132 protein-coding genes, 2 pseudogenes, 2 riboswitches and 1 other annotated feature (2 of these 137 cut by a window edge) are annotated in these 111,344 nt (G+C 47.0%); of the genes and pseudogenes, 109 read left to right on the forward strand and 25 right to left on the reverse strand.

Annotated elements, in window-relative coordinates:
• The 15 genes from QMA39_RS01265 to QMA39_RS01335 form a co-directional block, all read left to right on the forward strand.
• Window positions 1-729, forward strand: the 3' portion of a protein-coding gene (locus QMA39_RS01265; RefSeq protein ID WP_206932109.1) for an ABC transporter permease. It extends 165 nt beyond the left edge of the window; the window shows 729 of its 894 coding nt (coding positions 166-894); its start codon lies beyond the left edge, outside the window; its stop codon occupies window positions 727-729.
• Window positions 730-750: 21 nt separating this feature from the next.
• Window positions 751-1,593 (forward strand): alpha/beta hydrolase, encoded by an 843-nt coding sequence (locus tag QMA39_RS01270; RefSeq protein WP_242520232.1) that lies wholly within the window; start codon window positions 751-753, stop codon window positions 1,591-1,593.
• Between the two features lie 330 nt (window positions 1,594-1,923).
• A complete protein-coding gene (locus QMA39_RS01275; RefSeq protein ID WP_206932113.1) occupies window positions 1,924-2,376 on the forward strand; it encodes a PH domain-containing protein in 453 nt (150 codons plus the stop codon).
• Window positions 2,373-2,573 carry a hypothetical protein gene (locus QMA39_RS01280; RefSeq protein WP_206932115.1) on the forward strand — a complete coding sequence of 67 codons (201 nt, stop codon included), beginning with the start codon at window positions 2,373-2,375 and terminating at the stop codon, window positions 2,571-2,573. Before QMA39_RS01275 ends, QMA39_RS01280 begins: the two co-directional genes overlap by 4 nt.
• A 253-nt stretch (window positions 2,574-2,826) precedes the next feature.
• Window positions 2,827-3,027, forward strand: a complete 201-nt coding sequence (locus QMA39_RS01285) for a helix-turn-helix transcriptional regulator (RefSeq protein WP_027953805.1) — start codon at window positions 2,827-2,829, stop codon at window positions 3,025-3,027.
• 5 nt (window positions 3,028-3,032) lie between these two features.
• Window positions 3,033-3,452, forward strand: a complete 420-nt coding sequence (locus QMA39_RS01290; RefSeq protein ID WP_027953806.1) for a hypothetical protein — start codon at window positions 3,033-3,035, stop codon at window positions 3,450-3,452.
• An 81-nt stretch (window positions 3,453-3,533) separates the two neighbouring features.
• A complete protein-coding gene (locus QMA39_RS01295) occupies window positions 3,534-3,872 on the forward strand; it encodes a hypothetical protein (RefSeq protein WP_206932119.1) in 339 nt (112 codons plus the stop codon).
• Window positions 3,873-3,921: 49 nt separating this feature from the next.
• Window positions 3,922-4,965 (forward strand): serine hydrolase, encoded by a 1,044-nt coding sequence (locus tag QMA39_RS01300; protein ID WP_281657772.1) that lies wholly within the window; start codon window positions 3,922-3,924, stop codon window positions 4,963-4,965.
• Window positions 4,966-5,017: 52 nt separating this feature from the next.
• Window positions 5,018-5,368: a DUF2200 domain-containing protein gene (locus QMA39_RS01305; protein ID WP_206932122.1), complete on the forward strand. Its 351-nt coding sequence runs from the start codon at window positions 5,018-5,020 to the stop codon at window positions 5,366-5,368.
• A 135-nt stretch (window positions 5,369-5,503) separates the two neighbouring features.
• Window positions 5,504-6,673, forward strand: coding sequence for an iron-containing alcohol dehydrogenase (locus QMA39_RS01310; RefSeq protein ID WP_281657773.1), 1,170 nt, complete (start codon window positions 5,504-5,506; stop codon window positions 6,671-6,673).
• A gap of 47 nt (window positions 6,674-6,720) precedes the next feature.
• Window positions 6,721-7,182: a DinB family protein gene (locus tag QMA39_RS01315; protein WP_027953812.1), complete on the forward strand. Its 462-nt coding sequence runs from the start codon at window positions 6,721-6,723 to the stop codon at window positions 7,180-7,182.
• Window positions 7,183-7,488: 306 nt separating this feature from the next.
• The gene (locus QMA39_RS01320) at window positions 7,489-8,877 is read left to right on the forward strand and encodes a DUF2254 domain-containing protein (protein ID WP_277988069.1); all 1,389 of its coding nucleotides are present in this window, start codon (window positions 7,489-7,491) and stop codon (window positions 8,875-8,877) included.
• A 559-nt stretch (window positions 8,878-9,436) separates the two neighbouring features.
• Window positions 9,437-9,601 carry a hypothetical protein gene (locus QMA39_RS01325; protein ID WP_281657774.1) on the forward strand — a complete coding sequence of 55 codons (165 nt, stop codon included), beginning with the start codon at window positions 9,437-9,439 and terminating at the stop codon, window positions 9,599-9,601.
• A 384-nt stretch (window positions 9,602-9,985) separates the two neighbouring features.
• Window positions 9,986-10,657 carry an HAD hydrolase-like protein gene (locus QMA39_RS01330; RefSeq protein WP_281657775.1) on the forward strand — a complete coding sequence of 224 codons (672 nt, stop codon included), beginning with the start codon at window positions 9,986-9,988 and terminating at the stop codon, window positions 10,655-10,657.
• A gap of 68 nt (window positions 10,658-10,725) precedes the next feature.
• Window positions 10,726-10,866 carry a hypothetical protein gene (locus QMA39_RS01335; protein ID WP_281657776.1) on the forward strand — a complete coding sequence of 47 codons (141 nt, stop codon included), beginning with the start codon at window positions 10,726-10,728 and terminating at the stop codon, window positions 10,864-10,866.
• 107 nt (window positions 10,867-10,973) lie between these two features.
• Here the strand turns inward: QMA39_RS01335 and QMA39_RS01340 are convergent, their stop codons facing one another.
• From QMA39_RS01340 to QMA39_RS01355, 4 genes are all read right to left on the reverse strand, one after another.
• Window positions 10,974-12,392 carry an NAD-dependent succinate-semialdehyde dehydrogenase gene (locus QMA39_RS01340; protein ID WP_281657777.1) on the reverse strand — a complete coding sequence of 473 codons (1,419 nt, stop codon included), beginning with the start codon at window positions 12,390-12,392 and terminating at the stop codon, window positions 10,974-10,976.
• 18 nt (window positions 12,393-12,410) lie between these two features.
• Window positions 12,411-13,793, reverse strand: coding sequence for a hypothetical protein (locus QMA39_RS01345; RefSeq protein ID WP_281657778.1), 1,383 nt, complete (start codon window positions 13,791-13,793; stop codon window positions 12,411-12,413).
• 23 nt (window positions 13,794-13,816) lie between these two features.
• A complete protein-coding gene (locus QMA39_RS01350) occupies window positions 13,817-14,965 on the reverse strand; it encodes an iron-containing alcohol dehydrogenase (RefSeq protein WP_281657779.1) in 1,149 nt (382 codons plus the stop codon).
• A gap of 169 nt (window positions 14,966-15,134) precedes the next feature.
• Window positions 15,135-16,706: a sigma 54-interacting transcriptional regulator gene (locus QMA39_RS01355; protein ID WP_281657780.1), complete on the reverse strand. Its 1,572-nt coding sequence runs from the start codon at window positions 16,704-16,706 to the stop codon at window positions 15,135-15,137.
• A gap of 144 nt (window positions 16,707-16,850) precedes the next feature.
• Here QMA39_RS01355 and QMA39_RS01360 point away from each other — a divergent pair, with 144 nt between their 5' ends.
• From QMA39_RS01360 to QMA39_RS01370, 3 genes are read left to right on the forward strand one after another with little or no spacing between them, the layout of a single operon-like run.
• Window positions 16,851-17,303: a hypothetical protein gene (locus QMA39_RS01360; protein WP_281657781.1), complete on the forward strand. Its 453-nt coding sequence runs from the start codon at window positions 16,851-16,853 to the stop codon at window positions 17,301-17,303.
• A 24-nt stretch (window positions 17,304-17,327) separates the two neighbouring features.
• The gene (locus QMA39_RS01365) at window positions 17,328-17,492 is read left to right on the forward strand and encodes a hypothetical protein (protein ID WP_281657782.1); all 165 of its coding nucleotides are present in this window, start codon (window positions 17,328-17,330) and stop codon (window positions 17,490-17,492) included.
• 23 nt (window positions 17,493-17,515) lie between these two features.
• Complete coding sequence (locus QMA39_RS01370; RefSeq protein ID WP_281657783.1) at window positions 17,516-18,145, forward strand: pyridoxamine 5'-phosphate oxidase family protein; 630 nt, start codon at window positions 17,516-17,518, stop codon at window positions 18,143-18,145.
• Window positions 18,146-18,304: 159 nt separating this feature from the next.
• Here QMA39_RS01370 and QMA39_RS01375 read toward each other — a convergent pair whose 3' ends face one another.
• Window positions 18,305-18,964, reverse strand: coding sequence for a TetR/AcrR family transcriptional regulator (locus QMA39_RS01375; RefSeq protein ID WP_281657784.1), 660 nt, complete (start codon window positions 18,962-18,964; stop codon window positions 18,305-18,307).
• 139 nt (window positions 18,965-19,103) lie between these two features.
• Between QMA39_RS01375 and QMA39_RS01380 the strand changes: the two genes are divergently transcribed.
• Window positions 19,104-19,919, forward strand: coding sequence for an oxidoreductase (locus QMA39_RS01380; protein ID WP_206932149.1), 816 nt, complete (start codon window positions 19,104-19,106; stop codon window positions 19,917-19,919).
• A gap of 126 nt (window positions 19,920-20,045) precedes the next feature.
• Here QMA39_RS01380 and QMA39_RS01385 read toward each other — a convergent pair whose 3' ends face one another.
• Window positions 20,046-20,918 carry an EamA family transporter gene (locus QMA39_RS01385; RefSeq protein ID WP_206932150.1) on the reverse strand — a complete coding sequence of 291 codons (873 nt, stop codon included), beginning with the start codon at window positions 20,916-20,918 and terminating at the stop codon, window positions 20,046-20,048.
• Window positions 20,919-21,099: 181 nt separating this feature from the next.
• On the opposite strand from QMA39_RS01385, the gene rpiA reads away from it, so the two are divergent.
• Together rpiA and QMA39_RS01395 are read left to right on the forward strand one after the other, a co-directional pair.
• Window positions 21,100-21,891, forward strand: coding sequence for a ribose 5-phosphate isomerase A (rpiA, locus tag QMA39_RS01390; RefSeq protein ID WP_281657785.1), 792 nt, complete (start codon window positions 21,100-21,102; stop codon window positions 21,889-21,891).
• Window positions 21,888-22,859 carry a Gfo/Idh/MocA family oxidoreductase gene (locus QMA39_RS01395; protein WP_281657786.1) on the forward strand — a complete coding sequence of 324 codons (972 nt, stop codon included), beginning with the start codon at window positions 21,888-21,890 and terminating at the stop codon, window positions 22,857-22,859. The genes rpiA and QMA39_RS01395 overlap by 4 nt, the downstream gene beginning before the upstream one ends.
• A 41-nt stretch (window positions 22,860-22,900) precedes the next feature.
• Here the strand turns inward: QMA39_RS01395 and QMA39_RS01400 are convergent, their stop codons facing one another.
• Entirely contained in the window at window positions 22,901-23,278 is a 378-nt protein-coding gene (locus QMA39_RS01400; protein WP_206932152.1) for a nuclear transport factor 2 family protein, read from the reverse strand.
• 165 nt (window positions 23,279-23,443) lie between these two features.
• Between QMA39_RS01400 and QMA39_RS01405 the strand changes: the two genes are divergently transcribed.
• From QMA39_RS01405 to QMA39_RS01420, 4 genes are all read left to right on the forward strand, one after another.
• Window positions 23,444-23,806, forward strand: a complete 363-nt coding sequence (locus tag QMA39_RS01405; protein ID WP_027953822.1) for a potassium channel family protein — start codon at window positions 23,444-23,446, stop codon at window positions 23,804-23,806.
• 53 nt (window positions 23,807-23,859) lie between these two features.
• Window positions 23,860-23,961, forward strand: a riboswitch (purine riboswitch).
• Between the two features lie 137 nt (window positions 23,962-24,098).
• On the forward strand, window positions 24,099-25,844 hold the full coding sequence (gene ade, locus QMA39_RS01410; RefSeq protein ID WP_281657787.1) for an adenine deaminase: 1,746 nt from the start codon (window positions 24,099-24,101) through the stop codon (window positions 25,842-25,844).
• Window positions 25,845-26,001: 157 nt separating this feature from the next.
• Entirely contained in the window at window positions 26,002-26,391 is a 390-nt protein-coding gene (locus QMA39_RS01415) for a hypothetical protein (protein WP_206932156.1), read from the forward strand.
• 152 nt (window positions 26,392-26,543) lie between these two features.
• The gene (locus QMA39_RS01420; RefSeq protein ID WP_281657788.1) at window positions 26,544-27,359 is read left to right on the forward strand and encodes a YitT family protein; all 816 of its coding nucleotides are present in this window, start codon (window positions 26,544-26,546) and stop codon (window positions 27,357-27,359) included.
• A gap of 61 nt (window positions 27,360-27,420) precedes the next feature.
• Here QMA39_RS01420 and QMA39_RS01425 read toward each other — a convergent pair whose 3' ends face one another.
• Entirely contained in the window at window positions 27,421-27,888 is a 468-nt protein-coding gene (locus QMA39_RS01425) for a hypothetical protein (protein ID WP_206932159.1), read from the reverse strand.
• 654 nt (window positions 27,889-28,542) lie between these two features.
• Between QMA39_RS01425 and QMA39_RS01430 the strand changes: the two genes are divergently transcribed.
• From QMA39_RS01430 to QMA39_RS01455, 6 genes are all read left to right on the forward strand, one after another.
• Window positions 28,543-29,106 carry a DUF4256 domain-containing protein gene (locus tag QMA39_RS01430; protein ID WP_281657789.1) on the forward strand — a complete coding sequence of 188 codons (564 nt, stop codon included), beginning with the start codon at window positions 28,543-28,545 and terminating at the stop codon, window positions 29,104-29,106.
• An 18-nt stretch (window positions 29,107-29,124) separates the two neighbouring features.
• Complete coding sequence (locus QMA39_RS01435) at window positions 29,125-29,916, forward strand: hypothetical protein (RefSeq protein ID WP_206932161.1); 792 nt, start codon at window positions 29,125-29,127, stop codon at window positions 29,914-29,916.
• A 1,027-nt stretch (window positions 29,917-30,943) separates the two neighbouring features.
• A complete protein-coding gene (locus QMA39_RS01440; RefSeq protein ID WP_206932162.1) occupies window positions 30,944-31,159 on the forward strand; it encodes a hypothetical protein in 216 nt (71 codons plus the stop codon).
• A 32-nt stretch (window positions 31,160-31,191) separates the two neighbouring features.
• Complete coding sequence (locus QMA39_RS01445; RefSeq protein ID WP_206932163.1) at window positions 31,192-31,566, forward strand: hypothetical protein; 375 nt, start codon at window positions 31,192-31,194, stop codon at window positions 31,564-31,566.
• Between the two features lie 210 nt (window positions 31,567-31,776).
• The gene (locus QMA39_RS01450) at window positions 31,777-32,046 is read left to right on the forward strand and encodes a hypothetical protein (RefSeq protein WP_281657790.1); all 270 of its coding nucleotides are present in this window, start codon (window positions 31,777-31,779) and stop codon (window positions 32,044-32,046) included.
• A gap of 265 nt (window positions 32,047-32,311) precedes the next feature.
• Window positions 32,312-32,473, forward strand: coding sequence for a hypothetical protein (locus QMA39_RS01455; protein WP_206932165.1), 162 nt, complete (start codon window positions 32,312-32,314; stop codon window positions 32,471-32,473).
• 173 nt (window positions 32,474-32,646) lie between these two features.
• Here QMA39_RS01455 and QMA39_RS01460 read toward each other — a convergent pair whose 3' ends face one another.
• Window positions 32,647-33,192, reverse strand: coding sequence for a hypothetical protein (locus QMA39_RS01460; protein ID WP_281657791.1), 546 nt, complete (start codon window positions 33,190-33,192; stop codon window positions 32,647-32,649).
• 801 nt (window positions 33,193-33,993) lie between these two features.
• Here QMA39_RS01460 and QMA39_RS01465 point away from each other — a divergent pair.
• The 3 genes from QMA39_RS01465 to QMA39_RS01475 all read left to right on the forward strand — a co-directional run bounded on the left by QMA39_RS01465 (window position 33,994) and on the right by QMA39_RS01475 (window position 35,508).
• Complete coding sequence (locus QMA39_RS01465) at window positions 33,994-34,293, forward strand: hypothetical protein (RefSeq protein WP_281657792.1); 300 nt, start codon at window positions 33,994-33,996, stop codon at window positions 34,291-34,293.
• A gap of 350 nt (window positions 34,294-34,643) precedes the next feature.
• Window positions 34,644-35,222 (forward strand): histidine phosphatase family protein, encoded by a 579-nt coding sequence (locus QMA39_RS01470; protein WP_281657793.1) that lies wholly within the window; start codon window positions 34,644-34,646, stop codon window positions 35,220-35,222.
• Window positions 35,223-35,319: 97 nt separating this feature from the next.
• Complete coding sequence (locus QMA39_RS01475; RefSeq protein WP_027953836.1) at window positions 35,320-35,508, forward strand: hypothetical protein; 189 nt, start codon at window positions 35,320-35,322, stop codon at window positions 35,506-35,508.
• A gap of 465 nt (window positions 35,509-35,973) precedes the next feature.
• Here the strand turns inward: QMA39_RS01475 and QMA39_RS01480 are convergent, their stop codons facing one another.
• The gene (locus QMA39_RS01480) at window positions 35,974-36,867 is read right to left on the reverse strand and encodes a DMT family transporter (protein ID WP_281657794.1); all 894 of its coding nucleotides are present in this window, start codon (window positions 36,865-36,867) and stop codon (window positions 35,974-35,976) included.
• Window positions 36,868-37,104: 237 nt separating this feature from the next.
• Between QMA39_RS01480 and QMA39_RS01485 the strand changes: the two genes are divergently transcribed.
• Entirely contained in the window at window positions 37,105-37,431 is a 327-nt protein-coding gene (locus QMA39_RS01485; RefSeq protein WP_027953838.1) for a YnfA family protein, read from the forward strand.
• 152 nt (window positions 37,432-37,583) lie between these two features.
• Here the strand turns inward: QMA39_RS01485 and QMA39_RS01490 are convergent, their stop codons facing one another.
• The gene (locus QMA39_RS01490) at window positions 37,584-38,927 is read right to left on the reverse strand and encodes a sodium-dependent transporter (protein WP_281657795.1); all 1,344 of its coding nucleotides are present in this window, start codon (window positions 38,925-38,927) and stop codon (window positions 37,584-37,586) included.
• An 87-nt stretch (window positions 38,928-39,014) separates the two neighbouring features.
• Window positions 39,015-39,220, reverse strand: a binding site (T-box leader).
• Between the two features lie 123 nt (window positions 39,221-39,343).
• Between QMA39_RS01490 and QMA39_RS01495 the strand changes: the two genes are divergently transcribed.
• The 18 genes from QMA39_RS01495 (at window position 39,344) to QMA39_RS01580 (ending at window position 52,739) form a co-directional block, all read left to right on the forward strand.
• Entirely contained in the window at window positions 39,344-39,598 is a 255-nt protein-coding gene (locus QMA39_RS01495; protein ID WP_281657796.1) for a hypothetical protein, read from the forward strand.
• A 97-nt stretch (window positions 39,599-39,695) separates the two neighbouring features.
• Entirely contained in the window at window positions 39,696-40,598 is a 903-nt protein-coding gene (locus tag QMA39_RS01500; protein ID WP_281657797.1) for a M23 family metallopeptidase, read from the forward strand.
• 137 nt (window positions 40,599-40,735) lie between these two features.
• Window positions 40,736-41,275: a sigma-70 family RNA polymerase sigma factor gene (locus QMA39_RS01505; protein WP_281657798.1), complete on the forward strand. Its 540-nt coding sequence runs from the start codon at window positions 40,736-40,738 to the stop codon at window positions 41,273-41,275.
• Complete coding sequence (locus tag QMA39_RS01510; protein WP_027953843.1) at window positions 41,275-41,688, forward strand: PadR family transcriptional regulator; 414 nt, start codon at window positions 41,275-41,277, stop codon at window positions 41,686-41,688. Before QMA39_RS01505 ends, QMA39_RS01510 begins: the two co-directional genes overlap by 1 nt.
• The gene (locus QMA39_RS01515; RefSeq protein WP_281657799.1) at window positions 41,685-42,977 is read left to right on the forward strand and encodes an FtsW/RodA/SpoVE family cell cycle protein; all 1,293 of its coding nucleotides are present in this window, start codon (window positions 41,685-41,687) and stop codon (window positions 42,975-42,977) included. The genes QMA39_RS01510 and QMA39_RS01515 overlap by 4 nt, the downstream gene beginning before the upstream one ends.
• Before the next feature lie 265 nt (window positions 42,978-43,242).
• Complete coding sequence (locus QMA39_RS01520) at window positions 43,243-44,520, forward strand: ABC transporter substrate-binding protein (RefSeq protein WP_281658364.1); 1,278 nt, start codon at window positions 43,243-43,245, stop codon at window positions 44,518-44,520.
• Between the two features lie 111 nt (window positions 44,521-44,631).
• Window positions 44,632-45,540 (forward strand): sugar ABC transporter permease, encoded by a 909-nt coding sequence (locus QMA39_RS01525; protein ID WP_206932987.1) that lies wholly within the window; start codon window positions 44,632-44,634, stop codon window positions 45,538-45,540.
• On the forward strand, window positions 45,537-46,370 hold the full coding sequence (locus QMA39_RS01530) for a carbohydrate ABC transporter permease (RefSeq protein ID WP_027953847.1): 834 nt from the start codon (window positions 45,537-45,539) through the stop codon (window positions 46,368-46,370). The genes QMA39_RS01525 and QMA39_RS01530 overlap by 4 nt, the downstream gene beginning before the upstream one ends.
• A 78-nt stretch (window positions 46,371-46,448) precedes the next feature.
• Window positions 46,449-47,462: a LacI family DNA-binding transcriptional regulator gene (locus tag QMA39_RS01535; RefSeq protein ID WP_281657800.1), complete on the forward strand. Its 1,014-nt coding sequence runs from the start codon at window positions 46,449-46,451 to the stop codon at window positions 47,460-47,462.
• A gap of 31 nt (window positions 47,463-47,493) precedes the next feature.
• Window positions 47,494-48,840, forward strand: a complete 1,347-nt coding sequence (locus QMA39_RS01540; protein WP_281657801.1) for a GH1 family beta-glucosidase — start codon at window positions 47,494-47,496, stop codon at window positions 48,838-48,840.
• A 123-nt stretch (window positions 48,841-48,963) separates the two neighbouring features.
• Window positions 48,964-49,242, forward strand: coding sequence for a hypothetical protein (locus QMA39_RS01545; RefSeq protein ID WP_281657802.1), 279 nt, complete (start codon window positions 48,964-48,966; stop codon window positions 49,240-49,242).
• A 137-nt stretch (window positions 49,243-49,379) separates the two neighbouring features.
• Window positions 49,380-49,730: a DUF4440 domain-containing protein gene (locus tag QMA39_RS01550; protein ID WP_281657803.1), complete on the forward strand. Its 351-nt coding sequence runs from the start codon at window positions 49,380-49,382 to the stop codon at window positions 49,728-49,730.
• 16 nt (window positions 49,731-49,746) lie between these two features.
• A complete protein-coding gene (locus tag QMA39_RS01555) occupies window positions 49,747-50,169 on the forward strand; it encodes an NUDIX domain-containing protein (RefSeq protein WP_281657804.1) in 423 nt (140 codons plus the stop codon).
• Window positions 50,170-50,203: 34 nt separating this feature from the next.
• Window positions 50,204-50,905, forward strand: a complete 702-nt coding sequence (locus tag QMA39_RS01560; RefSeq protein WP_281657805.1) for a peptidase E — start codon at window positions 50,204-50,206, stop codon at window positions 50,903-50,905.
• A 98-nt stretch (window positions 50,906-51,003) separates the two neighbouring features.
• Complete coding sequence (locus QMA39_RS01565) at window positions 51,004-51,327, forward strand: metalloregulator ArsR/SmtB family transcription factor (protein ID WP_281657806.1); 324 nt, start codon at window positions 51,004-51,006, stop codon at window positions 51,325-51,327.
• Between the two features lie 87 nt (window positions 51,328-51,414).
• A complete protein-coding gene (locus QMA39_RS01570; RefSeq protein ID WP_281657807.1) occupies window positions 51,415-52,296 on the forward strand; it encodes a permease in 882 nt (293 codons plus the stop codon).
• Window positions 52,297-52,310: 14 nt separating this feature from the next.
• Window positions 52,311-52,460: a hypothetical protein gene (locus QMA39_RS01575; protein WP_206932191.1), complete on the forward strand. Its 150-nt coding sequence runs from the start codon at window positions 52,311-52,313 to the stop codon at window positions 52,458-52,460.
• Window positions 52,461-52,529: 69 nt separating this feature from the next.
• On the forward strand, window positions 52,530-52,739 hold the full coding sequence (locus QMA39_RS01580; protein WP_027953856.1) for a hypothetical protein: 210 nt from the start codon (window positions 52,530-52,532) through the stop codon (window positions 52,737-52,739).
• 226 nt (window positions 52,740-52,965) lie between these two features.
• On the opposite strand, the pseudogene QMA39_RS01585 reads toward QMA39_RS01580, so the two are convergent.
• Window positions 52,966-53,133 (reverse strand): annotated as a pseudogene (locus tag QMA39_RS01585) (transposase); the annotation flags it as partial.
• A gap of 321 nt (window positions 53,134-53,454) precedes the next feature.
• On the opposite strand from QMA39_RS01585, the gene QMA39_RS01590 reads away from it, so the two are divergent.
• The 9 genes from QMA39_RS01590 to QMA39_RS01630 all read left to right on the forward strand — a co-directional run bounded on the left by QMA39_RS01590 (window position 53,455) and on the right by QMA39_RS01630 (window position 59,157).
• On the forward strand, window positions 53,455-54,000 hold the full coding sequence (locus QMA39_RS01590; protein WP_281657808.1) for a GNAT family protein: 546 nt from the start codon (window positions 53,455-53,457) through the stop codon (window positions 53,998-54,000).
• 199 nt (window positions 54,001-54,199) lie between these two features.
• Window positions 54,200-54,637 carry a hypothetical protein gene (locus tag QMA39_RS01595; RefSeq protein ID WP_281657809.1) on the forward strand — a complete coding sequence of 146 codons (438 nt, stop codon included), beginning with the start codon at window positions 54,200-54,202 and terminating at the stop codon, window positions 54,635-54,637.
• Window positions 54,638-54,662: 25 nt separating this feature from the next.
• The gene (locus QMA39_RS01600; protein WP_281657810.1) at window positions 54,663-55,130 is read left to right on the forward strand and encodes a YjdJ family protein; all 468 of its coding nucleotides are present in this window, start codon (window positions 54,663-54,665) and stop codon (window positions 55,128-55,130) included.
• 491 nt (window positions 55,131-55,621) lie between these two features.
• Window positions 55,622-55,804: a hypothetical protein gene (locus QMA39_RS01605; protein ID WP_206932203.1), complete on the forward strand. Its 183-nt coding sequence runs from the start codon at window positions 55,622-55,624 to the stop codon at window positions 55,802-55,804.
• Between the two features lie 314 nt (window positions 55,805-56,118).
• Complete coding sequence (locus QMA39_RS01610; protein ID WP_281657811.1) at window positions 56,119-57,399, forward strand: polysaccharide deacetylase family protein; 1,281 nt, start codon at window positions 56,119-56,121, stop codon at window positions 57,397-57,399.
• Between the two features lie 13 nt (window positions 57,400-57,412).
• Window positions 57,413-58,048 (forward strand): hypothetical protein, encoded by a 636-nt coding sequence (locus tag QMA39_RS01615; protein WP_281657812.1) that lies wholly within the window; start codon window positions 57,413-57,415, stop codon window positions 58,046-58,048.
• A 240-nt stretch (window positions 58,049-58,288) separates the two neighbouring features.
• Complete coding sequence (locus QMA39_RS01620) at window positions 58,289-58,768, forward strand: hypothetical protein (protein ID WP_281657813.1); 480 nt, start codon at window positions 58,289-58,291, stop codon at window positions 58,766-58,768.
• 44 nt (window positions 58,769-58,812) lie between these two features.
• Window positions 58,813-58,950, forward strand: a complete 138-nt coding sequence (locus QMA39_RS01625) for a hypothetical protein (protein WP_206932209.1) — start codon at window positions 58,813-58,815, stop codon at window positions 58,948-58,950.
• 21 nt (window positions 58,951-58,971) lie between these two features.
• The gene (locus QMA39_RS01630; RefSeq protein WP_027953865.1) at window positions 58,972-59,157 is read left to right on the forward strand and encodes a DUF6366 family protein; all 186 of its coding nucleotides are present in this window, start codon (window positions 58,972-58,974) and stop codon (window positions 59,155-59,157) included.
• A gap of 137 nt (window positions 59,158-59,294) precedes the next feature.
• Here the strand turns inward: QMA39_RS01630 and QMA39_RS01635 are convergent, their stop codons facing one another.
• On the reverse strand, window positions 59,295-60,005 hold the full coding sequence (locus QMA39_RS01635; protein WP_281657814.1) for an alpha/beta hydrolase: 711 nt from the start codon (window positions 60,003-60,005) through the stop codon (window positions 59,295-59,297).
• Between the two features lie 137 nt (window positions 60,006-60,142).
• A complete protein-coding gene (locus tag QMA39_RS01640; RefSeq protein ID WP_281657815.1) occupies window positions 60,143-61,771 on the reverse strand; it encodes a cell wall-binding repeat-containing protein in 1,629 nt (542 codons plus the stop codon).
• Between the two features lie 176 nt (window positions 61,772-61,947).
• On the opposite strand from QMA39_RS01640, the gene QMA39_RS01645 reads away from it, so the two are divergent.
• The 3 genes from QMA39_RS01645 (at window position 61,948) to QMA39_RS01655 (ending at window position 63,146) form a co-directional block, all read left to right on the forward strand.
• On the forward strand, window positions 61,948-62,118 hold the full coding sequence (locus tag QMA39_RS01645) for a hypothetical protein (protein ID WP_169516182.1): 171 nt from the start codon (window positions 61,948-61,950) through the stop codon (window positions 62,116-62,118).
• Window positions 62,119-62,220: 102 nt separating this feature from the next.
• Window positions 62,221-62,664, forward strand: coding sequence for a hypothetical protein (locus QMA39_RS01650; RefSeq protein WP_027953868.1), 444 nt, complete (start codon window positions 62,221-62,223; stop codon window positions 62,662-62,664).
• Between the two features lie 182 nt (window positions 62,665-62,846).
• The gene (locus QMA39_RS01655) at window positions 62,847-63,146 is read left to right on the forward strand and encodes a TIGR04104 family putative zinc finger protein (protein ID WP_281657816.1); all 300 of its coding nucleotides are present in this window, start codon (window positions 62,847-62,849) and stop codon (window positions 63,144-63,146) included.
• A gap of 408 nt (window positions 63,147-63,554) precedes the next feature.
• Here the strand turns inward: QMA39_RS01655 and QMA39_RS01660 are convergent, their stop codons facing one another.
• A complete protein-coding gene (locus QMA39_RS01660) occupies window positions 63,555-64,970 on the reverse strand; it encodes a sodium:alanine symporter family protein (RefSeq protein ID WP_027953870.1) in 1,416 nt (471 codons plus the stop codon).
• A gap of 299 nt (window positions 64,971-65,269) precedes the next feature.
• Between QMA39_RS01660 and nagE the strand changes: the two genes are divergently transcribed.
• From nagE to QMA39_RS01685, 5 genes are read left to right on the forward strand one after another with little or no spacing between them, the layout of a single operon-like run.
• Window positions 65,270-67,201: an N-acetylglucosamine-specific PTS transporter subunit IIBC gene (nagE, locus tag QMA39_RS01665; protein WP_281657817.1), complete on the forward strand. Its 1,932-nt coding sequence runs from the start codon at window positions 65,270-65,272 to the stop codon at window positions 67,199-67,201.
• Complete coding sequence (gene nagA, locus QMA39_RS01670) at window positions 67,194-68,366, forward strand: N-acetylglucosamine-6-phosphate deacetylase (RefSeq protein ID WP_281658365.1); 1,173 nt, start codon at window positions 67,194-67,196, stop codon at window positions 68,364-68,366. Before nagE ends, nagA begins: the two co-directional genes overlap by 8 nt.
• Window positions 68,366-69,103, forward strand: coding sequence for a glucosamine-6-phosphate deaminase (nagB, locus tag QMA39_RS01675; protein ID WP_281657818.1), 738 nt, complete (start codon window positions 68,366-68,368; stop codon window positions 69,101-69,103). Before nagA ends, nagB begins: the two co-directional genes overlap by 1 nt.
• Window positions 69,104-69,109: 6 nt before the next feature.
• On the forward strand, window positions 69,110-69,832 hold the full coding sequence (locus QMA39_RS01680) for a GntR family transcriptional regulator (RefSeq protein ID WP_281657819.1): 723 nt from the start codon (window positions 69,110-69,112) through the stop codon (window positions 69,830-69,832).
• 10 nt (window positions 69,833-69,842) lie between these two features.
• The gene (locus QMA39_RS01685; RefSeq protein WP_281657820.1) at window positions 69,843-70,556 is read left to right on the forward strand and encodes an SIS domain-containing protein; all 714 of its coding nucleotides are present in this window, start codon (window positions 69,843-69,845) and stop codon (window positions 70,554-70,556) included.
• A gap of 100 nt (window positions 70,557-70,656) precedes the next feature.
• Here QMA39_RS01685 and QMA39_RS01690 read toward each other — a convergent pair whose 3' ends face one another.
• Window positions 70,657-71,163 (reverse strand): redoxin domain-containing protein, encoded by a 507-nt coding sequence (locus QMA39_RS01690; RefSeq protein ID WP_281657821.1) that lies wholly within the window; start codon window positions 71,161-71,163, stop codon window positions 70,657-70,659.
• A gap of 164 nt (window positions 71,164-71,327) precedes the next feature.
• On the opposite strand from QMA39_RS01690, the pseudogene QMA39_RS01695 reads away from it, so the two are divergent.
• The 4 genes and pseudogenes from QMA39_RS01695 to QMA39_RS01710 all read left to right on the forward strand — a co-directional run bounded on the left by QMA39_RS01695 (window position 71,328) and on the right by QMA39_RS01710 (window position 74,682).
• A pseudogene (locus tag QMA39_RS01695) lies at window positions 71,328-71,959 on the forward strand (flavodoxin family protein).
• Window positions 71,960-71,972: 13 nt separating this feature from the next.
• Window positions 71,973-73,223 (forward strand): ergothioneine biosynthesis protein EgtB, encoded by a 1,251-nt coding sequence (egtB, locus tag QMA39_RS01700; protein ID WP_281657822.1) that lies wholly within the window; start codon window positions 71,973-71,975, stop codon window positions 73,221-73,223.
• On the forward strand, window positions 73,220-74,152 hold the full coding sequence (gene egtD, locus QMA39_RS01705) for an L-histidine N(alpha)-methyltransferase (RefSeq protein WP_281657823.1): 933 nt from the start codon (window positions 73,220-73,222) through the stop codon (window positions 74,150-74,152). Before egtB ends, egtD begins: the two co-directional genes overlap by 4 nt.
• Window positions 74,153-74,223: 71 nt before the next feature.
• Window positions 74,224-74,682, forward strand: coding sequence for a DUF523 domain-containing protein (locus QMA39_RS01710; RefSeq protein ID WP_281657824.1), 459 nt, complete (start codon window positions 74,224-74,226; stop codon window positions 74,680-74,682).
• 254 nt (window positions 74,683-74,936) lie between these two features.
• Here the strand turns inward: QMA39_RS01710 and QMA39_RS01715 are convergent, their stop codons facing one another.
• The 3 genes from QMA39_RS01715 to QMA39_RS01725 form a co-directional block, all read right to left on the reverse strand.
• Entirely contained in the window at window positions 74,937-75,170 is a 234-nt protein-coding gene (locus QMA39_RS01715) for a hypothetical protein (RefSeq protein ID WP_281657825.1), read from the reverse strand.
• Between the two features lie 50 nt (window positions 75,171-75,220).
• Window positions 75,221-75,469, reverse strand: coding sequence for a hypothetical protein (locus tag QMA39_RS01720; RefSeq protein WP_027953882.1), 249 nt, complete (start codon window positions 75,467-75,469; stop codon window positions 75,221-75,223).
• A gap of 313 nt (window positions 75,470-75,782) precedes the next feature.
• Window positions 75,783-76,574: an SDR family oxidoreductase gene (locus QMA39_RS01725; RefSeq protein ID WP_281657826.1), complete on the reverse strand. Its 792-nt coding sequence runs from the start codon at window positions 76,572-76,574 to the stop codon at window positions 75,783-75,785.
• Window positions 76,575-76,733: 159 nt separating this feature from the next.
• Between QMA39_RS01725 and QMA39_RS01730 the strand changes: the two genes are divergently transcribed.
• The 7 genes from QMA39_RS01730 to QMA39_RS01760 all read left to right on the forward strand — a co-directional run bounded on the left by QMA39_RS01730 (window position 76,734) and on the right by QMA39_RS01760 (window position 81,842).
• Window positions 76,734-77,174 carry an NUDIX domain-containing protein gene (locus tag QMA39_RS01730; protein ID WP_281657827.1) on the forward strand — a complete coding sequence of 147 codons (441 nt, stop codon included), beginning with the start codon at window positions 76,734-76,736 and terminating at the stop codon, window positions 77,172-77,174.
• A 44-nt stretch (window positions 77,175-77,218) separates the two neighbouring features.
• Window positions 77,219-77,326: riboswitch (TPP riboswitch) on the forward strand.
• 109 nt (window positions 77,327-77,435) lie between these two features.
• Window positions 77,436-78,131 carry a thiaminase II gene (tenA, locus tag QMA39_RS01735; RefSeq protein WP_281657828.1) on the forward strand — a complete coding sequence of 232 codons (696 nt, stop codon included), beginning with the start codon at window positions 77,436-77,438 and terminating at the stop codon, window positions 78,129-78,131.
• Entirely contained in the window at window positions 78,128-78,727 is a 600-nt protein-coding gene (gene tenI, locus QMA39_RS01740; RefSeq protein ID WP_281657829.1) for a thiazole tautomerase TenI, read from the forward strand. The genes tenA and tenI overlap by 4 nt, the downstream gene beginning before the upstream one ends.
• A gap of 4 nt (window positions 78,728-78,731) precedes the next feature.
• On the forward strand, window positions 78,732-79,856 hold the full coding sequence (gene thiO, locus QMA39_RS01745; RefSeq protein WP_281657830.1) for a glycine oxidase ThiO: 1,125 nt from the start codon (window positions 78,732-78,734) through the stop codon (window positions 79,854-79,856).
• The gene (gene thiS / locus QMA39_RS01750) at window positions 79,853-80,056 is read left to right on the forward strand and encodes a sulfur carrier protein ThiS (protein ID WP_281657831.1); all 204 of its coding nucleotides are present in this window, start codon (window positions 79,853-79,855) and stop codon (window positions 80,054-80,056) included. Before thiO ends, thiS begins: the two co-directional genes overlap by 4 nt.
• Before the next feature lie 2 nt (window positions 80,057-80,058).
• Window positions 80,059-80,826 (forward strand): thiazole synthase, encoded by a 768-nt coding sequence (locus QMA39_RS01755; protein ID WP_281657832.1) that lies wholly within the window; start codon window positions 80,059-80,061, stop codon window positions 80,824-80,826.
• Complete coding sequence (locus QMA39_RS01760; RefSeq protein WP_281657833.1) at window positions 80,823-81,842, forward strand: thiazole biosynthesis adenylyltransferase ThiF; 1,020 nt, start codon at window positions 80,823-80,825, stop codon at window positions 81,840-81,842. The genes QMA39_RS01755 and QMA39_RS01760 overlap by 4 nt, the downstream gene beginning before the upstream one ends.
• Before the next feature lie 276 nt (window positions 81,843-82,118).
• Here QMA39_RS01760 and QMA39_RS01765 read toward each other — a convergent pair whose 3' ends face one another.
• A complete protein-coding gene (locus QMA39_RS01765; protein ID WP_281657834.1) occupies window positions 82,119-82,928 on the reverse strand; it encodes a ZIP family metal transporter in 810 nt (269 codons plus the stop codon).
• 219 nt (window positions 82,929-83,147) lie between these two features.
• On the opposite strand from QMA39_RS01765, the gene QMA39_RS01770 reads away from it, so the two are divergent.
• The 4 genes from QMA39_RS01770 to QMA39_RS01785 are packed head-to-tail and all read left to right on the forward strand — an operon-like array spanning window position 83,148 to window position 86,773.
• Complete coding sequence (locus QMA39_RS01770; RefSeq protein ID WP_281657835.1) at window positions 83,148-83,852, forward strand: FadR/GntR family transcriptional regulator; 705 nt, start codon at window positions 83,148-83,150, stop codon at window positions 83,850-83,852.
• A gap of 57 nt (window positions 83,853-83,909) precedes the next feature.
• A complete protein-coding gene (locus QMA39_RS01775; protein WP_281657836.1) occupies window positions 83,910-84,626 on the forward strand; it encodes a (Fe-S)-binding protein in 717 nt (238 codons plus the stop codon).
• Between the two features lie 16 nt (window positions 84,627-84,642).
• Complete coding sequence (locus QMA39_RS01780; protein WP_206932272.1) at window positions 84,643-86,079, forward strand: LutB/LldF family L-lactate oxidation iron-sulfur protein; 1,437 nt, start codon at window positions 84,643-84,645, stop codon at window positions 86,077-86,079.
• Complete coding sequence (locus QMA39_RS01785; RefSeq protein ID WP_281657837.1) at window positions 86,066-86,773, forward strand: lactate utilization protein C; 708 nt, start codon at window positions 86,066-86,068, stop codon at window positions 86,771-86,773. The genes QMA39_RS01780 and QMA39_RS01785 overlap by 14 nt, the downstream gene beginning before the upstream one ends.
• 49 nt (window positions 86,774-86,822) lie before the next feature.
• Here the strand turns inward: QMA39_RS01785 and QMA39_RS01790 are convergent, their stop codons facing one another.
• On the reverse strand, window positions 86,823-87,029 hold the full coding sequence (locus QMA39_RS01790) for a hypothetical protein (RefSeq protein WP_281657838.1): 207 nt from the start codon (window positions 87,027-87,029) through the stop codon (window positions 86,823-86,825).
• Between the two features lie 820 nt (window positions 87,030-87,849).
• Between QMA39_RS01790 and QMA39_RS01795 the strand changes: the two genes are divergently transcribed.
• Together QMA39_RS01795 and QMA39_RS01800 are read left to right on the forward strand one after the other, a co-directional pair.
• Entirely contained in the window at window positions 87,850-88,884 is a 1,035-nt protein-coding gene (locus QMA39_RS01795; protein ID WP_281657839.1) for an NAD(P)/FAD-dependent oxidoreductase, read from the forward strand.
• 124 nt (window positions 88,885-89,008) lie between these two features.
• Window positions 89,009-89,983 carry a Gfo/Idh/MocA family oxidoreductase gene (locus QMA39_RS01800; protein ID WP_281657840.1) on the forward strand — a complete coding sequence of 325 codons (975 nt, stop codon included), beginning with the start codon at window positions 89,009-89,011 and terminating at the stop codon, window positions 89,981-89,983.
• Window positions 89,984-91,077: 1,094 nt separating this feature from the next.
• Here QMA39_RS01800 and QMA39_RS01805 read toward each other — a convergent pair.
• Entirely contained in the window at window positions 91,078-91,827 is a 750-nt protein-coding gene (locus QMA39_RS01805; protein ID WP_281657841.1) for a glucose 1-dehydrogenase, read from the reverse strand.
• A gap of 270 nt (window positions 91,828-92,097) precedes the next feature.
• Here QMA39_RS01805 and QMA39_RS01810 point away from each other — a divergent pair, with 270 nt between their 5' ends.
• The 4 genes from QMA39_RS01810 to QMA39_RS01825 all read left to right on the forward strand — a co-directional run bounded on the left by QMA39_RS01810 (window position 92,098) and on the right by QMA39_RS01825 (window position 93,239).
• The gene (locus tag QMA39_RS01810; protein WP_281657842.1) at window positions 92,098-92,361 is read left to right on the forward strand and encodes an alpha/beta fold hydrolase; all 264 of its coding nucleotides are present in this window, start codon (window positions 92,098-92,100) and stop codon (window positions 92,359-92,361) included.
• A gap of 69 nt (window positions 92,362-92,430) precedes the next feature.
• Window positions 92,431-92,811: an alpha/beta hydrolase gene (locus QMA39_RS01815; protein WP_281657843.1), complete on the forward strand. Its 381-nt coding sequence runs from the start codon at window positions 92,431-92,433 to the stop codon at window positions 92,809-92,811.
• A gap of 63 nt (window positions 92,812-92,874) precedes the next feature.
• Window positions 92,875-93,012 (forward strand): hypothetical protein, encoded by a 138-nt coding sequence (locus QMA39_RS01820; RefSeq protein WP_206932279.1) that lies wholly within the window; start codon window positions 92,875-92,877, stop codon window positions 93,010-93,012.
• A 44-nt stretch (window positions 93,013-93,056) separates the two neighbouring features.
• Window positions 93,057-93,239: a hypothetical protein gene (locus tag QMA39_RS01825; protein WP_027953909.1), complete on the forward strand. Its 183-nt coding sequence runs from the start codon at window positions 93,057-93,059 to the stop codon at window positions 93,237-93,239.
• Between the two features lie 22 nt (window positions 93,240-93,261).
• Here the strand turns inward: QMA39_RS01825 and QMA39_RS01830 are convergent, their stop codons facing one another.
• A complete protein-coding gene (locus QMA39_RS01830) occupies window positions 93,262-94,494 on the reverse strand; it encodes a dicarboxylate/amino acid:cation symporter (protein WP_281657844.1) in 1,233 nt (410 codons plus the stop codon).
• Window positions 94,495-95,218: 724 nt separating this feature from the next.
• Between QMA39_RS01830 and QMA39_RS01835 the strand changes: the two genes are divergently transcribed.
• The 7 genes from QMA39_RS01835 to QMA39_RS01865 all read left to right on the forward strand — a co-directional run bounded on the left by QMA39_RS01835 (window position 95,219) and on the right by QMA39_RS01865 (window position 100,578).
• Complete coding sequence (locus tag QMA39_RS01835; RefSeq protein ID WP_281657845.1) at window positions 95,219-95,440, forward strand: hypothetical protein; 222 nt, start codon at window positions 95,219-95,221, stop codon at window positions 95,438-95,440.
• Window positions 95,441-95,720: 280 nt separating this feature from the next.
• A complete protein-coding gene (locus QMA39_RS01840; protein WP_281657846.1) occupies window positions 95,721-97,136 on the forward strand; it encodes a YfcC family protein in 1,416 nt (471 codons plus the stop codon).
• Window positions 97,137-97,247: 111 nt separating this feature from the next.
• Complete coding sequence (locus tag QMA39_RS01845; RefSeq protein ID WP_027953913.1) at window positions 97,248-97,466, forward strand: hypothetical protein; 219 nt, start codon at window positions 97,248-97,250, stop codon at window positions 97,464-97,466.
• 115 nt (window positions 97,467-97,581) lie between these two features.
• The gene (locus tag QMA39_RS01850; RefSeq protein ID WP_281657847.1) at window positions 97,582-97,764 is read left to right on the forward strand and encodes a hypothetical protein; all 183 of its coding nucleotides are present in this window, start codon (window positions 97,582-97,584) and stop codon (window positions 97,762-97,764) included.
• Between the two features lie 26 nt (window positions 97,765-97,790).
• Entirely contained in the window at window positions 97,791-98,384 is a 594-nt protein-coding gene (locus QMA39_RS01855; RefSeq protein ID WP_281657848.1) for a hypothetical protein, read from the forward strand.
• A gap of 270 nt (window positions 98,385-98,654) precedes the next feature.
• Window positions 98,655-99,185, forward strand: a complete 531-nt coding sequence (locus QMA39_RS01860; RefSeq protein WP_281657849.1) for a YcxB family protein — start codon at window positions 98,655-98,657, stop codon at window positions 99,183-99,185.
• A 193-nt stretch (window positions 99,186-99,378) separates the two neighbouring features.
• Window positions 99,379-100,578: a DHHA1 domain-containing protein gene (locus tag QMA39_RS01865; protein WP_281657850.1), complete on the forward strand. Its 1,200-nt coding sequence runs from the start codon at window positions 99,379-99,381 to the stop codon at window positions 100,576-100,578.
• 643 nt (window positions 100,579-101,221) lie between these two features.
• Here QMA39_RS01865 and brnQ read toward each other — a convergent pair.
• Window positions 101,222-102,598, reverse strand: a complete 1,377-nt coding sequence (gene brnQ / locus QMA39_RS01870) for a branched-chain amino acid transport system II carrier protein (protein ID WP_281657851.1) — start codon at window positions 102,596-102,598, stop codon at window positions 101,222-101,224.
• Between the two features lie 282 nt (window positions 102,599-102,880).
• Between brnQ and QMA39_RS01875 the strand changes: the two genes are divergently transcribed.
• Window positions 102,881-103,576 carry a DsbA family protein gene (locus tag QMA39_RS01875; protein WP_281657852.1) on the forward strand — a complete coding sequence of 232 codons (696 nt, stop codon included), beginning with the start codon at window positions 102,881-102,883 and terminating at the stop codon, window positions 103,574-103,576.
• A gap of 48 nt (window positions 103,577-103,624) precedes the next feature.
• Here the strand turns inward: QMA39_RS01875 and QMA39_RS01880 are convergent, their stop codons facing one another.
• Entirely contained in the window at window positions 103,625-103,963 is a 339-nt protein-coding gene (locus QMA39_RS01880; protein ID WP_051254583.1) for a helix-turn-helix domain-containing protein, read from the reverse strand.
• Between the two features lie 121 nt (window positions 103,964-104,084).
• Here QMA39_RS01880 and QMA39_RS01885 point away from each other — a divergent pair, with 121 nt between their 5' ends.
• The 10 genes from QMA39_RS01885 to rbsB form a co-directional block, all read left to right on the forward strand.
• A complete protein-coding gene (locus QMA39_RS01885; protein ID WP_027953922.1) occupies window positions 104,085-104,576 on the forward strand; it encodes a lactoylglutathione lyase family protein in 492 nt (163 codons plus the stop codon).
• 68 nt (window positions 104,577-104,644) lie between these two features.
• A complete protein-coding gene (locus QMA39_RS01890; RefSeq protein ID WP_281657853.1) occupies window positions 104,645-105,172 on the forward strand; it encodes a DUF4269 domain-containing protein in 528 nt (175 codons plus the stop codon).
• Window positions 105,173-105,256: 84 nt separating this feature from the next.
• Window positions 105,257-105,811, forward strand: a complete 555-nt coding sequence (locus QMA39_RS01895) for a PadR family transcriptional regulator (RefSeq protein WP_281657854.1) — start codon at window positions 105,257-105,259, stop codon at window positions 105,809-105,811.
• A gap of 1 nt (window position 105,812) precedes the next feature.
• On the forward strand, window positions 105,813-106,307 hold the full coding sequence (locus QMA39_RS01900; protein WP_281657855.1) for a DUF4188 domain-containing protein: 495 nt from the start codon (window positions 105,813-105,815) through the stop codon (window positions 106,305-106,307).
• 296 nt (window positions 106,308-106,603) lie between these two features.
• Window positions 106,604-107,590, forward strand: coding sequence for a LacI family DNA-binding transcriptional regulator (locus QMA39_RS01905; RefSeq protein ID WP_281657856.1), 987 nt, complete (start codon window positions 106,604-106,606; stop codon window positions 107,588-107,590).
• Complete coding sequence (gene rbsK, locus QMA39_RS01910; RefSeq protein WP_281657857.1) at window positions 107,587-108,477, forward strand: ribokinase; 891 nt, start codon at window positions 107,587-107,589, stop codon at window positions 108,475-108,477. The genes QMA39_RS01905 and rbsK overlap by 4 nt, the downstream gene beginning before the upstream one ends.
• Window positions 108,474-108,866, forward strand: coding sequence for a D-ribose pyranase (gene rbsD / locus QMA39_RS01915; RefSeq protein WP_281657858.1), 393 nt, complete (start codon window positions 108,474-108,476; stop codon window positions 108,864-108,866). The genes rbsK and rbsD overlap by 4 nt, the downstream gene beginning before the upstream one ends.
• A 14-nt stretch (window positions 108,867-108,880) precedes the next feature.
• Window positions 108,881-110,380, forward strand: a complete 1,500-nt coding sequence (locus QMA39_RS01920) for a sugar ABC transporter ATP-binding protein (protein ID WP_281657859.1) — start codon at window positions 108,881-108,883, stop codon at window positions 110,378-110,380.
• Window positions 110,364-111,320, forward strand: a complete 957-nt coding sequence (gene rbsC, locus QMA39_RS01925; RefSeq protein ID WP_051254585.1) for a ribose ABC transporter permease RbsC — start codon at window positions 110,364-110,366, stop codon at window positions 111,318-111,320. Before QMA39_RS01920 ends, rbsC begins: the two co-directional genes overlap by 17 nt.
• 11 nt (window positions 111,321-111,331) lie before the next feature.
• A protein-coding gene (gene rbsB, locus QMA39_RS01930; protein WP_027953930.1) for a ribose ABC transporter substrate-binding protein RbsB crosses the window boundary here: on the forward strand, window positions 111,332-111,344 show its 5' portion. The gene runs 917 nt beyond the window's last position; 13 of the gene's 930 nt are visible here — the first part of the coding sequence; the start codon lies at window positions 111,332-111,334; its stop codon lies off the right edge, out of view.

Consider the following 111,344-nt stretch of genomic DNA (forward strand, 5'->3'; position numbering starts at 1 on the left):
CCGATTACTCCGGATGAACTGACCGATGCAGGGGCCCTTGCCGGCTGGACGCTGCAGCACCCCTTCGGAACAGACGACCTGGGCAGGGATGTTTTCGCACGCATGCTTCACGGCGGGCGGGTGACGCTCTTGGTCGGATTATGTGCGATGCTTTTCTCCTTGATCATCGGGACGATCATAGGCGCCTGCGCCGGATTTTTTGGAAAAGTGGTCGAAGCTGTCCTCATGCGTATTACGGAAGCAATGATGGCGATTCCGAACTTTTTCTTCGTCCTTGTTGCTCTTACGGTGCTTGGGACGACGCCATTCATGGTCGTGCTCGTCATCGCACTGACCGGCTGGGTGGAAATTGCCCGGGTCGTATACGGAGAAACGTTGAAGTGGAAAGAATACGAGTTTGTTGAAGCGGCCAATGCGGCCGGGGCTTCTGCGAAAAGGATTCTCTTAAAATATGTCGTTCCGCAGATTCTTCCCTCGATCATTGTCTCCGGAACACTCGCCATTGCCTGGGCCATTCTAACGGAAAGTGCGATCAGCTACCTCGGTCTTGGGATCCAGCCTCCCACGCCAACATGGGGGAACATGCTGCAGAATTCCCAACAGTACATCTGGACAGCTCCGATTTTAGGTGTGCTTCCGGGTGTAGCAATTACCATCGTTGTACTGGCCTATAATTTTCTCGGTGATGGACTGAGAGATGCCCTGGATCCGCGTTTTGCGAAAAAATAAAGAGGAGGAAGCGCCTTGTTCATGAACGTGAATGACAATGAGTTGTATTATGAAGTCCATGGAAATCCCGAGGGAGAGGTGATTTTCTTCATCCACGGAGCTCCGGGTCTGGGAGACTGCCGGGGTGATATCAAAGCCTTCTCCGCCTTGGGAGATACGTACAAGCTCGTTTTTATGGATATGAGAGGTTCAGGAAGATCGGAGGGACGTCCCCCTTTTACTCATGAGCAGTGGACGGCGGATATTGAAGCTGTCCGCCTGGAGCTTGTCGGCGGTCCGATCACCATTTTAGGCGGATCGTACGGCGGATTTCTAACGCTCGAGTACGCCATCCGCTACCCTGACAGTGTCACCCGCGTGCTGTTGAGAGATACCGCAGCAAGCAGTGACTTTGATTACCTCTCCATTGACCGGGCCCTTGAGAGTGGGATTGACGGCATTACCGAAGAAAACATGACCCGCCTCTTTGAAGGGAAGGTACACTCCGACGAAGATTTGAAAGAGCTGTTCACTTTGATCCAGCCGCTGTACACGGTGGAATATGATGAAGAAGCCGTCCGTCAGCGTCTCGACCAGATTTACTACAGGCACGAAACCCATAACTTCGCTTTCCGGCATAATAAACCTGCGTTTAATCTGGTTGATCAATTAGCCGGGATCAACGTACCGACGCTGGTAACAGTCGGAAGGCACGACTGGGTCACTCCTGTGATCTGCTCGGAGACCATTGCGTCGTGTGTTCCGAATGCTGAGCTTGTTATCTTTGAAAACAGCGGTCACTCTCCCCAGCTGGAGGAGAATGAAAAATACGTAGAACTGGTCCGTCGTTTTCTCCAAGAACATAGAGCTGTACAGACTCTTTAATAAAGAAGTATGAGACGACTGTAAAATATAGAGATGAAAGAGTGTCAGATTCTATCTGGCACTCTTTCCTTTTTTTGCAGACTACAAGCGCTATAATCGGCGGGTGGAAAAAGATAGCGGCAATGTGGAACCAAACTCCAAATCTGTTTATCAATCATGGATCCCGGGTGATTACAGCAGGCTTAGTCATGCGCTGAGTCTAGTATTCCATTTTTCCCTTTATATCATTACAATGGAGAATTCTCTCATGGATGATAGATTTACACTATCATCCCTATCGTGTGAAACTTTCATGGATAGGCATACGTAAAGGCAGGGGAGGTGATAAATATGTACTTTCCATCCAAAAGAGACCCGTTGTTTTCATTTATGTACGGAGGAATCATTGGAAGCATTGTTCTACTCTATGTGTTTGGCAGTGAAGCGGGTGGTCTGCAGTTGATTACATATAAAAGCGTGCCGGGATACCTTCTCAGTGCAGGTATCATAGGGATCGTTTTATGGATTTGGTTTTCGACCGGATACAAAATTGAAGCGGGCATTCTGCACATCCGATTTGGTCCGATGAGAAAAAAGATCCGCATAGAAGATATTCGTAGGGTGAAGCAGAGAAACAGTCCGTTTGCCGCTCCTGCATTGGCAGTGAAGCGTCTGGAGATCCATTCGTCCGAGCATACCATCACACACATTTCCCCAAAAGATGAGAAATCTTTTATCCGCCTTTTATACAAGGAGAATCCAAATATTGAAATTAACCGGACGTTGACGGAGGGTTGTGAATGAGTTTGAAGAAGAGAATCATGGCCGTCCTTCTAATGTGGACGATATTGATCCCTTTTTCTATTTTCCTTGGGTATGTGAATGATAATAGGATTGATTCGAATCATTTAATTGGTATGCTGATTGCAGGTTTTGTCATTGGATTCTGGTTTGTCCCCCTCAGTTATCGGAACGGGAAAAGAAAGGGGAAAAATGATTAAAAAAGATGCTGCATTTCTGTTTTAAAATCCTCATCGAAAAACAAGGGATGGAGTTAAACCATCTGTCCATAACCTTCATCCTAGTACTTATAGATAGTGCGGAGTGGAGCGAAAAGGATTCTCTCCTGATACTTGAATAGAAGAAAAAAACGGGTGTCATGAGGACAGTCGTTTTTCTCTTAGTGTCCAACGGAATATATGTATTGCATTATGTAACTTATATGTTACATTGATAGGGAAGGGATAGATAATTATGGAAAATAAAGTGAAGGTAGCGCGTGTCAGCTACGATTTAACCCAACAGGAGCTTGCAGAGAGGGTTGGTGTAACGCGTCAGACGATCAGCTTAATTGAAAAAGGCCGTTACAACCCAACGTTGAAGCTGTGTCTGGAGATCTGCTATGCCGTTAATAAAACGTTGGATGAGGTATTCTGGCAGGAACGAAAGGAGTAAAAGAAATGGAAAAAATTAAAGATGAACGTCTGCAGTTGAAAAATTTAAAGAACATCAGGATTACATTTATTGTTCAGACTTTAGGAATTATGGGGGTCCTGCTTTATGATTTGATTAACCATGGGATGGACGGGATGACGGATAACCCTGTCTGGTTTGTTTTCATTATGACAGGAGTGGTCAATGCCTACCTTTCCATGACTATCAGTGTGGAGCATGAGAAAACAAAGGGGTCACCCGTCAAGCGATTGTACATAGCTCTCGGGATAATCACATTGATTTCTCTTTTATTTGTTACTTTCATCGCCTTGACGAATGGGTACAACGTGATGGACGGTTTGCTGGTTGGTGGTATCGTTTTTGTCTGTTCGGTCATTCCCGCTTTTTATATGTACGGTCTTCGGCAGAAAGAGCGTGAGGAATAGTCCTTTCTTATACGGTTTCTCCAAAAAGGATTGAGGTTCCAGGGAGATTTTGGAATAATAAGGCCCTAAAGGAGGATAGTCATGAAAGAATTAACGACCAACATGTCATTATTAATTGTAGGCGCCTGCATCTTATCAGGAGCGATTATTCTTTCCAACGCCCTCACACAGAGCTCCCAGGAGTCTGGGGAACAGGTTATAGTCCGCGATCAGCATAAGGATCCTCAGCTGATGAGTTATTTAGAACTTCAGGATTACCTGGGCCTCAGTGACGAGCAGATAGAAAAGGTTCTTCCAAAGAAAGAGGGGGATGTTGTGAAGAGTCAGATCCCTTATGTGAAAATCGGCTACGAATATTATTTCCCTGTCAAAGCTGTCGACAAATGGCTGGCCGAAACCGAAGCCGCCACTTTTCGCTGATTGAGGTTGAAGTGTTTCATTAGGAAACAAAATGGAGCGGAGGAAATCGATGAGAATACATAAAGAGCTGCCCGAAATGATCCACGATAAAAGTAAGGACATCAACTTTTCCGGAGTCGTCTATGTAAAAGACAGGGAACAGGTACTTTTGAAAAAGGCTTATGGTTACGCAGACAGAGCGGAGAAAAGGCTGAATACATACAACACCCGTTTCGGAACAGCCTCCGGATGCAAGCTGTTCACCGCTGTGGCCGTCTGCCAGCTTGTAGAAAAAGGACAAATGGAGTTTAATACGCGTCTGGCTGACTGTCTGTCCATGGAATTCCCGCAATTTGATAAGAGTACAACGATTCATCATCTGCTGACGCATACGTCCGGCCTGCCTGATTATTTTGATGAAGAAGTGATGGAGGATTATGAGGATTTGTGGAAGGATGTGCCTGTCTATAAAATCGAAACGCTCAAGGATTTTCTGCCCCTTTTTCAAAAGAAACCGATGAACGGCAGGCCTGGGGAGCGGTTCCACTACAACAATGCGGCCTATATTCTACTTGGGTTAATCATTGAGGAACAAACAGGACGGACGTATAGGGAATATATTCAGTCGGAGATTTTTGAGCGCTGCGGGATGTATGACTCCGGGTATTTTTCTCTCGATCAGCTCCCGGTCAATACAGCCTTTGGCTATATTGATGAAAAGGAAAAGGGCACATGGCGGACGAATGTTTATTCCATTCCAAAGCAAGGAGGATCCGATGGCGGGGCGTTTTTATCTGCTCCGGATATGGCGAAGTTCTGGGAAGCGTTATTCCGATATGAACTGCTGAGCGAAGAGATGACCAGCAGACTTCTGCAGCCCCATGTGCAAGTGAATGAGGCGATTCATTACGGGTACGGGATTTGGATGAACCAAAAAGACGAGCATATATACAAATACCACGTCATGGGCTATGATCCCGGTGTCAGCTTCCGCTCCTCTTATTATCCGGATGCAGGCCTCATCACAGTGGTTCCTTCCAATCAGGAATCCGGACCGTTCGAAGTCACGAATGTCATCGAGGATTTCCTGCTGGGATGGAATAGCGGAAAGTAAAACCATGCTATAATACAGTTACAGATCCTGTGAAAAAGGAAGGTGTCGTGGAATGACCAAACATAAAATCTACAGCATGAGTTTCGCAAGCGTTTATCCTCATTACATCACGAAAGCTGAGAAAAAAGGACGCACCAAGGAGGAAGTGGATGAAATCATCCGCTGGCATACCGGACTGTCTCAGGCACAGCTGGAGGAGCACTTGGAAGAAAAGACGGATTTTGAAACTTTTTTTGAGGAAGCGCCTGAGCTTCATCCGTCACGTAAGCTGATCAAAGGGGTCGTCTGCGGTGTCCGGGTGGAAGATATCGAAGAACCCATCATGCAGGAAATCCGCTACCTGGATAAGATGGTGGATGAATTGGCTAAGGGCAAGGCCATGGAAAAAATACTGCGAGGGTAGCATGGAAAGAGACACATGGTTCTGACTAAAGGACCCATGTGTCTTTTTTGACGGGAATCATGTCTGAAAAATCACGGCGGTGATCCTCCATAGATGGAAGGTCACCCCTCGTTAATAAAAGGGGATGAATGTGTCATGAATTTTGACTATTACTGCCAGACGAAAATTGTGATGGGACCCGGCCGCGTGAGGGAAGTGCCGGACCTTCTTAGTGAAGTGGCGGTCGATGGAGCGGTCGTCATGGTCGTGAGTGATCGAGGTGTGAAAGAGGCTGGGATCGTGGAACCTGTGATAAATTCGCTTAAAAATGCGAGGTACGAGGTCGTTGAATTTAATCAAGTTTCCCAAAACCCACGCGATACTGAATGCCTGATGGGAGCAGAAGTGTTTCAAAAAGAAAAGGCTTCTGTTGTCATCGCGATTGGCGGAGGGAGTCCGATTGATACGGCAAAAGCAATTGCACTCCTTGGTCCGAATGGCGGACGTCCCGAGGAATATGTGGAAGGAAAGAGAGCTTATGTGAATGCGGCACCAATCCTCTGTGTCCCAACGACGGCCGGCACGGGCTCAGAAGTTACCCGCTCTTCGGTCATTACACTCGCGGACTCGCACCGGAAAATTACACTGAAGCATTCGATGCTCCGGCCGGTAACAGCTGTGCTTGATCCGGAACTGACGTTGTCGGTACCAAAGGCCGTAACGGCAGCAACAGGGGTGGATGCACTTGTCCACGCCATCGAAGGATACTCGTGTAAGGGGACGAATCCTGTGTCACAGGCGATGGGAGCAAGAGCGATGGAGGTCATCGTTCAGCATCTTCCTCAAGTGTTTGAGGACGGGGAAGATCTCGAGGCGCGAGCAAAAATGCAGGAGGGAAGCCTGCTTGCCGGTTTATGCTTTGGATCTGCCGATGTGGCGGCCGTCCACTGTTTGGCGGAAGCGCTCGGCAGTTTATATGATACTCCGCACGGCGTAGCGAATGCCATTTTCCTTCCTCATGTCATGGAATTCAACGCGCAGGAAAACGTGCCGCTGCACGCGGAAATGGCCCGGTTTATGAAAATGGCAGAAGATAACGATCCGGATGAGGAGGCAGTAGAGAAATTCGTCCGTCAAATCTATGCGTTCACAAAACAGCTGAACATTCCTCTCTTGAGTGAAATACCTTCTGTTCAGGAAGAGGATTTCGAGCGGATGGCTGAACTTGCTGAACGCAACAACTCGACACCGAGCAATGTCCGGTCGATTACGAAAGAAGATTATCTGCAGATTTTAAACGCAGCTTATAAGTCTCCTATTCTTTGAGAAACACATCTTAGAAGGATAGAATAGAAGAGAAGGGAGTTGTTACCATGAATGAAGAACAGGTATTTCAACAAATTGCACTCGTTAGAAAAGCGACATTGAAAATGCTGGATGGAATTACGGAGGAACAGGCAGACCTCCAGCCGAAAGGATTTGCGAACAATATCCGGTGGAATCTTGGTCATATTGTTGCTGCTCAAAATGGGATGGTGGCTAAGTTTGCCGGTACACCGGTCGAAACACCTCCGCGCTTTTTCCAATTATTCGCTCCAGGAACGAAGCCGGCGGATTGGGAAGGTAACGTCCCCAGCCTTGATGAATTGAAAAAACACCTGGAAGAGCAGCCGGCACTCCTGCAGGAAGCTCTCACGGGCAAACTTGATGACGAAGCAGCAGAAGAGTTTCTATCCATGAAAACCGTTGGTGAAATTCTGAATTTCACGCTGTATCACGAAGGGGTACATACGGGAACAATAAAAGCGATCAAAGCACAGACCGATCAAAAGTAAAAGCAGACCGGCCGGATTTCCGGCCGTTTTTTTGTATCATTATAGGGCTAGGATATCGGTTTTTTTCCGAGTATATCAATTATTTTTCGGATATATCGACTAAATCTGCCATATATCGATCTTTTTCTGAATATATCAGTCAAATCTGCGATATATCGATAAATCCCTTCATCCACCATAAAGAATTACACGAAATCAGGTTAGCGGCGACCGTTCAAGGGAAGGAATTAGAAGAATTCCAATACTCTAGAACAGAATGGTGTGCCGCTTATGGGTTTCTTCTACTATATAAAGAAATATTTTAACATGTCCAAACGTCAGCGCAGGAGTGAGCTGAAATCGACTCTGTGGTTTATGCCTTTTTGGTATATTCTCGGGGCCGTCGGCTTGTCCGCTTTCACTTTTTACCTCGACTACATCGTGGATGTCAGTTTATATCTGCCACCGGCAATCGGCTTCAGCGGGCAGACGCTGCAGGTGCTGCTGAGTGCACTCGTCGGAGGCGTCCTTACACTGAGCGCCTTTACAATCAACTCTCTGCTTGTTGCTTTAACAACGTTCAGTGGACAGTTTTCATCAAAAATGCTTGTCAATTTCGTGAGTGACCGGGCGACCCAGCACGTGCTCGGTATTTTTAACGGAAGCTTCATTTATGTGCTGCTGAACTTCCTGTATGTGACGCATGAGGAAGAGGAGTATATTGCCGCAACTCCGGTCCTGTCGATCCTGACTGCGATTATAGCTGCCGTCACCTTTATCTATTTCATCAACCACACGACAACGTGGATGCAGGTGCACAACATCAGTTACAATATGAACACTAAATCTCAATCGGTCCAGACAGCTTTGGAAAAGGAACTGGCTCCTTTTCACCTTGATAAAGACGTCGATCCTGATTCGCTCCCGCCTGAAGAGGATAGGAAAGTCATAACCTCCCCTCAGTCCGGTTATCTGCAGGTTGCGGATTTTGCAAGGCTCGTTAAGCAGGCTTCCAGAGATGAAGGGATCCTCCGGTTCGATGTCCGGATTGGTGAGTTTGTGGTGGAGGGGACACCGGTGCTCAGCTACTGGGAAGCCGGTTCCCAGGTCGATCCGGAACGTTACTTCAAGTCAATCGAGATCGGTGTGAAACAAACGGAAATTCAGGACCTGGAGTATGGTTTAATCAAACTTGCAGAAGTCGCCATCAAAGCGCTCGGTCATAACGACCCGCTTACGGTGACGAATACTATCCACCAGATTACAGATCTTCTGAAGCGGATCGGTCAGTCGACCAATTTTTCCCCTTATCTCTTTGATCAGGAGGGAAGCCTCAGGGTCATTTTGAACCAGAAGGACTTCCGTTACTACCTTCATAAAGGTTTCGCATCCATCAGGGAATATGCGGACCAGAATTCGACGGTCATGACGGAACTGCTGACGATGGTTTCTCTGCTCAGCAAAACGATGGATGAAGACGTTCACGAGGATCTGTGGGAGTTTGCCCGTCAGACCATCCTTGGCTTTGATAATTACAGCCTCTATGAAAATGACTGCCTGTATATCATTGAACAACTGTCCGAGCTTTCAAAGAATACAGGTCATCAGGATGATTACCTGTTTCTACTCGAATATATGCTGCAGCGTGTCAGTTCAAAAAGTGCAGCAACGGTACCTCAGCAAGCATCCGGGGAGCATGAGCAGGACCTTTCTTAACACGAAGAAGGCTTATCCATAATTGGATAAGCCTTCTTCGTGTTGCGGATCATTTTTTGTTTTGAAATACTTTGAATGTAGAGGAAATTTTGCAATAGGGAGGGGGACTGCCGGGAATCCCATGGATCCCCGGTATGTCCAGGTCATGTAGTAAGGAAATAAGTTTGCGAATGATGTTGGTCTGAACAAATTAAGTACGGACTTCTTTCCATGGGAAAGTACTTCACTGTCGTTGGTTTTAATCTCATAAAGAGCAAAAGCTGCTCGTTAGAGGTCAACGCCCCAAGGTCACAGCAGACAGGTTTGTTATGTTCGTTGTGAAAACTTATTCCAGTATACATTTCCCCCCTAAGGAATTGGAGTAATTCCATTTTAAATTCCCCCTCAGAACTTACTTTCCCGTCACTCGATTTAGTAAACATTTTTGGAATATAATTTTTTGTTGTTTTCCTATAACAATGGGCTGTTTATATGAACGATCATCTGAAGTGGCCTCCGGCGTTCTTTATATATCTTGGTGATGAAATTATCCAATCTCTTACAAGGGGGGGAAGGTGTCGTGGAGACGGTTATTTTAGCGATTTTTATAACATTCATCGTTGTCATCGGATGGGGAGCGATCATGTTGAAAGATCTGCCAGTGAAAATCTATGGCCATTGGATGTATGTGGCCATTGGAGTATTAAGTGGACTTCTTTTGATTTTAATCGCTCTCAATTTTTAGTATATTTATCTCATTGATGAGGAAAACAATACCAATTTGTATTACAATGAAACCATTACATCTACATATAGGAGATCTATGAACCTTCTACAAAAATGGAGGGAAGGCTATCAATGAATTTTTCAATTTTTTTGGACTGATTGTGTTGTCTATCACTGCTGCTCTTTTTCTCATTGACTTGTTTACTGGGGGATGTCGTCATGCTTTATAACTTTATTGTTGGTTGTTGCTACTAATTTGAAAAAAGAAACTGGCTGGAACTGATTATTATGGGGGAATCGGACCGGTATTCGGAAACATCCTCATCCACCAACCGGCCTGAGTGATGGGCCTTTTAATGGAACAGAAAAAATAAATTAACTGAAAAGCGGAAGGCAGGGTACTATGACAAAAGCCATTATTTTTGATATGGACGGAACACTATTTCAAACCAATCAGATCCTGGAAGCCTCTCTTGAAGATACTTTCCAGGAGTTGAGAAAAATCAACAAATGGGAGGGAGCAGCTCCGCTGGCTGAATATCAGCGAATTATGGGCGTGCCTCTTCCGAAAGTGTGGGAGACTCTGCTGCCTGAGTTCACTACCTATGAAAGAAACGAAGTGGACGCGCTCTTTTTAGACAGACTCATCAGCAATATTCAGTATGGGAGAGGATCCTTGTATCCAGGGGTGGAAGAGACGATGGAAGAGCTGAACAGTCAGGGTTTTTCGATGTACATAGCCAGTAATGGTCTGAAAAGGTACCTGAAGACCATTGTAGAATATTACCACCTCGATCGATGGGTATCGCAGACATACAGCATAGAACAGATCGATTCCCTTGATAAATCCAGACTCGTTCAGGAAATTATCCAAAAGCATGCCATCCAGGAAGGGGCAGTCGTCGGTGACAGACTATCTGATATCCGGGCGGCCAAGGAAAACGGTCTTACAGCTGTGGGGTGCCGCTTTGATTTCGCGCGGGAGGAAGAACTGGCACAGGCGGATGAGGTCATCGAAGATCTGCGTGATTTAAAGCAGGTCATACCTTTACTGGAGGGTACACCCTATTCATAACAATTTGTAAGAGTAAAGGCTGTACATACATGTGTAGTACAGCCTTTTGATTTCGGAGAGGGGCCCGGGTGCAATGGGCGGTCGGGATGGTATTGATCAGCGATACGAATGCTGTTGCCATGGTTGTCTTTATCCTGGGGGCATCTGCTGGAGCTGAAATTCAAAGGCAGGAGAAAAGACCGTTCGCAGTGAACGGTCTTCAGTCTTAAGAAAAACGTGCCCATCTGCGTGATGATGGGCACGTTTTCTTTATTGACGGGTATCTGCTGAACGTAAGTCCTCTTGACCTCCGCAGACCTCTTACATAAGTCGGGGTTTACAGCCCTACAGAAATATATTTTGTCTCTAAATATTCCTCAATACCGTGGTGGCCGCCTTCCCGGCCGAGACCGCTCTGCTTAAAGCCGCCGAACGGGGCTTGTGGAGTCGAAGGCAGGCCGTCGTTAAGTCCGACGATGCCGTATTCCATCTGCTCACTGATTCGAATGCCTGTGCTCAAGTTTTCTGTGAACACATAGGCAGCCAGGCCATAAATGGAATCATTAGCACGGCGGACGGCTTCTTCTTCGGTCTTGAACGTTGTGATCGGTACGACGGGGCCAAAGGTTTCTTCATTCATGCAGAGCATGGAATCATCTACATTCGTAAGGACAACCGGCTCATGGAAAAGGCCGTCCAAACGGGAACCGTGATACGCCGCAATGGCTCCTTTTTCAACTGCGTTGCTGACATGCTTTTCTATCTTCTCGACCGCTGAGTCATCAATCAGAGGACCTAGATCGATTCCTTCTTCGAGACCGCTTCCGACTTTGAGTTTCTTCACTTCATTCGTCAGTTTTTCTGTGAAGCTGTCAACGATGCTTTCGTGGACATATACTCTATTTGAGCAGACACACGTCTGACCGGCATTGCGGAATTTGGAAGCCAATACGCCCGCAACGGCTTTTTCAAGATCCGCGTCGTCCATGACGATCACGGGGGCATGGCCGCCGAGCTCAAGGGAAATTTTCTTCACTGTGTCGGCAGATCCTTTCATTAACAAACGTCCTACTTCTGTTGATCCTGTAAACGTTAATTTTCTAACGCGGGCATCGGCGAGCCAGGATTCACCAATAGCTTCTGCGTCTCCGGTCACTACGTTGATCACCCCGTCAGGGATGCCGGCTTTCCCGGCGAGAGCTGCGACTTTGAGAGCGGTGAGCGGCGTCTGTTCCGCTGGTTTAATGACAACCGTACAGCCTGCGGCAAGTGCAGGTGCTACTTTTCGCGTAATCATCGCCGCCGGAAAGTTCCAAGGTGTAATGACAGCGGTGACGCCAACCGGCTGTTTAGAAACGAAAAGACGCTTGTTCTGCTGTGTAGCAGGAATCTGTTCGCCGTAAACCCGCTTTGCTTCCTCAGCATACCAGGAAATAAAACCGTTGGCGTAATTCATTTCTCCACGTGCTTCCTTCAATGGCTTGCCTTGTTCCAATGTCATCGTCCGGGCGAGGTCTTCCTTATTTTCTTCGATCAGCTCAAACCATTTTCTCAGACGATCACTGCGTTCCCATGCGGATAATCCGGCCCATGCAGAAAAGGCATGACTGGCGGCATCAACCGCCTGCCGGGCTTCTTTTCCCCCTGCATAAGGCACGGTGGCAATAACCGATGCATCCGCTGGATTGGTGACTTCCAGAACAGGCAGCTCTCCGCCGGTATTTTTTCCATCGATGATCAAGTGAAAATGTTCCATGATATTCCTCCTCTATGGTTATGAAATCCTTTTATCCTCTTTCATATCTTTCGTGAAAATTTCATCATTCTCCCCTTTGAAGAATCGCTTTCCGTAAATGAGGAGCGTCAGAAGAACGCCGACAGCAAACGCCCAGGTTGCCCCTTTTGTAGCAAGGACAGCACCGATAATGCCGGCGATTCCTAAATCTCTATGACTGCGGGCTTCCAAAATACCAACCCTGACACTGACATAGCCCTGGATGAGCAGGGTAAGGGCAAGCGCGATACCAAGGATGGGCTGGACAAGGCTGACAATCGGCATAAGGAGAAGGCCTGTGTTGGTTCCCCAGCGGAATGATCCTGATCCACCAAACAACGAGTGCATCGCTTTTTTTCCTTCCTTAAAGCGTTCGATGACAACCACCTGCATCGCCGCCCAAAGCGGTCCGGCCATTGTTATATCAGGACCGAGGATACTCATGATGGAGTTACGCCCGCCAAAAATCAGGTGGGCACGGTTTTCGTTGTAGTCGATTTTTTCATCGCGTCGGACTTCATCAGCTTCGGAAATCAGGGCCTTGCTCTGCAGAACATCACCGAAGAGTACAATGTAGGCGGCAAGGACGGTTGGAATGGCTTGTAAAAACAGCATCAAGGAAGGGAAGCCGACACCAAAGACCGTATATTCACTCCAAAGCGTGCCGAAATCCGGGTTGATGAGTCCCCATTCGATGTTCGGCCAGGGGGCTTCACCGAACAAAGGGCCGACAATGACAGCGAGAATAATAATCGGAAAAATACCGAGTTTACCGATAAAGCCCCACATGGAGCTTGAGTTTTTCAATTGGTTGAAATGCTTGGAGAAGATAATGTAAAAGGCAATCCCGACAGCAATCGATATCGTCCATGGAAATTGTTCAAATCGTCCGCCAACTTCAAAGACGGAAATGACAGCAGCCAGTCCGGCCCCGAGAATGATTCCTGATTTAATGGCTGGAGGGACGAAGGAAACCACTTTACCCGCGAGCCCCGTAATTCCAAGCAGAATCGACAAGAGACCCAGCGTCAGCTGAAAGGCGACGAGCGCATGGACACGGTCGACCCCTTCAGGGAAGGTGGAGACGTAGGCCATAATCAACGGTATTGCCGGTGTGATCCACCCTGGAACGACAGGGTCGCCGAATAAATGGTGGGTCAAGTAAAGGACGCCGTTAAGTAAAACGACAGCTAAAGCGACTTCAAAAGGCATGCCGAGCAGTTCAATCATTAATGGAATGGCAGCAAGGTCCACAGCACACATTAACAATCCCTGGACATAATCCGGCCACTCGAATTTATAGTGGACGAAAGGAAGGCGGAGCTTGAATGGACCTAATGGAATATACGGTGATTCTTCACCGTGCGCACGATTCTTCCACACATACATCTCCTCTTTTCTTTAGGTTAATAGGCGGATTGGTATATCTTTTCGATGTCGTCTTTGGAAAGCTTTCTGGGGTTGTTGTTTAGCAGCCGTTCAATTTTACTGGCGTCCTCGGCCATTTCAGGCAGAGCCGTCTCTGGGATATCAAAGCTGCGCAGTCCTGTTGGGATGTTGACATCGCGGCAGAGACGCTCCATGGCAAGGACGGCCGTGTCGGCAGCATCATGGTCGGAGAGGTGCTCCACTTTTTCACCAAGAGCGACAGCAATATTACGGAAGCGCTCGACGCAGGCCATTTTGTTCCACTCCATGACATAAGGAAGAAGGAGGGCATTGCTGACACCGTGTGCAATATGATAGCGACCGCCAAGTGGGTAGGCGAGGGCGTGGACAGCGCCGACGCCGGCATTCCCAAAGGCCATTCCAGCCATCAGGCTTCCGACAGCCATTTGTTCTCTTGCCTGGACATGGTCAGGGTTGGCATAGGCTTTCGGCAGATTCTCAGCAATCATTTTCACAGCGTGAATCGCAAGCGCATCCGTTATCGGAGAGGCATGGACAGATATATAGGCTTCAACGGCGTGAACTAAAGCGTCGACACCACTTGCGGCTGTGACGGAGGGAGGCATGGTCAGAGTCATTTCCGGAGCCACCACCGCAACATCCGGAAGCAGGTGATCACTCACCATTCCTTTTTTTAGCTGCGCCTCCTGATCAGAAAGAATGGAAATGTTCGTCACTTCCGATCCTGTTCCAGCTGTCGTTGGAAGAGCGATAAGGGGGCAGCCTTTCTCTGGAACGAGATCTGTGCCGAGCAGCTCAGACAGCTGGCCGTTGAAAGAAGCGAAGGCGGATACACTCTTGGCAATATCAATGGCACTTCCCCCTCCGATAGCAATCAGCCCATCGTGTTTTCCATTATTGAATACATCTGCACATGCTTCAACGATACGCAGCTCGGGATCCGGCTTCACACCTGTGAATATTCCGTACGAAGGTCCGCTCAGCAGTGGAGTGATTTGATCTACGACACCTACATTTTCTAAAATTTCATCGGTAACGAGTAAAGGGTTGAACACGTTCAATCGTTCCAATTCCTGGGTCAGGGCTTTCGTTGCTCCATGACCTGTAATAAGCTTGTTGGCCATTTTAAAAGTTGAGATCGACATAAAAGACATTCTCCTTTCTCTTTACAACACTACATGCAAGTTTTGTGCCAGATTTTAAAATCCCCGGGAACCCGTAATCTGATGCCTTCACTTAGAAAGCGTTTACATTTTATGGCGTAAAACTGATTGCATTTGTAATCAAAAATGGGAGAAATGATTGCAAAAGAAATCATTTCTCCCATTTTTTCATTTTCTGTACGATCGTGGACTGACTGACTTCAAGAGCTTCCGCTGCTTTTCGGGTGGTTTTATATTTTTTCAATGCTTTGGTAATCATTTCGCGCTCAATATTTTCTACTGCAGCTTTAAGCGGGACAATATCATCCAGATCAGACATCCGCTGTTGTCCTGTAGGGAGCAGTTCTTCCGGAAGCAGGTCTCTTGTTATTTCCTTATCAGGGGCAAGAACAACAAGCTGTTCGATCAGATTTTTCAATTCACGGATGTTTCCCGGCCAGTCATAGTCATAAAGCAGCTCAAGCACATCGACATGGAGTGTCCGTTCGATTTCATAAGTGCCGGAAAATTCTTCGGCAAACAGCCGGGCTAAAGGGATGATTTCTTTTCTTCGCTCTCGGAGCGGAGGGATGTGCAAGGGAACAACATTCAGCCGGTAATACAGATCCTCTCGGAAATCTCCGGAGGCTACAAGCTTTTTCAAATCTTTATGAGAGGCGGCAATCAATCGGACATGGATATGCTTCAAGGTCGATGACCCAACCGGATAAAAGGCCTGATCCTCGATGACTTTCAACAGCTTTACCTGAAGATCGAGAGGCAGGTCGCCGATTTCGTCTAAAAACAATGTCCCGTGATCAGCCACCTCCAACAGTCCTTTTTTTCCTTTTTTCAATGCACCGGTAAAAGCCCCCGGTTCATAGCCGAACAACTCGGCTTCAATGAGACTGGAGGGCAGAGCGCCGCAGTTCAGCTCCAAAAAATTCTGATCAGCCCTGTTGGAAAGCTCGTGAATCTGCTTGGCAATCATCGTTTTGCCCACACCTGTTTCACCGTGCAGCAGAACCTTCGCATCTGTTTTAGCCGCTCGTTTGATCAGAGTCATGATGCTTTTCATCTTTTCACTCGTATAGAAAGGGGAGCTGTCTGACTTGGAATAGGCTTCCTTGGAACTTTGCCGGAGATTTTTCAATTCCTGAAGATCTTCCATGTCATGCTTCAACTGCAGCAGCTCTGTAATGTCACGGACACTATTGACGACATACAAGATCTCCTGGTTTTTAGAAAAAATCGGGGTGCCGGATACGATAATATTCCGGCCGTTGGAGATTTGCTGCATTAGGGTGACCGGGCGTTTTTCCTTAATGACTTGAAGCGAGGCGGATTTTGATATGTAATCGGCTTCAATAATTTCACTCATATGCAGGCCGATCAGCTGCTCGGACTTTAAGTCTGTAATCCGCTCATAGGAACGGTTAATCAATACTGTTATACCATCGCCATTCGTAATGAATACGCCGTCATACAAAGAATTGATAATGTCATTAAAGAAAGGACTCTGGAGAATGTCCTTGTACTGGTTAGGATCAGAGGCTGATTGGCCGTGAAGCATATCTCCAAGAGTGTGGCTCATGGATTCATTCTTCAAAATGAGCTGGACCTCTTCTTTGGATAACTTGCTTACGATTTCTCCCTGGTCATTGACGACTTCAATTTTTTCTTCGTCGCGCTCGCTCAGCCATTCCACTGCCTGATGAACAGGATCATTCAGGTGAAGCTTCATCCCCATCGCCTCCATTTGCTGTTTGTAGTTATTTTATCACAGAGAAATTCGGGCTGAGAATGAACGGATCAATGAGGATGTGACAAAAACATCCATTACTTATAGAATTTAGGTATATATCAATTAAGGAAAGAGAGGCTCATCATGAAAACCAATGAAAACAAGACGTGGAAAAGGAAGCTGGGCTATGTAGGTTTTGCTCTGACTGCCTTCGGTCTATCCTTTTTCCTCGCTTATTCGCTCAACTATTATCCACTCGGCTATAATACAGTCGGAATGAAAATGGTTAATGAAGACCACACAGCTCTCACCTTGGAGAAAAACAACGCTTACGGAATGGCAGAGAAAACGGTGGTGTATGAGCCGCCTGAAGAGGATCAATGGAAAGTCAACATGCTCGTTGACTTGGTGAACGACCAGTCCATTCATTACTGGGTGTTTTTCACTTCCATCTTCGCATCGTTGTACTGGGTTGTCGTTGATGTGAAAAAAGGGGAGAGTGTTCGGAAAACCATCCTTTACAGTTCCTTGGGGGTTGCGCTGACAGGTCTTTCTTTAATGAATCAGCTGTATGATATTAAAGACATCCTGTCATAAATGGGATAAGGAGGAGGAGTGGATATGTACGGATGGCTGACAGGGGTATCGATTTTATTACTTGCTTTCATGCTGTATCTCAATCGCAGGACATTGTTTACAGACGTGGAAAACGTGAAGGTGCTGATCATGATCTTTGTTTTCCTTCCTCTTTTACTCGTTTTCATCGCAGGGTCTGTGATTTTATAAGAAAACAGAAGGGTGGAGACGAGATGTATCGGTTCAAGAAGACGATTTCGAATGAGAAAGAGCTTCGGAGTCTTGTCGGAGATCCAAGTGATCTCGTTGTAAATAAGGTTATTTCCTTCCTTGATGACAGCTGTATGGATTTTATCTCTAAATCTCCGTTTCTCGTGCTTACGACCTCAGGCGAAAAAGGACAGCCGGACACATCGCCAAGAGGAGATCATCCCGGCTTTGTCCATATCCTCAACGAAAAGCAGCTTGTGATACCGGAAAGACCCGGGAACAAACGGATCGATTCCCTGCGCAATATCATCGCCAATTCACGTGCCGGTCTGCTATTTTTCATTCCGGGACTTGGAGAAACACTCCGTATCAAAGGGCGGGCGGAGGTCATGCAGGATAAGGATGTGTTGAAGAGAATGGCGGTCAAAGGACGTCCGCCTGAGCTTGGCATTGCTGTGGAGGTGGAGGAGTGTTTCATCCACTGTGCCAAAGCTTTCATCCGCTCAAAACTCTGGCAGCCAGAGACATGGATCGGAGAAAGGGAACGCCCTTCTGCCGCACGGATGCTGTTTACACATGCCAGCCTTCCGAATTCCACGGTGGACTCGATCCAGGACCGGCTCGATGAGAGTTATAGAAATAAACTCTATTAATTGGAGGAGGGCGTACGTATGGATGTGGTCATGAACATATTGATCGGAGTAGGCCTTGTTTATTTTGTTTTCTTTCTCATAGCTGTCATTTCCGGAGTGAAAAAGGAATAAAGTTTGATAGAAGTAAGAAAAGCCGTCCACTCACTGGAACGGCTTTTCTTATTGGACCTTATCCTGGTTCTCCTGAAGGTAGCGGACGGTATATTCGATAAACTCTGCAAACTCCTCTGTAAAATCAGGGAATACATAGGCCATAACAGATTCTTCCACGGCTTGTTTCTGTATGTCAGAAGGGGAGGTGTTCGGGTATAAGCCAATCGCATAATGCAGCTGAGACTGGATGAATTTTTGAATGGTTGTCTCGTCCCAGCTAGGAAACGTCTCCTTGAGAATCCCGGTCAGTTCATACATGGCTTCAGCGAATTCATTTTTAAAAGGTACCAGTTTTTCCAGAGTCGCATTCCGTTCAATTACCGTAAAAAGCAGGGAGGTGAGCTGTAGAAATCTCGGATGCTGTCCGACGACGGAGGCCCATGTCCGGGCGAAGGCCGCGATGTCTGTGGTCATGTCCTGGTGGAGGGCGGCCATTAGATCATCCTTCAAAGAAAGGATTTCATCCATCGTTACAAGCAGAAAAATCTCTTCTTTGGAAGATATATATTTATATAAGTTCCCTCTTGTAAAGCTGGTTTCCTGAGCAATTTTTGCCAGTGTAATTTCGTGGAACGGCTCCTCATCAAAGAGTTTGACGGCTGCGTCCTTGATCTGCTGGATGCGGATTTTCCGCTGTTCTTCTGTTCTTACTCGTTCAAATGCCATCGTACATATCTCCTTTGCAGGAAAGTATAACACAAAAGTCTTGTAAGAGAGTAATGCCTGCTATATAATGATATCAAATAAGTAACGTGACGTCACGTTACTTAAATAGATGAGTATGACTAACGAGGAGGACATATGAATGACAAAAGGTGTGGTACTTATCACGGGAGCTTCATCCGGTATGGGGAAAGCAGCAGCGGAACAACTATTGAAAGAAGGGTACACCATTTACGGAGCGGCTCGCCGGGTGGAGAACATGAAAGATTTAGAGGAAAAAGGGGTGAACATCCTGCAGATGGATGTGACGGACGAGGCGTCGATCGAGGGTGGTATCCAACAGATGATAGAGGAGCAGGGGAGAATAGATGTTCTATTCAATAATGCAGGCTATGGCTCCTACGGGGCGGTCGAGGATGTTCCTATGACTGAGGCGAAGCGTCAGTTTGAAGTGAACTTATTTGGGCTGAGCCGGGTTACACAGCTTGTCCTGCCATACATGAGGAAGCAGAAATCAGGAAAGATCATCAACAACTCCTCCATGGGTGGGAAAATTTATACACCTCTTGGAGCCTGGTATCACGCTACAAAACATGCGCTTGAAGGATATTCCGACTGCCTCCGCCTTGAGTTGAAACCATTCGGCATCGATGTCGTCATCATAGAGCCTGGGAGTATCCAAAGTGAATGGACCGATATTATGCTGGACCATGTGGAAAAAACCTCCGGTTCGACGGCCTATCAACCAATGGCTCAATCGTTTATCAAAATGACCCGCAGCATGGGCGGAGCTTCTTCACCAGACGTTATTGCCACGCAAGTCGTCAAAGCTGTAAAAGCCGACAAGCCGAAAACAAGGTATGTGGCCGGAAAATACGCACGTCCGTTTATGTTTTTGAGAAAAATCGTGCCTGATAAAATGTTTGACCAGCTTCTGCTTCGGATGCTGAGGATGTAAAGAATCGACTAATAAATAACGTAACGTTACGTCATTATAAGGGAAGGAAAAAGAGAAGGATTACCTCTCTTTTTCCTTCCCTTTTTTCATTCCGGCGGCATAGAAAGGTCCGTGATTTACATACGGTCACTCATCTGCTTGTTTAAAGGAAAGCAGTGTAATCGTGATTAATATGATTCCCATACCCACCGACTGAATCAGAGATAAGCTGTCTTCAAGAATAAGTACACCGAACAGCGATGCGGTTACCGGTTCAACCATGGCGATAATCGAAGCGGTGGTGGGAGCCGTCCGTTTTATCCCGTATATATACAGCGCGAAGGAAAGACCGGCTCCGATCAGCCCAAGAAGAATAAATAGCGGCAGATCTCCGGATGTAAGAACGGAAGCAGCTTCCGGGATGTCCATGTATACGAACAGAATGGCACAGAAGGCGAGGAAGGCAATGGTTAATGTGGCCGGAGCGCTTCCTTTTGCAGAGGATTTTTTAAACCCAAATATAAATAAAGCATAGGATAGACCCGCTCCGAGTCCTGTCAGTGCCCCAGCAGGAGTTACAGCTGCTCCGCCACTTTTGTACGCACCGGTCAAAAGGACGATTCCTGTTAAGACAGAAGCAATGCATCCCCATTTCAGCCAGGAGGATTTTTCCATTCCTAATAGGAAAGAGGAAAGAAGCACAAAAATGGGGGCGGTGTACATGAGTATAGCCGCCACAGCGATGCTGGAAGCTTCAATACTCAGAAAGTAGAGGGTGAAGTTACCGGCTACACCAATTCCGGCTAACACCGCCCAGCCAAACAAGGACTTGGAGCGAGGGCGGTTCTTCCGCGGCTTCAAAAGAAACCATCCGAGGGCACAGATGAGACCGACCGCCCCTCTGTAAAAAGAAATCACTCCTGCGCTCCATCCTTTTTCCATTAAAACATCTGCAATGCCGCCGGTCAGTCCCCAAAAGACGGCCGCGGTCATGATAAACAGGGCACCTGCATATTTCATGAAATTCCCTCCTTCTATGATCAAAACTATTTTTCTCGTTTTCCATCTATGGTGCTGATTTAAACTTGAAAAATAGATTACAATAACATTCGTTATAAAGTAGTAGGGACTTCAGGGGGTTGAATCGATATATAAGAATAGCAAAATGCGTGTTTCTCCCTATAATTACGGAATGGGCTGGATGATGAATATAATAGATATCCAGACGGAACGGTTGGATAATAATGGAGCGTATACATTGCAGAAAAAGCGCCCTTGCTGTACATTGGTGCCAAGGTGGTGGATGAAGATGGATGTGAAGCAGCGTTGTGCAGAGAAGGCACTGGAATACATAACCGAGGGCAGTATTATGGGGCTTGGTGGAGGAAGTACAATCAAGCACTTGATTACGCTGATTAATGAAAACAAGATTTATGTGAAAGTAGTGACGCCGTCCTGGGAGACGGAACAGCACTGCATCGACGCCGGCCTGGAGGTCGTTTCCATCACAGACGTTAGTAAGATCGATACAGCATTTGACGGCTGTGACCAGGTCGATGAACAGTTTCACGCCTTGAAAAGCGGGGGAGGCATTCATTCGATGGAAAAACTGGTCGCTGAACTTTCAGAAGAATATATTCTGCTTGTCGATAAAACGAAGGTCGTCCCGGTATTAACCTATGACCACCCGGTCGTTTTGGAAGTACTGCCGCAGGCGCTGCATTTTGTAAATGAAAAGCTGAAATCGTTCCCGGCCCGCGCATCTCACGTCCGTCAAAGCAGCGGACAGGATGGACCGGTATATACCGGGAATGGAAACCTCTTAGTAGACGTTTTTATGGATGCGGGGCAGGACGGTGCTGATTTGGAACGCCGGTTCAAAGGGGTGACCGGTGTGGTCGATACATCGCTGTTTACGTCTGTCGTTACCAAGGTACTGGTAGCTGGAGAAACAGGAGTACAGGAAATGAAAAAAGGAGGAGATGTAAGATGACACAAGTAAATTGGGGAATTATAGGACCCGGCGGGATTGCCGGCAGTTTTGCCAAAGCCATCCAGGAGGTGAATGGAAGCGTTTATGCGGTATGGGGACGCAATTCTGACAAGACCCAAGCCTTTGCCGGTGAATATCAAGTGGAGCATGTCTATGAAGAAACGAAACAGCTGCTGCAGGATGACAATGTGGATGTCGTGTACATAGCTACTCCTCACAGCATTCATTATGAATATATTATGGACGCGTTAAAGCACGGCAAGCACGTTTTCTGTGAAAAGGCGATTACAATGAACGGAAAACAGCTTCAGGAAATTATCGATGTTGCAGAAGCTGAAAACCTTATCGTCGCTGAAGCGATGACCTTGTACCATATGCCTTTGTATCAGAAGCTTGCTGAAATGATACAAACAGGAAAAATCGGAAAAGTGAACATGATCAACGTGACGTTCGGAAGCTGTAAAGAGGATGATTCATCCAACCGCTTCTTCAACCCGGACCTGGCCGGGGGTGGGATGCTGGATATCGGCACCTATGCGCTGTCGTTTGTCCGGTTCTTCCTGTCCAGCCAGCCGACAGAGCTTCACACGACAGTGAAAAAATACCAAACGGGCGTCGATGAGCAGTCCGGCATTGTCATGAAGAATGAAGATGACGAAATGGCCGTCATCTCCCTTGCGATGCGGGCGAAGATGCCGAAGCGCGGGATTGTTGCCGGTGATGAAGGCTTCATTACCGTGGATGATTTCCCGAGGGCCCAGCAAGCGACGATCACATATACGGCGGATGGCTCTGTTGAAACGATCGAGGCCGGTGATACGAAGAAGGCGCTGCAGTATGAGGTAGAGGCTGTAAACCGTTTGATACTGGAAAAAGGGGAAAACTGGACCCTTCCGCTTTCCCGCCAGGTGATGGAGTTAATGGATGAAGCCCGCCAACAGTGGGAGTTAACGTACGATTTTGAATAAATGAAAAGGCAGCGCCCGGTTTTGGCGCTGCTTTCTTTATATCAATAGCTGTCGAACAAGTCCTGTTGATCGGGAATGTTTTCGAGGTAGGTGATTTCCCCATTCTCATTGAGCATCGCTTTATCAATGCCGGTCTGGGTGTACACTTTGCCGGAAGCGAGCTTCCCGCAGACAGCCCATCTCGTTACATAAAGGTCCGTTCCCTCGTGTTTTCTCCAGCCTTCATACATATGCTTCAAATCCACGTTGTTTTCATAAATGCTGCGGACGAAGGATTTCCAGTTGTCTATTCCTTCTTTACGGTCTCCGTTCAGGACAAAAACCATATCTTCACTGAACAGCTGATGAAGCTCTTCTTCCGCTTGTTCACTCGTTCTGGAACGGTCAAATAAGTCGAAATACAGATCTAAGTTTTTCATGATGTCTCTCCTTCAATAGATCCCGTGCAGGATATGTGATACGCGTTTAAACATATAGAATAAGGGGGCCTGTTGTCAAAAAAACGGCCTGACATTAAGATTTTTCCTCTGGATGACTGTGATAAAATAATTGGTAAAACGTTTGATCACAAAGGGGACGTACGTATGATTTCATTTCTATTAACATTGAAGCGGCTGTTGACCGCCTTAGTCCGGAGTATGAAGGAGCCAGTCTTCCGCTCGCTGCTGACGACACTAGCTTTCATTCTGCTTTCCGGTACGTTATTTTACAGAGGGGTGGAGGGCTGGACGTATCTGGATGCCTTTTATTATGCCTTCAGCAGTCTGATTCCAACCAGCGGCAATACCGGCCTTGTCCCCCAGGAGGACTTGAGTAAATGGTTTACGATGATCTATCTGTTTGTCGGGATGGGCGTCATGGCTATGGTGTTAATCAAAGTGGGATTGGCGGTTGCGGATTTCGAGAAGCACGAGGGAAACCAAACCCAGCGCAGAAAGACATTATAAAATTTTTGTTGACCGGACAACCGTCTCTGCTTACAATAGAAAACAATATCTTTAAACACAACTTCAGAAAGACTCGTATAACGTTGGAAATAAGGTCCAAAAGTCTCTACCAAACTACCGTAAATAGTTTGACTACGAGGAACGAATGAGAGGGGAACGTCTAACTATGGACAGGTTCCCGTTTATTCATTACTCCTTAACGTCAAACTCCAGGTCTGTTTCCTGGAGTTTTTTTATATCGATGACCAGCCGGCGGTACGTGCTTATCTCGTTCAAAGAAAGGGGCAGAAGCATGGATCAACACAAAGAGCAGTTACGAAAACGTATAGAGGTGGCAGCCGGAAAACGACCCGCTGACAAGGTAATCAAGAATGGCCGGGTGATCGACGTCTTTAACCAGCGGGTGATGGAAAAGGATATCGCCATATTGGATGGTCTCATTGTCGGTCTGGGAAGCTATGATTCAGCTGCAGAAATCGTGGATGCCGGTGGAAAGTTCGTAGCTCCCGGCTTCATTGACGGACACGTTCATATGGAATCGTCCATGGTAAGACCGAGTGAATTTGCCAAAGTCGCTCTTTCTTGTGGAGTTACGTCTGTTGTGACGGATCCGCATGAAATCGCCAACGTCTGCGGAAAGGAAGGGATCCAGTTCATGATGGATGATGCGGCAGACAGCCTCTTAGATGTTTATTTTATGATGCCGTCCTGTGTGCCCGCCGCAAGCCTTGAACAGAACGGAGCGCACCTTTTGGCTGATGACCTCGAAGGTTTTTACAAAAATAAACAGGTGCTCGGACTCGCTGAAGTCATGGACTTCCCGGCTGTCGCATCAGGGGCAGAGGATATGGTGGAAAAGCTGCTTACCGCGTCCCGTCTCGGTGTTCCGATTGACGGCCATGGTGCAGGATTTGATGAGAGTGCCCTGAACATTTATAAGGCCGCCGGCATCACGACGGATCATGAATGCAATACAGGCGACGAAGCCCTGGAGCGCATTGAACGGGGCATGCATGTCCTCATCCGGCAGGGATCGGCTTCCAAGGATCTTGCGTCCATTGTTCCTGTTGTGAACCAGCGCAATGCGCACAGGTTCCTTTTCTGCACCGATGATAAAGGCCTTGACGAATTAATGGAGGAAGGCAGCATCGATGATAACGTCCGGTTAAGCATAAAACATGGGATCGATCCGATTCAGGCCGTGCAGATGGCGACAATCAACGCCGCGGAATGCTACGGTCTGAAGCGGAAGGGAGCAGTCGCCCCGGGGTATGAAGCGGACCTTGTTTTCTTTGATGATTTAGAAAACATACAGGTTCAAGCAGTGTATAAAGCAGGAGTGAAGGTGGCGGAGGCAGGGAGCTATGTTAGTGACCAGCGTGAAGCTGATCCTGTTGTTCCATCAGTCTGTGACACCGTTCATATTCCTGAAATGACAGAGGGTTCTCTTGATATCCCTGTCTCCAATCAGCAAGCCACGGTTATTGAAGTTGTTCCCAACCGTCTGCTGACGCACAAACGGAGCGAACGTGTGGATGTCGAAAACGGGTTGTTTGTCCCGTCACAGGAACATGACCAATGCAAACTCGTCGTGGTCGAGCGTCATAAGAACACCGGGGACAGGGGCCTTGGTATTGTGAAAGGCCTTAAAATTGAGAACGGTGCGATTGTTTCAACAGTCGCCCATGACTCCCACAACCTGGTGGCGGCAGGGACAAGTGACCAGGATATTTTAACAGCGGTCCATCACCTTCACGAGACAGGCGGAGGTCTTGCCGTCGTTCAAAACGGGAAAGTCCTTGCATCCGTGAAGCTGGAAATTGCCGGACTGATGTCTAAACAGGACGCCCCAATGCTTTATCAAGGATTGAAAAAAATCGACGGAGCCTTGGAACGCGTATTAAAAAATGATGTGGATATCCACCCATTTTTGACCTTATCGTTCTTAACGCTCCCGGTCATACCAGAGCTCAAGCTGACAACGAAAGGATTATTTGATACGACCCAGCAGAAGCATATCCCCGTCAGTTCATCCTGAACACGAAAAGCTGAAGAAGCACGTGTCTTCAGCTTTTTTCTTTTTTCCAGAGAGGATATTGAGGATTGTGAGGGATTCTGAAATAATTGTCATAACCTGGGTTTCATCTGTTGCAGACAGCACATACTCTGCAAACCCTACAGAAAGAAGGGGTGCTATGAAAAAGAAGGGATGGGTCATGACCGCCGTACTCGCTTTACTCATCATGAGCAGCTGTTCCAATCAGGAACGATACATCTATGAAGGGGATAGTGAACATTGGCATGGAGAAATGGAAGTGAATGTCACGGAGAAAGAAACGACTGAAGATTTTGCTTTGATATTCAACGGTGATGTGGAGCAGCTGGGGGAAGCTGGTTATGTAACATACGAATATGAAATGATCACGTCTGGGGGGCGTGGAGAAATCAACTTCGAGAATACCCCGGAAAGCAGGACATTTACGCACCATTCCGGCAGTAACTCTTCCGTGTTCACCAGTGATCAGACCATCCGAGTGACCGTCGAGTGGGGAGGAAACAAAGAAGAATTAGAGTTGAAGAAGTAACAGTCACACGGTTTCTTATTGGCTCTGGAAACAGGTTTATCTATGTACCTCAAAGTGAATCATTTACAAACCTGCCTTTTCTATTCGCTTCTCATAGAAGAAGCTGCTAGAAAAGGTGGATGACATTTTTGTTGGAGATGGGAGGAAAATCTATGAAAAACACCCTGTACATTATTATTGGATCTCTTTTATTTGCGCTGGCTGTCACGCAGCTGGCGATGCCGAACTCCATCGCTGAAGGCGGCATTGTCGGTGCTTCTCTTTTGATTTACTACAGCACCGGAATCTCCCCTGGGATTACGACACCGATCATATTCGTCGCCCTGCTCGGTGTCGGCATAAGGTATCTTCCGAAGCCGATGGTAATCAAAACCGTTTTTAATGTGGCTTTATTTTCCTTTTTCCTATGGTTTTTCGAACACATCTGGGCGTATCCGATCGAAGATGCCCTGCTTGCCGCCATTTTTGCCGGCGTTATTACCGGAATCGGTTTCGGTTTCATTTATCAGGCCGGCAGTTCAGTCGGAGGGACCTCTATTATCGCCCGGATGCTCAACCATCAGCTCGGGTGGGATTTGACCGGAGTGACGTTAGCGCTTGATGCGATGGTCGTTGTTGCGGGTATCTTTATCATCGGTCCCATCTCCACCATGTACACGCTGATTACCTTGTACGTTGGAAAGATCGTGACGGACTTTGTGCTCGGTGGCTTTGACTCTAAAAAAGCGATCAATATCATTTCTCCGAAGACGGAGGAAATTTCTCAGCGGATTACAACGGAACTTGCCTCCAGTGCGACGCTGTTTTATGGAACAGGTGAATATTCCAAGGAGGAGCGCCGGGTGCTGTACATCATTGTCCATACCCACCGTCTTCTTAAGCTGAAGCGGGTTGTAAAAGAAACCGACCCTGACGCCTTTATTGTTGTGCACAATGTGAAGGACGTATCGGGTGGATTTATTTCATAGGATTTCAAAAAAAGCAGTTACTCTTCATGAATAACTGCTTTTTTTATTGCCATAGTTCTTATCAGCCGTTTTTGGAATGGATGTTTATAACCTCGATATTCCCTGCATACTGGACGTTTCCGGATTCAGAAGAGATGTTTACTTCTAATACATAACTCCCTGTAGAATCAGGAAATTCAAATTCCCCATATTCAAGGTCCAATTCCTCTTCTTCATCACCCTTCCAAAGTGATACCTGGAAATCATCTAATTGAAAATCCTGATGACTCAAAGTTAACGATGCTGTGGAACCGGAATTGACTTGAATGACTTCCTGTTCGCTGGCGAACGCTTGGAAATCATTTGTTTCCTCATGTGCTTCTCCTTCCCAATCCACGGAAGCTTTTGCTAAATCATAGGTGTCTTCGCTCATCAGGTGCGAAGAGGTGAGAGTGATTTCCGGGGAGGAAAAGTCGTAACTTTCACCAAAACAGCCACTTAAAAAGATGATGCATCCTAAGCCAACGGTGAAACGTAATATACTGAACAATTTGTCCGCCTCCTTTCAAAACTTCAAATACGATTGATAGCTGGGCTTGAAATCGCAATTCTTTTTACATCAATATCCCCCAAAATTGGAATTATTTACATTATAAATAATCTAAGTGTGTAAGACCACGTGAATATTATAATTTCTAACTTTCGTAATTTCTTGGATTAGGAAGGTGATTTTTGTTTTTTGTCGAAGGGGAGAAAATTGGGAGGTAGAGAGTTGTCATCGATTTCGCTCTTTTATTTGGTGTGCTGCTGACCTTGTTTTCACTCGTCACCATTGGGAAGGTAAAAGGAGAAAATACTTTTCAGCGGATCATTCACAACGGGTGTCTGATCACAGGCATCGTTTTATTAACTGGTTTTATCATTCAGTTTCAATAATTTATTGGAAAATATTAAGAGGAGGCTCATGCTTGATTACCATCGCTTTAGCATTCATCGCTATCGTCCTTATTGTCATTGCCCGTAACCTGCAGTTTATTGGCAAACAGTTGAAAAAGATTGCGGAAAGTGATCGTCATGATGGATAAAGGCTCCTTCCGTCTCTGCGCCTGTGCTGATCATCCGGCGCCCTATTTGGAAAAAAGGGAGCACTGTATTTTGGATTGCGATATGATAGGAACAAAAGAACGGTAAAGGAGGAAAAAGTATGTCTAAGGAAAAGCTTTTATCTCAAGAGGAAAGTGATCAGCTTCTATCTTCATTGAAGCAGCGTTTTAAGAAGCACCCGGAACGTCATCAGGAGATTCAGTGGGGTGATGTAGAAAGAAAGCTGAACGCACATCCTGAGAAAACAGCTGTGCTTTATCGTATGGAAGAGACGGGCGGTGAGCCGGATGTGGTGCTTTACGATGAAGAGAAAGATGAGCTTGTCTTTTTTGACTGTGTGAAGGAAAGTCCAAAAGGGCAGAGAAGCGTCTGCTATGATCGGGAGGCGCTGGATGCGAGAAAGAAATACAAACCGGAAACCTCAGCAGTGGAACTGGCCGGGGACATCGGCATCGAAATGCTTTCTGAACAGGAATACCGTTTTCTTCAGGAAACGGGAGAATATGATACGAAAACATCCAGCTGGGTAAAAACCCCGGACGATATCCGCTCCAAAGGTGGGGCCATTTTCTGCGACCTCCGTTATGGACGTGTATTCACCTATCATAACGGTGCGGAATCCTACTATGCCGCCCGCGGATTCAGAGGGTCACTCCGGTTATAAAAAGAGAAAGGGGATTCGATGAAATACGCCGTATCCGTAACCGATACATCCAAAGTACAATCTATTGAAAAAAGCGGAAAGCTGATATTGGAAGAGCTTGAAAGGTTTTCTGAGCAGCTCAGGACAATTTCCTCGTATAATTCACCGCGGGGCATCGTTTTTCATGATGTTCCGTCTGCAACAGAACTTTATTCGACCATTCCGCTTCCGGCGTATACGTCCAGGGATCTGATTCATCTTCATCCTGTGGTAGAGACGTGGAAAGAGCTGTATAGACCAAGTGCTGCAGGAGTGCCGCAAGCGGAGAAGTATTATGACAGCCTGACCGTAAAAGATGTGGCTGTGATTGCCGCTCATGAACTCACTCACCACGCCGATGTTTTTCACTCTGAGTTTGAAACATGGGATGAAGAAGATGCCCGGGATATGTGGTTTGAAGAGGGGCTCTGCTTTTACATACCGAGAACGCTGATGTTGAGGAAAGACAGGTGCCAAACCATCATGGAAGTCGAACGCTTATTGATCGACAAATTTAAGGAAGAATACGGCACATATCCGCTTGATCAATTCGGAGCTGCGGGATACCGGGGAGGAAGCAGTGAGGCACTATCCGCCGCTTTTTATGATTACTGGAGAAGTACCCACGTCGTCTCCGTACTCGCAGAAAAATACTGCGGAGGAAGTGTCCATTCGCTACTGGGTATCTATCGTGAGTGGGTGGAGGGGACTTCGGATGAGAGTCTGCAGCAGTTTTTTGTGACGTACTTCTCTCTGACAAAAAAAGAGTCGGAAGCGCTGTGGTTGCTGTAGATCGGACTATATCTCTGATGAAAGTCCGGCGGCGATGGCTCTGAGAGGGGATGTGACCGCTTTGTACATAGCATGGGAGATCCCCCGGATGGAAGGGCTTCCCGCTCCTGGTGGGTTGCATTTCAATCAATCAACCACTACCCATTTATCTCCATAATCTTCTCTGCTTCTCTGTTGATTTTCTTACTGGTTGGGTACGGTTACTGGTTAGAAAGCTGCCGGTTCGATATGTGGCATTGTTCCTGTATTCATTGTTTTAGAAATGAAGATTGCGCTTATATCAAGGATAGTCTATCAGAGAAAACATACTTGCATGAAAATAAGAATATCTTGGAGTTAAAAGAAGGCTGGAAAATGGGATGAGGGCAGAAATCATGAATAATTTCATGAGATATTTAATGGACCATAAAAGGCTTACAATTTTAATAGGGATTATCTGCGTGATAGTAGGTATTATCCTGCAAGAATTTCTCTTACACTTAGAGTTTTACTTCGTTAATGATACTCTAACTATAATCTTCATGGGAATTGGATTTTGTTTACTCATTATACCTACTTTTGGTGAAAAAGAAGATAGAATTAAAGTAGTCGTCATTAAATCATTGTTAATCTTTTTTCTAATAATATTAGTTAGTAGCATTCTTACAAAAATGAATGTGTCTAATGATTCATGGGTTAGAACGATATGTATTGTTTCGACCAGTTTGTTACTGTTAGTGAAAGTTAAGAAATAGCATTCCTGTTCAATTAACTATTATTCCAGTAGGGGTTTTTTCAGCTCTATGAGGTCGATGTAAGTATATTTCGTTGACTTCTTCAGCTATATTCCTAAATCCAGTATTAATAAAATGAAGGAAAAACGGCAGACCATAAAAATTAAATGGTCTGCCGTTGTATTAGTTTGTTTGTAGAGGACTTAGTTTCGAGGTAACTACAATGAAGAAGACTTCTTTATTCTCAAAAAATTTTTGTCCGTTGAAAAAGTAGATGATAATATGTGTGTGAATATATTTCGAGGAGATGGACAATGAAAAGGTTTATACTGACTTCTTTAATGCTTCCTTGTTTATTTTTAGTAGGTTGCAGTGAAGTAAACCAAAAAGATGAGGTAAATCAATCTCAAAAAGAAGGGGATACGATTCAAGAGCATCAAAAAAACAAAATGTTGAGAAGGACCATGAAGAAAGTGAAGAAAATACATCTGGTGGGAACTTTGAAGCAGTTGCTCAAAAGGAAGATATAGAAGAAGTTAAAATAGGCCCTTTAACTATAAATGTGGTTGTCTCTAATTTAGTTACAGGTACCATAACAGATCCAATCATACTTAATAAAATAGGAAAAGAAAATATTGACTACATAAACATAGGTTTGGACATTGATACAACAGATGAGGATATTAACTTCTCTAGTGAGCACTTAAAGTTAACTACCAATACAGGTGAAACCTTTGAATCCCCTCATGACTTTATGAGTGACCAAGTGGAAATGCAGTATATTAAGGAAAGTTTTACAAGGTCTCGAATGATTGCTTATCTGTTCGAAACTTCGACAGTCGAAGATATTGAAAGTGTTGATTTACTTATAAAGGCTCCTACGGATAGTAATGGTCAACCTCTGGGTGAAGATGCAAATATAAAAATCGATTTTTAGCGGTCTATGGACTATGTCCTTAAGATATTGAGATTTTGTACTTTCATCTCAATATCTCCCTTTACGCGTAAGGGGGGGCTGATTGTAATATCGTGAAACGGATGGAAATGATGTCACATTAGAACGTAACACTGTTCTTTGTAGACACCTTAGTGATGTAGAATGATTAAAATCATTAAATTGTTACATTTGGAAGGTAGGAGGTCTATAATGGCGAATAAATACATACATACGATTAATATAATTATAGGCGTATTGGTTTTAGGTTTCAGCGTTTTCTTAGCTTGGGCTGTCGCAGCATTTGCTCCTGAAGAAAATGCTGCAGTAATTTTTATTCCAATACTGGTAACGGCCGTTTGGGGTGTAGGTTATTTGGTACAGCTTAAATATAATTCATTAAAAAATGTAATGATTATGGTCCCTATTGAAGCCATCATATTTTACCTGATCATAACAAAAACCACCTCACTTATTAATTAAATCTGCACTAAAACCCCATTTAATGAAAAGAGGGGGCTCATGCTCAATAAAAGCGTTCGCCTTATTAAATAAGTATTGGATCTTATTCGTAATCGATCTACTCATCATTCATGATCTATGGATTTACTGGGGCTTGCTCGTGCTTACCTATTATTTCCGGTTGGATACAGGGATTACTTCAGATATGGGGTGTCTTTTTATGTGAACGATGGCGGTTACATTTATTTTCATAACAATAATATTGAAACAAGGAAGCAAGAATCTAATGGAAAAGCTTATTGAGCAAAATAATGATGAAATAATCATAAAGTATATGGTAGTTAGTGTTTTCTCCTTGCTGACTTTAAGGAAGTTTAAGAAAGTAGAGAAAATAAGAAAAGATTTAAAAAAACAGCAAAAACTAAACCGTGATTCTCATAGAATATAAGACATTACATAAATTGCACTAATAAGAGGCTGTTTATCAATAGCGTTTTTGCTTATATACAAAACATCATGTTTGCAAAGCTGACATGTCAAAGGGAGATTCAAGTAGTCAGAGGTCCTGCAGGATAAAAGATGATTGATAATAATGTTCTTCATGATGTTGTAAACAACGGACTACTTAACATTTAGTTTAGCAGCTTTGGAAACACTGCCATCAAACTTTCCATTTTCATCTTCCCATTGTGCTGTTAAAAGAATACTGTACTCTCCTTTACTGCTAATTACGAATGAATTACCATCGACAACCTCATCCGAAATAGATGCTGTATCGTTCTTTAGAGTTTCTGTTATATAACTTATTTTCTTGGGTTGTGGGCCATCAATGTTAATTGTGATTTCTTCATCTTCTTTAACAGAAGTGATACTTACATCTTCAGTCATTTTATATAAGTTAACATTACCTAATTCTCGGTTTACAGTTTCTTCATAGCAACTGTTTGATGGGAAACAATTTAGAACTGATTCAGAGGTAATGTTCTGCTTATTTTGGGACAATGAAACTTTCACATTGTCTAAAGGAATGGATTTCTCTTTATTTTCTTCATATGTTTGTTCATTTTTTGTTGTGTTTTCGGGATTCGTTGAGTTTTGGTTATTTGGTTGGCAGGCTCCGAGTACAACAATGAGTGATAATAAAGCTATGGTTTTAAGATATGACATATATATACTCCTTATAGTTAAATGGTCATTTATTTGTTATATATACTTGAAGGAAACGTTACTATTTTATTCCATTAATATTAAACGATAAAACATAAAATTTACCAGTTAGGATTAATAGTAAGCGTTTATTCTGGGAGAAAGATAGGATTGTTAGAAGGAAGGACGCTGCAGAAATATAGATGGTGGGCTTAATTATTTCTAAAGTATTGTATGTAATAAAAGTATATAGTTTTGAATAGAGGTAATGGATAAATCATTGATAATCATCTTAATATCAAGTTTTTCATGCAAAGGAGGTCGTTCTTTCCAAGGAGAATGACCTCCTTCTTCATGCTCTGGTATGGCTTGCGGAAGACTCAGTTTTGATGTACCAGATAAAGTTGGATAATTTTTGAAACTTCAAAGTGTGGTGTTCGTAATAAATATTAGGAGGTTCTTAAGTTGAGTAATAAATATGTTTATTATTCAATCCTTGCAGGTTGGGTAACTTTTGTTTTATGTCTAATCATTTTCTTTGCAATTGACTCTCCCTCTCCATATATTGCAGGACTAATTGTAGGCTTTATCATATTTGAAATAAGCTTTCATCACTTGTTCGGAAAGGAAAAGGAGAGACGAAAACTGATGTGACGAGTAATTAGATGCTTTCTTTGGGGATCAAGTTTGCATCTTTTGGATCATTAGTTAAAGGAGTCCAAAAGTTGACCCTCTTAAGATTGGAGATTGTTATTAATACTAAACCTCTAGTATTAAAAGAAATAGAAATGAGGGTTCTGGAAGAAGGGAGGACTGCACGGTATGTCATTTGTAGTTCCTGGTGTTATATCCGCCATCGTCATCGCTGTCTTATCTTCTCGTTACAAAAATAAAGAAAAAACAGACAAAGGCTTTAAATTGAATTACTTTGCTCTTTCATATAGAAGGAAATGGATAAGAACCGCCATTATTGGTCCGTTTATCATTTCCTCCGCGTTTTATCTTTATTACTCTCCGGGATTTACGACGATGGCAAAAATGTTGGTTATCCCAACAATGCTGATTGTTTTCGTTCTTCCACTTATCTATAACTTATATATGTGGAAGAAAAAAGAAGATTAGAAATCCCCATTTAAATAATAGCCCTTGATAAAAGTTTGTTGTTGGTATCTGGACATTGAGCAGGAAGCTGGAGGTGAGTGATGAACTTTTTAAAATGGAAAATACAAATGAATATATTATGTGAAGTCTTCTTGGTATTTCTAATCTCGTTAGTAAGTTATTTTGTTTTAGGTCGTCCTAATACTGTACTTCTTATATTACTCGGTGGGATATCAGGTTGGGCACTTGTTAAGTTAATAAGCAGGGTCTGGAGCCAAAAGAAATAGCGTTTCTTATCGTATCTTGAAAACAATCCTTGTAGTTAAGGAAAAAGTCTATAATAGGATAGTTACAAAAAGAAGGGTGAAATAATGGAAATAGTATTTATTAGACATGGGCAGGGTGAACATACATTAAATGTGCCAAAAACCTTACATATTTCTGACCCATCATTAACAAACGAAGGTATTAACCAAGCAACAGCTCTAAAGAAAGAGCTTTCACTCACTGGTAAAGATGTAATTCTATCTAGTCCTACACAAAGAACGTTACAAACAGCTTCGATATTGTGTGAAGATATTCCAGTCAGGAAATTGGTTAGTCCATTAGTTGCCCCAAGAATGTTCCCACAACTTCCCGAAAGGAAAACTTTACCATGTGATGAAATCCTGTCCAAGGAAGAGGCAGTAGGTAGATTTCCAGATTTTTATCTACATGAAAGCTTACGCGGTGACTTATGGGAATTGGGAATTAATACTATGCCACCAAAAAAGTTCAAAGTGCTGGCAGAAGAATTCCTTAAAGCATGTGAACAGCTTACTATAAATAACAGAATTCATATCGTTTCTCATGATGGCACAATCACCTCTATTAGAGAGGTAATTACAGGTAGAACATTAACTAGAGAGGATTTCCCTAAAGAGACTGGGTGGTTAAGTGTAATTGTTTAGAGAAAGTGTTACTCATTCCTCAATGATTAGAGATAAGATTTATCATAATACTTTCAGGTACTCACAAATTATAAAAAACAAAGAGGAGTGATACGAAATGAGTAAAAGAACAAGAAATGGTATTATCGCTGCCCTTGTTTTTGCGATCATTTCTATTCTCTTCGGATATTTTATATACGGGGAAATAGAGTGGTCAATTGTCATAGGATTAATAATAGGAGGTTTTGTTTCTTGGTACTTTATTTTTCCAAAAATTGAAAAGCTGGGGCGTAAAGGTCAATCGTAAAATCCCTTGAATCTTAGTTTCTACGAAAATTAAGATATTACTTGAATAGTTGCTACCTGAGCTGACATTCAAGAACATATAGGTCGTCTGCCGTAGAAGCCAGAACGAATTTGCTGCATGACAACGCCAGTCCATTCCAAAAAAGACTCTGGTCCGTACTCTCTGTCTTTTCCCAATCTGCGGAGAGGGGTTCCTGGCCGGAAGTGATGTGTGCGACAGAAGAAGGATTGGAAAATGCTAAGTATTATGAGCCTGCTAGATTTGAGAGGGTCGTTCCCGTCGGTGAATGTTCATTGGAGCGTTTGCTCTCAATAAAGAAATGGGAGGTCAGTTATCGGAAATTTCCGAGCAGAAAACCTCTTTACGCTGGTCATTCTAGTTGGCCCCTTTTAAACCAATAATGATAGATGTTTAGACTCTGGAATACAAAAGCTTGGACATGGACATGTTTCCAAGCTTTTTCAGTTACTTCCGATTCATAACCATGACGCCTGCTAAAATAATGGACATGGCTATCCAATCACTGAGCAGAATCACTTCGCCGGCAAGCAAAGCTCCTATAAGCAGTGAGACAACAGGAGGGATATACGTAACTGTAGAGGCTGTCACAGCGCCCAGCTGATTGACAATAACATAGTAAAGGATGTAAGCAAGGCCTGTTCCGATTATCCCGAGACCGATGATGACTCCCGCAAGCGCTGTTGTGTCTGATTGAATACTGCCTAATCCATCAAGATCTCCAAAGATCCAAAGGAAAAGGATGGCAAACAGAATCTGATAACTCGTCAATGCAGCAGGAGCTATGGCCGTTCCGGAGAGGAACTTCTTAGCATAAACGAAAGAGGCTCCAACGCTTAAGGATCCAATCAGCATATACATGACACCTGATACATCAAGGGAGGAAGTCCCACTTTCCCATGGTCTTGCAATGATGAACACCCCGCTCAGCCCGATGCATACCCCAGTTACACCCCTGATGGTTACTCGTTCATCCTTCAAGGCGAAAAAGGTCAATAGTGTGGAAAAGATGGGGATGGCTCCACTCAGCGCGCCTGCTATCCCAGAGTTTAACAAGGCAGTCCCTTTGGCGAAGCAGTAAAAATAAATAACCGTCGCAAGCAGTGACATCACAAAAAAGTGATGAATGGAGGATAGGTGGCTGAACTTCAGCTGCCTTTTTAACAGTGCATAAAGAAACACAGGGATAAAGCCGGCTGACACTCTTAGAAATACGATTTGTAAGGGGCTGATATGGACGGCTGCCCATTTCATAAATAAAAAGTTCGTCCCCCATATGATGCCTAAGGCTGAGTAGGCGATATAATAGGCGTTGAATAATCTGGGTAAGTGTACGTTCATCCTGGCAGCACTCCTTGTTCAAGGGTTTAACCTATACCTTATACCAGATATAATCATCGTGAAAACAAATAATTTCGATAATTACAATCGTTTCCTTCGATTGTAGGAAATGATCATAAAGAATTGCCTCTTATACAATAATTTGGAATACTATACCTATAAAGAAGTGGGGAGTATCCCTTCATAAATAGAAAAAGATAAATCATAGACTTGATAGTTTAGGAAGTGATTAAGATTATCCTACATACGATTTTGCTTTTTGTCCTTGCAGGAATAGCGGAGATAGGAGGAGGGTATTTGATTTGGCTGTGGCTGAGAGAAGGGAAACCGCTGTATTGGGGATTGGGCGGAGGAGCAGCTTTAGCTTTGTATGGTGTGATTGCTGCATTCCAAGCTTTTCCGTCCTTCGGGAGAGTTTATGCGGCATATGGGGGAGTGTTTATCATTCTCTCTGTTCTATGGGGATGGGGCGTAGATAAAAAAACACCTGATTTATATGATTGGATTGGTGCAGGAATATGCATGGTCGGTGTAGCTGTCATGCTACTCGCCCCACGTGAGTAGTTACATATATTCTAAAAGAAAAGCGGTTGGTGTTCCTGTGAAAATATCCCGTGTCCATACTTTATATCCGTGTTTAAAAAAGAGGAACGTCCAAATGTGGAGGTTCCTCTTCTTTAATAAGACCAAATCTGGTTTTTAACAAAGTCTATCGATTAAAATACATCAAGCACATCAAGCATGACGATGATAATCAGAAGCGGGGCAACATAGCGGAGCAGGATAAACCATGTTTGGAACAAGCCTTTTTTCATCCGGCTGCCGCTTTGCAGTTCTTCATACAGTGCTGACTTTTTCATTTTATTCGGTACATACAAGGCAATCAAAAGCGACCCGATCGGGAACAGGATGTTGCTGACTACATAATCCATGTTGTCAAAGAACGTCCGTCCGAACAGGGTGGCGTCTGCCAGCACACCGTAGGACAACGTCGATGGGATCCCGACAGCGAAGATGGCGAGGCCGATGATCCACGCCCATTTTTTCCTCTTCGCTTTGTCGCCCTTCGAGAGAACGGATACGATGATTTCAAGCATAGAGAAAGCCGAGGTCAACGTCGCAAACAGGAACAGCAGCAGGAAGCCGGCAAAGAAAATCATGCCGCCCGGAAGCTGGCTGAATACGGTCGGAAGCACCTGGAACAACAGGACAGGTCCAGCATCCGCCTGGAGGTCAAATGCGAACACAGCCGGGAAAATGGCCAGTCCCGCAAGTAGAACGATGAAAATGTTCATGCCGCCGATGGATAAGGCAGCGCGAGGCAGGTTTTCGGTTTTAGGCAGGTATGAACTGTACGTTACCATAACGGAAACTCCGACACTTAAGGTGAAGAACGACTGTCCCATCGCTTCTAAAATCGTCTGCGAGGTTACTTTTGTAAAGTCAGGCATTAACAGGAAGGTAATGCCTTCCATCGCTCCGTCGAGAGATACGGCCCGAATGACAAGCAGGATAAACAATACAAATAAAGCCGGCATCATGATTTTACTGGCTTTTTCAATGCCCTGCTGGACACCCCGGGAGACAACGAGAATAGTCATGACCATAAAAATCAGCTGGACAAGCACACTTCCGAACGGGTAGGAAATAGTACTTCCGAATATCTCTGCGTAGGAGGAGGCATCCACGGAGGACAGCTGCCCGGTCAGCGTTTTATACAGATAGGCGACGATCCAGCCGCCGATGACGCTGTAAAACGATAAAAGCAGGAAGGATGTAATCATCCCCATGATGCCGATCCAGTGCCACTTCGTTCCTGGTGAGATCGTTTTGTACGATTCTACCGCGTTTTTCTGTGCGGTGCGTCCGATGGAGAACTCCGCTAACAGCAGGGGTAATCCGAGAAACAATGTAAAGATAATGAATAATAGAAAGAATGCTCCGCCTCCGTTCTGGCCGGCGATATAAGGGAATTTCCAGATGGCGCCGAGTCCGATGGCGGAACCGGCGGCAGCTAATATAAATCCGATCTTGGATGTCCACTGCTCTTGTTGTTTCATAATGACATAAGCTCCTTTACCTTCTTTTTTACTTTGACGCATCTATGCGCCAAAGGGATGACAAATAAAAAAACCGCCCCTACATGACGTAGGGACGGTTGAACCGCGGTACCACCCTTGTTATGAGCATACACTCATCACTTGTGCGTATAACAGTCGCCACTGTTTTCCACCGCGGTGGAAAAAGCTCCAGAAGTGAAATTCACAGTCAGGATGTGTGCCGGTTTTCACCACGCACCGGCTCTCTGGGACAGGGATCCTGACGGCTACTTGATTTCTCTCTAAGCCGTTCTTTTTATTAACAGTTGGATACTATTTTAATCATGGGTCATTCTTCTTGTCAATGTAAAAAATATGAAATTATCCGATTGAACGCTTCTCGTCCGGGTATACCTTTAAAAAAGGGGGGAAGTCCTATGACGACTGGTGCTGTAATCGTTTTTGTGGCCGCGCTCATTCTGGCTGCGGTCGGATGGAAGAAATGGAAGTCCTTGACACATGGGCGTTCGGTTATTTTGACGCTGCTATTTGTTACTTTTGGCATCGGCGGGGCAATCCTGCTTCTGTTCTACCTCGGATCCTCCGGTGTTCCGGGCGCGCTGGTCATCACGATTGCTGTGTTTGCTATTGCGGTGCTGGGGGCCAGTGAATACTTAAGCAGACGTACATGAAGAGGGACAGCCTGAAACCTATGAAACTTTTTCCATTGCAGAACGTATAGATGATTAAAGAGCGTCATCGTTCTAATTTGGCGAAGGGAATGATTGGTTGATCTGGTTTCAGGCTTTTATCCACCTCGTACTGCCCGTACTATTGTTTGTCCATTTATTGAAAACAGCGTATTCGAAACGTACATACCTCTTGATAGACTGGGGTGCGGCTCTCATGTTCATGGCATTTATATTCATAATCGGGCCGTGGCATATCTTTACCCACTACATGCGCTGGCTTCTGCCTCTTAGTTTTTTGGTAGTCAGCGTTTTTGTCTACAGGCGCTGGCGCAGCCTGCCTGAAAAAGCTGAAGAGATGAATAAAGGGTCGGTATTTTCCATGGTAATCAGCATACTTCTTATCTTTTATTTTGGTTCCATTGCGGTTTCAGGGCTGTCAGGATATGCCCTGCCTGAAGAAGACAAGATCGTCGACATGGAATTTCCGTTGAAGGATGGGGTCTATGCATTCGGTCATGGGGGAGCCAGTACGTCCATCAACTATCACTATGAATCCGAGACACAGGCTTATGCTTATGACATTCTTAAAGTCAATGCGCTTACCGCCCGTGCTGACGGCATATCCCCTGCCAGACTGGAAGATTATGAAATTTATGGGGAGCCGCTGTACAGTCCGTGCACAGGTGAAGTGGCAGCAGCGGTGGACGAATATGAAGACATTCTTCCGCAGGCGGAGCCGGACAAGGAGCAGCACCCCGCCGGAAATCATGTCATTCTTTCCTGTCAGGGCGTGGATATTCATATCGCTCATATGAAACCGGGCACAGTTCATGTCCAGGAGGGAGATGCGGTTGAGGCGGGTCATCTCTTAGGGGAAGTGGGAAACACAGGAAATACGACAGAGCCGCACCTTCACATTCATGCAGAAAAAGATGGAGAAGGCGTGCCCCTGACGTTTCATGACCGCTTCTTGAAACGAAACAGCCTCGTATTTCAGTGAGGAAACCCGGGGTGGAGCCATCTTTGACGGGCTGCACCGGACTTTTAAGCCTGAGACAGCACACATGTGCTGTCTTTTTTTATTTTTGTAAAACTATTTATGCACCTGTATCGTTTAATGGGGCAGGAGGGGACAACGTGGAACACTCAATGAATACATCTATCGAACATGAAAACAAAGAAGCAATCATCCAGGATCTGATGGAAAACTACGGAACAGCCATCCTCCACCTTGTCTATTCCTACGTCAAGGATGCGGCACTGGCGGAGGATCTAACGCAGGAGATTTTCGTGAAAAGCTATCACCACCTGCATACATACAACGGAACGTCGAAAATGACGACGTGGCTGTGGCGGATTGCCATCAATCACTGTAAGGATCATCTGAAAAGCTGGTATAACCGGAAAGTCACTGTGTCGGAACAGGAACAGCTGGAACAGACGAAAGATGCTTCCACTACGGAAGACGCAGTCATCCAGAACCATATCGATCATGAATTGGCCGGCGCTGTGATGGACCTGCCGGACAAATACAGGGAGGTCATCTATCTTCACTACTACGAAGACTTATCGACGAGAGAGATGGCCGACGTTTTAAACAAAAATGAAAATACGTTAAAGACACGGTTGAAACGCGCGAGAGTTTTACTTAAACAACGCCTGGGAGGGACGCTTTGATGGAAAATCGATTAAGAAAGTTGAAGCAGGCACTCAATCATACATCATTCAATACGTTGACATTCGATCAGGAGCATCGAAATCAAGTGATGGAGAAAATAGCTGGTCAGGACACGAGACCCGAACAAATCCGTCTGTCTATTTTACAGCTCCTCGTACAGGAGGAGACAGGCTATACGCTGGCTGGTAAAATCCGGTCAAGAGGGATCAAAACGTTTGAAAATGATCAAGGTGCGCTGTATACGACGCTTCACATTCTTGAACAGAAGCGCTGCATCCAGTCGGAGTGGAAAGAGGATGGGCAGAAATTTTATCAACTGACGAGAAAAGGGAGAAAGCTGCTTAAGAAATATGAGTCTTCGCCGGACAAACCCCGGGTGCTGCGTACACTCGTGGAGGCGGGTCAGATTTGAAATCACGAAACGATTATCTTCAGACCGTCCAGTCCTTTATTAAAAACAAAGAAACAGGTGGTATGATTGCCCGTGAGTTGAACAGCCATATCCAACAGGAAAAAGAAAGCTTGATGAACAAGGGGTACAGTTCAGACGAGGCCGAGGAGGAAGCGGTCCGCCGGATGGGGAGTGCACCGGAAACCGGCCGGCATTTCCAAGACCTGTATAAGGAGAGGATCGACGGATGGCTGGTCCTCTTTCTTGCGGGATTGATGGTGGCAGGCTTTCTTACATCCTTTATGTTCAGTGGCGAAGACGGCTATTCAATCAACGGGAAATTCTTCTTCACTATGTCCGGTATCGCGGTGGCAGGAGCTCTCCTGTTCATCGACTATAGGAAGCTTCAGCCGCTGGGGTGGCTGTTATATGGGCTGGGTCTTGCAGGAGTCATGTTTTTGAAATGGGGGCCGATGTCCATGACCACGAACTTTTTGGGGAGCGTGGGTGTCCGGATCGGACCCTTTCATGTGACCAGCATTGACTTCATTCCATTGCTCCTCATTGGTCTTGCTGCTATCGGCAGTAAAGGTCCCGTAAAGGTGTGGAAGGGGATCCTGTTGTATCTGTTTCCCGTCTACTTTTTCATGGAAGCTGCAGATCCGAATGCTGCGTTCATTTATACGCTGCTCTTTACAGCCCTGTTTCTCCATAAGCAGGTGAACAAAAAGATCCTCTTGTCGTTGGTTTCATTAGGAGTCATCGGAGCTGTATCTGTTGGAATGTGGTTCTTTACAGCTGCTGCCATCTATCAAAAAGAGCGGCTGCTGTCGTTCTTTTCTCCTGAGAAATTCTCAAACGGGGGCGGATACATGTATCTGCGGATGGAGGAAGTCATCAGGGATGCCGCATGGATAGGAGAGGGGGCACAAGCGGAGCCGCTGCCTTCCGGTCACACCGATTTTGTCTTTCTTTCAGTACTGAATCAGCTGGGCTGGGGCGCTGCGCTCCTTCTCCTGATTCTTCTGAGCCTTGTGCTTGGCCGCCTGTTCTGGATGTCAAGGAAGATCAAAGAACCTTTCGGTCAGCTGCTTGTAAGAGGGAGCCTGGTTTTCTATGCTGTTCCAGTTTTTTATCACGTGCTGATGTCTATGGGAATCCTGCCAACCGCTTCCTTTCCGCTTCCGTTTCTCAGCTACGGGATGGACGCTACCGTTCTTCATGCTGCTTTATTCGGGCTGGTGTTGAGTGTATACAGGAAGAAACATCCCGCTTCCTTTGCTGCCCAAGGGAAAACGAGGGTTCAATAATCACAGCAGTCAGACGGCTTCCTTGTAGAGGGAGGTCGTCTTTTTTTTAGTCTCAATGGCTCCTGGCCTGAGTAAGGAAAGCAATGAAGATATTACGAAACCGGTTTACTAAAACTATCAGAAAAATAAAAAAAACATATTGAAAACGGATACATTTGTCGTTATAATCAAGCTAACCTTATAAATCAATTGATTTTTTTTAAGAATTAACGAAACCGGTTTCGTTAATCGAAGGGGAGCATCTAAATTGATGGTTACGAAAGGGATGATCAATGTGAAAAAGAGGTTAACACTCGTTTTGTTACTGGTCTTATCTATGTTTCTTGCTGCCTGCAGCAGTGATGAGGAAGCAGCATCTGGAGAAGGGAAAGTGACACTGGACTTCTGGGTGTTCGGGGCGACGAATTATGAGGCGCTTGCTGATGAATATGAAAAAGAAAACCCGGATGTCACGATCAACATTAAAAATTCTGAGCTTGGCGATCACCACGACAGCTTGTTTACAGCCATCTCTGCAGGCACGGGCGCACCGGATCTGACAATGATAGAAGTCGATCAGCTGGACCGCTACCGCGAAGCCCAGGACCGTTTCGTAAACTTGTATGATTTGGGAGCGGACGAAATTCAGGATCAATACTTAGATTGGAAATGGAAAATGGCAGAAAACGGGGAAGGCGATTTCCTCTTTGGTCTTCCAACAGATATCGGACCTAAAGCAATGTATTTCCATACCGACGTTTTTGAAGAGGCCGGCCTTCCGACAGATCCAGATGAAGTGAGTACCATGATTTCTTCTCCGGATGAATTTGCAGAGGCTGCAGAGACGGTTATGGAGGAAACAGGCAAGCCGATGGTCGACAGCATGGAAATGGCTTTTCGTGCCAATATGGATGCCTTGCAGGTAAGCTATTTCAATCGTGATGGAGAGCTTCTTATCAATGAAGCTGATAACGGAGTCAAAGAAGCTTATGACTATGCGGTGAAGCTCCAGGAGAAAGGTGTCGTCGGATCCTTTGAAATGTGGACACCGGAATGGGCCAACGCCTTGAATAAAGGAGAGTTTGCTGTAGAAATGGCACCGGCCTGGCTGAAAGGCTACATGACGGAAAATGCGCCGGAGGGCGAGGGGAAATGGAAAGTGACGACACTTCCAACGGATTTTGCCGGTAACTGGGGCGGTTCTTATGTGGCCATTCCTTCTGAAACGAAAAACAGTGAAGAAGCCTATGCCTTTGCCCAGTGGATGCTTTCTCCTGAAAACCAGTTGAAGTCCTTCACGGAAAGCGGTTTGTTCCCTTCTGCTCCTGAAGTATATGAAATGGAAGAGTTCGTGAACAATTCCGACGAGTATTTCGGTGGACAGAATACCGCGGCTTATTTCGCAGAGGCGGCCAAGGAAATTCCTGAGGTCTACAAAGGACCGAAATATGTCACCGTGAACAATGAAGTGTTGACGGCGCTGCGCAATGTACAGGAAGGGGCCGATCCTGAGAAGGAATGGGAAGCGGCAGTCAAACGAATCGAAGATCTTATGAACCGCTAAACAGTCACCGGGCTGGGTGGGGAACATCCAGCCCTCCTACATAAAGGAGGGAAAGAAGTGGAGAGTGTACAGAAACGTCAGCATGCATCCAAATCTGCAGCGAAGACACCAATGTCTGAAAAAAAGAAAGATATGCTGTCCGGTTATTTGTATATTGCACCCTTTTTCATCATATTTGCCATTATCGGTCTTTATCCCGCTGTTTTCAGCATCATTCTTGCCTTTCAGAAATGGAACGGCCTTGGGGCCATGGAGTTTGTCGGGTTCAGCAACTTTGTTGTCGTCCTTCAAGATCCGTTGTTTTGGAAGTCGTTGTATAACACAGTCATCATCGGCTTGATGGGAACGGCTCCTCAGCTGGTTGTCGGCATTATTCTTGCTTATTTTCTTAATATGGCTGTCATCCGCTTTACGAATTTTTTCCGGGTGACCATATTTATGCCTTACATTACATCGATGGTAGCTGTCGCATTAGTATTCGGGGTGTTTTTCAGCAGCAGTGAAACCGCGCTTGCCAACTATGTCATCGGTTTGTTCGGAGTTGATCCAGTCAGCTGGAAAACATCGGAGTGGGGAGCGAAAATTGCTATTTCCCTCATGGTCTTCTGGAGGTGGGTCGGCTATAATACGATCATTTATTTAGCTGGTCTTCAAAGCATACCGAAGGACTTGTACGAAGCGGCTACCATCGACGGTGCCGGGAAAGTACAGCAGTTCCTTCACATCACGATTCCTTTGTTGAAGCCGTTTATCGTCCTTACGGTATTCATGTCAACGGTCGGGGCGCTGCAGTTGTTTGCTGAACCGGCTGTGTTCCTCGGGTCCTCCGCGTTCAACAGGGATGAGGCAATGACCGTGGTCATGTACCTGTACCGTGATGCATTCAATCTTGGATCTTTCGGAACAGCGTCTGCAACGGCTGTACTGCTGTTAATCATCATCGTGGCCGCTGCCGCAATCAATACGTGGCTCACTTCCGGGTTCGGTCGTAAGCAGAAGAGGAGGGCGTTTACCAAATGAATAACATGAAACGTGCTGCAAAAGGAACGCTCCCTGTCTATATCGCCCTTGGGTTTGCGTCACTCGTCTCGATCTTTCCATTTTACTGGATGTTTGTAATGGCCACACAGCCAAGTGCGGCGTACAATTCCATTCCACCGACGCTTCTTCCAGGTGATCAGCTGGTGGAGAACTTCATGAAAGTGCTGGATACGATTCCATTCTTCCAGGCGATGTGGAATACGATCGTACTGTGCTCGACGGTGACCTTGGCTGTCTTATTTATTAGCTCACTGGCGGGTTTTGCCTTTGCGAAGTTTCAGTTCCCGGGAAAGAACTTCTTTTTCATCCTGATTCTCTTAACGATGGTGATCCCGCCGCAGCTCGGCTTGATTCCTCAGTTTTACCTTGTTTCCCAGCTGGGATGGCTCGATACCCTGTTAGGGGCAGGCGTGCTGTTTTTACTCAACCCGCTCGGGATTTTCCTGATGCGGCAGTACATCAGTGAGTCCGTTCCTGATGAGCTGATGGAAGCAGCAAAGCTGGATGGCTGCTCCAACTTCAGGATCTACAGGAGCATCGTCCTGCCGATCATCAAACCTGCGTTTGCGACGCTCGGCATTATCGTGTTCACGCTTGTCTGGGGTGAATTTTTGTGGCAGTTTACGGTTCTTCGTGATCCGGCTTCCTATACGCTCCAGGTGGCTCTTGCTTCCTTGAACAATGCCTTCCGTGTGGACTTCGGGATGCTGTTGAGCGGTGTCTTCTGGGCAACGGTTCCTCTTATTCTCATTTTCCTGATTTTCAACAAGTGGTTCATCTCAAGTATTACGGAAGGTTCCATTAAGTAAATCTGTCCCGCTTCTCCATATTGTTGATACAATAGATGGTAATGACATGGAGGCTGTATTTGAAGGAGAGAAAGAGATATGGATTTGACAATACGCGACATAGCTAAGATGGCAGGAGTGTCTCCGGCCACTGTTTCCAAAATTATCAACAATTATGGAGGCATCAGTGAATCGACACGAAAGAAAGTCTATAAAATTATCGAAGATACGAAGTACCAGCCGACGTTTTCGGCAAAGTCGCTGGCGACGAAAAAATCAAATTTGATTGGACTTATCTATGCGGGAAAAATCAATGTTGATTTCACCCACCCTTTTTTCAACGAAGTCGTCAATTCGTTCAAAAAAGCGGTCGGGTCGCTCGGGTATGACCTGCTGCTGTTCTCGAATGAAAAGATTTATCAAGGAGAAAGCAAGTATTTGGAAAGGTGCAAGCATTTTCATGTGGACGGGTGTCTGATCATCGCAGGGGATGAAATTGAAGAGGCCGTCCATGACATTGCCCAAAGTGACATTCCAAGCGTCGGCATTGATTTGAAGCTGGAAGGCCCACGATCCAACTATATTATGACCGACAACGCAAAGATCGGTGCTAAAGTGGTCGAGCATTTATATTTGAATCAGGTACGGACCATCGCCTATATCGGAGGGAAACAGGACTCGCTGGTGTCCAGTATCCGGAACATCGGCTTTATTGATGCGATGAATCAGTTCGGCCTTTCTGTAGAAAAGGACTGGCTCTATTACGGTGATTTTTTTGAAGAAAGCGGCTATGAAGGAATGAAAGAGATACTGAAAGCCGATCGTCTTCCGGAAGCTGTTTTCGCAGCGTCCGATATGATGGCGCTTGGTGCGCTTAAAGCGATCAAGGAAGAAGGATTATCCGTTCCTGAGGATATCCAGCTGATCGGCTGTGATGACATTGAAGCATGCCGGTACAGCGATCCACCGCTGACAACAGTCAAACAGGACAAACAAAAGCTCGGAAAGCTGGCTGCTTATATGCTGGAGGATTTGATCAAAGAAGATCATGACATACAGGATATGAAAGTAGATCCGGAGCTTGTGCTCAGGGCTTCTACGAAGGAAAGCTGAACGTTCCGGGTGAAAACTGGAGGAATCGCTTATGACAACTATTCAATTTCCAGAACAACTCAAGTGGGGCGCGGCTACCGCGTCCTACCAAATCGAAGGGGCAGCAAAAGAGGGGGGCAGGACCCCGTCGATCTGGGACGTCTTCGCCCATACTCCCGGCAACGTAAAAAACGGGGATCACGGCGATGATGCCTGCAACAGTTATCATATGTACAAGGAAGATGTACAGCATTTGAAGAGCCTGGGAGTCGATATCTACCGCTTCTCGATATCTTGGTCGCGCGTGATTCCTAATGGGACCGGAGAGTTGAATGAAGAAGGAGTGGCCTATTACCGTCATCTGATTGATGAACTGATCGAAAACGGGATCGAGCCGATGATCACCCTTTATCATTGGGATCTTCCCCAGGTGCTTCAGGAAAAGGGCGGATGGGAGAACCGCGACACGACAGACGCGTTCTTATCCTATGCCGAAGCGATGTTTCAGGCGTTCGGTGGACAGGTGAAAAAGTGGCTGACCATCAATGAACCGTGGTGTGCCTCCTTTTTATCCAACTACCTCGGCATTCATGCGCCGGGAAAAACAAGCCTGCAGGCCGCGGTCGATGTTTCCCACCACCTGCTGCTCGCCCACGGAAAAGCAGTCCAATCATTCCGGAGACTCGTGCCGGACGGCGAAATCGGATATGCTCCGAACGTCGGGTGGCTCGAGCCCTTTACTTCGGATGAAAAAGATGTGGAGGCCTGCCGGAGAGGGATGATATGGCAGAAGGAATGGTTCATGGATCCCGTTTTCAAAGGTACATATCCAGAGACGCTGCAGGACATTTTTGCTGAGCAGGATGCCGTGCTGCGTATGGAAGATGGAGATCTCGATATCATCTCCCAGCCAATTGATCTCATGGGGATCAACTACTACACAGGAAGCATCGGCCGCTACAAGGAAGACGGAGGCATGTTCCAGGTCGAGGAATTGCCCGTCGACGACCGACGCACAGATATTGACTGGCCGATTTATGCAGAAGGCTTCTATAAAACGTTGAAGGATATTCATGAGACTTACGGGAATGTGCAGCTGTACATCACAGAAAACGGAGCCTGCTACAACCACGGCGTGGAAGAGGATGGAAAGGTGCACGACCAGGAGCGAATCGAATACTTAAAGCAGCACCTGACATCGCTGAGCCGGGCGATTGAGGCCGGCGTCCCGATTGCCGGTTACATTGTTTGGTCACTTTTAGATAATTTTGAGTGGGCGGAAGGCTATGACAAGCGCTTCGGAATCATCCACGTGAATTTTGATACGTTTGAGCGGACGCGGAAAGACAGCTATTACTGGTATAAAGATACGGTGGAAAACCACAAGTTTGATCTATGAATCTAAATGATCGACGAGCCGCGCTGTCAAGGGTCAGCGTGGTTTGTTTTATGGATAACGCCCAGACCACACCTTCTCGCCCGGCATAGGCTAAGGTTGAAGCAAACGGAAGGGGCGATCGTTGTGGAACGGATTTATCATCATGGTCACGGCACATACGTACCCGGCGTAGGATACCATCACGGACACGGGACTTATATCCCGGGGTATGGCTATCACCATGGACATGGCACCTATGTCCCGGGCTACGGGTATCACCACGGGCAGGGAACGTATGGAGGATCCGGTTTTGAGCACGGACACAGCAGCTATGCACCCGGATACGGTTATCATTACGGCCAGGGGAATTATTATCCGTGGGGCGGAGTTCATCACAGCCACGGTGGATGGTACCACCCATAATCACTCACAAAAAGGCCCGCAGGGGTCTTTTTTTTCTGGACATAAACAGTAAGAGATGGTGAACGAAAAGGATAAAAAAGGAAAAGTGTAGAACTAATCTTTATAAAGGGGCGGTAAGCAGAAGAGGGGGAGTATAGATGAAAGAACTCAAAACCCATCTTAGAGAATTGGAAGGAGCGCATATCAGTCTGGACGTCAGGTCTTCCGCTGAAAAGCTGGATCAGATCCTTGCAGATGATTTTTGGGAGATTGGCAGTTCAGGAATCATTTATACGAAAAAAGACTGTCTGAATCTTGGGGTCGTTCTGTCAGAAATGACGCTAAATCATTATGAGATTCAGATTCTGGCAGAGGATACGGTTCTGAGTACATATAAAGTCAAGGATACGACGCGGAAGAGGAACACGTGGAGGAGCTCGATCTGGAAGAAAACCCATGGCAGATGGCAGCTGTATTTCCATCAAGGGACAATCATCCCGGGTCAGTGACAAAGGAGGTGTGCTTGTGGAACCTGTATGGAAAGTCTATGGATATATCACCCGCTTTTATAAAGAAAAGCCGCAGGTGCTTGTTTTTCAACATTCAGTTCCTGAGGCCGGCATTCAAATTCCTAAAGGAACTGTGAACCCGGGGGAAGATCCTCTTCATGCTGTTGTAAGGGAAATGGTGGAGGAGACAGGGCTGACTTCCGTCTATGTAGAAAAATTACTGGCGGTGGATAAGTGGATGAATACCGATAGTAAACAGCACAAGCGTTATTTTTATCAACTCAACACCACGGAATTAAAAGACAACTGGGCACATCACCCAATCGGAGGCCGAGAAGAAAGGGGACTGACTTTTCATTTCTTTTGGATTTCGTCTGAAGAGGAAGTAAGTTTAATTCGAGGACATGGAGACTACCTCCACCTTATATTTGCAAAGTAAACAAAACGGTTTGAAGAGACAGGAGGGAACAATAATGAAACAGATCATCGCTGTAGGTGGAGGAGGATTTTCGATGGATCCTGAAAATCCGCTGTTGGATACGTACTTGTTGGAGCAGTCATCGAAAACAAAGCCCCACATCTGTTTTATTCCGACCGCCAGCGGAGATTCTGGCAGTTATATGGCCAGATTTTACAACTTTTTCGAAAACTATGCCTGTCAGCCTTCCCACCTCTCTTTATTTCACCCACCAACAAGAGATCTCAACAGTTTTCTACTGGAAAAGGATATCATTTTCGTCGGTGGTGGAAATACGAGGAATATGTTGGCGTTATGGAGAGAATGGGGAGTGGATGAGATTCTGAAAAAAGCGTGGGATCAGGGCGTCATCCTTGCAGGTGTCAGTGCCGGATCGATCTGCTGGTTTGAGGAAGGCGTCACCGATTCTTTCGGCGGGGAACTTGAACCGCTGCAAGGGCTCGGCTTTCTTCCCGGAAGCCACTGCCCTCATTACGATGGAGAACCGAAAAGAAGACTCGCTTATAAGAAATTAATGGCTGAAGGGAAAATCAAGCCCGGACTGGCCGTTGATGACCACGCCGCTGCCCACTATATTGATCACCATCTGCACAGAGTGGTGAGTTCTAAGCCGAACGCGCGGGCTTACCGGCTTTATCACAACCGTGGTATAGAGGAAGAGGAGCTGGACACGCTTTACTTAGGAATAGATGAATGAACATACATCAAAAAAAATTGATGCTTTCAATTGACATCTTTGCTGAGGGATGAATATAATGCGGTTATATCAAAAAAAATTGATGTAGAGGTGAGACGATGAAAACAGTAGAAAGTAAAGCAGGAACTGAAGAGGATTTTTCCTTTGACGTGTATGAAAAGAAATTCAAGGCACTCGCGGATGAGCTTCGTCTTAAAATCATGTATGAACTGAATCAGAAGGGACAGCTGTGTGTCTGTGATCTGACAGAGCTTGTCGGACTCCCGCAGTCCAAACTTTCCTACCATTTGAAAATCCTTCACGATGCCGGTTTTATTCAGAGGGAAAAGAAGGGGACCTGGAACTATTACCAGTTGAATGACCCGGAAGTCAAAGCGATCTTGTCGCCGGAACTCTGCTGCATCTTTTACCCTGGTCAGTAAACAGGGTAAATCTATACATTATACATCAAAAAAAATTGATCTATTGTGATCGTTACATCAAAAAAAGTTGATGCAGGGAGGGATCTTATGAATGCTTTTCTCGAGTTTATGAAAACATTCCTCATTTTGTTTGCGGAGTTGACCGCATTGTTCATTCTCATCAGTTTTCTCGTCAGTCTTCTGCAGCAGAAGGTGACAGAGGAGCGGATTAAACGGGTGTTGGAACGACCGAATAAGTGGAGCGGTTACCTGTATGGAACGGTGCTCGGGGCACTGACGCCATTTTGTTCGTGTTCGACGATCCCCATTCTGGCGGGGCTGCTTTCTTCTAAAGCACTGTTTGGACCGTCGATGTCCTTCTTAGTAGCCTCACCATTATTGAACCCTGTCATTGTCCTTCTGCTGTGGACGCTGCTCGGGTGGGAATTGACGTTGTATTATGTTCTGATTGTCGGTGCTTTCTCCCTTCTGATTGGAGTGGTATGGGATCTTCTCGGGCTTGAAAGGTTCGTGAAAAATGTAAGGGTCCGGAAAGGAAGCCCTGATGTTGAAGCGGATGAGCCGAAATGGAAGGTGGCCCTCCGGGATGCCTGGGGATTCTTTTATCCTGTTCTGCCGTTCCTTCTTCTCGGCGTATTTATGGGTGCTTTCATTCATGACTTTATCCCTCAGGAGATGATTGCCAGGTTTGCTGGTGGAGATCAACCGTGGACGATTCCGGTCGCTTCCGTCATTGGTATCCCCATGTACATCCGAGCGGAAGCGATTCTGCCGATTGCCGATGCACTGGTCAGTAAGGGCATGGGGGTCGGTGCCATTATCGCCTTGGTTATCGGTGGTGCGGGCGCCAGTATTCCTGAGGTGGTTTTGTTGAATAAATTGTTCAAGCCGAAGCTCGTCACCGCTTTTGTTGTCTCCATCCTCGTGGTGGCGGTATCCACAGGGTTTATTGTGCAGGCGGTACTTTAAAGGAGGTGAAATCCATGGCTGAAAAAAAGAAAGGCCTTCGCGGTTTGTTTTCCAAATCTGATAAAAACTGCTGTCATGTAGACATTGAAGAGATAGAGGAAAAAGAAACAAAGGAAAACGATAGCGAAGAGGACCGGGAAGAAGAGCGTCAGGAAAACGCATAGAGTCTGACGGGAGAGTCTTTAAGGAAGGCTCTTCTGCTTTTGTTATAGTAAATGAGGAGGGAAGTATGTATGCTGCATAAATCGGGCGCATTGACGAAGGATTATTTTAAGTCTTATCTAAAGCTCGTTTTAAACAGTGGAGACCTCTCTATCGAGCAAGCGCAGGAAATCGTCCTGCAGCGATTGTTCGGCGGGGACAGGTCTGTTTTAGGAAAAGAATCACTGGAAAACTTCCAACGAGCCTGTGAGGAAATAAAGCAGATAAAGCCTTCTTTATAAAAAAGGAGGCAGCTTGTAGAGAAACCCCTGTTTCTTTACAAGCTTTTTTCTTTCTTACCGCCAGGAGCGAAAGCCCCTTCCCTTTCCGCGGACGAGCGCCCGAGCTTCCTCGCAAAACCCACGCTCGGCGATCTCGGACCACTCGTTCTTCCGCAGGAGTGGAAGGGGCACCGCTCCTTGGGAATTCTTTAAAATCGAAAAAGATTTTCCTTCACCCAGCTCACCCTTACTGGATGGCCATCTTTTTCATATTCCGGCAGGCAGCCGTTATCAGCCCCTGTTCTTTCCCTTTTTCTTTTCCACGCAATCGGCAATCGCGAAGCCTATGCCGTTCTTTTGAATCTGCGAAGTTACGCTCGACTTTTTCTTTTCTCATACGGTATATCTACTTTCCTTCATTTTATCGTAGCGTAAAGTTGTTTTCCACAGGGACCGGCACGAAGAGCGTTTGGTGGTGACGCCTGCGGGAACAGCGCGAGCCGAAGATCCACTTGGTCAAATGGTTTCTTGACCAAGTTAGCTGAGGCCGTGCCCGCGGCAAGCATCTGCCGATAAGCGGAACGTGCCCTCTCAACAAGACATGCGGACAACTCTAATCGGATAGGGCGAACTTGTTCTACAGACTGCCTTCTTTATAAAAAAGAAGTTTTTTTTAATGATTGAGTTCAGGGGAATCTTTTGAAATAATTGGAATCGTAGAAGAGGAGGGAAACGTATGTTTACGATGCATGTGGATGACGAAGTAGAGCTGTCCATCCTTGAACCGAGACACGCGGAGCCCTTGTTCCAGCTGGTCGACAAAAACAGGGACCGCCTCGGGGTGTGGCTTTCCTTCCCCGCAAAGACGAGAGAAAAAGCGGACTCACTAGCTTTCATCAGAAGGTCCCTGACAAGGATGGCCGATGGAAATGGTTTCTGGGCAGGTATCCTGTATAAAGGGGAGCTGGCCGGTTCCACTGGATTTCTATACATAGATCAGGAAGCGGGAAGGACGGAAATCGGCTACTGGCTCGGAGATGCCTTTACGGGCAGGGGTCTTGTAACGAAAGCGGTCCGGAAGATGGTCGATTACGCATTTTTTGAGCTTGGGTTAAGAAAAGTGAACATTCAGACGTCCGGAGGAAATGGAAAAAGCAGGGCGGTTCCCGAACGGCTCGGATTCACGAAGGAAGGAGTCCTGCGTGAGTATGAATATTTGAACGGGAGCCATCACGACAGGATCGTTTATGGTTTGCTGAAAGAGGAGTGGGGGAAATTTTAACGAACTATTATAGGCTGAAAAAGGTTCTGCGGATTGTCGTTTTAGGTATTGGTCTAATGGTAATAACAGCCGGCATTTATCAAATCATTCATCCAAATTCGTCTTCTCCCTTTCTGTTTCTCCTATCAATTCAAATGACAGCATTGGCTCTTTATTGGAGCGTTCAAAGGAAACTGGAACGGTTGGGAGGTGAGCAGTCATGAGCTATTCCATCAATCCGAAGAGAATCAGGGATACGGTCACAGTTCTCTTTCCCCTTCTGTGGTTACTCCTCTCCAGCGCATTCGGTGCATCGGTTCAACTGTTCCTGGTGATTCTATTATTTTTAGCGATGGGCAGTTTATTTCGATTTCAAATTGATATTCAGGATCAGCGATTGATTTATACCGTTACCTATCTGAAGAAGCGGGTTTTAAATAAAGAGCTGGTACCTGAGCATATCCAAACGCTTAAATTCTTCCGGACCGGCTGGAAAAAGAAAGCGGCTGCCATCAAAACCTATAAGGGCTTGAACATCCCGTTAGTGGTGATGACAGAGCCGGAGGGGTATGACGAATTACTGGCTTTTGGCAGGAGAAATCAAATCGATGTAGAAAAAACAAAGGACTACATGCTTTTGGAACGGATGGATTCTTAAAAGGAAATGAAAGAGGAGGAGTTCTATGTATCGATCCTTTGTCGTATGTGTTCTTCTTTCCGTTGTTTTCATTTTTTCTGCCCTTGTTTCCTGGTATGAAGGAAGTGCGCTTCTGGATAAATCATGGGAATGGGCTCATTCCGCCCCTTTTTCCAAAATGATTAACGGGGAGGTTATGGGAGAGGAGCAGATTGTCCAGCTGGATTACTTCGTGTATGCCGCTAAGTTCAGACCGCTGTTTCCGATGCTGATGTTCAGCAGCTTCATTCTACTGGTGTTGGCTGTGGGCTCGATCTTGACGAAAGGCCGGTGGAAAGGGTCGATGGTTTTACTGGCTTTATTAGGGGCGGGACTGTTTGCTTTCAGTTTTCTCAGCTATGCTTCTTCCACAATTGGCGGACATCTCTTTTTTTACTTCGGAATAGCTGCCGGGATGTTTGCCGTGGGAAGTGCCCTGTTGATGTATGTCCGGTTCGGCCGGAGAACAGTATAAAAGAGTGTAAGTAATACGATTCTTTTCCTTTAACTGGGATTCCGTGCGGGTGTTCCGTTGGCCCCGCCGTGGATTTGGACATACGATAGGTAACACGGAGGTGATTAAGTTTTTTCGCACAGCTAGGTGTATTCCTGGCAGTCGCAGGCATATCAGCTCTAGGAGCGGGACTCTTCGGACCTTGTAAGTCATACTTCTACGTAGGTATGATTGCTCTGTCCCTCGTAGGAATCGCTTTTGTAGATAGAGGTCCATGGAACCTTCCGTTTATGTTCGGGATCATTGCATTGTCAGGCATCCTTTATACCATCAGAAGGCTTAGAGTCCGGTAAATAAAAAATTAAGTTGTGGTTAAATAGTGTTCGAAGTTTTTCGAAGATTTCATTACGGTATAAATCCAGCGCTGTGCCCTGTCTTTTATTTGCGACGGGGCTGTTTGATTTAGAGAACAACAAAGATGAGTAAAGGTTTCGTGTAGGAGGACCGGACGTATGAAAACGTATGGAGTTTTATTTGCCCTTTTATTAATTACACATACGATGACACTTGTAAACATTACGATTTTTGATGGTCAATGGAACGGCATTGTTCTGTTTTTATCCAGTATCCTTTTTCTTATTGGAGCGGTGTTCTTTGGGACAGAATTCAAAGCTCGCAGAAAAATGAACACATAAGTCCAGGAAAGGACTCCAGCCCGCCATTATGGCGGGCTTTTTTACGCTTCATCTCTCATGATCTGCTGTTTTTTTCCGAAGAGCGCTCTGTAATCCTGCCCGCAAAAGGCACCCAACGCGGAACGTTACTATGGACATCTATAGGTGCTTTTTCTAATGGCTGAGACCGTATCGAGTCCAGTACTTTTTTACAGGTATTGACCTGCCTTTCTATCAAGTGGAACGTTGTATCCTTTAGACAGATTAGCATTGAGAAATATGTATATATTTGGAATAATAGATAGAGAGAATAATAGAAAAGGGATGAAGGGGATATGGCAGGAAGAAAACCACTGATCAAACGGATTAAATGGCCTGGCTGGGTCGTTCTTCTGCTGATTGCCGGTCTAATAGGAACGGGAATGGTGAAATGGCTTACGCCTGTATCTGGTAAAAGCAGCAGCGCCCCCTACCTCTATTTCCAGGAGGAGACGGAGGAAGCGGATACCTACACGCTCTCCATCAGCACCGCCTCTATGGAAGAGGATGAACAGAACGAGGAAGTCCAAGCGTGGATGGAACAGGAAAAAGAAAGCTTTTTCAACAAAGTGGAAAAGTATGGCGGGGAGCTTGGCAGCGGCCGCCGTGCGCATTTAACCATTGAGGTTGATGCTCATAAGGGGCGCGGGGATACATACAGCTTTATTTTCCGCTCCCACAAAAGGGTGGAGGAAAAGCAGTCCGAGTCAAAGGTGCGGGTCTTTACACTGAACAAGGAAAATCAAAGCGTGAAGCTTACGAGCCTGCTGGATAACCCTGAAGCTGTCCGAGGTATTCAGGAGGGCGTGGAGCAGCAGTTGAAAAAGGAAAGCCCTGATGGAGAGGCGCTTGCAGATATTATAAACCGGCCGGATGATTGGAACTGGTCCATACGAGGTAAGAATTTGACCGCTTATTTCAATCCGGAAGACCTCGGAATAGACAGGGAAGATTTTGTTCAAGTGAACATACCTCTGGAACGGATTCTTTCTTTTAAAGACTCCGGACAAAAAGTTGTGGCGCTTACCTTTGATGATGGCCCCAATCGGAATGTGACACCGGAAGTTCTGGATATTTTAAAGCATCACAACGCCAAAGCTACTTTTTTCATGATGGGTGAACAGGTGGATAAATCTCCCGACCTTGCCAAAAGGGTGGCTGATGAGGGGCATGAGATCGGCAACCATACCGATCAGCACAAGGATTTAACGAAGATGGGTATGCCGGCCGTCAAGAATGAAATGCAGGCGTCCCGTAATAAAATTATCGAGGTAACCGGGCAGCGACCGTCTGTTTTTCGCCCTCCCTACGGTGCTGTCAATGAAACCGTGGAGGAGGCAGCCCGGCACTTTGGGTCATCGGTGGTATTATGGTCCGTGGATTCCCACGACTGGAAGAGCAGAGATCCGGAGGCCGTGAATAAAGTGATCGAGAAAGAAGTCGTTCCCGGATCGATAGTCCTGCTGCATGATGTGCATAAGGAAACGGCCGAAGCTCTGCCGACGCTGCTGGACTATTTGGAGAAGGAAGGCTATCAGTTCGTGACAGTGTCTGAACTGCTTTCCATCCAAGGGTGAGAAGGAGAATGATATGAAAAAATTATGGTTGGTGATGATGCTTGGTCTTCTGCTGTCCGCCTGTTCAAATGAAGCGGCAGAGCAGGATCAGGGTATGACGTCGAAAGATACATTGAAGATAAAACCGGCGGAATTGTCAGAAAGGGAAGAGACGATCATCTCCCATCTGGGCAATGGTTTTGAATCCTTTTTTACAATGGATGGGAAGATCCCGGAAGGAGAAGGATTAAAGACGACGGTGCTTGTGATAGAAAATGGTAGCGAACCGGAAGAACGGCTGTCATCATTCTCCGGGGAAGAAGGGGAGGAGACCTATAAAAAAGACCTCCTCAGCTTTCACATGGGTGAAATGGAAGGACAAACGAACGTCAGTATCGGAACAAGCGGGACTCTGGCAGGAGGAACGGTTCAGGTGCCGAAAGCGTTAACCGGGTATGCGTTTACTGGAATAAATCAAGCATTCAAAATGAAAAAAGGGGTTTCCTATTATCCCGCTTTCATGATTGCTGCCAAAGGGGATATTCTGCGGGATCCGGGGATTGAAGATGCCCGTCAGATTCCGGACGCTGTAAAAGAGGCGGATTATGCGGTCGTATTTCAATTGGAATGGACTGAGGATGAAACGTATCATCAGTCTGTGACGGAATAAAAAGGGGGGCTTAATTACAGAAAGAGCATGACTATGCCCCCAGTAAAATGATGGACACGGAGATCAGGGCCATTTTCTTTGGACGGTCGAGTTTGTGGAAGAGCCGGAAGAACATGCTGGTCACCTCCATAAGGAAATCAGTCTTTGTTATACATACGCTGACCAACACGATTGGGTTTCGGAATCATTTGGTTAAGGGGAAATATAGCAGATACTTACATTTGGAGGGGGATTTGCTGAATGCCGACGAATGAGGAAGTGAAGGTAGAAAGCGTCGATATTGAGCGTGTGCGACAGGCGAAGAAGCGCCAGCTTTTATTCTCCAATCTATTGATGGGTGGGCTGCTTGGTTTCTATGCGATTTGTGTGTTCAATCAATGGCCGACGGCGTATTTATTAATCCTTGGTACAGTTGTTTTAATAGGCATAGCCATGTACAAGCTTTTCTCGTTATGGAGAGGAGAAGCTTGGGGATCCAAAGATATAAGAGTCATAGAGGCTTTTGAAAAGGAGCAGATGGGAAGGGAGAAGTGGTGCAGGAATAGAGGGATAGAAATTTCCATACTTATTGCTTTCCCTGTCATCGCCCTTGGATTTTTAGGACTTACTAATTTTGGGCGTCCACCTGCGGATCTCTTTTCCTTCTTTCTCCCTACGGGACTGGTATGGGTATTAATAAACGCTCGAGAAATCGGAAACATCAAAAAGCTGTCCAAGTAAAGCCTTCGGGTTTAGGATTTTATCGTTTATAAGGAGTTCTTGTCATGATGAAATGGAAAGTCACCACATACGCTTTGACAGGCGGGCTTGTGGGAATGTTTATTGATGGAATAATGATCGGTGTTTGTGCCGGATGTCTGGTTTACATCGGCATGGTAGTCGAGAAGCGCTTCGATTCATGAACAAAGGGGAGCGGATCATTTATGACCAAATCCGATAAAGCTTATGATAGGGAGAGGATGAGGCAGAAGGATTTAAAAAGAAACAGCCCCGGCCGTGAACACAGCGGCGGACTGATGGATTTGGCCGGCGGTCTCGGCTGGAAGGGAACGGGGCTGATTCTTGTCGGTTTGATTCTGGCCTTCCTTCTTTTTTCGATTTTTCGCTGAGAAAGAGCTGCTTTATAATGAAAAGGCTGCCTGGGACATTCCAGGCAGCCTTTTCATTATTTCAAAAACAGAGAAGTGCAAAAGCCCACATGAAAAATAGGGGTCGTTACATGTGCCTGGAGCCCATCTTGTTTGTTCTAGGATGATTCAAGCCACTTCACCAACTCTTTGACAATAATGTCCTGCTGTTCTTGAACAGGAATATAAGCAAGATTGTCCCCCTTTTGCTCCCCGTACCAGCCGAATTGGGCGTGGTTGCCACCCTTGATTTCATAGAGGACAGCAGCATTTGAAAGAAGAGGTTTCTTTTCCTCAATGTCTGAGAGCGTAGTCAGTCCATCTTTTTCTCCATAGATGGAGAGCATCGGGAAGTCGGAGTCCGAAAAGTCATTTTGATCAGCCGGGTAGGAAGCTAGGAAAAACAAGCCGTCCAGTTGTTCTTGATTGACATCGGCATAAGAGGCAGCGGCAACACCGCCGAGAGAGTGACCGCCGATGAACCACTCATCAAGGGGATAGCGTTCCAATATGTCATCCACTTTCTGTGCTTCAAGGATCGGGAAATTGAACCTCATGGACGGAATTGCCGTCAGGTATCCTTGTTCCCGCAGTTGGTTTCCGATATAGCTGTACGATTCGGGTTGGACTTTCGCTCCGGGATATAGCACGACCCCGGCCTTCGGCTCCCCGTCCGGTTCAAAGATTACCCAGTCTTCCTGGCGCTCCGGAATGTCTGATAGTTGGTCCGAGGGTTCGTAAGTCTGCTCCGCCCATATATAGAAAGCTCCAAAGGCAAGCAGAGCGAGGGTGAACATACCAGTAAGGATATACAGAAGCCATTTTTTCATAAGCCTTCTCCTTCTCTTTATCTGTAGTTATTCTATTCTACTAAAGACTTTACAAAAAAGCCGCTTTGATGAATGGCGGATCCTGTTTTGTGTGTTTTCTACAAAAGAAGGAAGACCTGCACAAGGCAGGTCTTCCTTTATTCGTGTACTGATTTCATCAGCTCTTCTGTTACGGAAGGGCCGACCGCTCCTGTTCCGCCTAAAATGGTGAAGTGACGGATGCCGAGCTCCTCTGCTGCTTCTGCAATGGAAGCATCAAGGTAATTAGGAGGAACAAGCAGAAACGTGCTGTTTTCTTTAGCAGCCAGGATCGATCCTGTCAATGCATCGGCGAAATCTGAACCGGTGGCTATAAATGCCCGGTCTGCCGGATTCAACTCCTTAGCGATCAAGGCTGAAGTTTCATAGCGATTTTCGCCGCCGTAACGGACGGCTGAAGGGAGCGCATGAAAAACTTCATCAGAGATTACACGCGTGCCGCCGACCGCTATCGACGCATCCACATCGGTTAGGGCCAGGGCCGTAACGTCGGGGAGTCGGATGTCTTTCGTAAGTAAAACCGGAGATCCTTTTCCTGCAGCGTAGGAGGCGATGGCCAGGGCATCAGGGAAATCCATACCATTCGCTACTACAGCTTGTTGAGGATTCCCGTTTAAGACAGCAGCAATATTAGCTGCTGTTACGAACCGGTCTTTACCACCAATCCGCTGAACGGAAAGGCCCATTCCCTTTAACTGATTTTCAACAAAAGGAGAGACCGCTTCTGTTCCGCCCAGAATGACGGCTTTGTCCGCTCCGAGTCGCTGGATCTCTTCCATGACTTCAGCTGGCAGGCGTTCTTTCGTCAGCAGGATGGGCGCATCCATTTGGTAGGCAAGTGGAGCTCCTGCCAATGCATCTGGAAAATGGTCTCCTCTGGCAAGGACGATGGTGTCTGATTCGTCCCAGCCCTGTTTAGAAATTTCAACAGCTGTTTCATACCGGTTCTCTCCGGCAATCCGGTCTGTGGCAATAGGGACGAATGGTTTGACCGCTTTCCAGAACTCCTCAGCAATTCGTTCATAGCCCTTTTCACCAGGATGGACGTTCTGCGGGTTCGGGAGGTAGGCGTCATAATTCTCAGCCACTGCCTCGAACGTAGCGACATATTCACTTCCTGATGCAGACGCCACCTTCTGGATGGTTTGATTCAATGTGTTCATCAACCGAATGAACTGCTGCTGGTCTTCTTCAGGGTAGGCAGGAAATGAATTGTAGTAGCCCATAAGGAAGATCTTCGCATCCGGATTGACGGTTCGAATCTGATGGACGACTTTTCCATAATTCTCGCCCACATTCTGCAGGATTGATTGAACGACTTCCGGATTTTTAAGCTCGTCAGGGTCTTTACTGAATACCTTTAAAAAATCGTTGGCTCCAATACTGATCGTAATCAAGTCGGCTTCAGCGGCTGATTTTACAGCCTCCTCATTCGTCTGCATCTGACTGAGCATCCCCTCCGAGGTCAGCCCCGGAACAGCGAAGGCCTTCGTGAACTCTTCAAGCCTGTCGACATTTCTTAAATCGTCGGCTAAAAAGTCGGCATAGCTGAGTCCTGCAGAACCGTCGGATCGGATACCGTAGGCGAGGGAATCGCCAAGCGCCGTGTATCTCCATTTTCCGTTATCTGTTGAATCTGCTGCCCATCCATGGGCAGGGAAGACCAACAGGGCCACAAGGAAAAGGATGGGCCATAACCGACGCCGCTTCTGTTTGCTTCTATTCACTTGCTTTCCTCCTTCTCACGTGATCTTTATAGAAAGAACGTGTGGTTTATATATTTGCGCTTTTTTCCTTTATACCTGCAAATCGTCGAAAAGAAAACCTGTTTTTTGTTCTCTCTTGGGATGGAATATACTGGATGATTTATGGTAAGGTGAAAATAATGGAGGGAGGAAGGCCGATGATACCAGCACTCCTGATTATTATTATCTCAGTGGTCGTCGATTATTTCTGGCTTGACGTGGACAGAAAAAGGTGGGGATGGATGAAATCGTGGAGCAGTTCCAAAAAAGCGGTTTTCATCTCAGGGTTCCTGCTCGTTACCATTCTTATCTATACTGGAATGGGATGACCTCAGAAAATGGGATGACAGTCAGCTTTGGAGGGAGGCAGCCGTTCCGGTATAGGGGATGGTGGTTGAAAGATTGATTTTGGGATAAAAGGGGAGGATCCAATGTCTTCTGTTCTTATCCGATGGATGCTTGTCTTTGTCCTTAGTTTATTGGCGACGCTCGGCATCTATTATACGATGAATTTCAGTTATTTGGATTATAGTGTAACAGACAAAGATCAGCTCGTTATCCATGAAGGATGGAGAGAGCCCGGGCCAATCATGAATTCAGACGTTTCCGGTGAAGAGGCTGGTTTAAATAAGCTTGGCACACATATGGAAGCCTTCAACCAATGGGTGCTCGCGGCAGCCGTTCTCCTCCCGGTTTTTATCGCGGCATACGCCGTACTTCTGAGTAAGAAAGCCCTCGGCAGACATCCGAGGAAAAAGGGGCTGTTGTGGTTAACAGTTGTTGTCCATACAGCTGTCTGTGTGTTCTTCCTGGTCCAGTGGATCCGTTACGCGGACCTGATCAATACGACTGTACATAACGTTATGTTCGGATGACCGCACAGAAAAAAGGGCCCATGGGTAAAGAAAGCATCCCAACTATCGGCCGAACCCTTTCATAAGCTGGCAGCTCTCTATATCATGGCAGCGATTTTTTTCGTAATGGGAAGGTCCTGGAAAGGTCATAGAGAGGTCCAGTGCCGTAATTGTTTAGAAAAAAAAAAAAGGGGGCGTGAATGATGCCTGTATGCAGAAAATGTGGACATGAATGGCCTTGGAAAGATACCCAGAGGCTGTCCATAAGAACACATCGCGGAGCGGTCTGTCAGTTCTGCGGAGAGAAACAGTTCCAATCCCGAAAAAGCATGCGCAAAGTGTCGCTTTTTCATCTGCTTCCATTATTGGTTCTGCCGTTTGTCATCGTGATGGATGTCTCGATAGTTTCCGGACTGGCTTTGCTATTTACAGCGGAAGCCGTCTTTTTAACCGCTTTTCCATGGATGGTGGAACTGACGAATAAAGAAGAAGCGCTTTGGTAAAGGAAACGTCTGTTGGGAAGATTCCCGGCAGACGTTTCTTTTCTCTATCTTCGTTCAAGTGGGTGGGGGCTGTGTGTCGTGTTGATGGTCACGTTCCGCTTATCGGTGGATGCTTGCCGCGGGCACGGCCTCAGCTAACTTGGTCAGGAAGACCATCTGCCCAAGTGGATCTTCGGCCCGTGCTGTTCCCGCAGGCGTCACCACCGAACGCTCCTCGTGCCATCGCCAAATGAACAGGTTCGAGGGTATATGTTGGCAACGTCTATTCGAAAGGTATGTAACATCTCCAATTCACCCGGACAGGCCGGATGATAAAAAAGAGAGTCATATTTGTTCCTGGAGGCAATGGGCATATCAACGTTTTTCAACACATGAAAAGACCTGCCAATATGGCAGGTCTTTGCTTAGTCAGCTTGCTTTCCGGCTGCTGTGATGAGGTTTCATCAAATAATCGTTAAAGAACGAATCGGTCTCTCTGACAATCACTTTATAAAGCAGCAGGAGGGCGATTAAGTTCGGAATCATCATAAGCGCATTAGCCATATTGGCGAAGGCCCAGACAAGATCCAGCTGCATGACAGCCCCCATGAAAGTGGCCCCGACATAAACAAGACGGTAAGGCACGATATACTTCAATCCAGCCAGGTATTCAAAGCATTTTTCCCCGTACATATACCAGCCTACAATCGTTGAGAATCCGAAAAAGATCACCGAAAAGGCGACGATATATTCTCCGGCAGTTCCCAGCGCATGACCGAAGGCTGCACTGGTAAGCGCACCACCGTCAAGGCCGGCCGCGTGCTGGACGCCTGAAATGTCTCCGCCGGATGGATCCCAGAATCCAGTCATCAGAAGGACAAGTCCTGTCATTGTACAAACGATGATCGTCACAATAAACGTACCGGTCATCGCTACAAGCGCCTGTTTTACTGGGTGGTCGGTTTTGGCATTCCCTGCAATCAATGCCGCTGTACCCAGCCCTGCTTCGTTGGAAAAGATTCCTCTGGAAACACCGCTTCGGACAGCTTCCATAACAACGACACCAGCGAAACCACCGACGGCAGAAATAGGTTGGAAGGCGTAGGTGAAGATCATCTCAAACGCTGGTATGATCGCATTGTAGTTCATCGTAATAATCAGCAGGGCTCCGCCTATGTACAGAAAAGCCATGACCGGTACAAAAAAGCCGGCCACCGTACTGATCCGCTGAATCCCGCCGAAAATGATCAGGGCCGTAAACAGGACGAGCACTGTACCTGTAATCCAGCCGTTAATATGAAAACTTTCGTTCATCACATCCGCAATGGTGTTGGACTGAACACTGTTGCCGATTCCGAGCGCAGCAAAGGCACCGAAGAAGGCGAAAGCGACAGCGAGCCATTTCCATTTGCTTCCAAGACCGCGTTCCACGTAATACATCGGTCCCCCGGAGTATTCGCCATTTTCATTTTTTACGCGGTATTTCATAGCAAGAAGGGCTTCGGCATACTTGGTAGCCATCCCGAGAAGACCGACAATCCACATCCAGAAGATCGCCCCGGGTCCTCCTAGCGTCAATGCTGTTGCCACACCGGCAATGTTTCCATTTCCAATTGTCGCAGATAAAGCCGTCATCAGTGTTTTGAAGTTACTGATATCTCCTTCGGCACTTTCGGTTTTATCCGTTTTTTCCTCTTTTGTGAAGGCGAGCTTGAAGGCATACAACAGTTTTCGGAACTGCAGTCCCCGCAGCATCACTGTTAAAAATAAGCCTGTCCCGAATAATAGTATAAGACTGGGTGTTCCCCATAGGACATCGTTGATTTGATTTAATAGTTCCAGCATGAAATCCCCCCTGAAATCGGTTGCTACATTGTTGTGTGGTGGATGTAAACGGTTTCTCCTTTCACACTTTATCATTCCTGTTTCTATAACTATTTGTGTAGATGTGAAATTCTAAGCGCTTACATTTGTAAAAAAACACAAAAGTTTGTAGAAAAGGCAGAACGGTGGGGGACCAATCTATTGGAATTAATTGAAGTTTAAATATTCTAATAATTGAAACTGGTATAGACAACTATAAGGGGGTGGTGGTACGATAGCTTCAATGAAACGTTTTCATATATTAGAGGAGGTACACCATGATGTTGAACTTTTTACAAAGAATCGGAAAGTCGCTCATGTTTCCGATTGCTACGCTGCCGGCTGCTGCACTGCTTGTCAGGCTCGGGATGGAGGATTTTCTCGATCTTCCGTTTATTACAGCAGCAGGAAACGGAATTCTGGGCAACCTTGCCCTTATTTTCGCCATCGGTATAGCGATGGGGTTATCCAAGGATGGAAGCGGTGCTGCTGCTTTGGCGGGGGCCGTCGGGTACCTGGTTCTTGATAATGGAATCGGTGCCATAAATGAAGATGTAAAGATGGGTGTCTTTGCCGGGGTGATTGCCGGGATTGCGGCTGGTTTGCTTTACAACCGCTACAATGATGTCAAGTTTCCGGAATTTTTATCCTTCTTCGGAGGAAAGCGATTTGTACCTATCATTACGTCCGCCGTTATGGTTGTCGCCGCTTTTGTTCTTGGTTATGTCTGGGTCTATCCACAGGCACTGTTGGATTCAACAGCGGACTGGATATTAAACGGTGGAGCCGCTGGTGTTGGAATATACGGATTCTTAAACCGTCTGTTGATTCCAGTTGGACTGCACCACGTGATGAATACATTGATCTGGTTCGATTTTGGTACTTTTACAACGGCTGGAGGAGAAGTCGTACGCGGGGAAATCAACCGCTTCTTGAACGGCGATCCGTCTGCTGGCAGCTTCCTTGCCGGATTCTTCCCTGTCATGATGTTCGGTCTGCCGGCGGCATGTCTCGCTATGTACGCTGCTGCGAAAAAAGAACGCAAGGCAGCCGTCGGGGGGATGTTCCTGAGTATCGGTCTTACATCGTTCCTGACCGGTGTAACAGAACCGATCGAATTTTCCTTCATGTTCCTGTCTCCACTCCTTTATGTCGTTCACGCCGCTTTAACAGGAGTATCGATGATTCTGGCCTATCTCTTTGATGTTCGTCACGGTTTTGGATTTTCTGCCGGATTGATCGACTACGTATTGAATTACAATATTGCACAAAACCCGTTCACTCTTGTTTTCATCGGCTTGTTCATGGCTGCTGTCTATTTCTTTGTGTTCTACTTCCTGATCATCAAGCTCAATTTGAAAACGCCGGGTCGTGAAGACGAAGAAGAAGTAGAAACAGAAATAGAAGAAGGTACAGACGAATATGAAGCGAAAGCTTATCATTATTTAGAAGCTCTTGGTGGTAGAGATAATATTGAAACGCTCGACTATTGTACAACCCGTCTCCGTCTTGAAATGAAGGACCGTGACATCGTCAATGAAGCCGCGTTGAAGCGTTCCGGCGCCCGCGGTGTAATGAAGATCGGCCGTAAGAACCTGCAGGTCATCGTTGGAACGACGGTGGAGTTTGTAGCAGAAGCCATGAAAAAACAGATGCAGAACCCAGGAATGACGGCTCCATCTGCTCCAAGGACCGAACAGGAAAAAGCTCCTGGTTCCACTGGAAGAAGATTGAACAAAGAAGAGTTCGCCATGCCGGTCAACGGACGGATTCTGCCGCTTGAAGAAGTACCGGATCAAGTCTTCGCAGAAGGTATGATGGGGCCGGGATTTGCGGTGGATCCAGCGGATGGCACGATCGCTTCTCCTGTGAAAGGTAAGGTAGTTCAAGTCTTCCCTACAAAGCATGCGGTCGGTCTGGAAACGGACAAAGGTCTTGAGCTGTTGATTCACGTTGGTCTGGATACGGTGAAGCTGCAAGGTAACGGATTTGAAGCTCTTGTTGAAGCCGGCGATCTTGTCGATCAGGGGACGGCGCTATTACAGGTGGATCTTGATTTCGTGAAGAAGGAAGCTCCCTCTGTTATTACGCCAATCATTTTTACAAACCTGGAAAGTGAAGAGGTTCAACTGCTCCAACAGGGTGAAGCGGTGCGTGGAGACAAAGGTATTTTGGAAGTGACAGATAAAAAGGAGGGCGTCAGTGATGAATGAAATGGTCATAATCAATGTGGATATCGTCTCTACTGACTGCACCATCACATCCGGCTCCGTCCGGATCCAAGAGGGGAAAATCGCTGAAGTTTCGACTGGGACACTGAAAAGCTCTGGAACGGTTGTTGATGGGAAGGGCAGGAAGATGATGCCTGGGTTCATCGATGTACACATTCATGGTGCGGCTGGGCATGACGTGATGGATGCTACGCCGGAAGCTCTTCATGGCATGAGTGTACAGCTGCCGGGGGAAGGTACGACGAGCTTCCTTGCGACAACGATGACCCAGTCACGTGAAAACATAACGAAAGCTATCAAAAACGCCGGGTCATTCAAGGAATCTCAGGTTTCCGGAGAGGGGGCCGAAATGCTCGGCATCCATTTGGAAGGTCCGTTCATTTCAGAGAAAAAGGCCGGCGCCCAGCATCCGGATCACATTATCAAACCATCCGTCGAGTTGTTTCAAGAGTGGCAGCAGGAAAGCCGCGGTCACATCAAGCTTGTTACGGTTGCCCCTGAAACCGAGGGAGCCTCTGCTTTCATTGAAGAAGTAAGTCGGACAGGCGTCGTCTGCTCACTCGGTCACAGTGATGCCCGTTTCGATCAGGTAACAGAAGCCGTCGAAAGAGGAGCGCGTCATGTGACGCATTTGTACAACCAGATGAGTGGCCTGCATCACCGTGAGCCGGGTCTTGTTGGGGCGGCCTTCATGAACGATCATCTCCTTGTAGAAATGATTGTCGATCATATTCATGTCCATCCCGATGCCGTCAAATTGGCGTATCAAAATATTGGAAGCGGACGGTCAATTTTGATCACTGACGCGATGCGTGCCAAATGTCTTCCGCCGGGGACGTATGATCTCGGCGGGCAGGATGTTTTTGTAGAAAACAATGAAGCCAGGTTGTCCGATGGAACCCTTGCCGGCAGCATTTTAACGTTGGAGGAAGCCGCTAAAAAGATGAAACAGGACGCTGGATTGTCATGGCAGGAACTGGTCAGTATCACTTCTTGGAACGCCGCCGTCCAGCTGGGTGTCGAAAACCGTAAGGGGAGCATCGAACAAGGAAAGGATGCGGACCTTGTGCTGGTGGATGAGCAAGGGAATGTCACCCTTACGATGTGCAGAGGAACGATCAGCTACAACGCAGAGGAGGGGCTGTAATGGAAATCTTCGTTACGAACAACTATGAGGAACTCAGTAGAAAAGCGGGAGAGATCATCGACAGCCAGCTGAAGAAAGACCCTGCTTCTGTGCTCGGTTTAGCTACAGGCAGCACCCCCCTTGGAACGTACAAGGAGCTTGTAATGAGTTATGAAAAAGGGGAGACCGACTACAGCTTTGTATCTACATTAAATCTGGATGAATATGTCGGCTTGAGTCCGGACCACCATCAAAGCTACCGCCGCTTTATGAACGAACATCTCTTTGACCAGATTAACATTCAGAAAGGAAATACCTACATTCCTGATGGCAAAGCAGATAACCTGGCTGAGGAATGTGAGCGTTATGAGCAGGTGATTGATGAGATCGGCCCGCCGGACCTGCAGCTGCTTGGTATCGGGGAAAACGGCCATATCGGTTTCAATGAGCCGGGAACGTCATTTGAGAGCGGCACCCATGTGGTGGAACTGACTCCTTCTACGCGTCAGGCGAATGCCCGCTTTTTTGATACAATGGAGGAAGTACCGACGCATGCGGTTACGATGGGGATTCAATCCATTCACAAAAGTAAAAAAATCATTCTTCTGGCCTCCGGAAAGCGCAAGGCTGAAGCTATCCGTCAGCTGATTTACGGGGAGAGGGATGAGCAGTTTCCGGCTTCCTCCTTAAAGGAACACCGGGATTTGACGCTGATCGTCGACCGTGAGGCTTATGCGTTAGTAAACGAGAAAGGGTGAGCGATTGTGCTGAAAAAGAATCATCCGCTCCCGATGTATTATCAAATCGAAGAGTTTTTAAAGCTGGAAATCAATGAAGGAGCGTTCCATCCGGGAGATATGATCCCTTCGGAAAGAGAGTTGTCGGAACGCTTTCAAGTCAGCCGGATGACCGTTAGACAGGCGGTATCCAACATGGTAAATGACGGCATTCTGTATAGGGAAAAAGGAAGAGGAACGTTCGTCGCAGAAAAGAAAATTGAACAGCCTCTGAAAGGGCTGACAAGCTTTACCGAGGATATGAAGCTGCGCGGCATGAGTTCATCCAGCCGTCTTTTATCGTTTGATGTGATGCAGGCCCCTCAGGACATCGCCTCTAAATTGAACCTGGATGATGACGGGGATGTATATGCCGTCAAACGTATCCGATTCGCTGACAAGCAGGCGATGGCAGTAGAAACTTCTTTTCTTCCTGTTTCTCTGCTTCCGGATCTAACGGAGGAAATCGTCCATGGATCGATGTATGAGTATTTGGAGAACGTGCTTGATCTTAGAATCAGTCATGCGTGTCAGGAGATTGAAGCTCGTGCGGCGGATGAAAAAGAGAGTGAAGATCTTCAAATTGAAGCGCACTCGCCTGTCCTCCATATTGAGCGGTGCAGTTACCTTGATAACAGAGTTCCGTTCGAAGTTGTCAAATCCACCTACAGGGCGGATCGCTATAAGTTCATTAGTGATATTGAGCGGTAAGGAGGATGTCATGAGTTACTTAATGGATGTGACCCGCCGTCTTCAGGCATTGGCAGGGCGCCAGTCAGAGGCTTTTGAAGTCATCAGTCGTCGATATGCGGAAGTAATCAGCAGGGGCGGCGTGATTCATATGTTCGGCTGTGGGCATTCCAGTTTGATTGCCCAGGAAGCGTATTACAGGGCTGGAGGTCTGGTTCCAGTCCGTCCAATCATGATTGAACCTCTTATGCTTCATCAGGGAGCTGCCATGGCCAGTCGCAATGAGAGGACCCCCGGTTTTGTCGGTCCTTATTTAGAAAAGGAAGACGTGAAGCCTGAAGATGCGGTACTGGTCATTTCCACCTCAGGCCGAAATCCAGCTCCAGTGGAAGCAGCGGAGTTTTTCAAGGAGATGGGTGTGTATACGACAGCTCTGACATCGCTCTGCTATGCTGACTCCCAGCCTTCCCGGGTGGATTCAGGGAAACGGCTGGAAGATGTGGCTGAGAACGTCATTGATATGGAAGTTCCCGTCGGTGACGCAGTCATGAAAGGGAAGGGAACTGATTATTCCCCCGTATCCACGGTACTTGGAACGGCCATCATCCACGAGCTTTTGACCCGCACCATTCAGCACTTGGAGAGGAGCGGTAACGAAGTGCCGATATTCAAAAGTGGTAATGTGGATGGCTCTGACGAACATAACCAAAGAATGATGGAGCATTATACACGGATTCGTTTTTAACGTGAAGGCACGTTTTAAGTATGCATGGCGGTTCGTGGAATAGTGAAAATCAAAAACCCCGTCCGGTGAACAGGTTTCGTTCACCGGACGGGGTTTTTTTTCAGCTTTTTAAGTTGCTGCGGATATACTGGATGATTTTTCTCAGTTCTGTCGGTGCCGGGCGGCCGAACGGACTCGTCTGTCTCTGCTGGTACAACACCCGTCCCTCAGCGTCGGTCAGAAAGTAGGCGGGATCTCCGTGCGTGCCGTGATCCTCATAAGGCGCATTTTCATCGTGGAAGTGCACCTGGTAGTCTTTTAAAAACTGGAAGTTCGTATCATTCAGCACAGGAAAACTGAATTGATGTTCCTGCTGCATTTTTTCAAGATCGGCTTGTTCATCGTGGGTAACTGTAATCAGGTGGATCTTTTTATCGTTAAAGTATCCCTGGTCCTTTTCCAGCTGGTCAAGCTCATTCATGCAGGCAGGGCACCACGATCCCCGGAAAAATATAATCAAATGCCAGTGATCCTCTTCATGGCTTTTTAAATCCTCATAAAAACAGAATTCCCCGCCGGTAATTTTCGGAAGGGTAAAATCAGGTGCTTTTTCATTCAATGTAAACATCCAAACACACTCCTTTATCCATACTTCTCTTCTAAAATGCCCACAATCAAATGTAAACATGTGTGAAGTTTTTGTAATTTACCTTACAAATTGGAAAAAGCAGGATTAAAATAAAGTCAAAAGGGAATGAACATTCAATATACTTAAGAGGAGGGTTTGACACGATGACAGGTTTGAAAGCGCTGCTCTTGAACTGTAGTTTAAAGAAAACATCGGAGGAGACATCCCATACCGAAGCACTCGGACGGGAGGTTCTCGATATCCTGGAAAACGAAGGGGTACATACGGAAACCGTCCGTCTGGCGGATTATCATATTCCAAACGGCGTGGCGAAGGACCTCGGGGACGGAGATGAGTGGCCGGAGATTTTTGAAAAGGTCAAAGAGCGGACATCCTTCTGATCGGAACACCGCTTTGGCTCGGGGAGAAAAGCAGCATCGCAAGTGTGGCGATGGAACGTTTGTATGGAAGCAGCAGTGAAACGAATGAAAAAGGACAGGCGGTCTACTACAACAAAGTCGGAGGCGTCGTCATTACTGGGAACGAAGATGGAGCCAAGCACGCCGCTGCCTCTATGATTTACGGCCTTTCCCATATAGGTTTCGTCATTCCTCCGAATGTGGATGCCTACTGGGTCGGAGAAGCCGGTCCCGGCGCGTCTTATCTGGATGAAGGCGGCGGAGAGGAGAATGAGTTTACAAAAGGTCATGTGAAGATGCTTGCCTACAATACGCTGCACCTGGCCCGTATTTTTAAGAAAAATCCTATCCCTGCTGTTGGCAATACCACAGAGTAAAAGGAGCTGCTATATGGAAACGACCCATCAAAGTGTATTAAGTCTCTATGCAGAAACGAGAACAATTACGGAAAAGCTTGTTCAAACGCTGAAGACGGAAGACTTTGTTGTACAGGCGGCCAAGCATGTGAGTCCGACGAAATGGCACCTGGCGCATACAACCTGGTTTTTCGAGAAATTCATTTTGGAAGTATACATTCCTGATTACCGGCATTATAACGAGGCTTTCTTATTCCTCTTCAATTCCTACTATGAAACCGTCGGAGAATTCCACCCGCAGGAGAGGCGGGGTTTGATTACCCGCCCTACGGTGGAGGAAACGATGGACTACCGCCGTCATGTGGATCAGGAAATGAGCCGCCTGCTTGCTGAACGTGTCGGTGACGCAGATATTGACGGGCTTGTGGAAATTGGTCTGCAGCACGAGCAGCAGCACCAGGAGCTTATCTTAATGGACATCAAATACAACTTTTCCTATAACCCGCTTTATCCGGTATTCAAGGAGCAGGTGGATGCTTCCTATGGCCGTGCTCCTGAGCTTTCGTTCTTTGAATTCAAAGAAGGGATAGCGGATATCGGTCATAACGGGGAGGGGTTTGCTTTTGATCATGAAGGGCCGCGGCACAAAACGTATCTTCATCCGTACCGCATTGCCAACAGGCCGGTAACGAACGGGGAGTTCATTCAGTTTATGGAATCGGGTGGTTATGAACAGCCCGAGCACTGGCTTTCGGACGGCTGGGGAACGGTGAAGGAAAATCAGTGGAAACATCCTCAGTACTGGGTGAACAAAGACGGGGAGTGGCACATGTTCACACTTTCCGGTCTGCAGAAAATCGATCTCGATGCTCCGGTCAGCCATGTGAGCTTTTACGAAGCCGACGCGTATGCGAGGTGGTCCGGCCGCAGGCTTCCGACTGAACAGGAGTGGGAGCATGCCATGGAAAAGCTTGAAGTGGATGGTCACTTTATGGAGCACGAACAGTATCAGCCGCATTCCATTTATAAGGGAGACGGAACGATGGAAAAGGCATACGGCGATGTATGGGAATGGACCCAGAGCCCATACGTTCCCTACCCGGGGAATAAACCACTGGACGGGGCTCTAGGTGAATACAATGCCAAATTCATGGCGAATCAGCTCGTCCTCCGAGGAGGCGCCTGTGTCACGCCGCAGTCCCATATCCGGGCGACGTACCGGAACTTTTTCCATCCGGAGATGCGCTGGCAGTTCAGCGGATTCCGATTGGCGGAGGATGTATGAAGACGCATTTGAATGTAAAGGCGCCATCCAATATACTCAGCGGTCTTTTTGAAGAAAAGAAATGGATTTCCTCTAAATTTCTATACGATGAGCAGGGATCGCAGCTGTTTGAACAGATTACAGATCTGCCGGAGTATTACCAGACACGGACAGAAGCGCGGATTCTTCTGGAAAACCTGAGCACATGGAAATCAGTTTTCCATGAACCATCCGCCTTGATTGAGCTGGGCAGCGGCAGCAGTAAAAAGACGAAAATTCTGCTGGATCATGTGAAGAACATCGAAAGCTATATTCCGATCGATATTTCTGAAGAATTTCTGGCGGATACGGTGGCTCAGCTGCAGACATCCTATCCGGAGATTCACATTCAGGGCGTCAGTGCGGACTATACACAGCCGTTTACACTCCCTGATTTGAAAGGGAAGAAGAAAGTCATATTCTTTCCAGGCTCCACGATCGGAAATTTTGAACCGGGGGAGGCAGAGCGTTTTCTCGGAAATATCCGAAGTCTCCTGGAACCCGGCGATGAGCTGATCCTCGGAGTTGATCGCAAAAAAGATGAAACGGTCATTGAAGCGGCCTATGATGATGCGGCAGGGGTGACCGCCGCGTTTAATAAAAATCTGATCACAAGGATTAATCGTGAGCATGAAGCGTCCATTGATGTGGAGAGTTTTTCCCATGTGGCTCTTTATAATTCAAGTGCCGGAAGGATTGAAATGCATCTGGAAAGCGTCAGGGATCAAGTTCTTTCCGTCGGAGGGCATACCATTGAAGTGAAGAAACAGGAAAGAATCCATACAGAGAACTCCTATAAATACGATCCAGAAGACATCATCCAGCTGGGCAGATCGAGCGGATTTCTGCTTCAGCGTGTCGTATCAGATGAAAGAGAGTATTTCAGTGTCTGTCTGATGGAAGTGGTTTAAGAGGAAGGCCCGGACTCTTTTTAAGGGTCTGGATTTCCTTTTTTAAATAGAGTTAAGGGAGGAAGAGAAGGGTGATTTTAATCAGTTCCTGTCTGGCTGGTATGAAAGTGCGCTATGATGGCACCGACTGCCTCCAGGAGAAAATTCAAAAGTTAATATTGGAAAAGAAAGCGGTTCCCGCCTGCCCGGAACTGCTGGGAGGGTTCATGGTCCCGCGTCCCCCGGCAGAGATTGTCGGCGGTGATGGGGAGGATGTGCTGAAAGGACGGGCCCGTGTAATGGAAAAGACAGGAAACGATGTAACAGAGACGTACATAAGAGGCGCTTATTTGACATTAGAAACAGTAAGAGATCTGCAGATTGATACGGTGGTGTTGAAGGAGGGAAGCCCGTCCTGCGGCAGTACCCTCATCTATGACGGCACGTTCAGCGGCAGGCAGGTTGCCGGAAAAGGGGTCACAGCGGCCCTGCTTGAACGGAACGGCATTCAAGTGATGAGTGAGATCGATTTTATCCATACGTTGGTGTAAAGAGCCCCCTCTTAGGGGGCTCTCCTCATGTAGAAAAAGTATTTCTCCAATAGTGAGTCTGCGATTGTCACGTTCCGCTTATCGGTGGATCTTCGGCTCGTGGTTTCCCGCAGGCGTAACCACCGAATCCTCCACTTGAACTCCCCTGATCCAATTTAGCTCGTCCACGGGAAGGGAAAGGTCGCAGCTTCTGAAGGCACTGGAATAACAACAAGTCCTTCTAAAAGCTGAGAGCCCTTCTCATGGAACACTTTTTACTGGATGAATCCCGCTATAGAAGTAAACAGACAGAAAACAGAGACGGCATAGTATAATGAGGCGCGTCTTTTGGTTGTTTCTCTCTGTTCTTCAACACCAAGAATAACCATGAGTACGGCTAAACCTGCGAGAGTGAAAGACAAAAGGTCTCCTGATGTACCTGACCATAATCCGTAGCCGGATATAAAGACGATTATGACGGACAGGAAGATTCGAATCTTTTTTAACATATGTATCCGCTCCTTATAAGTGGATGGTTCTCTTTCCTTACTGCCTTCCTTTAAAGGACATAAAAAAACAAGGCAAGGCTGACAGCACTCAGGCCCAAGTTCAAGAAGGCATGCTTTTTCTGACGGATTAAATAATACCTCCAGCCGTCCAGCCCACTTTTCACGGCCCAGAACAGGATAAGAAGGGTGGCTGCGGTGTCGTTATTGGCAGAGCTGTCATCCAGCAGGTACCATCCAGCTGTGATCAAAAGCGCAGCGGGAAGGATGTTCCACGCAGAAAGGACCTTCAGTTGCGTCATTGATTTCCTCCTCTCCGATCCATATTTTACCTGAGATAAGCTTAAAAAAACACCCGTCCTGAAAAGGGCGGGTGTTTTTAGAATGGATAAAATGACCTGCCTTCCGTGCAGATAGCCATTATCAGTGGATAACTGACTTGGAAAGGAAACCCTTTGATCCAGTGGATCTTCGGGTTGTGTTTTCCACGCAGGCGTCACCACCCAATGTTCTTCGTAAGCGAAACAGATTCCGCAGAAAAAGAAGGGCTTCCAGAGAAAACGATCTTTGATTTGCTCTAGAAAGTGTTGCCGCTGTGTCTGGAAGACATTCATGTTACACAGATCGGATGATGCCGCCTTCGACTTTCTGCATTGCTCCATTAATGGCAGAAGCTTTCGGAGAAGCGAGGTAGACAACGACACTTGCCACTTCTTCCACCGTACCAAAGCGCTGGATCAGAGAGGTCGGCTCATTGTTTTTGAAGTAATCCTTCGTAAAGGATTCCAACTCTTCGCCTGCGTTCTCTGCTGCTCCCTTCATGAACCCGGCTACTCCCTCGGTCCATGTCGGTCCAGGAAGGACGGCGTTAACGGTTACGTTGGTGCCTTTTGTACGCTCCGCCAGGCCGCGGGTCAAGGAGTTAATCGCACCTTTTGTTGTGGAATAAGGAATCATTTCCGCCAGCGGTTTCACGCCGGCTTCACTGGAAATGTTCAGGATCCGGCCGGTATCCCGTTCAAGCATTTTGGGAAGGAAATGACGCGACAAACGTACGGCACTCATGATGTTGGTTTCAAAGTAATTCATCCAATCCTCATCGGTTACATCTTCGACATCTTTCACTTCAAACATGGCTGTATTATTCACAAGTACATCCAGGTCACCGATGGCCTCGACTTTTTGGATCAGCGCATCTGCGCCTTCTTTCGTCGACACATCAGCAGCAAATCCTTGAATGTCTCCGTGAGGATTTAATTCGTTTACAATACGATCGAGCTTTTCCTGAGTACGTCCATTAATGACGACGCGTGCACCTTCCTCAAGGAAAGTTTTCGCAATTTCTTTTCCGATTCCTTGTGTAGATCCGGTCACAAGGACAAGTTTATTTCTAAGTTGTAAATCCATGGTTGGAACACCTCTTTATCTTTTATTGCAAAGAGTATCGTACGGCTTTTGAGAAAGATACACAATGAATATGCTCACCAACCTTTTCTCCGGGAAGGAGAGGAGTTTGGTGTGTCGTGTCGAATTTGGTAAGGATTGGATGAAAAAGGAGGTTTGTATATGTCGTATTCTTATATCATAAACGTAGAAGCGGCCATTATGAAAAACGGTCAGTTTCTGCTCATTCAGCGGTCACCGGAAGAGGAGCATGCCGGCGGTCTCTATTCGCTGCCTGGAGGGAAAATGGAGTTCAGTCCGGATTCCCTTGATGTGCTGGAAGATAACGTCCGCCGTGAAATCAAAGAGGAAATCGGCCTCATTTTGGATGGGGACCTTACCTATGTACACAGCAATACTTTTTTAATCGGGGATATCCAGGTTCTGAATGTCGTATTTTTAACTGCCGATTTCAAAGGAGAGCCTTATATAAAGAGCCCGGAAGAAGTGGCGGACATGGTCTGGGTAGAGCCCGATCTGAACGAGAGTCCCGTCCCGATTCCTCCCTGGACAGCCAACAGTATCCAGAAAGCAGTGGAACGGCAGTCGAAAATCTATTTTTGACAAAAAATTCTAACGTGTTACGATGAAAGAGAATTGAATAGCGAGCGATCCACTAGGGGTGCCTTCTCAAAGGCTGAGATTAAAGTAATGCTTTAAGACTCTTGGAACCTGATCTGGTTTATACCAGCGTAGGGAAGTGGCCGATACCTATACATGTCTATGAAAATAAATGTATATCAGCCACTTTTCCTATGCCGGGGAAAGTGGCTTTTTTAGTGGGAAAAATCAGTGGCGGATCGTTCAACAAAGGAGAGAGTGGACATGAAATTTTCAGAAGAAATTAGAAAAGCCGTAGATGAGATTTGGGAGGGAAGCTTTCAGCATCCTTTTGTAACGGGGATTGGAGAGGGAACGCTTCCTCTCGAAAAGTTCCGCTATTATGTGCTTCAGGATTCCTATTACCTGTCCCATTTTGCCCGTGTCCAGTCATTGGGAGCTGCAAAGTCTGAAGATATGGCTGTCATGGCCAATATGGCGTCTCATGCTCAGAGTACGTACGAAGCAGAGCTTGGGCTTCATGAGAATTTTTCGAAGCAGCTGGGCATTACGCAGGAAGAGCGGGAGCAGTTCAAACCGTCACCAACGGCCTATGCTTATGCGTCCCATATGTACAGAGGAGCGTATAACGGGGACTTAGGGGATGTGATTGCGACGATTCTTCCGTGCTACTGGCTGTATTATGAAGTCGGCGAACATTTGAAAGAGTCGTCGCCGGAAGAACCGGTCTACCAGGAATGGATCGCGGCTTACGGCGGGGATTGGTTCCGGACGCTTGTAGAGGAGCAGATCGAGCGTCTTGATGAACTGGCTGAAAAGAAGACAGATGCCGGCAGAGCCAGGATGAAGGAATTGTTTATCATCAGCAGTCAGTATGAATATATGTTCTGGGAAATGGCTTACCGTATGGAGGAATGGCCGTTTGATATAAAACAGTCGATCGCAGCCGGACGTGAATGAAACTGCATGTCATATCCACAGGGCGGCAGTCCCGGGAGGAACTGTGCACGAGGGTGGCTGCGATTGAACCAATGATCGATTTCTTCCACCTTCGAGAAAAGCAGTGGTCCGCAAGTGAAATAGCGGGAACTATAGATACTTTGACGGAGCTCGGGTTTCCGACCGAAAAGCTCGTGATCAATGACCGGGTGGATGTAGCAGCAGCAAAAGCGGTGCCACACGTGCAGCTGGCTGGTCACAGTTTATCGGTTCAAGACGTGAAGCGAGCGTTTCCATCTTTACACGTCAGCTGTTCCGTCCATTCGGCAGAAGAAGCGGTGGCCGCAGAGGCTGAGGGAGCGGATGCTGTTCTATTCGGCCATGTCTTTGAGACGAATTCCAAACCCGGGATGCCGGGGAGGGGGCTTGGTGCACTGAAGACCGTCACCGGGGCCGTGTCCCTGCCTGTCATTGCTATTGGGGGATTAACACCGGAAAATGCTTCCAGTCTTAGGCATTACGGAGCGTCGGGAGCGGCCGTGCTGTCGGGGGTTCTTCTGGCAGAAAACGCTGAAGAAGCGGTGCGCCGTTATCGATATCAATTGGAAAGGAGATGAAGGGATGCTTTATGACGCAATCGTTGTAGGTGGAGGAGTCATTGGCAGTTCTGTGGCCTATCAGCTTGCCAGGCGGCAGAAAAAAGTGCTCGTCATCGACCGGGGGAAAACCGGACAGAAGGCATCAAGCGCCGCAGCGGGCATGCTCGGTGCTCAGTCCGAATGGAAAGGGGACGATCCGCTTTTTCAGATGGCGAGAACGAGCCGGGCGATGTTTCCTTCTCTTGCAGCTGAATTGAAAGAGCTCAGTGGAGTGGATATCGGGCTCCAGCAGAAAGGGTTATATAAAATTGCTCTTACAAATGAGGAAAAGGAAGCGTGGAAGCAGCTGGGGAAATCGCAGAAAGCGGTCGGTGAAACGGCTCGGTGGATCGATCGTGATGAAATGCGTGAAACAGAGCCGTCTCTTTCAGACAGGATTTCAGGAGCTTTATACCTGCCGGAAGACGGTCAGGTGGACGCACCAAAGCTGACGAAAGCGTTTGCCGCTTCGGCCGCAGCACTCGGCGCGGATTTCCTGGAACACACGGACGTCACCGGCTTGGTGGAAGAAAACGGTCGGATCATTGGAGTCAGAACCATCGGAGGCACGTATACAGGGAATGCGGTCATCGCAGCGGCCGGGGCATGGAGTGCTTCACTGCTGAATGCTGAACGCACCATTGTGGAAACGTACCCGGTCAAAGGGGAGTGCTTTTCTGTCCGGACGAAACGCCCGCTCATCACAGGGACCCTTTTCACAAAAGACTGCTACATCGTTCCGAAGGCCGGAAACCGCCTCGTTATCGGTGCCACTGAACATGTGGGTTCCTTCGACGAGTCTGTTACCTTAGAGGGCCTTTTTCAATTGATGGAAAAAGCCCGCCGCCTCATTCCTTCACTTACGGAATCCGAAATGGAAGATACGTGGGCCGGAATCCGGCCGCAGACGAAAAGCGGCATTCCTTATGTCGGCCCTCATCCTGAAAAAGAGGGGTTATGGATGGCGACAGGCCATTATCGGAACGGCATCCTGCTTTCAGCGGTGACAGGAAAGCTGATGGCTGATCAAATCGAGGGGAAGTCGGTGGATCCTGACTGGGTGACGAGTGGACAAAGCTTCATCACGATAGAAGGAGGTTTATCATGAATGTGAAATTAAATGGCGAGTGGCATGAGATTCCTGACCATCTGGATGATGTCCGTACGCTCCTGAGTCACTTTCAATTGGATAACCGGGTGGTCATGGTGGAACTGAACGACACCATATTAGAAAAAAGCGAGCATGGCCATTCACAACTGCATGAAGGTGACCAAATTGAACTGGTCCAATTCGTAGGAGGGGGATAATAATGCTTAAGATTGGAAATTTTACGTTTAACTCACGACTGCTTTTGGGGACAGGGAAATATCCTGATTTTGAAACGCAGAAAAAGGCTGTAGACGTATCGGAAACCGATATCCTCACCTTTACCGTCCGGAGAATGAACATTTTTGAACCGCAGCAGCCGGACCTGCTTCAACAGCTGGACGTCGGCCGTTATACACTCCTGCCTAACACGGCAGGGGCGGAAAATGCAGAAGAGGCAGTGCGGCATGCAAAATTAGCCAAAGCTTCCGGACTTTGCGATATGATTAAGGTAGAAGTGATCGGCTGTAAAAAAACGCTTCTGCCTGATCCTGTCGAAACGTTGAAGGCGACGGAAATGCTGTTGGAGGAAGGCTTTACGGTTCTTCCTTATACGTCCGATGACGTCGTCCTTGCGAAAAGACTGGAAGAAATGGGAGCCCACGCAATAATGCCCGGGGCGTCCCCGATCGGGTCAGGGCAGGGGATTCTCAACCCGCATCAGCTGGATTTAATGATTGAACAGGCAGAAGTGCCGGTCATCGTGGATGCGGGCATCGGTTCACCAGCCGATGCAGCAGCGGCGATGGAGCTTGGCGCTGATGGTGTGCTGTTGAATACTGCTGTATCTGCCGCCGATGATCCTGTGAAAATGGCGGAAGCGATGAAGCTTGCCATACAGGCAGGACGGCTAGGATTTGAAGCAGGGAGGATCCCGAAAAAGCGTTATGCTGCGGCCAGCAGTCCAATGGAGGGAATGAGCCGAACATGAACGACCGATATTCAAGACAGACTTTGTTCCAGCCCATCGGGGAAAAGGGGCAGGAGAAAATCAGCAGCAAACATGTGCTGATCATCGGGGCAGGTGCCCTCGGAACCGGTGCCGCTGAAAATCTTGTGCGCGCCGGGGTGGGAAAACTGACGATCATTGACCGCGATTATGTGGAATGGAGCAACCTTCAGCGTCAGCAGCTGTATACAGAAAAGGACGCTGAAACCCGACTTCCGAAAGCGGTAGCTGCCCGGCAGAGGCTGGAGCAGGTAAACAGTGAGGTCATCATTGATGCAAAAGTCATCGATGCGACACCGCTTGAACTGGAGCCACTTCTGGATGGTGTTGATGTCATCATTGATGCCACTGATAATTTTGATATCCGGATGATCATCAATGATCTATCTCAAAAGCATCAGATCCCCTGGGTTTACGGGGCCTGCGTCGGAAGCTACGGCATCAGCTATACCATTCTGCCGGGAGATACGCCGTGCCTGCACTGCTTGATGGAGCAGGTGCCGCTTGGAGGATTGACGTGTGACACCGCAGGCATTATCAGTCCAGCGGTCCAGATGGTGACCGCTCATCAGACAGCAGAAGCTATGAAGCTGTTAGTTGAAGATTGGGGCGCTGTCAGGAAGAAACTCGTTTCTTTTGATCTATGGACGAATCAGCATTCAGCCATCGGCGTCTCCAGCGTGAAAAAGGATGACTGTCCGTCATGCGGCCGAGAGGCATCCTATCCATTCTTATCCTATGATCAGCAGATGAAGACAGCAGTCCTCTGCGGGCGTGACTCTGTGCAGATCCGCCCGGCATCGAAGCAGGAATGGAACCTGACCGTTCTCGCAGAGACGCTTGCCGGTCAGGACGGCAGGGTGGAGAAGAACCCTTACCTGCTATCGTTTACGACAGGGGATAAACGGATGGTGTTCTTTAAGGACGGACGTGCCCTCATTCACGGAACCCAGGATGTAGCTGAAGCCAAAACACTCTATCATCGGTATACAGGATGAAAAAAGCTCAGAGACAGGGTCTCTGAGCTTTTTTCCATTTGTAGAGAGCACGTGTTCTTTTCTAATGCCTCTTGAAGCTCTGGCAAACCGCTTTAAGCTGATAAGTGTTTGGTGGTGACGCCTGCGGGAACAGCGCGGACCGAAGATCCACTTGGTCAGGTGGTTTTCCTGCCCAAGTTAGCTGAGGCCGTGCCCGCGGCAAGTATCCACCAAAAAGCGGAATGTGACCACTCTGCATAATATAGGGAGCAGTTCTTCCAATAGGTAAGTACATCGTTACCCCAGCGCGACATCGAGCGTCATCATGATGGCGAAACCGAGCATGAGACTGATCGAAGCAAGGTTCACGTTCCCTTTTTCATGAGAACCCGGGATGATTTCCTTAGCCACAACAAAAATCATCGCTCCGGCAGCGAAGCTTAAGGCATAAGGGAGGATCGGTTCGATGAAAATGACAGCAACGGCACCAACGACAGCGGAGATCGGTTCGACCATGCCGGAAAACTGACCGAACATAAAGCTTTTCTTTTTGCCCATCCCATCACGATGGAGAGGCATGGATACGGCGGTTCCTTCCGGGAAGTTCTGAATCCCGATTCCGAGCGCCAGGGCGACCGCACCAGCGAGTGTGGATTCTGTCCCGCTGGAAGCAAGTGCGCCAAAGGCCACACCGACAGCAAGACCTTCCGGAATGTTGTGCAGCGTCATGGAAAAGACGAGCAGAGCCGTCCGGTTTTTGGCTTTGTTGTCCTTGATATCCCCTAAGTATTTATCAGTGTCCATCTGGGGCAGAAGACGGTCGATCCAGAGGAGCATCACCCCTCCAAGAAGGAACCCGACAACGGCCGGTACCCAGTTCGGTACGGGTCCTTCTGCGGACATCTCAATAGCCGGTGCCAGCAGAGACCAGTAACTAGCCGCAATCATGACACCACCCGCAAAAGCCATCATGCTATCAAGAAATTTCTGATTGGCACCTTTGACGAAAAATACAAGAGAGGCGCCTAAGGCCGTCATGCCCCATGTGAATAATGTACCAATAAATGCCTGCATTACAGGATTCATTTCCTTGAATAGGTCAATCATGATTCATCACCTTTCTTAAAGTTGCCTTTGTGCAAAATTTGTTTATGCGGTCATTTTACATGCGCTTAGCAAAAACGTCAAAAGGACAGCCTGCGGTTCTTTAACCGAACTTTATCCTCAGGAAACCTTCATAATTTTTTGTTAATTTACCGTTAACGCTTTCAAAGATTGGAAGAATAAAGTAAACTTAAATTAAAAGATGGAGCTGGGGGAAATGGCGTGGAGTATAAACCGATTCGTAGAAAGAAAATTTATGAACAGGTTGCGGATTCGTTATTGGAATCTTTAAAGGAAGGTCGGTTGAAGCCGGGGGATAAGCTGGACAGTGTGGAAGCTTTGGCCAAAAGCTTTGATGTCGGCCGATCAGCGATCAGGGAAGCACTTAGTGCGCTGCGGGCCATGGGCATTCTTGAAATGCACCAGGGAGAAGGCACGTATGTCAAAACATTCGATCCTGCCCGGTTCACTGTTCCAACCTCTGTTGCTTTTCTAATGAAGCCGGAGGATATGAGAGAACTGCTGGAAGTCCGGCAGATCCTTGAGGTTGGTGCGTCAGGAGCGGCGGCTTTATCGCGGACAGAAGAAGACCTTCAGGCCATGGAAGCGGCCCTTTTTGAGATGGAAAGAGCGAAGGGAAATGGTGACATCGGCGAACAGGCGGATCTGGCATTTCATATGGCGCTTGTAAAAGCAGCTCACAATCAAATGCTGTTCCACCTCATGCAGAGCGTGTCGGAAGTCATGATGCAGGGCATGCGGGAGACAAGGAAGCTCCTTCACACCGAAGAAGGTACACGTCAGCTGCTGAACCAGCATCAACGGATTTTTGCTGCCATAAAGGAAGAAAAACACGAGGAAGCACAGGCATTTATGGTGGAACATTTGAATCACGTCAGAGAATCGCTCAGTGGAATCATTTCATAATGAAATGTTTCTATCCAAGTCATCAGATGACCTTATGATTAAAAGGGAGGATGAATCATGAACGTATCGTTATTTATTACTTGTTTGTGTGATACCTTCACGCCTGATGTAGGGAAAGACACGGTCCAGTTGTTGGAGCGCTGCGGGTGTGAAGTAGATTTTCCAGCCGGTCAGACCTGCTGCGGACAGCCCGCCTATAACAGCGGGTACACAACCCAGTCCAAACAAGCCGTCAAGCAGATGATTACCGCTTTTGAAGCATCCGAGTATGTCGTGGGTCCATCAGGTTCCTGTGTGCAGATGGTGAAAGAGTATCCACATATTTTGAGGGACGAACCGGAATGGCGGAAACGCGCAGAACATTTAGCCGGAAGAACCTACGAGCTGACGCAGTTTATCGTAGACGTTTTAGGCATCGAAGACGTTCACTCTACTTTTCAAGGTACAGCTACCTACCACCCCTCCTGTCATATGACGAGGCTGCTGGGAGTAAAAGATGCGCCGCGCCGCCTTTTGGAAAATGTCCAGGGGCTCACCTTGATCAACCTGCCTCAAGGGGAGGACTGCTGCGGGTTCGGCGGGACCTTTGCTGTGAAAAATGCGGCCATATCTGCGCAGATGGTGGAGGAAAAATCGTGCCACGTCACGGAGACAAAAGCGGAATACTTAATCGGCGGCGATATGGGCTGCCTCATGAATATCGGAGGACGCTTATCAAGGAACGAGGAAGACGTGAAAGTGCTGCACATCGCTCAAGTTCTGAACAGCCAATAACGGGGAGGGCGGACAAATGAGTATAAAGATTGGAACGAAAACGTATGCGGACCGTATTCAGGAAGGGATCGACAACACGTTTATGCGCCATGCCGTCAGCTCAGCACAGGGCCGTTTCCGGACAGGGCGGTTAAAAGCGGCGGAAGAGCTCGGAGACTGGGAGGACTGGCGCACGCTTGGAGAGGAGATCCGCAGGCATACAATGGAAAACCTCGACTACTACCTGTATCAGTTGAGTGAGCAGGTGGAGAAGCGGGGCGGAACGGTATTTTTTGCTGAGACAGCCGAGGAAGCCAACACGTATGTACAGAAGGTCGCTGAAGAAAAACAGGCCCGGAAAGTCGTCAAATCGAAGTCAATGGTAACCGAGGAAATCGGCTTGAATGAAGCGCTTGAGAAAAGTGGGTGTGAAGTTGTGGAATCGGATCTTGGCGAATGGATCCTGCAGCTCGATGAAGATCCCCCGTCCCATATCGTTACGCCTGCCCTTCACAAAAATAAGAGCCAGATCAGAGAGACGTTCGTTACGAAAAAAGGCTATACGAAAACCGATGACCCGGAGGAACTGGCCGCTTTTGCCCGCGAGCAGCTCCGGCAGGATTTTCTGGAAGCGGATATCGGTGTAACCGGTTGTAATTTTGCGGTAGCCGAATCGGGTACCGTGACGCTCGTTACGAATGAAGGAAACGCCCGTATGGTCAGTACACTCCCGGACACACAGATTGCTGTGATGGGGATGGAAAGGATCGTACCGACATGGGAGGAGCTGGAGGTGCTTGTCAGCCTGCTGACCCGCGCGGCGGTGGGGCAGAAGCTGACAAGCTACATTACGTCGCTTACAGGCACCCGTCTGGAAAATGAAGTGGACGGCCCGGAAGATTTTCATCTGGTCATCGTCGATAACGGCCGTTCGAAGATTTTAGGAACGGAATTCCAGTCCGCCCTCCACTGTATCCGGTGCGCGGCATGTATCAACGTCTGTCCGGTCTACCGCCATGTCGGCGGACATTCGTACAATTCCATTTACCCGGGACCGATCGGGGCTGTCCTTACGCCGCTGCTTGATGGGTATGAAGACCATAAAGAGCTGCCTTACGCTTCCAGTCTCTGTGCGGCCTGCACGGAAGCCTGTCCGGTGAAAATCCCGCTTCATGAACATTTGATCCGCCACAGGGAAATCATCGTGGAAAAGGAACAGAAAACGACCAAAGCGGAGCGGCTCGCTATGAACGGTTTTGCACAATGGGCATCGACGCCTGCTGCTTATAAACTCAGTACGAAAATGGCCGGAACGGTATTAAAACCGTGGACGAAGGACGGGTCGATCAAGAATGGGCCCGGTCCGATGAAGGCGTGGACGGCAGCACGGGATTTCCCGGCACCAGCGAAAAAGAGCTTCCGAACGTGGTTTGATGAACGGGAGAAAAGGAGGGAGAAAGATGACCGTCTATAATCGGGAACGCTTCCTGGATCAACTCGCCGGACAACTGGGAAGGGACCGGAGAACAAGCGCCGAACGACCAGCATACTCCGTACAGCCTCAGGAGCGGGTCTTTCAAGGAGCAGACCAGGACCAGCTGCTGGAAAAACTAAAGGAGCAGTGTAAGATTATTCATACGAATTGTCTCGTAACGACGGCTGATGAGCTTGGAGAAACCTTGAGGCATGTATGGGATGAGGATCATATTCAAAACATCGTCAGCGCCGGCGGTCCCCGTCTGGAAGCGTACGGTCTTTCTGATGTCTATGGAACAATGAGACAGGATGGTTACCATGTTCATGTGTGGGATGAGCAGGAAGGACGGAAGAACGTAACCACCGCAGAAAAGGCTGGGGCCGGCATCGTGTTCAGCGATGTGACCCTTGCTGAATCAGGGACCGTTACCCTTTTTAACGACCGTTGGAACGGAAGGTCAATCAGCCTGCTGCCGGAAACCTTTGTAGCGGTTATCCCTAAAAGCACGCTCGTCCCAAGGATGACGCAGGCAGTAAGAATCATTCATGAGCAGGAGAAAAAAGGGGTGCCTGTGTCCTCATGCGTGAGCTTTATTACAGGTCCGAGCAACAGCGCAGATATTGAAATGAACCTGATTGTCGGAGTGCACGGTCCCGTGAAGGCGACCTACATCGTCGTCGATGATATGTAAGTGTTGAACAAAAAAAGGCCGTGCACGGAACATGCACGGCCTTTTTCAATCAATCGTGAGTTTTTGCCCGGTAATAGGCGAAGGCACAAACCACGTATAAGACAGGACCAATGGTAAAGAACAGCAGTCCTGAAGTTAAGTAATGGTGATGATTGTAATAATCCCAATTAAAGAAGAAATGAAGCAGTCCGGACGCCAGGGCAACGATGGCGATGATGTAATGGAACCATTCATCCTTTTTCAATTTGTCTTTCATAGCGGCTTCCTCCTGTCAATCACGTTGTCCTGCTGGTTGTCTTGGCAGGGGCTGTTCCTATCTTACCATATCCACTTGACAGGTGATAGAAAACAGAACACTTTACATAAGAATAGACAATGAGTCTGGGGGAATCTTGTATTTTTATTAGAGTTCTGGCCGCCTTTTTAGCTGCCATCAGTTTAAGTATCATTTGGAACATAATAAGCACAGGATATGACTATTCGGTCATGGTTTTTGGCTTTACATTCCCGCTCTTTCTAATCGGAGGAACGCTGGCTGACAAGATCATAACATCTGTTCAAAAAAGCTTTCCGATACGCCCACCGCTTCGTCTTTATATTTGGATCCTGGGGGGAGGTGCTGCCGGATGCATGCTGGATGTTTTCTTTGTGAAATCGGAGGAAGTTCTCCTGCTATCAGGATGGGGGGCGGGCAGTGCTCTGCTTTATGCAGTCGTGCTTAAGATGATTAGGTTTCTCAGCTTACTCATGAACGAAAAGGAGGGCAACTATGAAGACAGCCGGGCGTACACTGAAAAGGACCTCCGGAGGTCTGGCGCTGCCCTTGTTTTTATATATCCGTAAGTACATGGGGAGAGGGTGCTCTTTTCCTGCCTTGGTTTTTTCCTTGTCGGCGGCGTCATCTGCGGTTTGTTCGGCTTTTTTGATCTCCGCCCAGCTATTCATAGAAGGTAATCGTCCATGAAGCGGTTTCTGCTGTTAAGCGGGAACTGTTTTCTTTTTGACGATTCTTATTGAAAATGATTCTCAATTTCACTATAATGTGTGTAACAGATCAAAAAAGGGAGCGGATACATATGCACGACGTGACGATTATTGGCGGAGGACCGGCCGGGCTTTTCTCAGCTTTTTACAGCGGTTTACGAAATATGAAAACGAAAATCATAGAAAGCCATCCGTTTCTCGGCGGAAAGGTGCATGTATACCCTGAGAAAATCGTCTGGGATGTCGGGGGTCTTCCGGCTGTCACCGGACAGCAGTTGATCGATCACCTCGTAAAGCAGGGAACGACGTTTGATCCGGATATCGTGCTGGGAGAAAAGGTAACGTCCATCGAGAAGGTCGACGGTACATTTAAACTCACCACCCATAATGGACAAGTGCACTGGTCGCAATCTGTGATTGTCGCTGTCGGCGGCGGCATCATCGAACCGAAGAAACTGGATGTCAAGGGAGCGGAGAAGTTTGAAGTCAGCAACCTTCATTATACCGTGCCGTCCTTTCAGCGCTTTGCAGGCAAGCGTGTAGTCATTTCGGGCGGAAGTCATTCAGCCATCGACTGGGCGAATGAATTGGCTCCCATTGCGGAACGTGTCCATCTCGTCTACCGCCGGGAAGAACTGAAAGGTCATGAAGCGAGTATTGACCTCCTCATCGAGCAGGGCGTGGAGTTGAATGAGCAGTCCGCCATCGAGGCGTTGACTGCCAATGAAGCAGGAACGGAGATCAGTCAGGTTACGCTCACCCATCCGGAACATGGGGTAAGAATACTGGATGTCGATGAAGTCATCATCAGCCATGGCTTCAACCGCGATGCATCCCTTCTTGACCAAAGTCCGATCCCGCTTGAGCGGGTGGATGACTTCTTCATAAAAGGTTCTGCCCAGAGTGCATCCTCAGTCCCGGGCTTATTTGCAGCCGGTGACATTCTTCATCACGAAGGAAAGCTTCACTTGATTGCCGGTGCATTCCAGGATGCAGCCAATGCGGTGAACCTTGCCAAGCAGTACATCGATCCAGAGGCCAGTGCCCGTGCGATGGTCTCCTCACACAATGAGCGTATGGATGAATACAATAAAAAATGGAAGGAAGAACAGCTGGTTTCTTCCTGATTGGAAAGCCTCTGCGTAAAGCAGGGGTTTTTTCTTTTACGAACAGGAAAATCCTTCGTCGACATGGAAGGAAGAAAAGGGAGTGCTATTTTACATCGTTGAAACAAGACAGGAGGAGTAACAAATGAAAACAGTTCGATGGGGCATCATAGGATGCGGCAATGTAACAGAAGTTAAAAGCGGTCCGGCTTTTCAACGGATTGACAACAGCTCGCTCACGGCCGTTATGAGAAGAGACGGGGAAAAGGCCGAAGACTACGCCCGTCGTCACGGTGTTCCGAAATGGTATGACAAAGCAGAAGCACTGATTCATGACCATGAAGTGGATGCTGTCTACATAGCCACACCGCCTTCATCTCATAAGGAATATACGCTCATGGCAGCAGAAGCGGGTAAGCCTGTTTATGTGGAGAAACCGATGGCAGACCGTACCGAGGCTTGTGCCGAGATGGTGGAGATTTGCGAAAAGCACGGCGTGCCTCTGTTTGTTGCCTATTACCGCCGATCGCTTCCGAGGTTTTTAAAGGTAAAAAAGCTGCTCGACCATGGAGCTATCGGCGATGTCCGGTTTGTATCCATACAACAGACGCAGCGTTTAACGGAAAAAGACGAGCAAGGGAACTGGCCTTGGCGCGTCATGCCGGAAACGAGCGGCGCCGGCTTGATTTATGATGTGGGTGCCCATACCCTTGACCTTTTTGATTTTCTCCTAGGTCCGCTGAAGGACGTGAAAGGCACGGCCTGCAACCTCGCTGACGTGTACCCGGCAGAAGATACGGTCAGCGGGACGTGGCGGTTTGAATCTGGAGCGGTAGGCACAGGCGTGTGGAATTTCTCCTCGTACAAACATGAAGATAACAACCGGATCGTCGGCTCAAAAGGAGAAATCCAGTTTTCCACATTTGATGATAAGCCGGTGAAGCTGATTACAGAAAAGGGAGAAGAAGAGTTTACTATTGAACATCCCAAGCATATCCAGCAGCCGCATATCGAGTCGATTGTTCATGAGCTTACGGGCAAAGGGACGTGTCCGAGTACAGGGGGGGCGGCTCTTCGGACCAACCGTGTTATGGATCAATTGTTAAAAGACTATTATTGATATTGAATGTTTGTACTTCATATCTCGAGGTTGAGTCTTCAAGAAAAGGGCAGGAGACTCAACCTCGAGATGATAGGTGGAATGGGATGATTTTTGAAACTCTATAGTAAGCCGCTCGTAATATATAAATAGAGGTGGTGTGAAATATGTCTCAAGAGGTTCTATTTCTTTTAGTTATCTTATCTATGGCTGTGTGGATTATGGTGTCTAAAGAGGCTGTAAAACCTTCAAATAAAATAAACCGGTGGAAAATGATAACATTATTGTCTGCTGGTTGTTTATCTAGTTTATTTATAACGTTCACTCTTTTCCAAAGCTTGTTGTAGTATCAATAAATGGATTGGAGTAATTGATTCGCACACACACCTCGAAATCAAGTCTTCTATAAGTGGAGGCTGAATGTTAAGAGGTAATGTTCATGCGGTGCTTTCTTTTATAATATACTTGAAAAAAAAGAAAGGAACATTCTGGTGGAAAAAATTATTGAGCAAAATAAAGACGAAATAATGATAAAGTATATTGTAGTTAGTGTTTTTTCATTGCTGACTGTAAGGAAGTTCGAGAAAGTAGAGAAATTAAGAAAAGATTTAAAAGAACAGAAAGAACTAAGCCATGATTCTAATAGAATATAAGGGATAACATAATATGGAAGAGATCATTTTCCAAAAATAAAGACGTCCTAAAAAGGACGTCTTTGCGTATTGCGGCGAGTGACAGCACTCCACATTAGTGCCTTGCCATAAAGGCGCGTCAATCTCGTCTTATGCAATTCAGCTCATCGCTAAATAAGTATAACATAATGCAGCTTTTATATCTAATAGAAATTTTCCTTAATAAAAACACGTCTTCATTAATTTAAGGTTACTCTTACATACCTTGACCCTAAGATATAGTGTATGGAGGCGGTTTTCACTAAAAGTAACTGCCTTTTCTATCATTACTGATAGAAGAAGAGTTGAGAAAGACGCGGTTTCGAGGTATTGCATTAGCTGAGAGATGAATGGGGATTTTTTCAGATAGGAAGTTGTACGTAAATCATCGAGTATATGCAGCATCAAAAAAGGTTCCACGCTATATCGTGGAACCTTTTGATTTTATTTGGCGTTCGTGAATCCGCCGTCGATGCGGACCACTTCACCATTGATATACTGTGCTTTCGAAGTCAGCAGGAAGTTGACAAGCTCGGCCACTTCTTCTGGTGTTCCGAGCCGCTTTTGCGGGATGCCTGCTTCTGCACTTTTCTTCATTTCCGGATTCGCCTCAAAGTAGGAAGCAACCATTGGTGTTTCGGTCGGACCTGGGGCTACGGCGTTGATCCGCAGGCCGTCTTTGGCATATTCGGCCGCCATACTCTTCGTAATTCCTACAAGGGCGTGTTTCGTAGCCGAATACGTTACAACCGTTGTCTGTCCGATGACTCCGGCACTGGAAGCGGTGTTTACGATAGCCCCTCCGCCGTTTTTAATCATTACATCGGCAACATAGCGGATGCCGTACATGCTTCCCATTAGGTTAATATTGATAATCTTTTCAATCTCTTCGATATCTGTATCTAAGTAATACTTGCCGCTCCCGGAGATGCCGGCGTTGTTGAAGAAGTAATCGATGGTACCGAACTTCTCGACAGTTTCATCGACATATTTTTTAACTTCCTCCGCTTTGGAAACGTCTGCCTGTACAAAAAACGCGTCAGGACCGATTTCTTTCACCAGTTTGACGGTTTCTTCTCCGGCTTCCTCGTTGACATCAACGACGGAGATGTTGACACCTTCCTCTGCCAGTCTCAGTGCAGCGGAACGGCCTAGACCACTGCCGCCTCCTGTAACAATTGCAACTTTACTCATCATGATAACCTCCTATGTCAATAGTAGAAATGATGTGTTTCCGGTGTTTCATTTTTTATTATAGAAGTCCTTGATGAGAAAAGAGAAGCAAACTGCTCAGAGTGATGTGTGGTTAAATCTTCCTATAGAAATATATGGGTGATTGTTCCTTCATATGTCTCTTTTATTTTGTAATAAACTCCTTTATTGGTAAACTATGTTATTATTTTTATAAGAATAAAAAAATGACATTATTCACTATCGATTGGTATAAGAGAGAGGGGGGGTGCTGTGATACTGCATTCAATCATAGAAGGCGAGGGAGATCCCTCCGTTTTTCTTCACGCAGGGCTTCAGACCGGTGAGCAGGATTTTGTGGAACAGCGGCAATCACTGAAATCTATCATGTGTGTCATTGCTCTGGATTTAAGAGGCCATGGAAAATCAAAAAGTGATGATCTGGGTCATTATTTTGAAGCATGCGCGGAAGATATCAAGGATACGCTGAATCATTTGAACCTGAAGCGCGTCCACCTCATCGGTGCCTCTATGTGAGCCTTGACTGCGGTAGTCTTTGCAAAACAGTATCCGCAGTATGTGGCTACGCTAACGGTGTCCGGGATCATGGCGGAAAAGCCGGTTCATTGGCTGGAAATCCATGAAAAAGAAGCGGCTTTTCAAAGGCAGCTGCGAGAAAATAAAGATGTGGAAAAACATTTCACAGATTTGCACGGACCCGGATGGGAGAAGCTGTTGGACCTTGCACAGGATGAGAATTGGTATCCATTTTCTTACACAAAAGACTTGGACGGGGGAAGTTTTCCTGTTCTTTGTATCGCCGGTGAAGAAAATGAGCATGAAACAGCCGGTGTTTTGAAATATAAAAGAAATCATAAGCATGTTCACGGAGCGGTCGTTCCATTTGCCTCCCATTTGGTTCATCAGCAGAAGCCGGAGGACTTTAATCGTTTCCTTCATCAGTTTTTAGAAAGCTATCCATTATAAAGATCCCAAGAGGTGGATGGTTTAGGTTTATAAATGTTCAATCCATTGGAAAGGAAGTCCTTTATGGGTTTAGTGCTTATTTTTATTATTATTGTAACGGCCATATCCATTGAGTTGCAGCTGCGGAAATTGAATAATACCAACGAACAGATTTTGAAACACCTTCAAGAAGGGAATAGAGAAGGAAAAGAACTTACGTAGTCAGGCTTACAGGTCAAACCTATTCACAAAAAGGATGATGAATCATGAGAAGGCTGCAGGCAGCAGCGCTTGTAGGACTAATCATCTGTCTCGTGCTTTATCTGACGGGGTATAAGAACACCTTGATATACGAAATGGCTTTCTTCATTACTATCGGGCTGACCCTTTGGTGGACGGTGGTTAAATGGAAGTGGAGACGCAGGGAAGTAGAAAGAAACCGGACTTGATGGGTAATCAAGTCCGGTTTTTTCATGCTGCTTGGTCAGCGTTCTTTTCTTTTTTATCAACGACGGCGGATCCGACGATATCACCAAGCACGTTGGAGGCTGTGCCGGCCATGCCGATCAGTACATCCACGCCGGCGATGAGGGCGACAATTTCAAGCGGCAGGTTGAACATCGTCAATACTGCAGACAGGGTGACGAGCCCAGCCGCCGGGATGCCTGCTGTTCCGATGGAAAGCAGCGTGCCGACAGCGACGATGGTAATAAAATCGACCGCAGAGAGATCGAGCCCAGTAATGTTAGCGGCAAAGACGATGGAAACACCCATGCGCAGTGCGCCTCCATCAGAATTGAAAACCGCTCCGATCGGGAGGGAGAAGTGGGCGGTTCGTTCGGATATGCCTGCTTTTTTAGCCGCTTCAACAGCCACCGGCAGGGATGCAATACTGCTGGAAGTGAAAAAGGCGGTCACGTAGGCATCTTTTGTCCGGCTGAAAAATTGTCTGATGTTCACTTTGGCATACATCAGAAAGCCGGTATAGACGAAAATCCAGAGAAGTGCGACGCCTAAATAAAAGACACCTGTAAAGGCGAACAGGGACTGGAAGGTTTCCCATCCTTGTGTGGCAAATGTGGAAGCTCCAATAGCGAAAATCCCGATGGGTGCATAAAGCAGGATTCCTTTTAACAGAAGGAAAAACATTTCATTAGCGGCACGGAAAAAGCGGTATAGAAGGTCGCCGTATTCCTTATGCTCCTCTGTTCCACGGAAACGCATGATGGATAACGTCAAACCGATGATGACAGCGAGAAAAAGGATGCCCATCAGTTCACCTGAGGAGAACGCCTGGAACAAGTTGTTCGGGACGATATTCAGCAATACATCAGAGAATCCCGGTGTCTCCGGCTTCTCAACATCAGCAGCAGGGAGGGTGAGACCTGTGCCCGGGTTGATCCAAAGCGCAAGTCCGACCCCGATCAAAACAGCGGCTGCTGTCGTTATGCCGTAATAGCCGAGCAGCTTACCACCAAGCCGGCCGAGGTGTTTCGGACTGATTTCATTGATAGCCAGGACGACGGTCAGGAAAATGACGGGTACAGCGATCAGATTGAGCAGATTGATTAGAATGGTTCCCAGCGGCTGGACGATTTCCATCTCCGGTCCGACCACAATACCTGCTGTAATACCAAGGACGAATCCAATGGTCATTTTTAATAGAAAAGAAGAATGTTTGTATAACTGCCAGATTTTTTTCATAGGTTACCCCTTTCTTTCTTGTACAAAAGTACATTATAACAGCAACTCATCCAATCAGGTAATCATTCATCCTTGAAAGACTGAAACCCATATATTATCTAAGACGTACAAGAAATGGAAAGGGGAGTTTTCATGATTGCTGATATGTATAAAAGAAGAGAGCGGACCGGGTACAGTTTTTTAATCCTGGTGCTACTTATGACGGCTGGTTGGTTTATTTTTAGGAGACCTTCAGGAACAAAAGAGTGGATGGAAACGGGATTCTTTCTCTTTCCGATCCTCCTCCTGATTTTCATTTCGCTTTCAAGCCGGAGGAAATACAACAAAGTCAAAAATATGGAGATAGAAGATTCCACTCGTTCTTTAAAGGAGCTGGATCATCTTGTTATCCAGCCGGATGCAGGTCTGTACCCGAGGCTTCTCGCTTTTGAGAAAAAACGGAGCGTATGTAGGAATGTTGAAAGTGGATGACCTGCCATGGTGGAGCCGGCCGCTTGTGGCCTTCCGATCCTCTTTCCTGTCTTTTATCCCCTGTACCTTTCGTTTTTACTCCAATGAAGGAATACCGTTGTTTTCCCTGCATAGGAAAGGGGTTAAGGAAACAGTGGTGGAGATTGATAATGAGGGCGAGGAAAAGGTGGGTTCTTACATACAAAAGGAATTCAAAAGCCTAATACATATGAAGGGGAAGATAAAGAATTCACTGGGGGAGGAGGTCTTACGCGTGCAGGCTTCCGGGTTATCCGGGGATTTCACACTCAAGGATGAGACCGGTCACACATGGGCCCATTTTTATAACGGACGCTTTCATGTCGAATATACCCGTATATTCCGTGATATAGACAATGATATTGTAGAGTTATCGGATACGCTGACAAAGGAAAACAAGACACTGCTGCTTGGAACGATCGGCTTTTTATTCATCGAGCGCAGTTTACGGAAATGAAAACGCTTTTGTCCTGTGAATTAAGAAAATAGAAGGAGATTCTTTGATTTCTGCCTCCTGCGAATGACCCCGCTGTTCTTTATAACACATCGGGGTTTTTCGTTCCTTAGTCCTGCGGATAGAGGGAAAAAGAAAAGGGTAAGATATTTTAGTTTCTTTTAAATTTTGCAAATATTCATTGGAACTTATATACTATACAACATCCATTTTAGGAAATCTTTACGTTTCATAGGCAGGAAAAAGAAACTATGAATACATATTCAGGAGGATTGTATCGTATATGAGTGTACCAGCAGAGAAGACAGAGATGCAGCATGAGAAAAAACGTCGGTGGGAGATGCCGGATACGTACGTCATTTTATTTGCAGTTCTCCTTGCTGCAGCCATTGCTACCTATTTCGTCCCCGCCGGAACGTTTGAGCGGGAAACGGTCGATGGGGTGGAACGTGTTGTCCCTGGTACCTTTAGTGGCGCTGACGGATCACCCGCCGGATTTATGGACATTTTCATGGCGCTTCAGGAAGGAATGATCCAGTCCGCCGGGATGATCTTTTTAGTCCTGTTTGCGGGTGGAGCCTTTGAAGTTGTTGAACGTTCAGGCGCGGTCAAGGGAGGAATTCTGAGAGCGGTCCATTTGACCCGGGGGAAAGAGTTCTGGCTCATCGCAGTTGTCTCCACATTATTTGCCATCGGTGGAGCGGTCGGTGTGATTGCGAACGCGGTCATACCATTTGTAGCGATCGGAGTCATTATTGCCAGGGCGTTGAAGCTCGATGCGATTGTGGCGGTATCGATTACGTTCGGAGCGACGTTTGCCGGGTTTAACGTAGGTTTCCTGAACCCTTACACCGTAGGAATTGCTCAGTCGATTGCTGACATCCCTTTGTTTTCAGGGATGGCGCTGAGAATGACTGCGTTCGTCGTAATCGTCGGGGTGACCATTGCTTATACGTGGAGATATGCGAAAAAGTTGTTACAGGATCCGTCGAAAAGCCTGATGGGTGTCTTGGATGAAGGGGAGGAAAAAGGGGGGTTAAAAGCACCGTTCACCACCCGCCATAAATGGCTGCTCGGTTTTGTCGGGGCCTGCCTTGCCTTTTTCATTTACGCTACAATCCAGTTTTCCTGGACGATCAATCATATGTCCGCCTTCTTTATCGTCATCGGTCTTGGAGCGGGCATCATCGCTGGTATGAACTACAATAAACTGGCACTGACGTTTCTCGATGGGTGTCAGAAGCTGGTGTACGGCGCTCTGATCATCGGTGTCGCCCGGGCCGTCCTCATTGTGATGGAGAACGCGAAGATCCTTGATACAGCCGTACACGCCCTGTCGGTTCCACTGCAGGAACTCACCCCCGTCACAGCTGCGCTCGGCATGTTTGCGGCGAACGGAGTCCTGAACTTTCTTGTCCCATCCGGAAGCGGTCAGGCGATGATTTCCATGCCGATTCTATCCCCGCTTGCGGATATGGTCGGGATTACCCGCCAGGTCGCCGTTCAAGCGTATCAATTCGGAGACGGTTTTACGAACAGTATCTTCCCAACATCCGGTCCGCTGATGGCGAGTCTGGCCGTTGCGGGAGTCCCGTGGATCAAGTGGGCGAAATGGATGCTTCCTCTGATGCTGGTCTGGGTCGTCATTGCTGTCGTGATGCTCTCCATCGGGGTTGTCATCAACTGGGGACCTGTATGATCACGGGATTTTGAAAAGGAATTTCTCTTCTTCATGTCGAATAAATAAAAGAGCAGGACGACCTTGTCCTGCTCTTTTAGAAACTCAAGTATGATGGAGGAGGAATGCATCATGTCCGGGGTATTTTCTATGGAACAGACGGTTGATGTACTAAAAAATAAGGGGCTGTCCAATCGGGATATTCTCTCCAACGTCGACAGCAGTCACTTTCCATTTGAACAGGAAGATATCGTTATGGCCTTCATTGATCTGCAGATTGAGTGTTCTTCGGACGAAGATTATGACAAGCTTGTGAATTACTTATATGGATTTAAAAACAACGCCTCCTAACTTCAGCCTCCGGTACCAGCTGCCGGGGGTTTTCCTATGCCTTTTATGAACACTCAAGTTGAGGGTGTGGTATTTTTTTGAAATAATGGATAGGTCCGATTCAGGAGGTGTCAGTGTGAAGGAATATATCCGATTCTTTATATGGATGATCGTTGGCCTGACGATCTTTCAGGTTCTTTTTTCAACGTTTGAGGACGGATGGATGGAGATAGCAGGGACAGCTGTTGCTGCCACCTTCTCCAAGTGGGCCATCGATAATTTCATGAAGAGTCGAAAGAAAACATCAGAGAATCATTAAATGAGAAGGAAAGAAGTGATCGTTCAGTGTTTACCGGGCACAGCAAACTGGAAGTTAAGCCGCAATCTCTCTATAAAAGTCAGAAGCAGCAGTTTTCGATTCGGGCAGGTGGATCGTTGATCGGTATGATTGAAGAAACAGCTGAGTCGGCGTCCAGCTGGAAGGATAAGCTGCTTCAATGGGTCAGCTTACATTTTCTATCCAGTAAGCATTTTAGTATGACCAATCCTAAAGCTGAGCCTGTGGCTGCCTTTCGTAAAAAAAGAGGACTGAATCAGCAGGTCGATATTTTTGGCCAGGATGGGAAGCGGGTGGCCGTCCTTGAGCAGAAATTAAAATTCAGTTCGCAACGGTTGAGCATCCGGGATACAGCGGGCAGGCTGCTCCTTTCGGCGGAAGGAAAGAATGGATCACTGGATTTTGTGGTATATGAAGAAGATGACCCTTCCTCAAAGCTCTCGACTATCAAAAAGCGGTCGATTCCATATCCGACAACAAAGGAAGCTTTAGCGTCCATGGATCATTATGAGGTTGCCAACCGTAGTGATCTGTCAGAGTTTCAACAGCTGTTGATCCTCATGATCCCGGTTATCGTCTTTGATCAGTTACATAATGCTTGAAAGGTACTTGGAGTCCGAATCTATAAATCTGTCAGGATGGTGAGTGTATGTACGGGTTTGAGCATGTCCCTCAATGGTACTATTGGAGTGCGAGCGTTGTCTTTATTCTTTTCTTTTTTATAGCGAAGTGGTGGATGGATAGAGATTAGAAGGGTTGGATGAGAAATCAACCGCCGGAACCAATACCAATGGGGTGAAAGTGGATTCAGGTTGAGAACGACTATAAGAGGTGAAACTTTCATCCGTATCCATTGTCGAAAGGGAAGTTGTATGGAGAACATAGAAACAGAAGTTCAAGGGGTATTAACGTTTAAGGATGTCCACACGTTTATGCGGTTGAAAATGCAAAGATCAATAAAGCGTGTGGCCTTATTCTCTTTTTTATTATTAACGGGATTCTTTATCTCATGGTCTCAGGGACACTGGCTGGTCAACATTGTGTTTTCTGTAATGGAAGCTTTATTGTATACCTTTTTCCTCTGGCTGTTATGCCGGTTATTCGTCTATATGACCACACGTCTAACTTATGCGAAAAACCGGCATTTACAATCACCCATCACTTATCAATTATCTTCAGAGGGTGTTATTCAGAAGGGAAAAAACGCGTATTTATTACTGGAGTGGGATGAACTCACCTCTATTATGGAAAGAGAAGAGCATTTCTTCTTATCCGTTTACCGCACGAAAATTTTTATTGTGCCGAAGCATTTCTTTTCATCTAAAGAGCAGGTGGTTAATTACCGCAAGGCTTTGGATGAGTTTGCGGGAAGCAGAACGAAAGTGGATCTGAAAAAAGGATAGATGGGAAAGTATCGACTGGCTCGGTTTTGCATATGAAGGACGGATCTGGGAGGCAGAGATGCTAGGGAAAACGTACGTGGATCATGATATATTTGGACTGTTGGAATCAGAGTCTGAGTTTACATAAATACTGGTATTCATGCAAAGCAAAAGGCGCTCATGGTACGATAGGGGATAGACAGGAGGAAGAACGATGACAAAGAAATTGTATTACGAAGATGCGTATCTTACAAGTTTTCATACATATGTAAAAGAAACCGGAAAGGATGACCGTGGACCGTACGCGGTTCTTGAAGAGACGGCCTTTTATCCGACAGGAGGAGGTCAGCCTCACGATACCGGCACATTGAACGGGACCACTGTTGTTGATGTCGAGGAAATAGATGGGGTGATCCGTCATTACCTGGCTGAAGCTCTGCCACTGGAAGACACAGGTATCCATGGCATTGTGGATGAACAGCGGCGGAATGACCATCGGCAGCAGCACAGCGGACAGCACATCGTATCCGCCATTTTCCATGATGATTACCAGATTCCAACGACAAGCTTTCATTTGGGTGACGATACGGTTACCATCGACCTGGATACCCCTCAACTTAGTGAAGCCGTCATGAAGGAAGCAGAAGCGAAAATCAATAAGGTCATCCGCGCTGGTTATCCGATTGACACGAAATGGGTGACGGTGGAAGAAGCAGACACCTATCCACTTCGCAAATCGTTAAGTGTGGAAGGGGACGTGCGTCTTGTCATTATTCCGGAGATCGATTACAGCGGCTGTGGCGGTACACATCCATCATCGACTGCGGAAGTGGCAATGGTGAAATTCCTCGGCTGGACGAAGAACAAAGGGCAGGTCCGTCTGGAATTTGTCTGCGGCGATCGTGTTTTGAAGCAGCTTGAAGACAAACACCAGATCATCCAAGGGGTCAAGCAGCTGATCTCACGGCCGGAAGCGGAGCTTGTTGATGAGGTGAAGTCTCTCATCCAAACCCACAAGGCAAAAGATAAACAAATCGCTGAACTGGAAGAGGAGCTGTTATCTTACGAAGCTTCAGAGCTGGCAGCCGCTCATCGGGCGGATAAGATCATCGTGAATGTGTACAAGAATCGTTCCATTAAGGTCCTGCAGTCTCTGGCTCAGGCCGTGCTTAAGCAGACCTCTGACCATCGGGTTGTCTTTGTGAGTGAGCAGGAAGATCAGCTTCAATTTGTTATTGCAAGAGGAGAATCCCTCGATGGTAATATGAATGCTGTCGCCAAACAGGTGATGCCGCTGATTGAAGGCAAGGGAGGTGGCCGGCCTCACTTTGTCCAGGGAGGCGGCCAGAACCTGATGTCCGGTGAAGCATTTGCTGAAAAAGTGAAGGAACAGCTGCTTGCTCCTGCTGAATAAATAAAAAAGAAGCGTACCTGAAAAAGATCAGGTACGCAGTTTGTAGAGAACCCCCTGTTTCTTTACAAGCTTTTTATCTTTCTTACCGCCAGGAGCGAAAGCCCCTTCCCTTTCCGCGGACGCGCGCCCGAGCTTCCTCGCAAAACCCACGCTCGGAGATCTCGGACCACTCGTTCTTCCGCAGGAGTGGAAGGGGCACCGCTCCTTGGAGGTTCTTTAACATCGACAAAGATTCTCCTTCACCCAGCTCAACCTTGCTGGATGGAGGAGAGTCTTTTTTATATTCCGGCAGGCAGCCGTATCAGCGGCTGTTCCTTCCCTTTTTCTTTTCCACGCAAGTGCGCAACAGCGCAGCCCATGCCGTTCTTTTGAATCTGCGAACCTGCTTCGTGCACAATCTCTCCTCTATATTCCAACGTCGCCACGAGGAGCGTTCGTTGGTGATGCCTGCGGGAACAGCACGGGCCGAAGATCCACTTGGGCAGGCGACCTTCCTGACCAAGTTAGCTGAGGGCGTGCCCGCGGCATTCATCCACCGATAAGCGGAAAGTGACCCTTCCCACGACAAATGGATAACTCTACCTGATTAGCACAGGCTTTTTCTACAGCCATCGTACCTGGAAAGGATCAGGTACGCTTCTTTTTATGATTGAATCGTTTCTGTCTGCATAGTCTTGGAAGGCTGGACGTGATGATTCTTCCAAAAATAACCGACCAATCCTCCGATCACGGCCGGCAGTATCCAGCCAAGGCCGATATCGTAAAACGGAAGGTAGGTTGCATAGAGGTTGTTGACCGATTCCAGCCACTGGGTGGCAATTGATGGGATAGTCCCCACAAGGGCGTTGTATCCATCTATGATGCTGACGAAAAAGGTTAGCCCCATGGCTCCAGCATAAACGGTCCGCTTATGGTTGAACATTTTAGAGCTGAGACCGAGCAGAATAAGAACGATGGCCAGCGGATATAAGAACATCAGTACAGGAACCGCATACTCGATGATATTCGTCAGCCCAACGTTTGCCACGATAAAGGAAAACAGGGATAACACAAGGACGAACGTCTTATAGCTGACTTTCGGATAGATCGTATGGAAAAATTCACTGCAGGCAATGATCAGACCAATGCACGTTTTCAAACAGGCCAGGATGATGATCAAGGCAAGCAGGATGGAACCATAGGATCCGAAGTAGAACTGAGAGACCGCTGCAAAGGTCAATCCGCCGTTCTCAAACTGTCCGACGGCTGCTGTACTGGATGCCCCCATATACGTAATCAATCCGTAAATCAGTGCCATCAAACTCATGGCAAACAATCCGGATTTCCACGTTGTACTCGCAATCGCTTTTGAGTCGGTAATCCCAAGACGGCGGATCGCATGAATGACCACAATGCCGAAAGCGAGAGCGCCGAGCGCATCCATCGTGTTGTAGCCTTCCTTGAAGCCGGTCATAAACGGCATGGCTTCATAATCTCCTGTTGGGGCACCGAAGCTTCCCATCGGCTTGATGATGGCTGTAACGATAAGAATGGATAAGAACAGTAAAAAGGTCGGAGTCAGATACTTCCCGACGATATCCATCACTTTTGCCGAATTCAGAGAAAAGTAGTAGGCCGCCGCAAAAAAGATAAAGGTGAAAACGCCGAGCCAGATAGTCGCTGATCCTTGGTCAAGGAAAGGTTCAAATCCAACGACAAATGGGACGGTAGCTGTTCTTGGAATCGCAAAAAACGGTCCGATGGTTAAGTATAATAAAAGAGCAAACCCCGTTCCAAATAATGGGTGGACCCGGCTGGCCAAGTCGTGAAGGCCGCTGCTCCCGGATAAGCCGATGGCAAGGATACCCATGAACGGAAGTCCGATGGCTGTGACGAGAAAACCGATCAAAGCCGGCCAGAAGGAAGTTCCAGCAAGCTGTCCAAGCTGAATCGGAAAAATCAAGTTCCCAGCTCCGAAAAATAACCCGAACAGCATGGTTCCGATCATGATGTAGGTGGAAATGGAAGTTCGTTGTTGCATATGCATGTTCCTTTCTTCGATGTAGTCGTCATTCGCTGAACGAATAAAGATTATCCTACCAAGAATCGATGGAAGGAACAATAGGCTTACCGCAATTCGTTGAAATTATTTGTCTTTTTCAAAAATGGCATCGTTTTCTTTGGAATGAACTGGATAGAGACCCGTTTCTGCCCTCGATATTAGATGATTTTTTTGACTTTCGCAGAGTGGTCATGCATGATATTTCCGTAGGAGATTTTTCCGAATGTACGGAAAATATGGGGATCATCCAGGCGGGTCATCGTGGTTGAATGGCAGACGCCTGAAATCGTACACATGGAGGAAACAAAAATGAAAAAAACGTGGATTTGGATGGCTGTTGCAGCCGCCGTTGTCATTGTGATTGGCGCCATTGCTTTATTAAGCGGAGGCCAGTCAAGTGAAGATACAGCGGATCGTTATGAAAATCAGCCATACTTAGGTGAAGAGAGCGCAGAAGTAAATATTGTAGAATTCGGGGACTATAAGTGTCCGTACTGTAAGGATTTTGAGTCTGGATTCTTTCCATTGATTGATGAGCAGCTGATACAAACCGGTGATGTGAAATTTTACTTTATTCAATATCCATTTATCAACGCTGACTCCGACCGCTCTGCTGAGTTTGCTGAAGTCGTTTATGAGGAGCTTGGAAACGAGACATTCTGGGAATTTCATGAATTGATGTATGAAAAGCAGGAGCCGGGAACCGAGCAGCAGGAAGTTTACACCGAAGATTACTTATATGATACACTCGCAGAAGTCGTTAGTGAAGAAGAAGCACAGTCTGTTCTTACCACCTATCAGGATGGGGCCGGAGAAGGAGCGCTTGACCGTGACCTTGACTGGGCTGGTGACTGGGATGTCACTGGAACGCCGACACTCTTCGTTAATGGTGAAAAGTTCGAAGGCAGCTCCATCGATGACCTTGTTCAAATGGTTGAGGAAGCAAAATCGGAATAAAAAGAAAAACCTGCAGCAGGCTAAGTTCAGGCCTTGCTGCAGGTTTTTTTATGGTTCCAAATCTCCATAGGTGGTCCCCCACTTATGCATCTGTTCAAGAATCGGCATCAACGTTTTCCCCATATCTGTTATGGAGTACTCGACTTTTGGAGGGACGGTATCATATTGGAAGCGGATGATGAATCCATCCTCCTCCAGTTCTTTCAGCTGCTGGCTCAGCACCTTATGGGAAATGCCGGGAAGCAGGTTCCTCAAAGCGTTGTAGCGAAGCGTGCCGTCTACGCTCAAGTGCCAGAGAATGACGGTTTTCCACTTGCCGCCGATCTTTTTCAATGTATATTCAATGGAGCATTTAAGCTTTCCATTATCGTCCATCGGTGCCTTCATAAACGGGCTCCTTTCTAACCTTTTGGTAAGCCTCTTACTTTAAAGTGCGTTCTTCTCAAACGTCTAAATCTAACTATAATGGAATTTGTAAAGGAAATAAAACAAGGAGGAATTAACAATGATGACTTTTCCAAGATCTTTTTCCCATATTGGACTTTCTGTCCCGAATTTAGATGAAGCTGTTAAATTTTATACGGAGGTATTTGGCTGGTATGTCATTATGGAGCCTTCAGAAGTGAAAAATGATGACACAGCGATCGGCCAGATGTGCCGTGACGTCTTCGGAAACGACTGGGAGCAGTTCCGCATTGCCCACCTCGCTACAGGTGACCGTATCGGTGTCGAGATGTTCGAATTCCCGGAGAACGAGCAGCCGGAAAATAATTTTGAATACTGGAAGACAGGCATTTTCCATTTCTGCATCCAGGACCCGGATGTGGAAGGCATGGTTGAAAAAATTAAAGCCCACGGCGGAAAGCAGCGCATGCCGATTCGTGAATACTATCCTGGAGATAAGCCGTACCGGATGGTTTATGTTGAAGATCCGTTCGGCAACATTTTTGAAATTTACTCCCACAGCTATGAGCTGACGTATTCTGACGGAGCTTATTAATAAACGGGCGCCCTTGTCCTTGTAGACAGGGGCGTTTCTTTTTATGGTAAGGAGAAGGAGGGATTCTGATGAATGTGATGGATCTACTAAGAAAGGGGTCTGAGAAGCAGCGGCACGTCCTTCAGCTGTTTCACGAACTGAACATCGCTGCACAATTCAAGGAAAACCACCCGGTCATCTGTGGAACCATTCCACTCGGGATTGATTTGGAGGATTCCGACGTTGATGTCATCATGCAGACAAAAGATCTTTCCCTTTTAATAAAGAAATGGGAGTGTCTGTATGGTGATTTTTCCAATTTTAAAACCGTTGAAAAATACATACGAGGCCGTAAGATCGCAAAAGCCAATTTCCGGTATGCGGGATTGGAGTGGGAGCTGTTCGCTCAAAATCAGCCGGTGACCGAGCAGAATGCCTGGCTTCACATGTTCATTGAATACCGTATCCTCCGGGAGGATCCTTCTCTCAAACTCATCATTCTTCAGAAAAAGAAAGACGGCTTTTCCACGGAAGCAGCATTCTGTGATCAATTAGAAATAGAAGGAGATCCATATGAAGGGCTGCTTGCTTATGGGAAAAAGAAGGGGTGGATTTGAAAATATTCTGTTTATTCTGCGGGCGTTCTGTTTTATAATTATATCAAATAGATATATATCATATTGATATAAAAGGAGAAGCTTATGAAGGAAAACCATACCCCTTATGCCCTTCTTGGCTTGATGACAGCAGGATTTCACACAGGCTATGAGATGAAGCAGATGATGGATGGGAGCTTGAATCATTTTTGGAAAATCAGCTACGGGCAGATTTACCCGACGCTTAAGAAACTGGTGGAGGAGGGATGTGCCGACGTTAAAGTCACCTCACAGGAAGGCCGGCCGGATAAGAAGGAGTACATCATAACTCCGTCCGGTGAAGATGAGCTCCGCTCCTGGTTGATGAAACCGGTGGAAGATCTTCCGGTGGAGAAAAATGAACTGCTGCTGAAGCTGTTTTTCAGCCGGAATCAGGAGAAATCAGTCATTCTTCATCAGTTGGAAAGCTACAGGGAAAAGCTGTATAAGAAGCAGCATACGTATCAGAGCATCAAAGAAATGCTGCTGAGGGAGGAGTGTCCGTCGGAAGACGCGCCGTTCTGGATCATTACACTGGATTACGGCCTTGCAACGACGGAGGCAGCTGTCGAATGGTGTGAGAAAACAAAATCCCGTATCGATGAAATGAAGGAGGAGTAACGTGGGGAAACAAGTGTTTCAAGGACGTTATACGACAGAAGCGGCAGGAGAGGAAGGGTTTGTCGTTTTTCTCATCGGGATGAGGATCAATAAATGGCGGGCGGTACATAAATGGCTCCCTGTGCTCCGGGCGATGCCGCCGATGATCAAGGAGCTGTATACACAAAAAGACATGGGATTTCTTGATATGGAGAACTTCTTTACAGGCCGGACCGTGCTGATGGTGCAGTATTGGGAATCAGAGGAAGCCTTGATGGACTATGCCCATGGGAAAAAGCACAGGCACGCATGGAAGAAGTTTTATCAACTAGCCGGCGATACAGAAGAAGTCGGCATCTATCATGAAACGTATCTTCAGAAACCGGGGCAGTTTGAATCGATCTATGGAAACATGCCGAAATTCGGGCTGGCTAAAGCCATCGGTCATACGGGAATCAGCCCGCAGACCGTTTCAGCGCGCCGGCGCTTAAAAAGTCACACTGCCGCAAAAGGGTGAAAAACCCTCCTACATGCTTGTAGAGAAATCCCGCGTTTTTAAGTGCCTTCAGCTCAACGCATGGTGAGATCACGAGGAGAGTTCAGTGATGAGGCCGTGCCCGCGGCAGGCATCCACTGATAAGCAGAACGTGACCGCATAGTCTGACCGAAAAGCATGCACAGATAATCAGCTGTGTGTAATGAATATCAAGAATCCCGGATCAGCTGGTCCGGGTTTTTTATTTTGTTCTTGCCATCTTTGTAACTTTTATGCTATGTTCTATGTAACCGGTTACACAATGCAGGAGTGAAGTTATGGTAACAATAAAAGATGTAGCGAAACATGCGGGGGTGTCTGTTGCTACAGTATCACGTGTGTTGAATAATAATGGCTATGTAGGAACAGAAACAAGGAAGAACGTGATGGCGGCTATTGAAGAGCTGAATTACAGCCCCAACGAAGTGGCGCGGTCGCTTTATAAGCGGGGCTCCAGATTGATCGGCCTGCTTCTTCCTGATATAACAAACCCATTTTTCCCTCAGCTGGCCAGAGGAGTGGAGGATGAGGCCGGTCGCCAGGGCTTCCGTCTTCTGCTCGGGAACAGTGATGAGGATATCGAAAAGGAAATGGACTACATTCAAACCTTTGTTCAGAATAATGTGGTCGGCATGATTACAGCGACCAACCACGTTGATTATGATATGTACCAGTCACTGGACCTCCCGCTGGTCCTGCTTGACCGTACGTCAAGCAGTTATCCCGCTGTCTACGCAGACGGCCGGGAAGGAGGAAGGCTCGCAGCAGAGACCCTCATTAAAAAAGGGGCGCAGCGGGTGACGCTCGTCAAAGGCCCTGCCCACGTTAAACCCGCGGTTGACCGTTACCGGGGCGCCATGGAGGTTCTCGGGGAAGCGGACGTGGATTTTTCCGTCATGTCAACAACCTCCTATGCTTTTGAAGAAGCTTTGAACTGGGCTGAGGAGCTGTTTCAGAAATTCCCTGAAACCGACGGCATCATTGCCAGTAATGATATTGTCGCCATCGCCATCGTCCATGAAGCGTTGAAGCGGGGGAAAAACATCCCGGAGGAGCTGCAGATCATTGGATATGATGATATTCCACAAAGCCGGCTGTCCTACCCGCCGCTGACGACCATCCGCCAGCCGGCTTATGAAATGGGTAGAAAAGCGGCTGAACTGTTAATACAAAGAATTGGACAGCCTCAACAGGAACACCGGTCCATTCAAATGCCGGTGGAATTGATCGAACGACATACAACACGAAAGGATGATCAAGAATGAAAAAGCCGACCATCGCTGTCATTGGCAGCTCTTCCATGGACCTTGTCGTTTCCTCTGACAAACGCCCGCAGGCAGGTGAAACCGTATTAGGAAAAGCGTTTGATACTGTGCCCGGAGGCAAGGGAGCGAACCAGGCGGTCGCAGCCGCCCGTCTGGGAGCTGACGTCTATATGATCGGATGTGTAGGAGAAGATACTTACGGAGAAGAAATCACAGCCAATCTGAAGAAAAACGGTGTTCGCACCGATTATGTGGAATCGGTTACACATGAAAGAAGTGGAACGGCCCACATCATCTTAGCAGAAGGCGATAACAGCATCGTCGTCGTCAAGGGAGCGAACGACTATGTCACTCCGGAGTATATTGAAAAAGCAGAAGAACTTTTGAAGAATAGTGATCTTGTCATGATTCAGCAGGAAGTGCCGGAAGAAACGGTTGTTCATGCCGCAGAGCTGTGCTCGCGTTATGGCGTGCCTTTATTGTTAAATCCAGCTCCGGCAAGACCTGTACCAGAAGTGGTCCTGGATCAAGTCAGCTACGTGACACCAAATGAACATGAAGCCGCTGTATTATTCGGTGGCCTGGCTTTATCAGAGGTGCTGCAGGCACACCAGAATAAATTGTTCATCACCGAAGGCGCAGCCGGCGTCCGCTACCACAATGGCAGACAGGAAGTTCTAGTGCCGTCCTTCCCGGTCAAGGCCGTCGATACGACGGGAGCGGGTGATACCTTTAACGCCGCCTTTGCTGTCGCCATTGCCGAAGGAAAAGAGATGGAAGAAAGCCTGCGTTTTGCCAACCGGGCGGCCAGCTTGTCTGTCACCGGCTTCGGGGCCCAGGGCGGAATGCCGTCACGTCAGAGCGTTGAGGAGGGACTGGAGTCATGAAGAGACATGGAATCTTGAACAGCAGCATTAGTAAAGTGCTCGCGGATCTCGGTCACACCGATCGGATCGCCATCGCTGATGCTGGCCTTCCGGTTCCGCCGGGGACACTTAAGATCGACCTTGCGTTAAAAGAAGGAGTACCGGGGTTTATGGAAGTCGTACAGGTCATTCAGGAAGAGATGAGTGTAGAAAAAGTGACAACAGCGGAGGAGATGGTGTCCAACCCGGCTGTTCATCAGAAAATGAAAGAAATGTTCAAAGCTGTCGAGATGGACGAACGTACCCATGAAGCGTTCAAGCAGGAGCTGACAGATGTCAAAGCAGTGATCCGTACTGGTGAAATGACACCTTATGCCAACTGTATCCTGCATGCCGGGGTCATTTTCTAAAAAGGGGTGAGACGATGCATATTACGATGAATCACATTCATAAAGCCTTTGGATCGAACAAAGTGCTCGAAGGCGTGGATATCGAAATCAAAGAAGGGGAAGTCCACGCCCTCATGGGAGAGAACGGGGCAGGAAAATCGACGCTCATGAATATTCTGACCGGTCTTCATAAAAAGGATAAAGGAACAATCCAGATTGATAGTCAGGAAAAAACGTTCTCCAACCCAAAAGAAGCGGAAAACTACGGCATCGCTTTTATTCATCAGGAGATGAATGTCTGGCCGGAATTGACCGTACTGGAGAACCTGTTCATTAATCGGGAACCGGTTACATCTTTTGGGATTATCAATACGAGAAAAATGAAAGCGGTTGCGGAGAAGCGGTTTGAAAAGCTCTCCATTTCCATCCCGCTTCATAAGGATGCCGGACAGTGTTCGGTCGGGGAGCAGCAGATGATTGAAATCGCCAAGGCGCTCATGACCGATGCCAAGGTGATTATTATGGACGAACCGACAGCAGCCTTAACAGACAGAGAGATTGAAAAGTTGTTCGGCGTGATCCGTTCCTTAAAAGCCTCCGGTGTTTCCATTGTTTACATTTCCCACCGGATGGAGGAAATCTTTGACGTGTGCGATCGTATTACCGTTATGCGGGACGGGCGTACCATTGATACGACACCAATTCCGGATACGAGTTTTGATGAGGTGGTGCGCAAAATGGTTGGGCGTGAACTCACCGATCGTTTTCCAGAAAGGAAGGCCAATCCGGGGGAAACCGTACTTGAGGTGAAAAACCTGGCACGTCCCGGCGTGTTCCAGGACGTCAATTTTCAAGTGAAGTCCGGCGAGATTGTAGGTGTTGCAGGATTGATGGGAGCTGGAAGAACAGAGATCATGCGGACGATTTTCGGACTCGATGGGAAATACGAGGGAGAAATCCATGTGAACGGCCAGCATGCCGTTATGAAGAATCCAGGCCAGGCGATCAAACTCGGACTCGGGTTAATTACAGAAGACAGAAAAGACGAAGGTCTCGTGCTTGATTTCCCTATTAAAGATAATATCGCCCTCCCCAGCCTGAAAAGCTTCACGAAACGTTCTCTTATCCAGGATGGCAGGGAGCTGGAGTTTGTGGAGATGTTAATCAAGCGCCTGACCATTAAAACCGAATCCGCTCAAACCGAAGCGAAGAACTTATCCGGCGGGAATCAACAGAAAGTGGTCATTGCTAAATGGATCGGCATCGGACCGAAAGTGCTGATTCTTGATGAACCGACACGCGGGGTGGACGTCGGGGCAAAACGGGAGATTTACCAGTTGATGAACGAGCTGACCGATCGTGGAGTAGCTATCCTGATGGTCTCCTCTGAACTGCCGGAAGTACTCGGCATGAGCGACAGGATTCTCGTCGTCCACGAAGGAACCGTTGCCGGTGAACTGGACCGGTCGGTAGCGACACAGGAAAAGATTATGACATTTGCGACAGGAGGGAACGTCCATGATGAACGCCATTAAAAAAACGAACAGCATCGGCCAGTCACTGCAGAAGCTGGGGCCGCTGGTCGGGCTTCTTGTACTTATTACCGTTGTATCCATTATAAACCCCAGCTTTTTGGAACCTTTGAACCTATTAAATCTGCTTCGTCAGGTTGCCATTAACGCCCTGATTGCCTACGGGATGACCTTCGTCATTCTCACCGGCGGTATCGATTTGTCCGTTGGATCGATTCTTGCTTTATCGAGTGCCCTGATGGCCGGGATGATGGTATCCGGCATTGATCCGATATTAGCTATTCTGATCGGCTGCCTGCTTGGTGCGCTGATGGGGGCTGTCAACGGACTGTTGATTACAAAAGGAAAGATGGCTCCGTTTATTGCAACGTTGGCAACGATGACGATGTTCCGTGGTCTGACACTTGTCTATACAGACGGGAACCCGATTACAGGACTTGGCGACAGCTATGCGTTTCAGCTGTTCGGCCGCGGCTATTTCCTTGGTATTCCCGTACCAGCGGTGACGATGCTGCTCGCTTTTGCTGTTCTTTGGGTGATTCTTCATAAAACGCCTTTTGGACGTCGTACGTATGCGATTGGTGGTAACGAAAAAGCAGCGTTTATTTCAGGAATTAACGTTTCCCGTGTAAAGGTCCTTGTCTATTCTTTAGCCGGTCTATTGTCTGCGCTTGCAGGTGCGATTCTTACCTCACGCTTGAATTCAGCACAGCCGACTGCCGGTACCTCTTACGAACTGGATGCGATTGCTGCTGTTGTGCTTGGCGGGACGAGCTTATCCGGAGGCCGTGGATTGATCGTTGGAACACTGATAGGTGCCTTGATAATTGGAACGTTGAACAACGGATTGAACCTGCTCGGGGTATCCTCCTTTTTCCAAATGGTCGTTAAAGGTGTCGTCATTATCATTGCTGTCCTCATGGACCGTAAGAAATCAGCTTAGGAGGGATGAACATGAACAAACGAT

Source organism: Halobacillus sp. Cin3, assembly GCF_947311855.1.
GTDB lineage: Bacteria > Bacillota > Bacilli > Bacillales > Halobacillaceae > Halobacillus > Halobacillus kuroshimensis.

Bases quoted from the DNA above. Each gene is read 5' to 3' on its own strand.
- QMA39_RS01270 (WP_242520232.1), top strand. From the start codon at position 751: ATGAACGTGAATGACAATGAGTTGTATTATGAAGTCCATGGAAATCCC.
- QMA39_RS01275 (WP_206932113.1), top strand. From the start codon at position 1,924: ATGTACTTTCCATCCAAAAGAGACCCGTTGTTTTCATTTATGTACGGA.
- QMA39_RS01280 (WP_206932115.1), top strand. From the start codon at position 2,373: ATGAGTTTGAAGAAGAGAATCATGGCCGTCCTTCTAATGTGGACGATA.
- QMA39_RS01285 (WP_027953805.1), top strand. From the start codon at position 2,827: ATGGAAAATAAAGTGAAGGTAGCGCGTGTCAGCTACGATTTAACCCAA.
- QMA39_RS01290 (WP_027953806.1), top strand. From the start codon at position 3,033: ATGGAAAAAATTAAAGATGAACGTCTGCAGTTGAAAAATTTAAAGAAC.
- QMA39_RS01295 (WP_206932119.1), top strand. From the start codon at position 3,534: ATGAAAGAATTAACGACCAACATGTCATTATTAATTGTAGGCGCCTGC.
- QMA39_RS01300 (WP_281657772.1), top strand. From the start codon at position 3,922: ATGAGAATACATAAAGAGCTGCCCGAAATGATCCACGATAAAAGTAAG.
- QMA39_RS01305 (WP_206932122.1), top strand. From the start codon at position 5,018: ATGACCAAACATAAAATCTACAGCATGAGTTTCGCAAGCGTTTATCCT.
- QMA39_RS01310 (WP_281657773.1), top strand. From the start codon at position 5,504: ATGAATTTTGACTATTACTGCCAGACGAAAATTGTGATGGGACCCGGC.
- QMA39_RS01315 (WP_027953812.1), top strand. From the start codon at position 6,721: ATGAATGAAGAACAGGTATTTCAACAAATTGCACTCGTTAGAAAAGCG.
- QMA39_RS01320 (WP_277988069.1), top strand. From the start codon at position 7,489: ATGTCCAAACGTCAGCGCAGGAGTGAGCTGAAATCGACTCTGTGGTTT.
- QMA39_RS01330 (WP_281657775.1), top strand. From the start codon at position 9,986: ATGACAAAAGCCATTATTTTTGATATGGACGGAACACTATTTCAAACC.
- QMA39_RS01340 (WP_281657777.1), bottom strand. From the start codon at position 12,392: ATGGAACATTTTCACTTGATCATCGATGGAAAAAATACCGGCGGAGAG.
- QMA39_RS01350 (WP_281657779.1), bottom strand. From the start codon at position 14,965: ATGTCGATCTCAACTTTTAAAATGGCCAACAAGCTTATTACAGGTCAT.
- QMA39_RS01355 (WP_281657780.1), bottom strand. From the start codon at position 16,706: ATGAAGCTTCACCTGAATGATCCTGTTCATCAGGCAGTGGAATGGCTG.
- QMA39_RS01360 (WP_281657781.1), top strand. From the start codon at position 16,851: ATGAAAACCAATGAAAACAAGACGTGGAAAAGGAAGCTGGGCTATGTA.
- QMA39_RS01365 (WP_281657782.1), top strand. From the start codon at position 17,328: ATGTACGGATGGCTGACAGGGGTATCGATTTTATTACTTGCTTTCATG.
- QMA39_RS01370 (WP_281657783.1), top strand. From the start codon at position 17,516: ATGTATCGGTTCAAGAAGACGATTTCGAATGAGAAAGAGCTTCGGAGT.
- QMA39_RS01375 (WP_281657784.1), bottom strand. From the start codon at position 18,964: ATGGCATTTGAACGAGTAAGAACAGAAGAACAGCGGAAAATCCGCATC.
- QMA39_RS01380 (WP_206932149.1), top strand. From the start codon at position 19,104: ATGACAAAAGGTGTGGTACTTATCACGGGAGCTTCATCCGGTATGGGG.
- QMA39_RS01385 (WP_206932150.1), bottom strand. From the start codon at position 20,918: ATGAAATATGCAGGTGCCCTGTTTATCATGACCGCGGCCGTCTTTTGG.
- rpiA (WP_281657785.1), top strand. From the start codon at position 21,100: ATGATGAATATAATAGATATCCAGACGGAACGGTTGGATAATAATGGA.
- QMA39_RS01395 (WP_281657786.1), top strand. From the start codon at position 21,888: ATGACACAAGTAAATTGGGGAATTATAGGACCCGGCGGGATTGCCGGC.
- QMA39_RS01400 (WP_206932152.1), bottom strand. From the start codon at position 23,278: ATGAAAAACTTAGATCTGTATTTCGACTTATTTGACCGTTCCAGAACG.
- QMA39_RS01405 (WP_027953822.1), top strand. From the start codon at position 23,444: ATGATTTCATTTCTATTAACATTGAAGCGGCTGTTGACCGCCTTAGTC.
- ade (WP_281657787.1), top strand. From the start codon at position 24,099: ATGGATCAACACAAAGAGCAGTTACGAAAACGTATAGAGGTGGCAGCC.
- QMA39_RS01415 (WP_206932156.1), top strand. From the start codon at position 26,002: ATGAAAAAGAAGGGATGGGTCATGACCGCCGTACTCGCTTTACTCATC.
- QMA39_RS01420 (WP_281657788.1), top strand. From the start codon at position 26,544: ATGAAAAACACCCTGTACATTATTATTGGATCTCTTTTATTTGCGCTG.
- QMA39_RS01430 (WP_281657789.1), top strand. From the start codon at position 28,543: ATGTCTAAGGAAAAGCTTTTATCTCAAGAGGAAAGTGATCAGCTTCTA.
- QMA39_RS01435 (WP_206932161.1), top strand. From the start codon at position 29,125: ATGAAATACGCCGTATCCGTAACCGATACATCCAAAGTACAATCTATT.
- QMA39_RS01440 (WP_206932162.1), top strand. From the start codon at position 30,944: ATGAAAAGGTTTATACTGACTTCTTTAATGCTTCCTTGTTTATTTTTA.
- QMA39_RS01450 (WP_281657790.1), top strand. From the start codon at position 31,777: ATGGCGAATAAATACATACATACGATTAATATAATTATAGGCGTATTG.
- QMA39_RS01455 (WP_206932165.1), top strand. From the start codon at position 32,312: ATGGAAAAGCTTATTGAGCAAAATAATGATGAAATAATCATAAAGTAT.
- QMA39_RS01460 (WP_281657791.1), bottom strand. From the start codon at position 33,192: ATGTCATATCTTAAAACCATAGCTTTATTATCACTCATTGTTGTACTC.
- QMA39_RS01465 (WP_281657792.1), top strand. From the start codon at position 33,994: ATGTCATTTGTAGTTCCTGGTGTTATATCCGCCATCGTCATCGCTGTC.
- QMA39_RS01470 (WP_281657793.1), top strand. From the start codon at position 34,644: ATGGAAATAGTATTTATTAGACATGGGCAGGGTGAACATACATTAAAT.
- QMA39_RS01475 (WP_027953836.1), top strand. From the start codon at position 35,320: ATGAGTAAAAGAACAAGAAATGGTATTATCGCTGCCCTTGTTTTTGCG.
- QMA39_RS01480 (WP_281657794.1), bottom strand. From the start codon at position 36,867: ATGAACGTACACTTACCCAGATTATTCAACGCCTATTATATCGCCTAC.
- QMA39_RS01490 (WP_281657795.1), bottom strand. From the start codon at position 38,927: ATGAAACAACAAGAGCAGTGGACATCCAAGATCGGATTTATATTAGCT.
- QMA39_RS01495 (WP_281657796.1), top strand. From the start codon at position 39,344: ATGACGACTGGTGCTGTAATCGTTTTTGTGGCCGCGCTCATTCTGGCT.
- QMA39_RS01510 (WP_027953843.1), top strand. From the start codon at position 41,275: ATGGAAAATCGATTAAGAAAGTTGAAGCAGGCACTCAATCATACATCA.
- QMA39_RS01520 (WP_281658364.1), top strand. From the start codon at position 43,243: ATGATCAATGTGAAAAAGAGGTTAACACTCGTTTTGTTACTGGTCTTA.
- QMA39_RS01525 (WP_206932987.1), top strand. From the start codon at position 44,632: ATGTCTGAAAAAAAGAAAGATATGCTGTCCGGTTATTTGTATATTGCA.
- QMA39_RS01530 (WP_027953847.1), top strand. From the start codon at position 45,537: ATGAATAACATGAAACGTGCTGCAAAAGGAACGCTCCCTGTCTATATC.
- QMA39_RS01535 (WP_281657800.1), top strand. From the start codon at position 46,449: ATGGATTTGACAATACGCGACATAGCTAAGATGGCAGGAGTGTCTCCG.
- QMA39_RS01540 (WP_281657801.1), top strand. From the start codon at position 47,494: ATGACAACTATTCAATTTCCAGAACAACTCAAGTGGGGCGCGGCTACC.
- QMA39_RS01550 (WP_281657803.1), top strand. From the start codon at position 49,380: ATGAAAGAACTCAAAACCCATCTTAGAGAATTGGAAGGAGCGCATATC.
- QMA39_RS01560 (WP_281657805.1), top strand. From the start codon at position 50,204: ATGAAACAGATCATCGCTGTAGGTGGAGGAGGATTTTCGATGGATCCT.
- QMA39_RS01565 (WP_281657806.1), top strand. From the start codon at position 51,004: ATGAAAACAGTAGAAAGTAAAGCAGGAACTGAAGAGGATTTTTCCTTT.
- QMA39_RS01570 (WP_281657807.1), top strand. From the start codon at position 51,415: ATGAATGCTTTTCTCGAGTTTATGAAAACATTCCTCATTTTGTTTGCG.
- QMA39_RS01575 (WP_206932191.1), top strand. From the start codon at position 52,311: ATGGCTGAAAAAAAGAAAGGCCTTCGCGGTTTGTTTTCCAAATCTGAT.
- QMA39_RS01580 (WP_027953856.1), top strand. From the start codon at position 52,530: ATGCTGCATAAATCGGGCGCATTGACGAAGGATTATTTTAAGTCTTAT.
- QMA39_RS01590 (WP_281657808.1), top strand. From the start codon at position 53,455: ATGTTTACGATGCATGTGGATGACGAAGTAGAGCTGTCCATCCTTGAA.
- QMA39_RS01595 (WP_281657809.1), top strand. From the start codon at position 54,200: ATGAGCTATTCCATCAATCCGAAGAGAATCAGGGATACGGTCACAGTT.
- QMA39_RS01600 (WP_281657810.1), top strand. From the start codon at position 54,663: ATGTATCGATCCTTTGTCGTATGTGTTCTTCTTTCCGTTGTTTTCATT.
- QMA39_RS01605 (WP_206932203.1), top strand. From the start codon at position 55,622: ATGAAAACGTATGGAGTTTTATTTGCCCTTTTATTAATTACACATACG.
- QMA39_RS01610 (WP_281657811.1), top strand. From the start codon at position 56,119: ATGGCAGGAAGAAAACCACTGATCAAACGGATTAAATGGCCTGGCTGG.
- QMA39_RS01615 (WP_281657812.1), top strand. From the start codon at position 57,413: ATGAAAAAATTATGGTTGGTGATGATGCTTGGTCTTCTGCTGTCCGCC.
- QMA39_RS01620 (WP_281657813.1), top strand. From the start codon at position 58,289: ATGCCGACGAATGAGGAAGTGAAGGTAGAAAGCGTCGATATTGAGCGT.
- QMA39_RS01625 (WP_206932209.1), top strand. From the start codon at position 58,813: ATGATGAAATGGAAAGTCACCACATACGCTTTGACAGGCGGGCTTGTG.
- QMA39_RS01630 (WP_027953865.1), top strand. From the start codon at position 58,972: ATGACCAAATCCGATAAAGCTTATGATAGGGAGAGGATGAGGCAGAAG.
- QMA39_RS01635 (WP_281657814.1), bottom strand. From the start codon at position 60,005: ATGAAAAAATGGCTTCTGTATATCCTTACTGGTATGTTCACCCTCGCT.
- QMA39_RS01645 (WP_169516182.1), top strand. From the start codon at position 61,948: ATGATACCAGCACTCCTGATTATTATTATCTCAGTGGTCGTCGATTAT.
- QMA39_RS01650 (WP_027953868.1), top strand. From the start codon at position 62,221: ATGTCTTCTGTTCTTATCCGATGGATGCTTGTCTTTGTCCTTAGTTTA.
- QMA39_RS01655 (WP_281657816.1), top strand. From the start codon at position 62,847: ATGCCTGTATGCAGAAAATGTGGACATGAATGGCCTTGGAAAGATACC.
- QMA39_RS01660 (WP_027953870.1), bottom strand. From the start codon at position 64,970: ATGCTGGAACTATTAAATCAAATCAACGATGTCCTATGGGGAACACCC.
- nagE (WP_281657817.1), top strand. From the start codon at position 65,270: ATGTTGAACTTTTTACAAAGAATCGGAAAGTCGCTCATGTTTCCGATT.
- nagA (WP_281658365.1), top strand. From the start codon at position 67,194: ATGAATGAAATGGTCATAATCAATGTGGATATCGTCTCTACTGACTGC.
- nagB (WP_281657818.1), top strand. From the start codon at position 68,366: ATGGAAATCTTCGTTACGAACAACTATGAGGAACTCAGTAGAAAAGCG.
- QMA39_RS01685 (WP_281657820.1), top strand. From the start codon at position 69,843: ATGAGTTACTTAATGGATGTGACCCGCCGTCTTCAGGCATTGGCAGGG.
- QMA39_RS01690 (WP_281657821.1), bottom strand. From the start codon at position 71,163: ATGTTTACATTGAATGAAAAAGCACCTGATTTTACCCTTCCGAAAATT.
- egtB (WP_281657822.1), top strand. From the start codon at position 71,973: ATGGAAACGACCCATCAAAGTGTATTAAGTCTCTATGCAGAAACGAGA.
- egtD (WP_281657823.1), top strand. From the start codon at position 73,220: ATGAAGACGCATTTGAATGTAAAGGCGCCATCCAATATACTCAGCGGT.
- QMA39_RS01715 (WP_281657825.1), bottom strand. From the start codon at position 75,170: ATGTTAAAAAAGATTCGAATCTTCCTGTCCGTCATAATCGTCTTTATA.
- QMA39_RS01720 (WP_027953882.1), bottom strand. From the start codon at position 75,469: ATGACGCAACTGAAGGTCCTTTCTGCGTGGAACATCCTTCCCGCTGCG.
- QMA39_RS01725 (WP_281657826.1), bottom strand. From the start codon at position 76,574: ATGGATTTACAACTTAGAAATAAACTTGTCCTTGTGACCGGATCTACA.
- QMA39_RS01730 (WP_281657827.1), top strand. From the start codon at position 76,734: ATGTCGTATTCTTATATCATAAACGTAGAAGCGGCCATTATGAAAAAC.
- tenA (WP_281657828.1), top strand. From the start codon at position 77,436: ATGAAATTTTCAGAAGAAATTAGAAAAGCCGTAGATGAGATTTGGGAG.
- tenI (WP_281657829.1), top strand. From the start codon at position 78,128: ATGAAACTGCATGTCATATCCACAGGGCGGCAGTCCCGGGAGGAACTG.
- thiO (WP_281657830.1), top strand. From the start codon at position 78,732: ATGCTTTATGACGCAATCGTTGTAGGTGGAGGAGTCATTGGCAGTTCT.
- thiS (WP_281657831.1), top strand. From the start codon at position 79,853: ATGAATGTGAAATTAAATGGCGAGTGGCATGAGATTCCTGACCATCTG.
- QMA39_RS01755 (WP_281657832.1), top strand. From the start codon at position 80,059: ATGCTTAAGATTGGAAATTTTACGTTTAACTCACGACTGCTTTTGGGG.
- QMA39_RS01760 (WP_281657833.1), top strand. From the start codon at position 80,823: ATGAACGACCGATATTCAAGACAGACTTTGTTCCAGCCCATCGGGGAA.
- QMA39_RS01765 (WP_281657834.1), bottom strand. From the start codon at position 82,928: ATGATTGACCTATTCAAGGAAATGAATCCTGTAATGCAGGCATTTATT.
- QMA39_RS01775 (WP_281657836.1), top strand. From the start codon at position 83,910: ATGAACGTATCGTTATTTATTACTTGTTTGTGTGATACCTTCACGCCT.
- QMA39_RS01780 (WP_206932272.1), top strand. From the start codon at position 84,643: ATGAGTATAAAGATTGGAACGAAAACGTATGCGGACCGTATTCAGGAA.
- QMA39_RS01785 (WP_281657837.1), top strand. From the start codon at position 86,066: ATGACCGTCTATAATCGGGAACGCTTCCTGGATCAACTCGCCGGACAA.
- QMA39_RS01790 (WP_281657838.1), bottom strand. From the start codon at position 87,029: ATGAAAGACAAATTGAAAAAGGATGAATGGTTCCATTACATCATCGCC.
- QMA39_RS01795 (WP_281657839.1), top strand. From the start codon at position 87,850: ATGCACGACGTGACGATTATTGGCGGAGGACCGGCCGGGCTTTTCTCA.
- QMA39_RS01800 (WP_281657840.1), top strand. From the start codon at position 89,009: ATGAAAACAGTTCGATGGGGCATCATAGGATGCGGCAATGTAACAGAA.
- QMA39_RS01805 (WP_281657841.1), bottom strand. From the start codon at position 91,827: ATGAGTAAAGTTGCAATTGTTACAGGAGGCGGCAGTGGTCTAGGCCGT.
- QMA39_RS01815 (WP_281657843.1), top strand. From the start codon at position 92,431: ATGGCGGAAAAGCCGGTTCATTGGCTGGAAATCCATGAAAAAGAAGCG.
- QMA39_RS01820 (WP_206932279.1), top strand. From the start codon at position 92,875: ATGGGTTTAGTGCTTATTTTTATTATTATTGTAACGGCCATATCCATT.
- QMA39_RS01825 (WP_027953909.1), top strand. From the start codon at position 93,057: ATGAGAAGGCTGCAGGCAGCAGCGCTTGTAGGACTAATCATCTGTCTC.
- QMA39_RS01830 (WP_281657844.1), bottom strand. From the start codon at position 94,494: ATGAAAAAAATCTGGCAGTTATACAAACATTCTTCTTTTCTATTAAAA.
- QMA39_RS01840 (WP_281657846.1), top strand. From the start codon at position 95,721: ATGAGTGTACCAGCAGAGAAGACAGAGATGCAGCATGAGAAAAAACGT.
- QMA39_RS01845 (WP_027953913.1), top strand. From the start codon at position 97,248: ATGTCCGGGGTATTTTCTATGGAACAGACGGTTGATGTACTAAAAAAT.
- QMA39_RS01860 (WP_281657849.1), top strand. From the start codon at position 98,655: ATGGAGAACATAGAAACAGAAGTTCAAGGGGTATTAACGTTTAAGGAT.
- QMA39_RS01865 (WP_281657850.1), top strand. From the start codon at position 99,379: ATGACAAAGAAATTGTATTACGAAGATGCGTATCTTACAAGTTTTCAT.
- brnQ (WP_281657851.1), bottom strand. From the start codon at position 102,598: ATGCAACAACGAACTTCCATTTCCACCTACATCATGATCGGAACCATG.
- QMA39_RS01880 (WP_051254583.1), bottom strand. From the start codon at position 103,963: ATGAAGGCACCGATGGACGATAATGGAAAGCTTAAATGCTCCATTGAA.
- QMA39_RS01885 (WP_027953922.1), top strand. From the start codon at position 104,085: ATGACTTTTCCAAGATCTTTTTCCCATATTGGACTTTCTGTCCCGAAT.
- QMA39_RS01890 (WP_281657853.1), top strand. From the start codon at position 104,645: ATGAATGTGATGGATCTACTAAGAAAGGGGTCTGAGAAGCAGCGGCAC.
- QMA39_RS01895 (WP_281657854.1), top strand. From the start codon at position 105,257: ATGAAGGAAAACCATACCCCTTATGCCCTTCTTGGCTTGATGACAGCA.
- QMA39_RS01905 (WP_281657856.1), top strand. From the start codon at position 106,604: ATGGTAACAATAAAAGATGTAGCGAAACATGCGGGGGTGTCTGTTGCT.
- rbsK (WP_281657857.1), top strand. From the start codon at position 107,587: ATGAAAAAGCCGACCATCGCTGTCATTGGCAGCTCTTCCATGGACCTT.
- rbsD (WP_281657858.1), top strand. From the start codon at position 108,474: ATGAAGAGACATGGAATCTTGAACAGCAGCATTAGTAAAGTGCTCGCG.
- QMA39_RS01920 (WP_281657859.1), top strand. From the start codon at position 108,881: ATGCATATTACGATGAATCACATTCATAAAGCCTTTGGATCGAACAAA.
- rbsC (WP_051254585.1), top strand. From the start codon at position 110,364: ATGATGAACGCCATTAAAAAAACGAACAGCATCGGCCAGTCACTGCAG.